This window comes from Bacillus sp. SDLI1, from assembly GCF_001553895.1.
Taxonomy (GTDB): Bacteria; Bacillota; Bacilli; order Bacillales; family Bacillaceae; genus Bacillus; species Bacillus siamensis.
This window is the reverse complement of the sequence record NZ_CP013950.1, coordinates 3,230,001-3,345,343: the sequence shown is the minus strand read 5'-3', so window position 1 is coordinate 3,345,343 and position 115,343 is coordinate 3,230,001. Positions and strand designations below refer to the sequence as shown.

Annotated in this window: 118 protein-coding genes, 5 tRNA genes, 4 pseudogenes, 1 riboswitch and 2 other annotated features (1 of these 130 only partly in view); of the genes and pseudogenes, 45 read left to right on the top strand and 82 right to left on the bottom strand. The window is 44.9% G+C overall.

From position 1 onward, the window contains the following. Nucleotides 1-14: 14 nt before the first annotated feature. Together AUL54_RS16405 and AUL54_RS16400 are read left to right on the top strand one after the other, a co-directional pair. Entirely contained in the window at nt 15-746 is a 732-nt protein-coding gene (locus tag AUL54_RS16405; protein ID WP_060964539.1) for an AzlC family ABC transporter permease, read from the top strand. Continuing rightward, nucleotides 743-1,066, top strand: coding sequence for an AzlD domain-containing protein (locus AUL54_RS16400; protein WP_016938556.1), 324 nt, complete (start codon nt 743-745; stop codon nt 1,064-1,066). The genes AUL54_RS16405 and AUL54_RS16400 overlap by 4 nt, the downstream gene beginning before the upstream one ends. Nucleotides 1,067-1,107: 41 nt before the next feature. Here AUL54_RS16400 and sr7p read toward each other — a convergent pair whose 3' ends face one another. The 3 genes from sr7p to acsA all read right to left on the bottom strand — a co-directional run bounded on the left by sr7p (nt 1,108) and on the right by acsA (nt 4,676). Next, entirely contained in the window at nt 1,108-1,233 is a 126-nt protein-coding gene (gene sr7p / locus AUL54_RS21820; RefSeq protein ID WP_016938555.1) for a small protein SR7P, read from the bottom strand. Between the two features lie 120 nt (nt 1,234-1,353). After that, entirely contained in the window at nt 1,354-2,619 is a 1,266-nt protein-coding gene (gene tyrS, locus AUL54_RS16395; RefSeq protein WP_016938554.1) for a tyrosine--tRNA ligase, read from the bottom strand. 50 nt (nt 2,620-2,669) lie between these two features. Then, nucleotides 2,670-2,902: a binding site (T-box leader), on the bottom strand. A 55-nt stretch (nt 2,903-2,957) separates the two neighbouring features. Next, nucleotides 2,958-4,676 carry an acetate--CoA ligase gene (gene acsA / locus AUL54_RS16390; RefSeq protein ID WP_060964538.1) on the bottom strand — a complete coding sequence of 573 codons (1,719 nt, stop codon included), beginning with the start codon at nt 4,674-4,676 and terminating at the stop codon, nt 2,958-2,960. A 158-nt stretch (nt 4,677-4,834) separates the two neighbouring features. Between acsA and AUL54_RS16385 the strand changes: the two genes are divergently transcribed. From AUL54_RS16385 to AUL54_RS16375, 3 genes are read left to right on the top strand one after another with little or no spacing between them, the layout of a single operon-like run. Continuing rightward, the gene (locus AUL54_RS16385; protein ID WP_060964537.1) at nt 4,835-5,467 is read left to right on the top strand and encodes a GNAT family N-acetyltransferase; all 633 of its coding nucleotides are present in this window, start codon (nt 4,835-4,837) and stop codon (nt 5,465-5,467) included. A gap of 24 nt (nt 5,468-5,491) precedes the next feature. Next, a complete protein-coding gene (locus AUL54_RS16380; RefSeq protein WP_060964536.1) occupies nt 5,492-6,136 on the top strand; it encodes an acetoin utilization AcuB family protein in 645 nt (214 codons plus the stop codon). Further along, on the top strand, nt 6,133-7,299 hold the full coding sequence (locus AUL54_RS16375; RefSeq protein WP_016938550.1) for an acetoin utilization protein AcuC: 1,167 nt from the start codon (nt 6,133-6,135) through the stop codon (nt 7,297-7,299). The genes AUL54_RS16380 and AUL54_RS16375 overlap by 4 nt, the downstream gene beginning before the upstream one ends. Nucleotides 7,300-7,310: 11 nt before the next feature. Here the strand turns inward: AUL54_RS16375 and motS are convergent, their stop codons facing one another. The 12 genes from motS to AUL54_RS16315 form a co-directional block, all read right to left on the bottom strand. After that, entirely contained in the window at nt 7,311-8,000 is a 690-nt protein-coding gene (gene motS, locus AUL54_RS16370) for a flagellar motor protein MotS (protein ID WP_060964535.1), read from the bottom strand. Further along, nucleotides 7,990-8,805: a flagellar motor protein MotP gene (gene motP, locus AUL54_RS16365; RefSeq protein ID WP_016938548.1), complete on the bottom strand. Its 816-nt coding sequence runs from the start codon at nt 8,803-8,805 to the stop codon at nt 7,990-7,992. The genes motS and motP overlap by 11 nt, the downstream gene beginning before the upstream one ends. Before the next feature lie 68 nt (nt 8,806-8,873). Beyond that, nucleotides 8,874-9,878: a catabolite control protein A gene (gene ccpA / locus AUL54_RS16360; RefSeq protein WP_060964534.1), complete on the bottom strand. Its 1,005-nt coding sequence runs from the start codon at nt 9,876-9,878 to the stop codon at nt 8,874-8,876. 278 nt (nt 9,879-10,156) lie between these two features. Continuing rightward, nucleotides 10,157-11,233 carry a bifunctional 3-deoxy-7-phosphoheptulonate synthase/chorismate mutase gene (locus tag AUL54_RS16355; protein ID WP_016938546.1) on the bottom strand — a complete coding sequence of 359 codons (1,077 nt, stop codon included), beginning with the start codon at nt 11,231-11,233 and terminating at the stop codon, nt 10,157-10,159. Between the two features lie 235 nt (nt 11,234-11,468). After that, complete coding sequence (ytxJ, locus tag AUL54_RS16350; RefSeq protein WP_045926809.1) at nt 11,469-11,795, bottom strand: bacillithiol system redox-active protein YtxJ; 327 nt, start codon at nt 11,793-11,795, stop codon at nt 11,469-11,471. Nucleotides 11,796-11,820: 25 nt separating this feature from the next. Then, the gene (locus tag AUL54_RS16345) at nt 11,821-12,234 is read right to left on the bottom strand and encodes a YtxH domain-containing protein (protein WP_003152380.1); all 414 of its coding nucleotides are present in this window, start codon (nt 12,232-12,234) and stop codon (nt 11,821-11,823) included. Between the two features lie 32 nt (nt 12,235-12,266). Beyond that, on the bottom strand, nt 12,267-12,689 hold the full coding sequence (locus AUL54_RS16340; RefSeq protein ID WP_060964533.1) for a DUF948 domain-containing protein: 423 nt from the start codon (nt 12,687-12,689) through the stop codon (nt 12,267-12,269). Nucleotides 12,690-12,845: 156 nt separating this feature from the next. After that, the gene (gene murC, locus AUL54_RS16335; RefSeq protein ID WP_016938542.1) at nt 12,846-14,144 is read right to left on the bottom strand and encodes a UDP-N-acetylmuramate--L-alanine ligase; all 1,299 of its coding nucleotides are present in this window, start codon (nt 14,142-14,144) and stop codon (nt 12,846-12,848) included. A 239-nt stretch (nt 14,145-14,383) separates the two neighbouring features. Further along, nucleotides 14,384-16,987 carry a DNA translocase FtsK gene (locus AUL54_RS16330; RefSeq protein ID WP_060964532.1) on the bottom strand — a complete coding sequence of 868 codons (2,604 nt, stop codon included), beginning with the start codon at nt 16,985-16,987 and terminating at the stop codon, nt 14,384-14,386. Between the two features lie 167 nt (nt 16,988-17,154). Next, nucleotides 17,155-17,760, bottom strand: coding sequence for a YtpR family tRNA-binding protein (ytpR, locus tag AUL54_RS16325; protein WP_003152375.1), 606 nt, complete (start codon nt 17,758-17,760; stop codon nt 17,155-17,157). A 14-nt stretch (nt 17,761-17,774) separates the two neighbouring features. Then, on the bottom strand, nt 17,775-18,584 hold the full coding sequence (locus AUL54_RS16320; protein ID WP_082761649.1) for a DUF1444 domain-containing protein: 810 nt from the start codon (nt 18,582-18,584) through the stop codon (nt 17,775-17,777). Nucleotides 18,585-18,599: 15 nt separating this feature from the next. Continuing rightward, entirely contained in the window at nt 18,600-18,923 is a 324-nt protein-coding gene (locus tag AUL54_RS16315; protein ID WP_003152373.1) for a thioredoxin family protein, read from the bottom strand. Between the two features lie 196 nt (nt 18,924-19,119). Here AUL54_RS16315 and AUL54_RS16310 point away from each other — a divergent pair, with 196 nt between their 5' ends. Further along, nucleotides 19,120-19,566 carry a YtoQ family protein gene (locus AUL54_RS16310; protein ID WP_014418659.1) on the top strand — a complete coding sequence of 149 codons (447 nt, stop codon included), beginning with the start codon at nt 19,120-19,122 and terminating at the stop codon, nt 19,564-19,566. A 253-nt stretch (nt 19,567-19,819) separates the two neighbouring features. Here AUL54_RS16310 and AUL54_RS16305 read toward each other — a convergent pair whose 3' ends face one another. The 5 genes from AUL54_RS16305 to AUL54_RS16285 form a co-directional block, all read right to left on the bottom strand. Next, nucleotides 19,820-20,308: an HPP family protein gene (locus AUL54_RS16305; RefSeq protein WP_167388683.1), complete on the bottom strand. Its 489-nt coding sequence runs from the start codon at nt 20,306-20,308 to the stop codon at nt 19,820-19,822. A 469-nt stretch (nt 20,309-20,777) separates the two neighbouring features. Further along, complete coding sequence (locus tag AUL54_RS16300) at nt 20,778-21,359, bottom strand: CGNR zinc finger domain-containing protein (RefSeq protein WP_060964530.1); 582 nt, start codon at nt 21,357-21,359, stop codon at nt 20,778-20,780. 907 nt (nt 21,360-22,266) lie between these two features. Next, nucleotides 22,267-22,614 carry an iron-containing redox enzyme family protein gene (locus AUL54_RS21530; RefSeq protein ID WP_201025251.1) on the bottom strand — a complete coding sequence of 116 codons (348 nt, stop codon included), beginning with the start codon at nt 22,612-22,614 and terminating at the stop codon, nt 22,267-22,269. 49 nt (nt 22,615-22,663) lie between these two features. Continuing rightward, the gene (locus tag AUL54_RS21525) at nt 22,664-23,005 is read right to left on the bottom strand and encodes a hypothetical protein (protein WP_201025250.1); all 342 of its coding nucleotides are present in this window, start codon (nt 23,003-23,005) and stop codon (nt 22,664-22,666) included. 386 nt (nt 23,006-23,391) lie between these two features. After that, entirely contained in the window at nt 23,392-26,358 is a 2,967-nt protein-coding gene (locus AUL54_RS16285; RefSeq protein ID WP_000684982.1) for a Tn3 family transposase, read from the bottom strand. Between the two features lie 147 nt (nt 26,359-26,505). Here AUL54_RS16285 and AUL54_RS16280 point away from each other — a divergent pair, with 147 nt between their 5' ends. Next, entirely contained in the window at nt 26,506-27,081 is a 576-nt protein-coding gene (locus AUL54_RS16280; protein ID WP_001169292.1) for a recombinase family protein, read from the top strand. A gap of 249 nt (nt 27,082-27,330) precedes the next feature. Here AUL54_RS16280 and AUL54_RS16275 read toward each other — a convergent pair whose 3' ends face one another. Further along, a complete protein-coding gene (locus AUL54_RS16275) occupies nt 27,331-27,783 on the bottom strand; it encodes a hypothetical protein (RefSeq protein ID WP_000701228.1) in 453 nt (150 codons plus the stop codon). A 361-nt stretch (nt 27,784-28,144) separates the two neighbouring features. Between AUL54_RS16275 and AUL54_RS16270 the strand changes: the two genes are divergently transcribed. Further along, complete coding sequence (locus AUL54_RS16270; protein ID WP_060964528.1) at nt 28,145-28,447, top strand: N-acetylmuramoyl-L-alanine amidase family protein; 303 nt, start codon at nt 28,145-28,147, stop codon at nt 28,445-28,447. Beyond that, on the top strand, nt 28,380-28,631 hold the full coding sequence (locus tag AUL54_RS16265) for a spore germination protein (RefSeq protein WP_224989054.1): 252 nt from the start codon (nt 28,380-28,382) through the stop codon (nt 28,629-28,631). Before AUL54_RS16270 ends, AUL54_RS16265 begins: the two co-directional genes overlap by 68 nt. A 46-nt stretch (nt 28,632-28,677) precedes the next feature. Here AUL54_RS16265 and AUL54_RS16260 read toward each other — a convergent pair whose 3' ends face one another. After that, nucleotides 28,678-29,130, bottom strand: a complete 453-nt coding sequence (locus tag AUL54_RS16260) for a Ger(x)C family spore germination protein (protein WP_060965122.1) — start codon at nt 29,128-29,130, stop codon at nt 28,678-28,680. Nucleotides 29,131-29,144: 14 nt separating this feature from the next. Then, a complete protein-coding gene (locus tag AUL54_RS16255; RefSeq protein ID WP_224989056.1) occupies nt 29,145-29,930 on the bottom strand; it encodes a spore germination protein in 786 nt (261 codons plus the stop codon). Between the two features lie 266 nt (nt 29,931-30,196). On the opposite strand from AUL54_RS16255, the gene AUL54_RS16250 reads away from it, so the two are divergent. The 11 genes and pseudogenes from AUL54_RS16250 to AUL54_RS20845 all read left to right on the top strand — a co-directional run bounded on the left by AUL54_RS16250 (nt 30,197) and on the right by AUL54_RS20845 (nt 37,196). Next, nucleotides 30,197-30,403, top strand: coding sequence for a DUF1657 domain-containing protein (locus AUL54_RS16250; RefSeq protein WP_013352384.1), 207 nt, complete (start codon nt 30,197-30,199; stop codon nt 30,401-30,403). 82 nt (nt 30,404-30,485) lie between these two features. Beyond that, nucleotides 30,486-30,959, top strand: a complete 474-nt coding sequence (locus AUL54_RS16245; RefSeq protein ID WP_009336487.1) for a YhcN/YlaJ family sporulation lipoprotein — start codon at nt 30,486-30,488, stop codon at nt 30,957-30,959. A gap of 17 nt (nt 30,960-30,976) precedes the next feature. Next, entirely contained in the window at nt 30,977-31,456 is a 480-nt protein-coding gene (gene spoVAC, locus AUL54_RS16240) for a stage V sporulation protein AC (protein WP_009336486.1), read from the top strand. After that, complete coding sequence (gene spoVAD / locus AUL54_RS16235) at nt 31,456-32,475, top strand: stage V sporulation protein AD (protein WP_013352386.1); 1,020 nt, start codon at nt 31,456-31,458, stop codon at nt 32,473-32,475. The genes spoVAC and spoVAD overlap by 1 nt, the downstream gene beginning before the upstream one ends. Continuing rightward, entirely contained in the window at nt 32,472-32,822 is a 351-nt protein-coding gene (gene spoVAE / locus AUL54_RS16230) for a stage V sporulation protein AE (protein WP_041345364.1), read from the top strand. The genes spoVAD and spoVAE overlap by 4 nt, the downstream gene beginning before the upstream one ends. 11 nt (nt 32,823-32,833) lie before the next feature. Continuing rightward, nucleotides 32,834-33,040 (top strand): DUF1657 domain-containing protein, encoded by a 207-nt coding sequence (locus tag AUL54_RS16225; RefSeq protein ID WP_009336483.1) that lies wholly within the window; start codon nt 32,834-32,836, stop codon nt 33,038-33,040. Between the two features lie 29 nt (nt 33,041-33,069). Further along, on the top strand, nt 33,070-33,930 hold the full coding sequence (locus tag AUL54_RS16220; protein WP_060964526.1) for a DUF421 domain-containing protein: 861 nt from the start codon (nt 33,070-33,072) through the stop codon (nt 33,928-33,930). Nucleotides 33,931-34,045: 115 nt separating this feature from the next. Continuing rightward, a pseudogene (locus AUL54_RS16215) lies at nt 34,046-34,553 on the top strand (DUF421 domain-containing protein). A gap of 353 nt (nt 34,554-34,906) precedes the next feature. After that, nucleotides 34,907-36,400, top strand: a complete 1,494-nt coding sequence (locus AUL54_RS16210; RefSeq protein ID WP_017695658.1) for a phospholipase D-like domain-containing protein — start codon at nt 34,907-34,909, stop codon at nt 36,398-36,400. A gap of 247 nt (nt 36,401-36,647) precedes the next feature. Continuing rightward, nucleotides 36,648-36,701 (top strand): annotated as a pseudogene (locus AUL54_RS21885) (hypothetical protein); the annotation flags it as partial. 60 nt (nt 36,702-36,761) lie between these two features. Further along, nucleotides 36,762-37,196: a DUF421 domain-containing protein gene (locus tag AUL54_RS20845; protein WP_072557218.1), complete on the top strand. Its 435-nt coding sequence runs from the start codon at nt 36,762-36,764 to the stop codon at nt 37,194-37,196. A gap of 588 nt (nt 37,197-37,784) precedes the next feature. Here AUL54_RS20845 and AUL54_RS16200 read toward each other — a convergent pair. Then, a complete protein-coding gene (locus AUL54_RS16200) occupies nt 37,785-38,858 on the bottom strand; it encodes a M42 family metallopeptidase (protein ID WP_060964525.1) in 1,074 nt (357 codons plus the stop codon). 158 nt (nt 38,859-39,016) lie between these two features. Here AUL54_RS16200 and AUL54_RS16195 point away from each other — a divergent pair, with 158 nt between their 5' ends. Beyond that, nucleotides 39,017-39,334 (top strand): PepSY domain-containing protein, encoded by a 318-nt coding sequence (locus tag AUL54_RS16195; protein WP_003152366.1) that lies wholly within the window; start codon nt 39,017-39,019, stop codon nt 39,332-39,334. A 55-nt stretch (nt 39,335-39,389) separates the two neighbouring features. Here AUL54_RS16195 and AUL54_RS16190 read toward each other — a convergent pair whose 3' ends face one another. From AUL54_RS16190 to trmB, 3 genes are all read right to left on the bottom strand, one after another. Continuing rightward, nucleotides 39,390-41,087 (bottom strand): NAD-dependent malic enzyme, encoded by a 1,698-nt coding sequence (locus AUL54_RS16190; protein WP_060964524.1) that lies wholly within the window; start codon nt 41,085-41,087, stop codon nt 39,390-39,392. A gap of 80 nt (nt 41,088-41,167) precedes the next feature. Next, on the bottom strand, nt 41,168-42,013 hold the full coding sequence (locus AUL54_RS16185; RefSeq protein WP_060964523.1) for a YtnP family quorum-quenching lactonase: 846 nt from the start codon (nt 42,011-42,013) through the stop codon (nt 41,168-41,170). Between the two features lie 58 nt (nt 42,014-42,071). Continuing rightward, nucleotides 42,072-42,725 (bottom strand): tRNA (guanosine(46)-N7)-methyltransferase TrmB, encoded by a 654-nt coding sequence (gene trmB, locus AUL54_RS16180; protein WP_060964522.1) that lies wholly within the window; start codon nt 42,723-42,725, stop codon nt 42,072-42,074. Between the two features lie 185 nt (nt 42,726-42,910). On the opposite strand from trmB, the gene AUL54_RS16175 reads away from it, so the two are divergent. Then, a complete protein-coding gene (locus AUL54_RS16175; protein WP_003152357.1) occupies nt 42,911-43,189 on the top strand; it encodes a YtzH-like family protein in 279 nt (92 codons plus the stop codon). Here AUL54_RS16175 and AUL54_RS16170 read toward each other — a convergent pair whose 3' ends face one another. The 4 genes from AUL54_RS16170 to thpR form a co-directional block, all read right to left on the bottom strand. Then, nucleotides 43,190-43,987 (bottom strand): phosphotransferase family protein, encoded by a 798-nt coding sequence (locus tag AUL54_RS16170; RefSeq protein WP_060965121.1) that lies wholly within the window; start codon nt 43,985-43,987, stop codon nt 43,190-43,192. Between the two features lie 270 nt (nt 43,988-44,257). Beyond that, nucleotides 44,258-45,187, bottom strand: a complete 930-nt coding sequence (locus AUL54_RS16165) for a YegS/Rv2252/BmrU family lipid kinase (protein WP_060964521.1) — start codon at nt 45,185-45,187, stop codon at nt 44,258-44,260. A gap of 52 nt (nt 45,188-45,239) precedes the next feature. Continuing rightward, the gene (locus AUL54_RS16160; protein WP_017418394.1) at nt 45,240-46,172 is read right to left on the bottom strand and encodes a hypothetical protein; all 933 of its coding nucleotides are present in this window, start codon (nt 46,170-46,172) and stop codon (nt 45,240-45,242) included. A gap of 26 nt (nt 46,173-46,198) precedes the next feature. Further along, on the bottom strand, nt 46,199-46,750 hold the full coding sequence (gene thpR, locus AUL54_RS16155) for an RNA 2',3'-cyclic phosphodiesterase (protein WP_060964520.1): 552 nt from the start codon (nt 46,748-46,750) through the stop codon (nt 46,199-46,201). 128 nt (nt 46,751-46,878) lie between these two features. On the opposite strand from thpR, the gene cysK reads away from it, so the two are divergent. Continuing rightward, the gene (gene cysK / locus AUL54_RS16150) at nt 46,879-47,811 is read left to right on the top strand and encodes a cysteine synthase A (protein ID WP_060964519.1); all 933 of its coding nucleotides are present in this window, start codon (nt 46,879-46,881) and stop codon (nt 47,809-47,811) included. A 37-nt stretch (nt 47,812-47,848) separates the two neighbouring features. On the opposite strand, the gene pepV is transcribed toward cysK, so the two are convergent. After that, entirely contained in the window at nt 47,849-49,240 is a 1,392-nt protein-coding gene (pepV, locus tag AUL54_RS16145) for a dipeptidase PepV (RefSeq protein WP_060964518.1), read from the bottom strand. Between the two features lie 95 nt (nt 49,241-49,335). Here pepV and AUL54_RS16140 point away from each other — a divergent pair, with 95 nt between their 5' ends. Further along, entirely contained in the window at nt 49,336-50,640 is a 1,305-nt protein-coding gene (locus AUL54_RS16140; protein WP_060964517.1) for an NCS2 family permease, read from the top strand. Between the two features lie 33 nt (nt 50,641-50,673). On the opposite strand, the gene AUL54_RS16135 is transcribed toward AUL54_RS16140, so the two are convergent. Then, entirely contained in the window at nt 50,674-51,834 is a 1,161-nt protein-coding gene (locus tag AUL54_RS16135) for an ABC transporter permease (RefSeq protein WP_060964516.1), read from the bottom strand. After that, the gene (locus AUL54_RS16130; RefSeq protein WP_016938525.1) at nt 51,831-52,535 is read right to left on the bottom strand and encodes an ABC transporter ATP-binding protein; all 705 of its coding nucleotides are present in this window, start codon (nt 52,533-52,535) and stop codon (nt 51,831-51,833) included. The genes AUL54_RS16135 and AUL54_RS16130 overlap by 4 nt, the downstream gene beginning before the upstream one ends. A 279-nt stretch (nt 52,536-52,814) precedes the next feature. On the opposite strand from AUL54_RS16130, the gene AUL54_RS16125 reads away from it, so the two are divergent. Further along, on the top strand, nt 52,815-53,036 hold the full coding sequence (locus AUL54_RS16125; protein ID WP_003152337.1) for a DeoR family transcriptional regulator: 222 nt from the start codon (nt 52,815-52,817) through the stop codon (nt 53,034-53,036). 131 nt (nt 53,037-53,167) lie between these two features. Here the strand turns inward: AUL54_RS16125 and AUL54_RS16120 are convergent, their stop codons facing one another. Together AUL54_RS16120 and AUL54_RS16115 are read right to left on the bottom strand one after the other, a co-directional pair. Further along, nucleotides 53,168-53,887: a pseudouridine synthase gene (locus tag AUL54_RS16120; RefSeq protein ID WP_060964515.1), complete on the bottom strand. Its 720-nt coding sequence runs from the start codon at nt 53,885-53,887 to the stop codon at nt 53,168-53,170. A gap of 56 nt (nt 53,888-53,943) precedes the next feature. Beyond that, entirely contained in the window at nt 53,944-55,581 is a 1,638-nt protein-coding gene (locus AUL54_RS16115) for a putative polysaccharide biosynthesis protein (protein WP_060964514.1), read from the bottom strand. Nucleotides 55,582-55,786: 205 nt separating this feature from the next. Here AUL54_RS16115 and AUL54_RS16110 point away from each other — a divergent pair, with 205 nt between their 5' ends. Further along, complete coding sequence (locus tag AUL54_RS16110) at nt 55,787-57,052, top strand: BaiN/RdsA family NAD(P)/FAD-dependent oxidoreductase (RefSeq protein ID WP_060964513.1); 1,266 nt, start codon at nt 55,787-55,789, stop codon at nt 57,050-57,052. 166 nt (nt 57,053-57,218) lie between these two features. Then, on the top strand, nt 57,219-58,757 hold the full coding sequence (gene opuD, locus AUL54_RS16105) for a glycine betaine transporter OpuD (RefSeq protein WP_060964512.1): 1,539 nt from the start codon (nt 57,219-57,221) through the stop codon (nt 58,755-58,757). Between the two features lie 35 nt (nt 58,758-58,792). On the opposite strand, the gene AUL54_RS16100 is transcribed toward opuD, so the two are convergent. Next, complete coding sequence (locus tag AUL54_RS16100) at nt 58,793-58,975, bottom strand: sporulation protein Cse60 (RefSeq protein WP_060964511.1); 183 nt, start codon at nt 58,973-58,975, stop codon at nt 58,793-58,795. Between the two features lie 125 nt (nt 58,976-59,100). Here AUL54_RS16100 and AUL54_RS16095 point away from each other — a divergent pair. Next, nucleotides 59,101-59,612, top strand: a pseudogene (locus tag AUL54_RS16095) (alpha-glucosidase/alpha-galactosidase); the annotation flags it as partial. Between the two features lie 37 nt (nt 59,613-59,649). Here the strand turns inward: AUL54_RS16095 and AUL54_RS16090 are convergent. From AUL54_RS16090 to AUL54_RS16075, 4 genes are all read right to left on the bottom strand, one after another. Further along, nucleotides 59,650-60,186 carry a GNAT family N-acetyltransferase gene (locus AUL54_RS16090; RefSeq protein WP_082761647.1) on the bottom strand — a complete coding sequence of 179 codons (537 nt, stop codon included), beginning with the start codon at nt 60,184-60,186 and terminating at the stop codon, nt 59,650-59,652. Nucleotides 60,187-60,212: 26 nt separating this feature from the next. Then, nucleotides 60,213-60,524 carry a rhodanese-like domain-containing protein gene (locus AUL54_RS16085; RefSeq protein ID WP_060964510.1) on the bottom strand — a complete coding sequence of 104 codons (312 nt, stop codon included), beginning with the start codon at nt 60,522-60,524 and terminating at the stop codon, nt 60,213-60,215. Nucleotides 60,525-60,640: 116 nt separating this feature from the next. Next, nucleotides 60,641-63,055 carry a leucine--tRNA ligase gene (gene leuS / locus AUL54_RS16080; RefSeq protein ID WP_060964509.1) on the bottom strand — a complete coding sequence of 805 codons (2,415 nt, stop codon included), beginning with the start codon at nt 63,053-63,055 and terminating at the stop codon, nt 60,641-60,643. 109 nt (nt 63,056-63,164) lie between these two features. Then, nucleotides 63,165-63,378, bottom strand: a binding site (T-box leader). A 102-nt stretch (nt 63,379-63,480) separates the two neighbouring features. Beyond that, nucleotides 63,481-63,816, bottom strand: coding sequence for a DUF4257 domain-containing protein (locus tag AUL54_RS16075; RefSeq protein WP_015418038.1), 336 nt, complete (start codon nt 63,814-63,816; stop codon nt 63,481-63,483). A gap of 387 nt (nt 63,817-64,203) precedes the next feature. Here AUL54_RS16075 and AUL54_RS16070 point away from each other — a divergent pair, with 387 nt between their 5' ends. After that, a complete protein-coding gene (locus tag AUL54_RS16070) occupies nt 64,204-64,989 on the top strand; it encodes a YtvA family blue-light photoreceptor (RefSeq protein ID WP_060965119.1) in 786 nt (261 codons plus the stop codon). A 39-nt stretch (nt 64,990-65,028) separates the two neighbouring features. Here the strand turns inward: AUL54_RS16070 and AUL54_RS16065 are convergent, their stop codons facing one another. The 15 genes and pseudogenes from AUL54_RS16065 to AUL54_RS15995 form a co-directional block, all read right to left on the bottom strand. Continuing rightward, entirely contained in the window at nt 65,029-66,213 is a 1,185-nt protein-coding gene (locus AUL54_RS16065; protein WP_060964508.1) for an MDR family MFS transporter, read from the bottom strand. A gap of 195 nt (nt 66,214-66,408) precedes the next feature. Continuing rightward, a complete protein-coding gene (locus AUL54_RS16060) occupies nt 66,409-67,128 on the bottom strand; it encodes a YwaF family protein (RefSeq protein WP_060964507.1) in 720 nt (239 codons plus the stop codon). 104 nt (nt 67,129-67,232) lie between these two features. After that, nucleotides 67,233-69,173, bottom strand: coding sequence for an ABC transporter permease (locus AUL54_RS16055; RefSeq protein WP_060964506.1), 1,941 nt, complete (start codon nt 69,171-69,173; stop codon nt 67,233-67,235). After that, nucleotides 69,166-69,922 (bottom strand): annotated as a pseudogene (locus tag AUL54_RS16050) (ABC transporter ATP-binding protein); the annotation flags it as partial. The pseudogene AUL54_RS16050 and the gene AUL54_RS16055, both read right to left, overlap by 8 nt. Nucleotides 69,923-70,027: 105 nt before the next feature. Continuing rightward, nucleotides 70,028-71,032, bottom strand: a complete 1,005-nt coding sequence (locus tag AUL54_RS16045) for a sensor histidine kinase (RefSeq protein ID WP_060964504.1) — start codon at nt 71,030-71,032, stop codon at nt 70,028-70,030. Continuing rightward, nucleotides 71,025-71,720, bottom strand: a complete 696-nt coding sequence (locus AUL54_RS16040) for a response regulator transcription factor (protein ID WP_060964503.1) — start codon at nt 71,718-71,720, stop codon at nt 71,025-71,027. Before AUL54_RS16040 ends, AUL54_RS16045 begins: the two co-directional genes overlap by 8 nt. 63 nt (nt 71,721-71,783) lie before the next feature. After that, a complete protein-coding gene (locus AUL54_RS16035) occupies nt 71,784-73,097 on the bottom strand; it encodes an ABC transporter permease (protein WP_060964502.1) in 1,314 nt (437 codons plus the stop codon). Next, entirely contained in the window at nt 73,087-73,782 is a 696-nt protein-coding gene (locus AUL54_RS16030) for an ABC transporter ATP-binding protein (protein ID WP_060964501.1), read from the bottom strand. Before AUL54_RS16030 ends, AUL54_RS16035 begins: the two co-directional genes overlap by 11 nt. Nucleotides 73,783-73,797: 15 nt before the next feature. Then, nucleotides 73,798-74,784, bottom strand: a complete 987-nt coding sequence (locus tag AUL54_RS16025; protein ID WP_060964500.1) for an ABC transporter permease — start codon at nt 74,782-74,784, stop codon at nt 73,798-73,800. A gap of 36 nt (nt 74,785-74,820) precedes the next feature. Further along, nucleotides 74,821-75,807: an ABC transporter permease gene (locus AUL54_RS16020; protein ID WP_060964499.1), complete on the bottom strand. Its 987-nt coding sequence runs from the start codon at nt 75,805-75,807 to the stop codon at nt 74,821-74,823. A 15-nt stretch (nt 75,808-75,822) separates the two neighbouring features. Continuing rightward, nucleotides 75,823-76,803: an ABC-2 transporter permease gene (locus AUL54_RS16015; protein WP_060964498.1), complete on the bottom strand. Its 981-nt coding sequence runs from the start codon at nt 76,801-76,803 to the stop codon at nt 75,823-75,825. After that, the gene (locus AUL54_RS16010) at nt 76,797-77,675 is read right to left on the bottom strand and encodes an ABC transporter ATP-binding protein (RefSeq protein ID WP_060964497.1); all 879 of its coding nucleotides are present in this window, start codon (nt 77,673-77,675) and stop codon (nt 76,797-76,799) included. The genes AUL54_RS16015 and AUL54_RS16010 overlap by 7 nt, the downstream gene beginning before the upstream one ends. Continuing rightward, nucleotides 77,668-78,060: a GntR family transcriptional regulator gene (locus AUL54_RS16005; RefSeq protein ID WP_060964496.1), complete on the bottom strand. Its 393-nt coding sequence runs from the start codon at nt 78,058-78,060 to the stop codon at nt 77,668-77,670. The genes AUL54_RS16010 and AUL54_RS16005 overlap by 8 nt, the downstream gene beginning before the upstream one ends. Before the next feature lie 350 nt (nt 78,061-78,410). Further along, the gene (locus AUL54_RS16000) at nt 78,411-78,683 is read right to left on the bottom strand and encodes a YtzC family protein (RefSeq protein WP_060964495.1); all 273 of its coding nucleotides are present in this window, start codon (nt 78,681-78,683) and stop codon (nt 78,411-78,413) included. 335 nt (nt 78,684-79,018) lie between these two features. Next, nucleotides 79,019-80,116, bottom strand: coding sequence for an ArsR/SmtB family transcription factor (locus tag AUL54_RS15995; RefSeq protein ID WP_235588378.1), 1,098 nt, complete (start codon nt 80,114-80,116; stop codon nt 79,019-79,021). A gap of 424 nt (nt 80,117-80,540) precedes the next feature. Between AUL54_RS15995 and AUL54_RS15990 the strand changes: the two genes are divergently transcribed. The 4 genes from AUL54_RS15990 to AUL54_RS15975 all read left to right on the top strand — a co-directional run bounded on the left by AUL54_RS15990 (nt 80,541) and on the right by AUL54_RS15975 (nt 84,163). Next, nucleotides 80,541-82,208 (top strand): MFS transporter, encoded by a 1,668-nt coding sequence (locus tag AUL54_RS15990; protein ID WP_060964493.1) that lies wholly within the window; start codon nt 80,541-80,543, stop codon nt 82,206-82,208. 86 nt (nt 82,209-82,294) lie between these two features. Then, on the top strand, nt 82,295-83,263 hold the full coding sequence (locus tag AUL54_RS15985; protein ID WP_016938493.1) for a tRNA modification radical SAM protein MnmL/YtqA: 969 nt from the start codon (nt 82,295-82,297) through the stop codon (nt 83,261-83,263). Further along, nucleotides 83,260-83,841, top strand: a complete 582-nt coding sequence (locus AUL54_RS15980; RefSeq protein WP_045926408.1) for a tRNA 5-(aminomethyl)-2-thiouridylate-methyltransferase MnmM — start codon at nt 83,260-83,262, stop codon at nt 83,839-83,841. The genes AUL54_RS15985 and AUL54_RS15980 overlap by 4 nt, the downstream gene beginning before the upstream one ends. 127 nt (nt 83,842-83,968) lie before the next feature. Continuing rightward, a complete protein-coding gene (locus tag AUL54_RS15975; RefSeq protein ID WP_021494493.1) occupies nt 83,969-84,163 on the top strand; it encodes a hypothetical protein in 195 nt (64 codons plus the stop codon). Nucleotides 84,164-84,182: 19 nt separating this feature from the next. On the opposite strand, the gene AUL54_RS15970 is transcribed toward AUL54_RS15975, so the two are convergent. The 3 genes from AUL54_RS15970 to AUL54_RS15960 all read right to left on the bottom strand — a co-directional run bounded on the left by AUL54_RS15970 (nt 84,183) and on the right by AUL54_RS15960 (nt 86,967). Next, nucleotides 84,183-84,989: a glycerophosphodiester phosphodiesterase family protein gene (locus tag AUL54_RS15970; protein WP_060964492.1), complete on the bottom strand. Its 807-nt coding sequence runs from the start codon at nt 84,987-84,989 to the stop codon at nt 84,183-84,185. 98 nt (nt 84,990-85,087) lie between these two features. Next, nucleotides 85,088-86,167 (bottom strand): tetraprenyl-beta-curcumene synthase family protein, encoded by a 1,080-nt coding sequence (locus AUL54_RS15965; protein ID WP_060965118.1) that lies wholly within the window; start codon nt 86,165-86,167, stop codon nt 85,088-85,090. 20 nt (nt 86,168-86,187) lie between these two features. Beyond that, nucleotides 86,188-86,967 carry an alpha/beta hydrolase gene (locus tag AUL54_RS15960; RefSeq protein WP_060964491.1) on the bottom strand — a complete coding sequence of 260 codons (780 nt, stop codon included), beginning with the start codon at nt 86,965-86,967 and terminating at the stop codon, nt 86,188-86,190. Between the two features lie 46 nt (nt 86,968-87,013). Between AUL54_RS15960 and AUL54_RS15955 the strand changes: the two genes are divergently transcribed. Further along, nucleotides 87,014-87,529: a gamma carbonic anhydrase gene (locus tag AUL54_RS15955; RefSeq protein ID WP_101605599.1), complete on the top strand. Its 516-nt coding sequence runs from the start codon at nt 87,014-87,016 to the stop codon at nt 87,527-87,529. Between the two features lie 175 nt (nt 87,530-87,704). On the opposite strand, the gene alaP is transcribed toward AUL54_RS15955, so the two are convergent. From alaP to metK, 3 genes are all read right to left on the bottom strand, one after another. Then, complete coding sequence (gene alaP / locus AUL54_RS15950) at nt 87,705-89,108, bottom strand: alanine permease AlaP (RefSeq protein ID WP_060964489.1); 1,404 nt, start codon at nt 89,106-89,108, stop codon at nt 87,705-87,707. A gap of 201 nt (nt 89,109-89,309) precedes the next feature. Continuing rightward, nucleotides 89,310-91,208, bottom strand: a complete 1,899-nt coding sequence (gene asnB, locus AUL54_RS15945; protein WP_060964488.1) for an asparagine synthase (glutamine-hydrolyzing) — start codon at nt 91,206-91,208, stop codon at nt 89,310-89,312. Between the two features lie 142 nt (nt 91,209-91,350). Beyond that, the gene (gene metK, locus AUL54_RS15940) at nt 91,351-92,553 is read right to left on the bottom strand and encodes a methionine adenosyltransferase (protein ID WP_003152253.1); all 1,203 of its coding nucleotides are present in this window, start codon (nt 92,551-92,553) and stop codon (nt 91,351-91,353) included. Nucleotides 92,554-92,722: 169 nt separating this feature from the next. Next, nucleotides 92,723-92,862, bottom strand: a riboswitch (SAM riboswitch). A gap of 197 nt (nt 92,863-93,059) precedes the next feature. Between metK and pckA the strand changes: the two genes are divergently transcribed. Beyond that, the gene (pckA, locus tag AUL54_RS15935; RefSeq protein WP_015418055.1) at nt 93,060-94,643 is read left to right on the top strand and encodes a phosphoenolpyruvate carboxykinase (ATP); all 1,584 of its coding nucleotides are present in this window, start codon (nt 93,060-93,062) and stop codon (nt 94,641-94,643) included. A 42-nt stretch (nt 94,644-94,685) separates the two neighbouring features. Here pckA and AUL54_RS15930 read toward each other — a convergent pair whose 3' ends face one another. After that, entirely contained in the window at nt 94,686-94,928 is a 243-nt protein-coding gene (locus tag AUL54_RS15930) for a DUF2584 domain-containing protein (protein WP_003152249.1), read from the bottom strand. Between the two features lie 57 nt (nt 94,929-94,985). After that, the gene (locus AUL54_RS15925; protein ID WP_060964487.1) at nt 94,986-95,759 is read right to left on the bottom strand and encodes an alpha/beta hydrolase family protein; all 774 of its coding nucleotides are present in this window, start codon (nt 95,757-95,759) and stop codon (nt 94,986-94,988) included. Between the two features lie 139 nt (nt 95,760-95,898). On the opposite strand from AUL54_RS15925, the gene AUL54_RS15920 reads away from it, so the two are divergent. From AUL54_RS15920 to AUL54_RS15910, 3 genes are read left to right on the top strand one after another with little or no spacing between them, the layout of a single operon-like run. Then, a complete protein-coding gene (locus AUL54_RS15920; RefSeq protein WP_060964486.1) occupies nt 95,899-96,903 on the top strand; it encodes an ABC transporter substrate-binding protein in 1,005 nt (334 codons plus the stop codon). Nucleotides 96,904-96,914: 11 nt separating this feature from the next. Beyond that, complete coding sequence (locus AUL54_RS15915; RefSeq protein ID WP_060964485.1) at nt 96,915-97,697, top strand: ABC transporter ATP-binding protein; 783 nt, start codon at nt 96,915-96,917, stop codon at nt 97,695-97,697. Continuing rightward, a complete protein-coding gene (locus AUL54_RS15910) occupies nt 97,672-98,484 on the top strand; it encodes an ABC transporter permease (RefSeq protein WP_060964484.1) in 813 nt (270 codons plus the stop codon). The genes AUL54_RS15915 and AUL54_RS15910 overlap by 26 nt, the downstream gene beginning before the upstream one ends. A gap of 34 nt (nt 98,485-98,518) precedes the next feature. Here the strand turns inward: AUL54_RS15910 and ytkD are convergent, their stop codons facing one another. The 3 genes from ytkD to AUL54_RS15895 form a co-directional block, all read right to left on the bottom strand. Then, nucleotides 98,519-98,998, bottom strand: a complete 480-nt coding sequence (ytkD, locus tag AUL54_RS15905) for an RNA deprotection pyrophosphohydrolase (protein ID WP_016938479.1) — start codon at nt 98,996-98,998, stop codon at nt 98,519-98,521. Between the two features lie 132 nt (nt 98,999-99,130). After that, a complete protein-coding gene (locus AUL54_RS15900) occupies nt 99,131-99,535 on the bottom strand; it encodes a phage holin family protein (protein ID WP_060964483.1) in 405 nt (134 codons plus the stop codon). Nucleotides 99,536-99,684: 149 nt separating this feature from the next. Beyond that, entirely contained in the window at nt 99,685-100,122 is a 438-nt protein-coding gene (locus AUL54_RS15895) for a Dps family protein (protein ID WP_003152242.1), read from the bottom strand. A gap of 124 nt (nt 100,123-100,246) precedes the next feature. Between AUL54_RS15895 and ytzI the strand changes: the two genes are divergently transcribed. After that, complete coding sequence (gene ytzI / locus AUL54_RS15890) at nt 100,247-100,396, top strand: YtzI protein (protein ID WP_060964482.1); 150 nt, start codon at nt 100,247-100,249, stop codon at nt 100,394-100,396. Here the strand turns inward: ytzI and AUL54_RS15885 are convergent. After that, complete coding sequence (locus AUL54_RS15885) at nt 100,393-100,836, bottom strand: FixH family protein (RefSeq protein WP_060964481.1); 444 nt, start codon at nt 100,834-100,836, stop codon at nt 100,393-100,395. The two genes, ytzI and AUL54_RS15885, sit on opposite strands and share 4 nt — an antisense overlap. Before the next feature lie 114 nt (nt 100,837-100,950). Continuing rightward, nucleotides 100,951-101,424, bottom strand: coding sequence for an S-ribosylhomocysteine lyase (locus AUL54_RS15880; RefSeq protein WP_003152237.1), 474 nt, complete (start codon nt 101,422-101,424; stop codon nt 100,951-100,953). 124 nt (nt 101,425-101,548) lie between these two features. Here AUL54_RS15880 and yidD point away from each other — a divergent pair, with 124 nt between their 5' ends. Further along, complete coding sequence (yidD, locus tag AUL54_RS15875; protein ID WP_016938474.1) at nt 101,549-101,776, top strand: membrane protein insertion efficiency factor YidD; 228 nt, start codon at nt 101,549-101,551, stop codon at nt 101,774-101,776. Here yidD and AUL54_RS15870 read toward each other — a convergent pair. Together AUL54_RS15870 and AUL54_RS15865 are read right to left on the bottom strand one after the other, a co-directional pair. Continuing rightward, nucleotides 101,773-102,342 carry a beta-class carbonic anhydrase gene (locus AUL54_RS15870; RefSeq protein ID WP_016938473.1) on the bottom strand — a complete coding sequence of 190 codons (570 nt, stop codon included), beginning with the start codon at nt 102,340-102,342 and terminating at the stop codon, nt 101,773-101,775. The two genes, yidD and AUL54_RS15870, sit on opposite strands and share 4 nt — an antisense overlap. Nucleotides 102,343-102,469: 127 nt before the next feature. Further along, nucleotides 102,470-102,718, bottom strand: coding sequence for a type B 50S ribosomal protein L31 (locus tag AUL54_RS15865; protein WP_003152229.1), 249 nt, complete (start codon nt 102,716-102,718; stop codon nt 102,470-102,472). 195 nt (nt 102,719-102,913) lie between these two features. On the opposite strand from AUL54_RS15865, the gene AUL54_RS15860 reads away from it, so the two are divergent. From AUL54_RS15860 to AUL54_RS20840, 3 genes are read left to right on the top strand one after another with little or no spacing between them, the layout of a single operon-like run. Further along, a complete protein-coding gene (locus tag AUL54_RS15860; protein WP_060965117.1) occupies nt 102,914-104,245 on the top strand; it encodes a cytochrome ubiquinol oxidase subunit I in 1,332 nt (443 codons plus the stop codon). A 21-nt stretch (nt 104,246-104,266) separates the two neighbouring features. Continuing rightward, nucleotides 104,267-105,307, top strand: coding sequence for a cytochrome d ubiquinol oxidase subunit II (locus AUL54_RS15855; RefSeq protein WP_060964480.1), 1,041 nt, complete (start codon nt 104,267-104,269; stop codon nt 105,305-105,307). Nucleotides 105,308-105,365: 58 nt separating this feature from the next. Beyond that, entirely contained in the window at nt 105,366-105,527 is a 162-nt protein-coding gene (locus AUL54_RS20840; protein ID WP_016938469.1) for a DUF1540 domain-containing protein, read from the top strand. A 323-nt stretch (nt 105,528-105,850) separates the two neighbouring features. Here the strand turns inward: AUL54_RS20840 and menC are convergent, their stop codons facing one another. The 6 genes from menC to AUL54_RS15820 all read right to left on the bottom strand — a co-directional run bounded on the left by menC (nt 105,851) and on the right by AUL54_RS15820 (nt 113,351). Then, complete coding sequence (gene menC, locus AUL54_RS15845; RefSeq protein ID WP_047476776.1) at nt 105,851-106,966, bottom strand: o-succinylbenzoate synthase; 1,116 nt, start codon at nt 106,964-106,966, stop codon at nt 105,851-105,853. Beyond that, nucleotides 106,963-108,426, bottom strand: a complete 1,464-nt coding sequence (locus tag AUL54_RS15840) for an o-succinylbenzoate--CoA ligase (RefSeq protein ID WP_060964478.1) — start codon at nt 108,424-108,426, stop codon at nt 106,963-106,965. The genes menC and AUL54_RS15840 overlap by 4 nt, the downstream gene beginning before the upstream one ends. 87 nt (nt 108,427-108,513) lie before the next feature. After that, on the bottom strand, nt 108,514-109,332 hold the full coding sequence (gene menB / locus AUL54_RS15835; protein WP_007408846.1) for a 1,4-dihydroxy-2-naphthoyl-CoA synthase: 819 nt from the start codon (nt 109,330-109,332) through the stop codon (nt 108,514-108,516). Nucleotides 109,333-109,390: 58 nt separating this feature from the next. Continuing rightward, nucleotides 109,391-110,215, bottom strand: coding sequence for a 2-succinyl-6-hydroxy-2,4-cyclohexadiene-1-carboxylate synthase (menH, locus tag AUL54_RS15830; protein WP_060964477.1), 825 nt, complete (start codon nt 110,213-110,215; stop codon nt 109,391-109,393). Next, the gene (gene menD / locus AUL54_RS15825) at nt 110,203-111,939 is read right to left on the bottom strand and encodes a 2-succinyl-5-enolpyruvyl-6-hydroxy-3-cyclohexene-1-carboxylic-acid synthase (RefSeq protein ID WP_060964476.1); all 1,737 of its coding nucleotides are present in this window, start codon (nt 111,937-111,939) and stop codon (nt 110,203-110,205) included. Before menD ends, menH begins: the two co-directional genes overlap by 13 nt. Then, a complete protein-coding gene (locus tag AUL54_RS15820) occupies nt 111,936-113,351 on the bottom strand; it encodes an isochorismate synthase (RefSeq protein WP_060964475.1) in 1,416 nt (471 codons plus the stop codon). Before AUL54_RS15820 ends, menD begins: the two co-directional genes overlap by 4 nt. A 284-nt stretch (nt 113,352-113,635) precedes the next feature. On the opposite strand from AUL54_RS15820, the gene AUL54_RS15815 reads away from it, so the two are divergent. Further along, nucleotides 113,636-114,355 carry a TraR/DksA C4-type zinc finger protein gene (locus AUL54_RS15815; RefSeq protein ID WP_016938461.1) on the top strand — a complete coding sequence of 240 codons (720 nt, stop codon included), beginning with the start codon at nt 113,636-113,638 and terminating at the stop codon, nt 114,353-114,355. A gap of 133 nt (nt 114,356-114,488) precedes the next feature. Further along, nucleotides 114,489-114,959 (top strand): TspO/MBR family protein, encoded by a 471-nt coding sequence (locus tag AUL54_RS15810; protein WP_060965116.1) that lies wholly within the window; start codon nt 114,489-114,491, stop codon nt 114,957-114,959. Between the two features lie 34 nt (nt 114,960-114,993). On the opposite strand, the gene AUL54_RS15805 is transcribed toward AUL54_RS15810, so the two are convergent. The 5 genes from AUL54_RS15805 to AUL54_RS15785 all read right to left on the bottom strand — a co-directional run. Beyond that, nucleotides 114,994-115,065, bottom strand: a tRNA-Glu gene (locus AUL54_RS15805). Nucleotides 115,066-115,068: 3 nt separating this feature from the next. Then, nucleotides 115,069-115,159: transfer RNA gene (locus AUL54_RS15800), tRNA-Ser, on the bottom strand. Between the two features lie 3 nt (nt 115,160-115,162). Further along, a tRNA-Asn gene (locus AUL54_RS15795) sits at nt 115,163-115,237 on the bottom strand. 9 nt (nt 115,238-115,246) lie between these two features. Further along, a tRNA-Ile gene (locus AUL54_RS15790) sits at nt 115,247-115,323 on the bottom strand. A 15-nt stretch (nt 115,324-115,338) separates the two neighbouring features. Next, a tRNA-Gly gene (locus AUL54_RS15785) sits at nt 115,339-115,343 on the bottom strand (it continues 69 nt past the right edge of the window).

Here is a 115,343-nt window from a genome sequence, read left to right as displayed (position 1 = left end):
GAAGGAGTATAAAAATGATTCAGACAGAAGTGCAAAAAACAGCCGTTTCCCGGGAAATGAACGATACGTTTTTACAGGGGGTGCGGGATTGTGTGCCTACACTGCTGGGCTATATGAGTGTCGGTTTTGCTTTTGGCATTGTTGGCGTTGCCTCACACCTCAGTATTCTTGAAATTTGTTTGTTATCCTTGCTGGTCTATGCCGGCGCCGCCCAATTTATTATTTGCTCACTCCTTGTTTCCGGGAGTCCGACTTCCGCCATTATTTTAACGACGTTCATCGTCAATCTGCGGCACCTGCTCCTGAGTCTGACCATCGCGCCTTATTTCACAAAATACTCTTTGGTGAAGAATATCGGCTTCGGTGCTTTGCTTACTGATGAATCTTTCGGGGTAGCGGTGAACAAGGCGGTTCAGAACGGCAAGCTGTACGATAAGTGGATGAACGGCCTCAATATAACCGCCTATGCGTGCTGGATTATTTCTTGTGTGATGGGCGGGCTTCTCGGACAATGGATATCTGATCCTTACGCCCTCGGTCTGGACTTTGCTTTGCCCGCTATGTTTGCGGCGCTTTTGGTGCTGCAATTGCAGTCGTCCGCGTCGGAAAAGCTGAAACACAGCCTCTCCCTTATTCTCTATATGATCATTTTTATGATCTTGTTATCGTATTTCGTCCCGTCACACATCGCGGTCATCGTCTCAACCGTAATTGTGGCAACAATCGGGGTGGTGACGGACAAATGAGCATCAGCACGCAAATGATCTGGATTATACTCGGCTGCATGATTGTTACGCTTGTGCCGCGCATTGTTCCGTTTATATTTGTCCGGAACATTCAGATGCCGGAATTGGCTTTAAAGTGGCTCTCCTTTATTCCGCTTTGCATTTTGACCGCCTTGGTAACGGAAAGCATGATCGTAAAAACAAACAGCACTTTGACCTTTGATTGGAAAGCAATGATCGTCCTCATCCCGACATTGCTTTGCGCGATGCGGACGAAAAGCTTATCCATCACGGTCATTACAGGCGTCGTGCTGATGGCCGCCGTCAGACTGATATGGTGACAAACAAAAGCCTCCATCCCTTGGGAATGGAGGCTTTTGTTTTATGAGGTCGGATTTTCTTCTTCCGCCTCAGTTTCTTCGGCTTTGACTTCGGCGTTCATGCTTTGCTGCTGTTCCCAATGATCCCGCTGCAATCTTTCTTTCGCAATGGTAAACATGAAATTCACGGCGCAGCGCCCCTTCCCTGTTTTGCTTATACTATGTACTGTACTCATTTCCCGGTGCAGTATTCGCAAAACATAAAAAAAGCAGCCTGCCGCATTGAGCGGCCGGACTGCTCTTTATTTTCAGTATGTGATCAAGAAGTATTTTTTCTTTCCGCGGCGCAGTACGGTAAATTGATCTTCGATGCGGTCTTCCGCCGTCAGCAGATGACCGATATCCGTCTGGCGCTCTCCGTTAATGTAAACAGCCCCGTTTTGAATGTCTTCGCGGGCCTGCCGTTTTGAAGGCGACAACTTAGATTCCACAAGCACGTCTACTAAAGACAGTTCTTCAGAGCGGTCTTTTTCAAGTGAAGGCACGTCTTTAAAACCTACCTTGACGTCTTGAGCGGAAAGCTCTTTAATATTGCCGCTGAACAGCGCCTGAGAAATATGAACGGCCTGCTCAAACGCTTCACGGCCGTGTACAAGTACAGTCACTTCTTCAGCAAGGCGTTTCTGCGCTTCCCTTTTCTCTGGAGCCGTCTCGGCTTTTTCAGCATAAGCTTCAATTTCCTCTTTTGATAAGAAAGTAAAGTATTTTAAATATTTGACGACGTCACGGTCATCTGTATTGATCCAGAATTGGTAGAATTCATACGGCGATGTCTTTTCTTTATCAAGCCAAATCGCGCCGCCTTCTGTTTTGCCGAATTTCGTGCCGTCAGCTTTTGTGACGAGCGGAATGGTAAGGCCGAACGCTTTCGCCCCTTCTTCTTCCGATTTTCTGATCAGTTCAAGACCTGCCGTGATGTTGCCCCACTGGTCACTGCCTCCGATTTGGAGTTTGCAGTTCTTTTCTCTGTACAGATTCAGAAAATCGTAGGATTGCAGGATCATGTAGCTGAATTCCGTGTAAGAAATTCCGGTTTCAATTCTTGAGCTTACAGTATCTTTCGCAAGCATGTAGTTGATTCCGAAGTTCTTTCCGACGTCGCGGAGAAAATCAATGATGCTCATTTTTCCGATCCAGTCAAAGTTGTTCGCTATGACGGCTGGGTTTTCTCCTGCATCGAAATCTAAAAATCGGGAAAGCTGATTTTTAATTTTTTGCGACCATTCGACAACGATATCCTGAGTATTTAACGTACGCTCCGCTTTTTTACCGCTCGGATCGCCGATCAGCCCCGTCGCTCCGCCTACAAGCGCAATCGGATGGTGGCCTGCAAGCTGGAAACGGCGCAGTGTCAATATCGGCAGAAGGTGACCGATGTGCAGGCTGTCCGCCGTCGGGTCGAACCCTGAGTATAAACGGATTTTTTCTTCGTTCAGCTGTTTATTCAGTCCTTCTTCATCCGTCATTTGCTGGATTAAGCCGCGGAATGATAAATCTTCTAATAAGTTAGTCATTTTGTCTGCTCCTTTGTTTATGGAAATAAAAAACGCCCCTTCGTTTAAAACGAAGGGACGATATAATCGCGGTACCACCCTACTAATAAAAGCATAAAAAAGCTTTTATCACTCTTTTTGATAACGGACCGTGTCCGTTCTTCCACTACTGAAAGCCTTGGAAGGGCTTTGTTCGCAAAAGCGGTTCATGAGTGTATTCGGCATATCTTATGTGCTGATTTTCACCGGCCATCAGCTCTCTGGAACAATCAGATATCCTACTTGTCTCAATCAAAACCTTTTCGTATGAAGCTTACTCATTTTTAACATAAATAAGATGTCATGTCAACGCCGTCTCTTTAATCTTCCATTGTGGACAGGTCGCCTGCCGGCAGGTCCAGCTCCCACGCCTTCAGCACACGTCTCATGATTTTTCCGCTCCGTGTTTTCGGAAGTTTATCTTTGAATTCAATTTCCCGCGGTGCGGCATGGGCGGCCAGCCCTTGTTTTACAAAAAGGCGAATGTCCTCCTTCAGCTGATCGGATGGCTCATGCCCTTCTCTAAGCGCGATAAATGCTTTAATAATTTCTCCCCGGACAGGGTCCGGCTTTCCGATAACACCGGCTTCGGCAATCGCCGGATGTTCCACAAGTTTGCTTTCGACTTCAAACGGGCCGACGCGCTCGCCGGATGTCATGATGACATCATCGACTCTGCCTTGGAACCAAAAATAACCGTCTTCATCCATATAAGCTGAATCTCCGGAAACATACCAGCCGCCCGGCATGAAATAAGATTCATATTTTTCTTTGTTATTCCAAATGGAATCCATCATGGACGGCCAGCCCTTTTTAATGGCGAGGTTCCCCATTCGGTACGGCGGAAGCTCATTCCCTTGGTTGTCAACGATCGCCGCTTCCACTCCCGGAATCGGTTTCCCCATTGAACCCGGCTTGATCTCCATGCACGGATAATTGCAGATAAGCTGCCCGCCTGTTTCCGTCATCCACCACGTATCGTGAATGCGCTTGCCGAATACTTTATGTCCCCACTTAATGACCTCCGGGTTTAAAGGTTCTCCGACACTCAGGACGTGACGAAGTGAAGTAAGATCAAATTTGGACGCCATTTCATCTCCGGCGCCCATAAGCATTCTGAAAGCCGTCGGAGCGCTGTACCAGACGCTGACACCAAGCTTTTCAATCGTGCCGTACCAGTTTTCCGGACTGAATCTGCCGCCGACGATCACATTCGCCGCTCCGTTCAGCCACGGCGCAAAAATCCCGTACACCGTCCCGGTCACCCAGCCCGGGTCCGCCGTGCACCAATATATATCGTCCTCTTTAAGATCAAGCACCCACTTGCCGGTCTGGTATTGCTGAATCATGGCTTCATGAACGTGAAGCACACCTTTAGGCGTTCCTGTTGATCCTGATGTATAGTGAAGCAGGTATCCGTCTCTTCTGTCCATCCATTCAATATCAAGTCTCGTGCTTTCTCCTTCAGCCGCTTTATCATAATGGATGATTTTATCTCCGATTTCTTTACTGCCGCCGACAATGAAGATATGCTCCAGGTCGGGCAGGCTGTCCGCCGGAATCCGTTCAGCCAGTTCAGGTGTTGTTACGACAACCTTGGCCTGGCTGTTCAACAGGCGGTCTTTGACGGCGCCTTCCATAAACGCTTCAAATAAAGGGCCGGCAATCGCACCGATTTTAATTGCGCCGAGCATGATAAAATAAAGCTCCGGCGAACGCGGCATGAAAATGAAAACGCGGTCCCCTTTTTCTACGTTTCCATACCGTCTCAGCACATTTCCCGCCCGGTTCGATTCCTCCATCATTTCTTTAAACGTGTATTTTTCTTCCCGGTTTGCGTCCTTGTAATACAACGCTACTTTGTTTTTGCGAAATGATTCGGCATGACGGTCAATCGCTTCGTACGCGGCATTCAGCTTTCCGGTCTGATGCCAGAAAAACTCCGTCTCGACTTCTTTCCAATCGAAGCTGCGGTATGTTTCCTCATAATTTTGCAGATGATAATTCCCCTTTTCCGCTGGCAACGTTTTCAAATTCATGCAACATCCCCCTTTGCTTATCTATAGACTAATTATAGTAGATGTTCACAGTTTTCTCAATTTTTAAAATATAAATTGCCGTACTATTGAAAACGCTTTATATTTTGTTATGCTTAAAGGAGATGTGTTTTTATTAAGAACCGACAGGCGGTGAATCAGTGAAACATCATAAAACGTACCATTCTTCATCTATTCAGACAGCAGCCGGCCCTCTTTTGATAGAAGGGCCTGTTCCTCCAGAGGACTTAGCACAGTATGAGTTTCATGAAGGCCTGACAGCCTTTCGCCTTCCTCATGAACAGCACAAAGCGTTAGTCGAAATAGCCGGGCTTCCCGAAGGGCGGATCATCATCGCCAGGGACGGAGAGACGATTATCGGCTATGTGACGTATTTATATCCTGATCCGCTTGAACGGTGGTCTGACGGAAATATGGAAGATCTCCTTGAACTCGGGGCGATCGAGGTCGCTCCCGGCTACAGAGGCTGTTCTGTCGGAAAAACTTTGCTGACTGTCAGCATGATGGATGAACAGATGGAACGGTACATCATCATGACGACAGAATATTACTGGCATTGGGATTTAAAAGGGATGAAAAAAGACGTGTGGGAGTACAGAAAGATCATGGAAAAGATGATGAATGCCGGAGGTCTTGTCTGGTTTGCAACGGATGAACCGGAAATCAGCTCTCATCCGGCCAATTGTCTGATGGCCCGCATCGGCAGGCACGTCAGTCAGGCGTCAATTGAACAGTTCGACAGACTTCGTTTTTATCAGCGATTTATGTATTGACTGACATACAAAGGGGATAAAAAGATGATTGCAGAACAAATCATGAAACGGGACGTCATCACCGTCACAAAAAACGACTCCATAGAAACAGCCGTACATAAAATGAAGGCATATCATATCCGCCATCTCCCTGTCATCGACGAAGAACTGCACGTTGCCGGCATCGTCACAGACAGAGACATTAAACAGGCGGGCCCGGGCAGCTTTGAACAAGAAGACCGCGTCGCGTTTCTGACAAACAAAGTGGAAACCATTATGAAACGGAATGTCATCTGCGCCCATCCGCTTGATTTCGTAGAGGAAATATCGGCTTCTTTCTATGAGCATGGCATCGGATGTCTGCCGATTACGGTAAATCATAAGCTGACGGGCATTTTAACCAAAACCGATGTACTCCGGACCTTTGTCAGCCTGACAGGCGCAGCCCAGCCGGGATCACAAGTGGAAATTCTGGTGACGGATATGACCAAAAGCCTTGCTGATCTCAGCTGCATGTGCCGCGATCTTCAGCTGCAAATCTTGAGCGTGCTCGTCTATCCCCATGATTCCGCCGGAGCAAATATACTCGTCTTCCGGGTGAAGACGATGAATCCGCTCCCTTTTATCCGCAGCGTTCATGAAGCCGGGTATAATGTCTTATGGCCGAAACAATTGAGGGATCAGTTATGAGAGACAGCGTTTTTGTTTACTCGCCTTCTTATCAGACGTATCAATTTCATCAGGATCACCCGTTTAATCAGCAGCGAGTGCTTTTGACATACGAGCTGCTTCAGGCGGCGGACGCGTTTGAAGAGGGAGATATCGCCGCTCCGCGCATGGCTTCTAAAGAAGAGCTGGCACTCGTTCATACAGAGGATTACATACAGGCGGTTGAACTAGCGGGGGCGGGCCGGCTTCCTGCCGCAGAAGGAGAAAGCTACGGGCTAGGAACGGAAGACACCCCAGTTTTTGCCGGCATGCATGAAGCCGCGTCGCTTCTGGTGGGCGGCACTTTAACAGCGGCAGATTATGTCATGACGGGACAGGCGAGGCATGCCTGCAATTTAGGCGGGGGCCTTCACCACGGCTTCCGCGGCAGGGCATCGGGCTTTTGTATTTATAATGACAGCGCCGTGGCCATCCAATACATTCAGAAAAACTACGGGGCAAAGGTGTTATACATTGATACCGACGCTCATCACGGCGACGGCGTTCAATTTACGTTTTACGACAGGTCAGATGTCTGCACAGTTTCATTTCACGAAACCGGGCGTTATTTATTTCCCGGGACGGGACAGGTACTGGAAAAAGGAAGCGGGCAAGGCTACGGCTATTCTTTTAACATTCCGCTGGACGCTTTCACAGAGGACGATTCCTTTCTTCACGCTTACAAAACGGCCGCTTCAGAAATCGCGGCTTTTTTTAAGCCGGATGTAATCCTGACACAGAACGGAGCGGACGCCCATTATTACGACCCATTGACACACCTGTCCACTACCATCTCCATCTATCAGGAGATCCCCCGGCTCGCTCACTCATTAGCGCATCAACATTGCAGCGGCAGATGGATCGCGGTCGGCGGAGGCGGATACGATATTTGGCGAGTCGTCCCGAGAGCATGGAGCCGCATATGGCTTGAGATGAAAGGGATTGATCCCGGGGAGCGCATACCGCAGGAGTGGATTCATAAATGGCAGAAACACTCGCCCTATACCCTGCCCGCGTTTTGGAGTGACCCTGAACAATTATATCCTCCGATTCCCCGAAAAGAAGAAATATCAGAAAAAAACGCCCAAACCGTGGAAAAAGCGCTTTTTGCCATCCGGTCTGAACAGAGGTATAAAACAAAATAAAAAAACGACCCTTACGAGGAGGTCGTTTTTTTTATGACAATTTCCACACGGCGGTTCTCATTCATATGACCGGGGCTTTTGTTGTCCTTCACAGGTTTCGTATCCGCGTATCCGACTGAAATAAACCGTTTTGTGGAAAAGTCTTCTTTCGCGGTAAAATACCGGATCACACTCGCCGCTCTTGCAGACGATAGCTCCCAGTTCGACGGGAATTGATAGGTGGAAATCCGGCGGCTGTCCGTATGGCCTTCCACTTGAATGTCATTCGGAATTGTTTTCAAAAGCACTGCGATCTGATGCAGGACTGGCTCGGCGTTTTTCAGCACATCCGCTTTTCCTGTCTGAAACAGAACGGCCTCCTGCAGCACAAGAACCACTCCGCGCTCATCGCGCTTCGCCGTTAATTTGGAACTCAAATGGTGCGATTTTATGTATGTTTTCACGTTCTGCAGCAGCAAATCCTGTTCTTTATTTTCGTTTGCTTTGTCTGATGACGCCGGTTCACCTCCGCTGCCGTTTGTATGAATCGATGAAACGGCTGATTGAAATTTTTCCGCGTCTATTTGCGACATGGAAAAAAGCAATATAAAGAACACAAGAATGAGCGTGATCAAGTCAGCGAACGTCACCATCCATCTTGGTGAACCGCCGGAATGTTCCGGTTTGTTTCTTCTTTCAAAACGCTCTCTTCTAAGCTTCATGGACAGCGCCCTTTTTCTTGTTCGCAGGCTGCTCTTTACGCCAGTCTTCTCTTGAGCTGAAAACGACGAGCTGACTTTCGAGGTTGCGGGGATTTTTTCCCGATTGGATGCCGACAACCCCTTCGATCATAACCTGTTTGATGAAAATTTCACTTTCCGTTTTTTCTTCAAGCTTTGCCGCGATAGGGATAAACACGAGATTGGCAAGCAGCGCGCCGTACAGCGTCGTCAATAGCGCAACAGCCATGTTCGGCCCGAGGGTATGCGGGTCATTTAAATTTTTAAGCATGAGCACGAGTCCGACAAGCGTCCCGATCATTCCCCAGGCGGGCGCGAAATCACCAGCTTTTTCAAAAACGCGTCTTCCTTTTCTGTGTCGTTCTTCCATCGCGGCGATCTCAGAATCCATCACCAGCCGGATCGTTTCTTCGTCCCAGCCGTCAATCGCAAGCAAAAGCCCTTTTTTCAAAAACGGATCCTTAATCTCGCGCGCCCGGTCCTCCAGAGACAACAGCCCCTGTCTTCGCGCCTGCTCCGCAAGGCTGACGAATACTCTGACAAGGTCCTTCACATTGTCATCCTGACGGGAAAATACCTGTTTTAAAACAGAAGGGGTTTTCTTTAAATCCCGAGGCGGAAAGCTGATAAAGACCGCCGCGGCAAGGCCGCCTGTGACGATTAAAAAAGAAGTCAGATCTAAAAATGAACTGATTCCCGCAAGTCCCGTTCCTGAGAGAATTCCGATTGCGACAATAATACATCCTAACATAAATCCAACGGGTGTCAGATAATCAAAACGTTTCATATCTTCTCCTTACTCAAGTAAAAAAGCAAGATTCCACTCCTCAGAGTGAAGCTTGCTTTTCCGTTTTTTTATGACTTTGTTGATTGTCTTAATTCGATGCGGTGAGGCAGCTCAACGATATGCTCTTCAACCGGCTCTTTGTTCATCAGTTTTGTCAAAAGCCTCATCGCCACGGCTCCGATATCGTAAGTAGGCTGCACGACTGTGGAAAGCTGAGGGCGGACCATCAGGCTCAATCTCGTATTGTCAAAACCGATAATATCAAGATCGTCAGGAATCGACAGACCTTGATCCTGAGCCGCATGAATAATGCCGAGCGCCATTTCATCCGTTGCAGAAAGGATTGCCGTCGGCTTCCGCTCAAGGCCCATTAAGCTTTGAAGCGCCTCCATTCCGGAATCATAGGTGTAATCGCCTTCCGCTACGAACTGCTCATTAAACGGGATGCCCGCTTCTTCAAGCGCCCGTCTGTACCCTTGCAGTTTTTTCGAGCGGTTGATCGGCTCTGCCATCGGTCCGGAGACAAATGCGATATCGCGATGCCCTTTTTCAATGTAAAGCTTAACGGCATCATAAATCGCCTGTTCATAATCAATGGCGACAGAAGGCGTCTCACCCTGTTCTTCCACTGATGCCGCCAATACGATCGGCACAGGAGAGCGCTTAAATTCTTCGACATGCTCGTCCGTAATGTTTCCGCCCATAAATACGATACCGTCCACTTGTTTGCCGAGCATCGTGTTTAACAGGTGCAGTTCCTTCTCGAGATTTTGGTCCGAGTTGCTTAAAATAATATTATATTTGTACATCGTCGCGATATCTTCAATTCCCCGGGCAAGTTCCGAGTAGAAAATGCTTGAGATATCAGGGATGATGACGCCGACCGTTGTCGTTTTTTTGCTTGCCAGTCCTCTTGCCACCGCGTTCGGGCGGTAGCCGAGCCGGTCAATGGCTTCCAATACTTTTTTTCTGGTCGTCGGTTTTACATTCGGATTGCCGTTTACGACGCGGGAAACAGTCGCCATGCTGACATTTGCTTCTCTGGCCACGTCGTATATCGTAATGTTGCTCACTGAAACCACTCCTTTTACTGGATACACTTATCCTTATCTATAGCATAAACACTTTATGTAAAGAAATGTCGTGCGTTTTCGCATTCTGTCGTTTATGGTTGTAAGCGTAAGTCAGTAGTGTACATTATTTTTCATTATTCATCAAATTTAAATACTTCTCATGAAATTATACACGTTTTTCCCAGTGATGAAAACGTTCACTTCCATTTTATAATTAAATAAAATGAAGAAACGAAAAAGGGCCGCACGAGGCGGCCCTTAAAGAACGGAACACTTTATTATGCTTTTACTTTCACCATCGGCTTTAATTCGTTCAGCCATTTCTCGAATTCAGGTATATCCATCTGCTGCGCAGAGTCTGAAAGGGCAACGGAAGGATCAGGGTGAACTTCGGCCATCACGCCGTCAGCGCCGATCGCAAGCGCTGCTTTTGCTGTCGGAAGCAGGAGATCGCGGCGGCCTGTTGAATGTGTGACGTCAACAAACACCGGCAAGTGAGTTTCCTGTTTCAAAATCGGCACGGCAGAAATGTCAAGCGTGTTTCTCGTTGCTGTTTCGTACGTTCTGATTCCGCGCTCACAAAGAATGATTTGGTCGTTTCCTTGTGACATGATGTATTCAGCTGCATTGATGAACTCTGAAATCGTTGCGGCAAGACCGCGTTTTAGCAATACCGGCTTTTTAACCGAACCGGCGGCTTTCAGTAATTCAAAGTTTTGCATGTTACGTGCGCCGATCTGAATGACGTCAATGTAATCAATCGCTTGCTCAATGTGGGCAGGCGTAACGATTTCACTGATCACCGCGAGGTCATATTCATCAGCGACGCGTTTGAGGATTTGCAGGCCTTCTACGCCGAGACCTTGGAAATCATACGGGCTTGTGCGGGGTTTGAACGCACCTCCGCGCAGGATTTTAATGCCTTGTTTTTTCGCAGCGGCCGCTACTTCCGCAACCTGCTCATAGCTTTCTACGGCACAAGGGCCGACGATGAATCTCTGATCGCCGTCACCGACTTTTTCGCCTTTAATGTCAACGATCGTATCTTCTGCTTTTTTCTTCCGGGAGACGAGCAACGCTTTGCTGTGATCCTCTTCTTGAAGCTCAAGGCCGGCTTTGAAAATTTCTTTGAAAATATGCTGGATTGTTGAGTTTTCAAACGGGCCGTCATTGCTTTCAATAATGCGGTTAAGCATTGTACGCTCTCTGACGGGGTCAAATCGGTTGACACCCTGTGCTTCTTTGGCTTTACCGATTTCTTTTACAACGGCTCCGCGTTCATTGATTAATTTAAGGATTTGTAAGTTTAGTGCGTCTGCCTGCTGTCTTAGGCTCTCTAATTCCTTGTTGCTCATCTTTTTCATCCCTTCTATGCTATGTTTTATTTTAATGGTTAACATGCATCTTACTACAGTTATGCGAAAATAGGAATATGAAACAATAAATTTCTTCACATTTTACTTTATCACAAAAACGCTTTTAAGCTTTCATGCGTTGAAGTAGTGTATATTGATATCCTACATGATATGGCTGAAATGATCAATAGTTTTTTTCAAAAAAAACCGCCGGTATCATCCGGCGGTCAGTAAATTATGAAAGGTGCTGCTCTATTGCGTTTTTTGTGATTTGGGAATGAGACGCATGCCATTTCACTTCGCCGTTTGTAATGACGAATACTTGCGGGCTTTCATGTTTCACACCGTAGGTCTCGGCGATATAGTTTGAAAGCGGCCGGCTGTCCTGCACCTGCAGATAATAAGAAGGCACTTCTGAATGCTCTGATGCAAACGCGTCAAACTCCTGAAACGCCGCTTGGCTGATCGGGCAGGTTGTGCTGTGTTTCAAAAACACGAACGTGCTTTCTTTCTCAGCGGCATTTTTGAACTCTTCTTCTGACGATATCAGCTGCTTTGTCATGTCTGTTATCTCTCCTTATTGAAGATCAGCGATTTGCCTGACCGGCTTTTTCCCCTGCATCTTCCGCTTCGGCTTTGATGCTTTGGGCCGTGTCCTGCATTTCGCTTCTCGTCTCTTCGGCTTTCTCGGTTAGTGTGCTCTTAGAACGGTCTTTTAAATCCTTCACTTTATTCATAATCTGGCCTGACTGATCAGCTACCAGCTGGGTGATGTTAGATGTTTTGTCCTTGGCGATGCTGACATATTGAGAGCCTTTTTCTTTCGCGTCGGCCGTCATTCTGTCCGTCTTATCCTTCAATGCGGAAGCCTGGCTGCCGAGATCGTCGCGCAGCTCCTTGCCTGATTTAGGCGCCAGAAACAAAGCCGTTGTCGCGCCGATAATCCCCCCGATCAGCGTTCCGATTAAAAAATCCTTACTATTGATTCCATCTTTGCTCATTATGATTCCTCCTTAGTGGATTTTTCTTATGATTAAAGCGATGTTTTTTTCTTTTGCTTCCACTTGTCCCATATTTCCATAGCGGCCTGGCTCCAGGTGACAACCTGACTGATCTTATCCTGGTTCTCTCTGACAGAGGCCGAAACGGAACCGGCTGCCTGCTTTATGGATGTATTAAACTGCTGGACGGAAGTTCCCACTTCCTGCACAGCATGGACAACCGTATTTAATTTCTGTGATTTTTCCTGAATGTCTTCCGCGAGACGGTTTGTCTTATGTAACAGCTCGGTTGTCTCTGCGGTAATGCCCTTCATCTGCCCTTCAAGGCCGTCTAAAGTCGACGCTACGTTTGTTAAGGTCATCTGCACAGACTTTAATGTTTTGGACAGATAAATGACGAGGATGAGAAATGCTACGGCAATGAGTGCGACGCTTAAGTAAAGAATGATAATCATCTAATACCTCCTTATTGCAGGATATAATGGTATATACCCAATTATTAAAATGATAAACATATATGAAAGGGGCTGTATGTATACTATTTCTCCGTTTATCGGTAAATCCCTTTGCAGCACGCACAAAAAAGCAGTGAGAGCCCCACTGCTTTTTTGTTACGCTATGACGTTTTCATAGGCCCTCATATATTTTTGAATGTCTCCGGCGCCCATAAAGATCAGCACTGCGTCTTTATGCGCTTTTAACACGGATGTGTCATTCTCTTCAATGAGTTCTGCGTTATCGATTTTTTCCTGCAGATCCGTGATGGTGAGTTTGCCGACGTTCTCGCGGGCAGAGCCGAAAATGTCGCACAGATACACACGATCGGCCGCGCTCAAGCTTTCTGCAAATTCATCAAGGAATGATTGCGTCCGTGTAAACGTATGCGGCTGGAATACCGCGATGATTTCACGTTCCGGATATTTTTGGCGCGCCGCCTCAATGGTGACTTTAATTTCAGTCGGATGGTGGGCGTAGTCGTCTATCAGCACCTGGCTGCCGATCACTTTTTCATTGAATCTGCGTTTGACGCCGCCGAATGATTCAAGTCCGCGTTTAATCATGTTCACGTCTATCTCTTCATAGTGGCAGAGCGCAATGACCGCTAATGAATTGAGGACATTGTGATGGCCGTATGCCGGGATGTAGAACGTATCGTAAAACGTATTGCGGACAAAGACGTCAAATGTCGTGCCTTCCGTATTTTTTACGATGTTTCTCGCTTGAAAATCGTTTTCTTCTCCCGTTCCGTAATAAACGACAGGCACATTGGCGTGAATTTTCGGCAGATACTCGTCATCACCGCAGGCAATGATGCCTTTGTTGACTTGAAGCGCCATGTTTTGGAAAGCATCAAACACATCGTCAATGTTGGCGAAATAATCAGGGTGATCAAAATCAATGTTCGTCATGATCGCATAATCAGGCTGATAGCTTAAGAAATGACGGCGGTACTCGCAGGCTTCAAATACAAAGTATTCGCTGCTTTCATTTCCTCTGCCCGTCCCGTCTCCGATAAGAAACGAAGTCGGCTTCGCCTGCTGCATCACATGTGCCAAGAGCCCCGTAGTGGACGTCTTGCCGTGTGCGCCCGTAACCGCGACACTTGTATATTTTTTCATATATTCAGCTAAAAATTTATGATATCTGATAACAGGAATTCCTTCAGCGAGCGCCTTTGCGATTTCCGGATGAGAATCAGGGAATGCGTTTCCGGCGATTACCGTTAAGCCCGGTTTGATGTTATCGGGGCTGAACGGATAGATCGGGATATTTCTTTTTTCAAGGGCAGCCTGAGTAAAAATCTGCTTCTCGATATCCGATCCCTGCACCTGATACCCTGTATCATGCAGGATTTGAGCAAGCGGGCTCATACCTGTCCCTTTTATTCCAACAAAATGATAAACAGTCATAATCGTACCTCCAACAAACGTCTATCTGTTCCCCAGTATATGACGCTCATTTCATTTTGCGACCGCCGCGGGCGAAAAGCCCGCACAGCGGCGCTTCCATTTATTTTTACGTTATCGTCAGTATCTGTAACTTTCTTTTTGATTAAACCTGCCGCATGATATTTCAGCGCGTGACAGTGATGCTGTTTGATGGTCCATCCATTATCATACCATGTTTGTGAGAAAAATGAACGATATTCTTATTCTTGAGTAATGTCAGCAGCCGTAATCAGCACTTCGCGGGGTTTGCTGCCCTTTGCTTCTGAGATCATGCCTTCAGCTTCCATCATGTCAATCAGCCTCGCCGCACGGTTATAGCCGATCCTGAACCTTCTTTGAAGGCTGGAGGTGCTGGCGCTGTTTTGCTCCACGACAAATTGGCACGCCTCAGGAAACAGCTCGTCCTCTTCCTTGAGGGCAGTTCCCTGCCTGATCAGTTCTTCCTGTTCAAACAAATAAGAAGGCGGGAGCTGCTTTCTGACATGAGAGACGACGCGGTCGATCTCGCTGTCTGACACAAAGTTGCCCTGCAGACGCACCGGTTTTCCGGTACCGTTTTCCCAGTAAAGCATGTCGCCTTTTCCGAGCAGCTTTTCCGCCCCCGCCATGTCGATAATCGTTCTGGAATCGACCTGACTTGAGACGGAGAATGCGATCCTCGTCGGGATGTTCGCCTTGATCATGCCGGTAATGACATCGACAGACGGACGCTGTGTCGCGACGAGGAGATGAATGCCGCAGGCTCTCGCTTTCTGCGCGATTCTGGCAATGCTTTCTTCCACATCGTTCGGCGCGACCATCATTAAATCGGCAAGCTCATCAATAACCACTACGAGGTACGGGAGCTTTTCGCCTGTCTTATGATCGGCCGTTAATTCATTAAAGCGGCCGATATCTCTCACACCTGAATGAGCAAACAGTTCATACCGCCGTTCCATCTCTTCCACAACCCATTTTAACGCCGCGGTTGCGGCTTTGGCGTCCGTGATGACGGGGCTGACTAAATGCGGAATTTTGTTATAAGGCGCAAGCTCGACCATTTTCGGATCAATCAAAAGCACTTTGACCTCGCTCGGATCTGCCTTATAAAGCAGACTGACCAAAATGGTATTGATGCAGACGCTTTTTCCCGATCCTGTCGCACCCGCAATCAAGCCGTGCGGCATTTTTTTCAAATCAATGACGACCGGATTGCCGGAAATATCGACACCGAGCGCGGCTGTAAGCGGAGACGGATTCGTCCTGAAAGCGGCGCTTCTGATCATCTGCCGTAAATCAACGACCTTGCTTACGCGGTTCGGAACTTCAATACCGATCGTGTTTTTGCCGGGGATCGGCGCCTCAATCCGAATATCCTTGGCAGATAAACTCAGCTTTATATCATCTGCTAAGTTTGTAATTTTGTTTACTTTCACTCCGGGCTCAGGATGCACTTCAAAACGTGTGACGGACGGGCCTTGTGTGACATGAACGACTTGGGCGCGCACATTAAAGTTTTTCAGCGTAACGTTTAAAAGCTCGCGCTGTTCTTCAATCCACGATTGGTCGTCATGTCTTTGCGCCGGCGGTACGTCCAGAAGCGACAGATTCGGAAAGACATAGCTCGCTCCGCCCTCTGGCGTCTTCGTCTGCTTGTGTTTATCGCTTTTAAGCATCATGACGTTAAACGGTACATTGCGCTCTTTCGGCCGCTCCGCTTTTTTCACAGTCTGAGGCTGTCCGGGATACTCCGTTTTTTCTTCGGCAGGCCGGGACGGGGCATCGGCCGTCTCGATGCTTGCAGGTTCAGGCTCGGGGTCTGAATGCCGCTCTGCTTCATTGTACTCAGGCTGAGCATCTGCTTCCTGTTTCGCGTCGGTTTCTCCTGATTCAGGCTTGTCTTCAGACTGCGGCTGAACTTCCTCATCGTATCCGGGTTCTGTGTATGTATACACCGGTTCTTCTGCGGTTTCAAAAGGCGGTGCTTTTTCCGGCTCAGGCTCCTGATGTTCCTCCTGCGGCGCCGCTTGTTCCTCTGTGTTGTCAGCCGTTCGGGATGCTTCATACTCAGACTCTATTATAGGCTGCGGGCGGGTTTGTTCATGCTCCTGTTCTTCTGTAAAGCCGGCAGACTCTGCGCTTTCCGTGTGCTCCCGCTCTTCAGTCTGCTGCGGTTCTGCTGCTGCAAACACTTGCTCTTTTGCATTCTCAGCCTCGGTGTGAAGCTCCTCTTTTTTAACAGCCGGGATTTCTTCCGTTTCTTGTTTCGCAAACGGTTCTGGCCGGTCATTCGTCTGTTTTGTTATGCCGGATGTTGTGAAGACGGGCTCTTTTTCCGTTTCCTGACCGGCTTTTGGCGAAACAAATTGCTCCTCTGACAGCAATGTTACGTTCTCTTCACGCCGCTTTTCGGAAATAGGCGCTTTTTTTATGCTGTGCTGAGATTGAAAGCCGTAAACCGGTGAAGGAATCGATGACGGTTTAAAGGGCTTTTTCACCGTATCAGGCTCTTTATGTGTATGCTGTTTCCGCTCGGTTTGCTCCTGCCCGGCGGCATAACCCCGGGACGGCTGGCGGCGTTCGTGCCTTTCCCGCTGTCTTTGGTTTTGCTCCGTTCGCTTATAGCCGTCCGGAACGACGGGGAAGCGGAAATTCCCTTTCGGATATTCGTAATATATTTTAGGATCTTCCATGCGCGTTAATTTGCCTTCTGGCTGATCCGGTATCTGCTGTTTCGGGATTTGGGCATGCGCGTTCGGTTCACGTTCATGCTCTTCTTCTTTTTCACCTAAAAATAAGTCAAAAAATTTATTCAGCCAACTCATGTTTAATCACTCTCTAACTCCCTTTTTAGTAGTCTGGGACGATATTTAGTATACCATTGCCGGGCGGCTCAGAAAAGATTAAGCTTCTAACTGAAGAAAGCCGTTAAGCAGGCCTGCTTAACGGCTTTCTCTCACATCATTCGATTCTGTGCGCTTATTTATGGGAGTTAGAATTGAAATGCTTCGCCGGCCTCGCGGCTGTCTTCAAGAACAAGAATCCCTTTTTCCGCCGGCGCATCCGGCAAAGCGAGTTCTTTCGCGGAGCAGATCATGCCGCTTGACGGAACGCCTCTTAATTCAGCGTCTTTAATCACAAGTCCGCTCGGCATTACCGCGCCGACTTTAGCGACGACGACTTTTTGTCCTTTGTCCACATTCGGCGCGCCGCAAACGATTTGAAGGGTTTCCTCTCCCACATTCACTTGGCAGATATTCAGTTTATCCGCATTCGGATGTTTTTCTTTCGATTCAACGTGACCGACAACAAATTTCGGAGAAAGGTCAACCGTCAGCGTTTCTGAAACGCCGTTTCTGTTCAGTATTTCATTCACATCCTGAACGAATGTCTCAGACAAAGCGACGGGGCCGTTGTCCTCAATCTGTAAGTAAGAAGACACGTTAAAAATGTTAAAGCCCGTCGTTTCTTTTGTTTCTTTGTTAAAGATTCTGACGACATCGCCTTCTCTTTCATAGCCGATTTCTTCGCGTGCCGCATCTTTAAGAGAGATCAGAAGCGTATCTCCCACACCTTCTTTATTGTAAAAAGCGTTCATAAGAAAAATCCTTTCTAATCCTTTTTCGGCCGGCTTTTCGCCATGATAAACACAGGTTCCAGTCTGCCTTCATTATACAGAAATGAAAGGGCCGTAATCGGCACCGTGCCGCTTGCAAAGAAGCTCATGGACATTTGCCCTAAAATATCATAACCCGATTCATTTCGAATGTCAGCAAGTATTAATACATCTTGATGCGGGACGGAAATCGCCAATTCGCCTTCAGCGGCCTGCTTGTATTCATGAAGAATCGAATCATTGAGAATCCGGCTGGCGTCATAGCCGTCATTCGCCCTGAAAAAATAAAAATAATTGTCCGCAACCGTATCCTGTTTCACAACCGAAGGAAGAGAGCGGAGATTGAATGACGCCGTCTCCCTGATCCGTTCTTTTGTCCAGTTTTCTTTCTCGAGCATACGGCTGTCAATTAAGCGGTACGTCTTACCGAGGTCAAGCGCGTAGTAGATTCTCGTTTCGGCCGTATGGTCATCATACACGAGCGGAATGCCGTCGCTCGTTTGATCGGGAAATGATGTGGAGCGGATGACCGGATAGATTCCGGCTTCCTTTCCGGACATCTCCTGTCCGCTTCCTCCCATCGCCTCCATCGCTTCAGACACATAGTAGACGATCTCGTCGATCGCTTCTTCTTTTTTCGTCTCCCACTTGGCGATGATCGGCGGAAGTTCTAATGTGATGCCTTTTTTGGTCGTTTGATCCTCAACACGGAGGGTGTCTTTTTCTCTGTCAAAAAAGAAGGATCGGTTCTCGTGCTGCAGGCGCTGTTTTAATAAATCCGCCAGCTTCCTTGACGTCATTTTCAAAGCCCGTGGCCTCCTTTATGCTTTAGCAAGGGAATCGGTTAAAAATTGCTCAATTTCTTCTTTTGTTTTACGGTCTTTGCTGACGAAGCGGTTCACTTCTTTTCCTCCGTTAAACACAACAAAGCTCGGAATGCCGTAAATTTCCCATTCCGCGCATGTATCAATAAATTGATCGCGGTCTACGTAGTAATAAGTGAATTCAGGAAAGTCCGCTTCCAGCTCAGGGAGAAACGGCTCCACAAAGCGGCAGTCCGGGCACCAATCCGCTGAAAACATAAATACCGCCCAATCGTCTTGTACCGCTTTTTGCAATTCTTCCGTGCTTTCAATCTTTTTCATTGTTATTCCTCCATCTGGATTATGAGTTTTTATATGCTGATGTTTGTCCAATTGGATCATACCAGACTGTTTACGGCAAGACCAACTATATGCAATATCATTATCATATTTCATTTGCATTATCAAGCAAGTTTCGTTTACCATTTTGCTTGTAGCCGTACGAAAATCTGAATATGTACATAAGGAGGGGCAAAAGATGCAGTTTGTCGTGTATTTAGCGGGTGAAATCCACAGTGATTGGCGGGATGAAATCAAACAAAAAGCAACAGCGCTGGACCTGCCGATTACGTTTGTCGGCCCGATGGAAAACCATGAACGCTCAGACAATATCGGAGAAGAGATTATGGGCGTGCAGCCCGATTCTGTTTTAAAAGACGCCAGAGCTTCCGATATCAACAATTTCCGTACAGAGGTGCTGATGGAAAAAGCCGATTTTGTGATCGCCCTGTTTGGCGAGAAATATAAACAGTGGAATACCGCGATGGATGCTTCTTATGCCATCGCAAAAGGAAAGCCGCTCATTCTCATCCGTCCGAAAGAACTTCATCATCCGCTGAAAGAGCTTTCCGGAAAAGCGAATATCACGGTCGAAACCGTCAATCAAGCGATGAAAGCACTCTCTTATTTATTTGAAACAGAATAAGCAGGCCGCCTTTATGCGGTCCTGCTTACCTATTTACAATAGAATGGTATCAAATCTTACTTTTCAGACTTTTTTCTCGAATCCAAAAGAATTTGTCCGCAATAAATTATTCCCACAGCCCTCTTTTTCTTCACTTCATTCATAAATTATTTTACTCAACCTCAAACGAACTATATATTTGTTTTCTTTATATGTAAGGAAGGAGAGCGAAATCTGCGCAATAACGGATACATATGCTGCTCGTTGAAATTGATTAAAACCAAAAAGTGGGATACTGCCGATTATTTCGCAAGTTATTAATAATAACTGCTACCGCAACAATAATTACAGATCCCACAAAAACCGGAAAAGCTAAATAGCTCCAAGCATACGCCCCTTGAATAACTACAATAGGGTCCGCTCCAGCAGGTGGATGAGTAGTCTTTGTAACCGCCATAAAAAATATAGCTAGCCCCACTCCTAAAGCCAATGTCCAGGGATGAGAACCAAGAAGATTATATATAACAAGTCCAGTCAATGTCGAGATGAAGTGTCCGCCAATAATATTTCTAGGTTGTGATAAAGGGGCATTCCACGCTCCGAAAGCCAGTACACAACTTGCCCCAAAAGGCGCCATCAGCCACAGAGATCCAGTTTTATAGGTTATCAATGACAAGATTAAAATTGTTATAAAACCACCTAATAAGCCTGTTGAAGCATCTTTAACATTTACTTTTAAAGGACTTTTTCCTCCTCCTTTCATTTTTTTGAAATAATATCCTTTTTTACTTTGTGGATTTTCTGCTGTTTGCTCAATCTTCAATATAACCCCTCCTTTTCACTAAGTTTAAAACAATTAAAATAACCTGTCAATTTAATTTTAAAGGGTTATAAATCTGAAATTATAATCCTTCTCTCTTTCAAAGATCGTTCTTCTATTCAAAAATGATCTTTTAAGAACGCTTGAAATATCATTTTCCTGTTTGTTACTTTAACCTTTTTTATAATTCAACTGGGTTTTAGCAGCAAATTGGTTGTTTTATGAGCGACATTTTAATTTTCCGTAAAAGCCGTTAAGTTACTTATTGATTGTTTTTTCTAAAAAAGACAAACAACCTTACTCAAAAGAATATTGAAATAAGGCTGTTCATTAACTTTTTATTTATATGTGATTATTCAAAATTAAAGTAAAGTGCAAGATGATTTCGACAATACAATAAAGAAAATTTGTTCTATGTTTTTTTAAGATGACGGGAAACCTTTTCTCTGTTACCACATATCTTCATTGAACACCATTTTCTCCTTCCAGTGTTATCAATGAATAATAAAACACATTCCTCATTAGCACATCGCTTAATTAAATTAATCTTTTTTGTATATATTAGCGATAAGCCATCATAAGCAATGAGCGAAATAATTGCATCATCAATATTTCCAATTGGAATACGAGCAAGTTTAGTATCGAGAATCTTATATGTAAATGGAGCCAATTCAATCTTTTTTTCTAAAAAAGTAATAAAAAATTCTCCAGGTTCTTCACCATCTGCAATTTTCTCGAAGTTTTCTCTTAGTGTTGATCGTAACTCAAGTATTTTTTCAACCATCACAGTAGTCAGTTCATCTTGGGCTTTTTTTAATGTTAATTGATTGAAAAAAGGGGTTCCTTTCCCCATTAACCTTAACCATTCTAAAAGATCCTCTTTTGACTTTAACAAATTATGACGTTTACCATAACTCACCACCTCAGTATTAACCAGATCAAGAGGAAGATTGTTAGAGATGAGAGGAAATTTTATGTTTGTCTTTTTTGTCATAATCATACCTCCTTGCAGAACAAATAAAAAATGCAAATGTCACTCGACTTTGTGAAATAGCTACTCTTCAAACCGATAATAACATATATGATTAACTATAAGTAAAGTTAATCATTTAGATATTGAAGCTATCTGCAGATCCTACGTAATGAAGTTACACAGTATCTGCATTGTAGTAACCGTTTACCAGTGATTATGTTTAAATTCAGCATATTAATTTTTAGACTAAGTTTCTCGATAAACATAGACTATAATCTAAAAAGATAAATAAAGTAAGGAATCGTGATAATTAACTATAAGAAACAAGGAAATATATACTCGTATTTATGATGTGTTATTCTAAGAAAGATTCCGAAAACCACCAAGAATATCACTTTTATACGGAATCAAAGAGCATTCTCCTTAATTTATATTTAACAGGAGAAGGTTTCCTTGAGGCCAATAGAAAAAACATTCAAGGAATATTTTCACCATTTCATTTCACTATATTATTGACTCTTTTCTCCATAGAAAAAACACCTTCAAGTTGTCTTATAGATATCATATACCTATATTCAACAGAAAGGTGTTTTTGATTTGTCCAAATTGTTTTGGAAAAGTATTATATCGACGGTTTAAAAGTCTAGTTTAAGGTTTATAGTAGCTTCTGATCCTCATTTAAGTAATCTGTTTTAAATAATTAACTGATTCTTCGTTTTTACCTTAAGTGCCAAAACGTACTCCTGTAATGGATTTCTATAAAAGAAATGATACTCTGCTTCTTTATTACAAATTGAGCATTGATCTTTGGAATTTTTAACTCTTTGTACATGAGGAGTATCTAATATGCATACTATGTCTTTCACATGAGATTTACATACTTTAACCATATAAATCCTCCGAAATAAAATCAACTATCAATTTCAAGTTAATGCTTGCAACATGTTTTTTGATTTAAAACGTTACCTTCCAGATCAAATTCCGGCATTCTATTAACACCAATCCATGAATTTAACATAAAACCCCACAATGAAATTCCCTCTAATGCCTTACGAATAACCACTTCACGTCTAAATTCATTTTGGTCCTCTTCTAAGTGCTCCAATCCTAAAATTGAATGATGTTCGTCCGCTTCAACATGGACAGTGAAGTAAGGATCATTCGCCCCCAATTCCTCTAACTTTTCTGACATTTTAATAAAAAAGTGATTTGAGCATCTTTCTATTCCAGAATTCAAACATGCCAACCATTTCGAACGATCTTGTTCAATAGCCAACTGATAAACTAGATTAACACAAGCATTTGTAGCATTACTAGGTATATGTCTATCTATGTTTCAACATCCATTGCATTAGCATTTCATGATGGTCTGCTTCTCCATAAATATGTAATGCATAGAAAGGCATCATGTGATTTTCTTTAAGTGATGTAAGTCCCAGCATAACGCCCATAACTTTCGGAAAAGTGGCTGAATGATACCAGAGTTGAGTAACAACTGATTTTAAGTCCTTTACATGCTGTACATTTTCTAACCATTTGAAAAACGGTTCATTTAGAATTTCTTCTGATGCTTTAATAATAGGATCTGCAACCCATGAATGCTGTTTTCTTACTCTTTCTAGTTCTTCCTCTGATACTACATGATACTTTTCACTAGTTAATTCCATTACTTAATCACTCCTGTATTTTTAATAGGATTATATCCATAATAAGTAATATTATGTATATATTCCCTTAAAAAGATAATAATTCATATAACCATAACCTGTCAATTATTTTTTGAAAGGTTAATTTAAAATAAATTCAGATTACAGACTTATTATTCATTCAATCATTTAAAAATCGCAGTCTTCAGGAGGACTAGTAGTATTGAAGTAGCTTAGATTAAGGAAGTCAGATGAACTTATAGTCATTAAGACTTCAGCAGGATTACCTGTAATATTAGAGTTACACTAGGTACAATTCTAAAATTTCAAATAGGGGTACAGTCAGGAAAATGCGGATTTACAACGCTAAGCCCATTTCCCCGACTATTCCCCCAGTTTTAACAACGTTAAGAAAGTTTCAAGGGTCTTAAAGAATCTAACGAGACCATTTTCTCCGAATTAAAATGGTATTCTCCAAGTAAATTAATATGTTCCCAACCTAGAGGTGACATATGGTGCAATAATTCTTCATTAAAACTACCTGACCGTTTTTGATATTCAACTGCCTTTGTTAGATGTAAAGTATTCCAGATACTGATGGCATTGATAATGATGTTTAAGGCACTGGCTCTTTGCAATTGATGCTGTATGGTTCGTTCCCTAAGCTCTCCTTGTTTTCCGAAGAAAATAGCTCTTGCCAGTCCATTCATGGCTTCTCCTTTATTCAATCCTTTTTGTATTTTTCTTCTTAATGATTCATCCGAAATATAATTCAAAATAAAGATCGTTTTTTCTATTCGGCCCATCTCACGTAAGGCTGTAGCCAAGCTGTTTTGTCTTGAATAAGAACCTAATTTCCCCATAATAAGGGATGCTGAAACTGTTCCTTCCCTTATAGAATGAGCTAATCGCAAAACATCCTCATAATTCTCTTTAATGACCTTTGTATTTATTTGTCCACGTAAAATGACTTCTAATTTTGGATACTCACTTGCCTTATCTATTGTAAATAATTTCGAGTCTGATAAATCTCGTATTCTTGGAGCAAATTTAAATCCTAATAAATGGGTCAGTCCGAATATTTGGTCTGTGTAACCAGCCGTGTCTGTATAATGCTCTACTATATTTAGATCCGTCTCATGGTGTAACAAACCATCCAAAACATGAATCGCATCCCTTGAATTAGTATGAATAATCTTTGTGTAATAAGAAGAAAATTGATCACTTGTAAAACGATAGATGGTGGCTCCTTTTCCAGTTCCATAATGTGGGTTTGCATCTGCATGTAGCGATGAAACGCCTATCTGCATTCTCATACCATCGGACGAGGATGTTGTACCGTCTCCCCAATAGGAGGACAATTGCAATTTGTGATGAAAATTTACTAATACGGCTTGGGCTTTATTCATTGCATCTTCATACATGCGCCATTGTGATACATTGGCCAATTGCTTATATGTAAGTCCGGGTGTTGCTTCAGCCATTTTGCTTAAACCAATATTCATTCCCATTCCTAAAAGAGCAGCCATAATAATAATTGTTTCTTCTTTATCCGGTTTTCGATTATTGGAAGCATGAATAAATTGCTCATGAAATCCTGTTATATAAGCAATATCCATCAGTAAATCGGTTAATTTTATTCTTGGTAGCATCTGATACAGGCTTGCACTAAATTTTTTTGCTTCTTCTGGAACATCTTTTTCTAAGCGTTCAATTGACAGCTTTCCTTTTTCAAGAGAAACCCCGTCTAACTTGTTGGAATTGGTAGCTAACCACTTTAACCTTTTGTTAAGGCTGCTGGTTCTCTCCGTCATATAATCCTCGAATGATAAACTAACTGATAATCTTGTATTCTCCTTCGTTTGATTCCATGTATCTTCTGAAAACAAATATTCTTCAAAGTCTCTATATTGTCTGCTGCCAACAATGGAAACATCTCCTGCCCTAACATGCTCCCGAAGTTCTGTTAAAACAGCCATTTCATAGTAATGACGATTGATTGTTGTACCATCATCCTCGTATAAATGCTTTTTCCAACGTTTTGAAATAAAATCCACAGGTGAGTTATCAGGCACTTTTCGCTTTCCGGATTCGTTCATTCCACGGATAATCTCAACAGCTTGTAAAAGTGGCTCATTTGCTTTTGTAGAATGAAATTCCAATACCCTTAATAGCGTTGGCGTATATTTTCTAAGTGAATAAAATCGTTTTTGCAGTAAGTCTAAATAATCATAGTCGTCAGGGCGTGCAAGCTCCTGAGCTTCTTCGACCGAAGAGACAAAAGAATTCCATTCGATAACGGATTCTAAAACCTCAAAAACGTCTAATTTTTCCTTTTTTGCTTTGATTAAAGCTTGTCCGATGTTCGTAAAGTGTATAACTTTCTCATTCAGCTTTTTACCGTTTTGTTTCTGAATTTCCTCTTGAGCCTTACGGCCTTTTGATAACAGACTAAGTATTTGTCTATCATGAATTTCAAAAGCTTTATCCGTTAACTCTTGAGTAAGATGTAATAAATAGACGGTTAATATCGAATATCGCTTATTTTCTTGAAAGTCACGGAATGCATATGGCTCATATCTTGAGCCTAAGCGAGATAGTTGAAACAGGCGATTGCGATGCAAATGACTAATTTGTACCGTTTCTAATTCCATTCCTCGTATGTATTCGAGTCGTTCTATTACTTTTAGAAATGTTTCGGGTGAAGGATGACCCGGCGGTTCCTTTAACCAACCCAATATCGTTTTATTGGATTCGGATGGATGCTGCGAAGTAATGATCTCTTCAAGCTTTCCTTTTTGTTCATTTGTAAGAGATTGACTAACAGTATTAAACAGTTTCTTTTCAGCCATTGCCCTTGCCTCCCACACCATTCTTTCAAGTGTAGTAATAGCAGGCAGTATGATTTTGTTTTTTCTTAGAAAATCTATACATTCATGTAGTAGATGTATGGCATCGCCATTTTCAAAAGCTAATTGATGAAGATGCTTAAATGCTATTCGATATTCTCTTAGAGTAAAAGTTACAAAGTCGTATTCACTTCGAAGTTCTTTCAAATGATCCCAAAGTGTATTTTCTCTTTGAGGATAAAGACTAATCGAAGATGGAGTGGCGCCGATTTGTTTCGATATATAATGTATGACTGATTCCGGGATGCTTTTGATATGAGTGTATGGCCAACCGGGATACCGAAGAACAGCTAATTGAACAGCAAACCCTAAACGGTTTTCTTCTCTCCTTCGCTTATTAACTATTTCTAAATCCCGTTTGGAAAAAGTGAAGTAGGTCCCCAATATCCATTCATCTTCAGGGATTTGCATAAAATCCTGCCTCTGTTCCAGTGTAAGCAATTCTCTACCTCTCGCAATTTTCATTCAGTATCATCCCATTTCCATAATTATTCAGTTAATTAGTTCAATTATATATCAATAGAGTGTACTCTATTGATACAAGTATAGTAGACTGATAAAATCATAGTTAAGAGTGTCTCATAAGACTTGTCTCAAAAACGAGGTGAAATTTTGCAGAAAATCGGTTATGTACGCGTCAGTTCGACTAGCCAAAATCCTTCAAGGCAATTTCGGCAATTGAACGAAATTGGAATGGATATTATTTATGAAGAAAAAATTTCAGGAGCCACAAAAGATCGTGAACAACTTCAAAAAATGTTAGAGGATTTACAGGAAGGTGACATTATTTATGTTACAGATTTAACTCGGATCACTCGAAGTACGCAAGATTTATTTGAATTGATTGATTTAATACGAAATAAAAAGGCAAGCTTAAAATCACTTAAGGATACATGGCTAGATTTATCAGAAGATAATCCATATAGCCAATTCTTAATTACGGTAATGGCTGGTGTTAACCAATTAGAGCGAGACCTTATTCGTATGCGTCAGCGTGAAGGAATTGAGCTCGCAAAGAAAGAAGGGAAGTTTAAAGGACGGTTAAAGAAATATCATAAAAATCACGCAGGAATGAATTATGCAGTAAAGCTATATAAAGAAGGAAATATGACTGTAAATCAAATTTGTGAAATTACAAATGTATCTAGAGCTTCTTTATATAGAAAGCTATCGGAAGGAAAAAAATAAGCATTCATTACTTATATTAAAAATTTCCGGGGATTGTGAAACAACGTACCTAGCCAAGCAGGCTATTTCTATAAGGAAGTATCAATATTTGTTTATCTAACTAGGCACGATCATCAAAGGGTTCCGAGTACATTTTAACGGAGATATACGCTAAACTCAGATTTAAAGCAAGGCTGTATTTTTCGAGAACACTTTTAAAAAACAACCTTAGTCACAAAGGAAGGTTGTTTTTATAAAGTCATGGTCTAATTAAAACAATTGCTGTCCCAAGAGCATACTTGAGACTGAAAAGGCACCAGCAGGTGGTAAAACATTAGTATATATGGGAGGTCCCAAACGGGTTGTAAAGGTTGTAGCAATCCAATTTCCGTATTCACCAGCCAGCAAAGAGGGAGGTTTCATTATAAACCGTCCACTTAAAATGAAATGCCGAATGCTTATAGCGGTCTCATCAATTATTGTCAAGTTGCCAAAAAAGGAGGCATATGGTGAATCGAAACTTATTTGTTTAGCGCTTTCGTCCCAATACCCATTAATCGGAATAGGTATACCACGAAAATTAACTGTACCTACTACTTTGTTGTCTACAATGGAATCAATGGTAAGTATACCTCTAATAATGGATCTCCCCGCAATAGAAGCATCAATCCCCCATACGGATGGAAAGGGGATACTAACTTTGGCTGTCTTTGGAATTTTCAAAATTAACCTCTCCTTGATTATTTTATGTATGGATTGAGTTGTATTTAATCATAATCCTGTAGTAATGATACAGTATATGCACAGAGAATCACTTAGGTGTTTTGTTAAGAAAGAAGCATCAATAATCAATCAGCCTACTGTCTAGATGAACAATAGTTTGCCTGACCCACGAAAAATATGGAACATTAATTGCTGCTCATACATATGGTCTCGTATTTGGAAAATTTCTTAGCTTTAAAATAAATCATCTGATTCAATGAAATGTAATGCCTATCATCACCTATTTTTATATGTATCTCAGACGAATTCCTATACCTCCGTTACTCTTCGATCATATTTTATTTGTACGAGGTGGTGTAAAATGTTTAAATTATATTTAGATCCTGGTCACGGGAGAATGGACCCAGGAGCTATTGGCAATGGGATGCAGGAAAAAGAAATTACCTTAAATATTTCCCATAGCATCCGAAATCTCTTGGAAAACCATTATGAAGACCTGCAAATTAAAATGAGTAGAACAGCAGATATTACGCGCAGCTTGAAAGAACGTACAGATGATGCGAATGCTTTCGGTACGGGGGCCAAAGGATGGATTTGTGGAAGAAGTGGGAGTCAATGTGGCGTTAATTCGGAAACGAATCAAATCAACCAGCATGGTTTATGAAACGAAAAAAGTAGGCGTTCGCACGAAAACAACCGTTGCAATTCTTTACATGCGTGACATTGTTGATCCTAAGATTGTTCAAGATGTAAAGAATAAATTAGATGATCTTCACATTGACGGAGCGTTTAGCGCCACTCAGCTAGAAGAATTAATGGAACCGACAAATCGTTTGCTTTTACCATAAGGTTGATAAATCAACTGTTTGAACGCATAAAAGTAAACAACTATTTTTATGCATTTGGCGAAAATCTAAAAAATGGGGTTGCCAGCAAGATTTCTTCAGGAGGCTCTCTTGTGCTAAACAGCCAGGCCAAGTACCTTATTTCACGATAACGGTTGATCAATTCCAGCACTTCTCCGACTTTGTTTTCCTTCATCAATCTCTCGCTGAACAAAATGGCAGAGATTTGTCCCAAGTTTAAGCGTTGTTGTGATGTACTGTACAAATCATTTGCCGCCTCCGTAAACGAGGAACCTTCGCCTTTGCCCACCCAAACCGGGGGCTGCTCCGCTTTTTGCTGTCCCTCCAGCTTGGCCACTGTCGAGAAATCAAGCAATTGCAAATACATGGTGTATTGGCCATCGACATAGTCTATTCCAACAGCCGTAGCATAGTTCATGTTTTGCACTTCATATCTGCTCCAGCAACCGGTAAGGGTGAGAAGAAGGAAAAGTGCAACCATACTTTTATATCTCCTCATTTATGCCTGTCCCCTTGCCTTGTAGAATCTCGTGTCTTCAACATGTCCGGTCGAGTGTTTCGCCATGGCCAAGGTAATCGAAACAAAGCGTTGGCCAAGTCTTTAAATGGAGGTGATATTGGGGCCAAGTAAGGCAAGCCGCATGAACGCAATGAGGCTAAATGGCTGAGCACAATAAATAATCCAAGAAAGAAGCCATAAATGCCAAGCGTGGCAGACAGAATGAAAAGAAAAAAGCGTAAGGTACTAATCGTTCCAGCCAATGATAGGCTCGATAAAGTTGAACCAAAGATTTGTGTAATTGCTCCGATGACAACGATACCTGGGGATAAGAATCCAGCACGAATGGCCGCATCCCCCAGGATAAGTCCTCCTACAACCGTTACCGTGGAGCCGACCGCAGAAGGCAATCGGATACCAGCTTCCCGCAGGATTTCTAAGAAGAGAAGTGCAATAAACATTTCAACTGCCACATCAAAAGGGATTCCCAACCGGTTAATCCCCAAAGTGGCAAGTAGATAATAGGGCAGCTGATCTTGATGATAGGAAAGAATGGCAACAAAAAATGCAGGAAGCAGTAGCGATACGGACAAGCCAAGTAAACGAAGCGTTTGACCAAATGTAGCTGCCAAAGCAGTAAAGTGGATATCTTCGGGTGCTTTCACAAGCAAAAATAAATTGGCAGGCGCAATCAACGCAGCCGGTGTACCATCCACAATCAACGCTACACGCCCATTGAGCATACAGTTCACGGTAAAGTCTGCTCTGCCTGTATACCCCATCAAAGGAAACAACCTGCCCAAGGAATCCCTTTAATCAAATGCTTACCATTATTTAAAGTCTCCTTTAATGAAAAGTTATAAGAGCTATTGCTGTCAACGAGAAATAGAAGAAATGATGGGGATATGGAAAAGGGGTTATTATCGAAAAAATGGAGCTATACGTCAAAAATAATTTAGATTTAAATTTCCCAAAAATCATTGAATAAAAAATTCTCCATAAAGCAAAATAAAAGAGTAAAAAAAAATTCAAGAAGGAGGAAATTATCATGACAGTAATAAATGACGTTAAAACAGCTCTAGCAGGATTGAAAAGTGCTCAAGCAAGTTTTGAAACATTTGCTCTTAGTACAGATAATCAACAAGCTAAGCAACTTTACCAAGATGCAGCTAAGCAAACCCAATCCGTTGTAGACAGCATTGAACCACGTGTTCAACAAATCGAACAAGAAGAACCTCAATACAAACAACAGTAATTAGTAAGGCGAAAAAAGGTTGGCCTCTTAACCAACCTTTTTTCAGCTGTTCAAATAATGGAAAAACATGGAGGTGATTTTTTTGAAAGATAAAATAACCACATTGAAAAACCTACTTTTTATTATAATGGTCATTGGTTTCGCATCAGGATGTAATGGTAATCAAAATGAATTTATTCAAGGTAATAGTACTTTTGGTATTTCACAAGTACATACAAGTAAGCCAATTGATCAATCCGTTGCCAATCATGCGAAAGAAAAGATAATTGCCAAGGAAGATATTACAGACGTAAAAGCTGTGAATACTGATAAAGAGCTTATGGCAGCGATTAAAGTTGAGAATTTTGATCGATTTCGATTAAAGAGTATCGAGAAGTCAGTAAAATCCGACTTAGAAAAAAAATATCCCGACTATAAAGTTTTTGTTTCGACTGATAAAAAAATATTCTGGGAACTTGAAAAGGTCGAGCAAAGACTGAAAAAAAACGATATGAATAAGAAGAACTTAAAAAATGATTTGAACAAACTGAAAAGTCTTATGAAGGAACAAACCTAAAGAGGAAGGATCGAGTTATGTCTAACAATCAAAAGAAACAACTTACTCCTGTGCAACAGGAATATCAAAAATTGCAAAAACAACGAGAGATCAAAAGACCGGTTGTTAAAAATTGTATTAAGGCCTTTTTAACCGGTGGACTTATTTGTTTGATTGGTCAGCTTATTTCAGACTTTTACATTTATTATTTCGATTTTACTGAGCAAACGGCCGGAAATCCGACGGTGGGTACGTTAATTTTTATTACAATGCTTCTTACTGGTTTTGGCGTATATGATCGAATGGCCCAATTTGGTGGGGCTGGAACAGCTGTACCTGTAACAGGTTTTGGCAATGCGGTTATATCGCCTGCCATTGAGCATCGAACCGAAGGATTTGTACTGGGCGTAGGTGGCAACATGTTTAAATTAGCGGGGGCGGTTATTTTATTTGGTGTTTTTTCTGCTTTTGTCATTGCCTTAATTAAAACCACTTTAATCCAGTGGGGTGGTTTATAATGCTAGCAGGTCATCGTACATGGATCTTCGAACAAAAGCCTGTCATTATCTCCACTGGAACCGTTGGTGGACCATTTGAAGCCAATGGTGCTATCCCAGATGATTTCGATACTCTTCATGCTGATTTATGGCTTGGGCAGGATTCCTATGAGAAAGCACATAAAATCCTTTTTGAAGAGGCTTGCCAAAAAGCCATGGAAAAAGGGGGCATACAAAAGGATCAAGTTCAATTTATCCTAGCTGGGGACTTAATCAATCAAATCACCCCAACAAGTTTCGCTAGCAGAACGATTGGAGCGCCTTATTTTGGCTTATTCGGTGCTTGCTCTACCTCGATGGAAGGACTGGCTCTAGGTGCTTATATTGTAAATACAAAAGGAGCGAAATATTTGTTAACAGGAGCTTCCAGTCATGATACAGCTGTTGAAAAACAATTTCGGTATCCAACTGAGTATGGTGGACAAAAGCCACCTACGGCACAATGGACGGTTACTGGTGCAGGTGCAGCCCTATTAAGTGATTCTGGGGAAGGACCTCATGTCACATCTGCCACAATTGGTCGTGTAATCGATATGGGATTGACAGATCCATTTAACATGGGAGGAGCTATGGCGCCAGCTGCGGTTGATACCATTGAAGCCCATTTAAAGGAACGAAATGTTGAGCCATCTTATTACGATTTAATTGTAACCGGTGACCTTGGCCAAATCGGACAGGAAGTGTCCATGGATCTATTTAAAAAGCATGGAACTCCTATTAGTGAAGAACAATACCAAGATTGTGGCCTTATGATTTATCGGGAAGGACAACCCGTTCTTGCAGGGGCAAGCGGTGCAGGCTGTTCAGCAACGGTAGTTTATGGGCATTTATTAAACCGCATGAAAAATGGTGAATTTAAACGCATGTTAGTTGTGGCTACAGGTGCTTTGCTTTCACCGTTGTCCTTTCAGCAAAATGAAACAATTCCTTGTATCGCCCATGCAGTGTCAATTGAATACGGAGGTGAACAATTAACATGATCTATTTTTGGGCTTTTGTCGTAGGCGGTTTAATTTGTATCATTGGGCAAATTATGTTTGATGTATTTAAATTGACACCAGGTCATACCTTAAGTGCTCTTGTAGTGATTGGGGCGCTTTTAGATGGATTTGGACTATACGAGCCTTTGATTGATTTTGCTGGGGCAGGGGCTACCGTTCCGATTACAAATTTTGGGAATTCTCTTGTTCATGGTGCGATGCAGGAAGCAGAAAAACATGGGTTAGTTGGTGTACTGACAGGAATGTTTGAAGTAACTAGTTCTGGTATTACAGCTTCCATTGTTTTCGGCATGATAGGAGCTTTAATTTTTAAGCCAAAAGGATAAGGAGAATTAGGATGACAGTAGGATCAGATGTTAAACAGTGTTTTGCCAGTCTAAAAGGGGTAGAAGCAAGTCTCTCAAGTTTAGCATTACGGACTCTTGATGATGAATCGAAGCGAACTTTGCATGAGGCTATGATGGTAGTACACGAAGTAACAAAAGATTTAAAAAAAAGAGTAGGAGAACTAGAAGGAGAGGAACTTCAGTACAAAGGTTTCTAGAAAAACTATATTTACAGGAGGTGTAAGCAGTGCCTGAATGGTTAGATATAGCTGTACGCTCAGTATTATTTGTTGCTGTTTTATTTTTCATTACAAAATGGTTAGGGAAAAAGCAAATTTCCGAACTAACTTTCTTTGAATATGTCACCGGTATTTCTATTGGGAATATTGGTGCAGAAGTGGCTATAGGACTTGAACGGAACATTTTTCACGGAATTATTGGAATTGTCATTTTTGCGGCTATTCCCTTTTTCGCTGGTTTAATTTCATTAAAAAGTAAACGTTTTCGAAATTTTGTAGAAGGAAAAGCAACTGTATTTATCAAAGATGGGAAGATTATGGAAGATAATTTAAAAAAGGAAAGATATACGACAGATGAACTGTTAGATCTCCTTCGCAGGAAGGATGTCTTTCAAGTCTCTGATGTAGAATTTGCTGCTTTAGAGGCAACAGGTGATTTATCTGTGATGCTAAAGAAAGAAAATCAACCTTTAACAGCAAAGGATATAAACTTGAAGGTTGCTTCAATCAAGGAGCCTCAGACCATTATTATGGATGGTACAATAATGGATGAACCACTAGCCACGATTGGACGAAGTCGGGCTTGGCTACAAACTGAATTAGAAAAACTAGGGGTAACGATTGAAAATGTATTTCTGGGACAGGTTAATTCTTACGGAGAGTTAACGATTGATCTGTTTGACGATAAATTACAAGTCGCACCCCCACAAGAAAGACCCTTAATTCTTTCAACCTTGAAAAAATGTCAAGCAGACTTAGAACTATTTGCTCTTGGAACGGAATCAAAAGACGCCAAACAAATGTATAGGTTAAACAGTGAAAAATTACAAGAAGCCATTGATAAAGTGACCCCTATTTTAAAAGGATAAGGATTTAGCTTAGATTCATACATGACGAAAAAAAGATACCATTTTTAATTGAAATAAGTTTAAAAACCTTAGTCCAATTTCGGACTAAGGTGAATTTTTTTACGAGGTGTTAGAAGTGTCTATTTTTTTAGTTAAAGTTATTTTTATCTATATTGTGTTTATTGTAGCAGTAAATATTTTAGGGAAATCAGCTCTAGCCCAACTTACCCCTCATGATTTTGGAGCGATTCTTTTTTTATCTTAATCGAAAGTTAAAGGAAAGTAGATATCCTTTACCTGAGCTGTTGTCTAATTTAAGAACAACAGGATATCCGGATATTCACGATAATGAATATGCGATTTTGGAAGCAACAGGTGAAATTAGCATTTTTCCAAGAAAAGAATTAGTTCCTATTACTCCAAAAGATTTACATATGAAAGTGGAATACCGCGGATTACCCATAGCCGTTGTCATTGAAGGGAAAGTGCAAAAGCGTAAATTAAAATTTATCAACAAAAATGAAAAGTGGTTAAAGGAAGAACTAAAGGCAAAGGGATATCTTCAAATCAAAGATTTTTTTTATGCTGCTGTTAGAGATACCGATCATTCATTAACCATTAACAAAAAAGATGTTAACGACTAATTTTAAGACGATTTCCCTCCCAATATAAATTAATGTTTTCTCTTATTTACTTCTTATTGCATTTACCACTTTCATTTTCCAAATTTATAAAAAATTATACCTATATTTAGGAATTTACCAGATGGTAATTTTCAAAATCACTAAGTCTCTAGTTAGGACAGTGCCCAGATCATTACGCCTTTCTTGATGTCAGAACTTTCCCAACCTTAATTCTCTTTTTTTCGTTCTTAATATCTTATACAAGTTCTTATAAAGGTAGTCCATAATATATAACAGACAATCCCTTCATATTCCATACGTATACTGGTTACATAGTTTGGACATGTTAAGAGTAACAGAAGGAGGGATTCCAGTTGGAGTGGATTTTTTATCTATACCTGTTAAATACGTTCTTTATCTTATTCATAGCAATTTGGGAAGTTCGTCGGCCTGCCAAGGCTTTGAATTGGATAATAATCGTCCTTTTTTTACCTGTCATTGGTTTCTGGCTATATCTTAGCATATCAAACCCTAAGTTTATTCATCGAAAAAGATTGACCTGTTCTAAAAATGAATCTAACAAATTACCTGAGACATTCGGTGCTTCAGCATCGGTAATTGCCAATGCTTTACGGCATTTCACTGTGAATGGGCTTCGAATGGGCCAAGTCCAAGTGTTTAACAATGGGATAGCAAAATATGATCAACTCCTTGTATCCCTGCAAAAAGCCCAAGAAACCATTGATCTGGAATATTTCATCTATCGGAACGACCAAATTGGTAATCGAATCACAGAACTGCTAATCGAAAAAGCATTAAATGGAGTGCAGGTTCGTTTTATGAGAGATAGCTTGGGGAGTTATAAATTCCCGCGTGAAAAAATCCGGCAGATGGTTGAAGCAGGGATAGAATGCAGGACAATATTTCCTCTGCGATTTCCCTGGATTTTGTCCAATTGGAATTATCGGGATCATTGTAAGATTGTGACGATTGACAGAAAGGAATCCTTTACTGGCGGTATGAACGTTGGGTATGAATATACAGGATTAAAGCCAGACGTAGGATTTTGGAGGGACACTCATTTGCAAATTATAGGGGAAGCAACAGGCGACTTGCAGACTGTTTTTGATGTTCATTGGGAAATCGCTGTGCCGGAAAGGATAAAATCAAAAACAAATTTGAAAACAAAATCAGAGGTAACGAAAATCAATTCAATCGGCAGAGCAGATCATTCCAAATGGTCAGCCGAATTGGGATCAGAGTTGAGCACCCTTGATGATAAAGAAATGGACATATCCGGAAAAACTAGGACATTGCATAAAGCGTATATCCATACGTTGGAAGGAAACCCTGGAATTCCTACCCCAGTCATTCGGCAAGCTTACTTTATATGTATAACACAGGCGACCAAGACTATTGATTTAACAACACCCTATTTTGTACCAGAAACGGATATTATCATGGCATTAAAGACAGCAGTAACTCGTGGTGTCCGTGTAAGATTGCTGGTTCCTCGCCACAATAATCAAAAAATCGTGGGTCTTGCAAGCCGTACTTATTACGGAGAACTTATAGAAGCTGGAGTTCAAATCTACCAGTACGACAAAGGAATGATACATGCGAAGGTGTTGACCATCGATGAGGAGATTGCTGCCGTAGGCTCAGCAAACTATGATATGAGAAGTTTTCGCCTGAATTATGAGGTGTGTCAAGTCGTGTACAGTGCTGATGTGGCAAGGGAACTCACAGAGCAGTTCGAGAGGGATCTTACTGATTCTGTACCATTAAGAATTGAAGACTTGGTGCAACGATCCCTGACCGAGCGCATTGTTGAACAGGGTGCTCGCGTGCTTTCTCCATTATTATAAGTTGAAAAAACCGGTATTATTTATCTTTCTGATTTTAATTAGCTTACATGTTGTAATATAAATATTTTAAAACATGAGGATTTTTGAAATCGAGTGAAATATAAAATGGAGGAATAAATTTTGGGTGAAGTTTTTTTGGGTTTACTGACAATCAAAGTCATAGTAGGTTTTGCAACTTTATTTTTTATCATTATCATAACAGGCAGAACATCCATCTATCAGTTAAACCCCGTTTCACTTAGTTTTTGTGTTAGTACTTGGAGATTTTTTAGGAAATAACATTTATGAAGATAAGGTAGGGATTTTTCATTTTTTATATGCCATCGGATTGTGGACGTTTCTTATGTTGGGAATAGAGTTTATGACTCTAAAAAATAAATCGACACGTTCTCTCTTATTAGGCAATCCTAACATCATCATTCGAGATGGTGTTATGGACAGAAAGTTACTTACAAAGAACAAATTGGATGTAAATCAAGTATTGAGTATACTCCGTCAAAATAATGTCTTTTCAGTTCGCGAAGTCAAATACGGTATATTGGAAGCTAATGGGCAAATAAGTTTATTATTAAAATCCAAGTATCAAAAACCAGATCTCAATCTTCCAGAAAGTCCAGTAGACCTCCCAACATCGTTAATTATAGATGGGGAAATTTTATGGGATAATTTACATGAACTCGGATTTGATCAACAGTGGTTAGATAACCAATTAACTACCAATGGATATGATAATGTAAAGCGTATACTTTACGCAGATTGGCGAGAGAGTGAAGGCATACATGTAAGTCCTAAATAAAATTTGTTAGGATAAGAGCACATCAATTTTCTTGGTGAATATAAACTTTAGTCTTCAACAATCAGGCGCTTTAATGAAGTAACTAAAGCCTAATTTTTCACTTATAACACCGAGAAATTAGACTTTTTATATTTTGGTTTCCTTAACGTTGTAAATCCGCATTTTCCTGACGCTACCCCAAATAGCGGGAATTTTATATGTTTTAACTTTTTTATATAAAAAAGCTGGTGAATCGAACCTCTTTACGTTCAATTCACCAGCCATTCATGTAAGTAAGGTATTTCATTTATTCTCTCTGAAAAGTTTTAGGTAGTCCATCTCAAAAATAATTGATTTAGATGTTCATCATGATACCCAATACACAACCTGTTCAGCACTTCTTGTGACACTATGTTTATCAGTGCAATAAAGGTTCGAGATTGTTTATTTTTGATAATAATCTGAGAAGCAATATGTGTTACATATTTCTATTTTAAATATGCTTTACTTTTATATTCAAAACAAATAATTGTCTACATAATTCCACTTAAAACAGAATTTAGACAAAGCAGTCAATAAGTATTCAAGAGTCCTTATTAACTGCTTTTTTTACACATTTTCTCTGATCGTTTCGACCGTCTGTTTGTCACTCGCCATGACCAGCTTAATGAGCATTTCTTTCGCCGCGGCATAATCATCGACATGGATGATAGCGGCATTTGTATGAATGTATCTTGAACAAATGCCGATGACGGCAGACGGAACCCCGCTGTTTGATATGTGGACCCGTCCGGCATCCGTTCCCCCGCCTGAAGCGAAATATTGATAAGGGATATTGTGCGTTTCCGCCATATCAAGGACGAACTCTCTCATCCCGCGGTGCATGACCGTCGTTCTGTCGAGAATGCGGAGCAGCACCCCCTCGCCGAGACGGCCGAACAGCTCCTTATCGCCGCTCATATCATTTGCCGGGCTGGCATCAAGCGCGAAGAAGAGATCAGGCTGAATCATATTGGCCGCTGTCTGCGCCCCTCTCAAGCCGACTTCCTCCTGTACGGTGGCCCCGGCGTACAGATTGTTCGGCAGGTCTTTTCCGTGCAGCTCTTTTAATAATTCAATGCTTAACCCGCAGCCGTAGCGGTTATCCCACGCTTTGGACAATATTTTCTTCTCGTTGGCCATCGGGGTGAACGGGCAGACCGGCACGACCTGCTGTCCCGGTCTGATCCCCATTTTGACCGCGTCCTCTCTGTCATCGGCACCGATATCAATCATCATATTTTTGATCTCCATCGGCTTTGCGCGCTGGGCATCCGTTAAAATGTGGGGCGGGATGCTTGAGATGACGCCGATGACCGGTCCGTTATCCGTCTGCACCTCGACGCGCTGGGCAAGCAGCACCTGACTCCACCAGCCGCCGAGCGTCTGAAATCTCAGCATGCCGTTATCCGTAATCTGCGTTACCATAAATCCGACTTCATCCATATGGCCGGCTACCATAACGGTCGGCGCATCTTCAGCGCCGCGCCTTACTCCGAAAACACTTCCGAGTCTGTCCTGCACGATGTCATCCGCATATTTCGCAAGCTCCCGTTTCATAAAGGAGCGGACCTGATGTTCATTTCCCGGTGCGCCGGGAAGCTGCGTCAGCGTCCGGAAAAGCGTTTTCGTTTCCTCATTCATATTTTCCCCTCATTTCTATGTAATGCTTTTATTTTATTAGAAAAACAACCGTTTTCCAAGCGCTCAGATTGAATGGGCTGTAAAACCGCCGCTTTACTTAACACCGTCTGGCATCTTCTGTATAATAAAAACTACGACATAATTGGAGGTGCTTCATATTGAAATTACGTCATTTTCTCTTAGGTGCAGGAGTCGGATTATGCGCTGCCATCGCAGTGAAAAAGTATGCGATGAAACCTTATATCTCTTCAGAAAAAGCGCTCCGTATCGTGAAAGCGGCTTTTAAACAGCGCGGGCCGATAGACGGATCATGGATTTACACAGAGCCCGAGCCCTACCAGGTAAACGGAGAAACCATCCAAGTATACAAAACCGGCGTGACACGTTCGGCATTCGGCGAACTGGAGCAATATGAAGTTATGGTCAATGCAAAAACAGGCCAGATTGTCGATGTCATTGATTCTGTCGCCTCATAATTCGGACAAGCAAAAAATAAAGCCCAAAACCATCAACGTTTTGGGCTTTATTCGGTTACATCGGCCGAATTCGTTTATATACGGGGTGCCACATCGCGTCCTGCACCGCTTGGATCAGATCCTCGGGTTCCGTTTCCGCTACACCGTCCTGAATGGCTGCTTTCGCTACGGCTACCGCCACGGTTGCCGATACCGTCCTGAGATCCTCCACTTTCGGAAGCATCGGCGCACCGGGCTTGCCGACGTCCACCATACCGGCGATGGCATTCGCGCAGGCAACGAACATATTGTCCGTAATGAGCCTTGCTTTCGTCACAATCGTTCCGAGCCCGAGTCCCGGGAATACGAGCGCGTTATTCGCCTGTCCGATATGGTAGGTAACGCCGTTATACGCGACAGGCGGGAATGGACTTCCCGTAGTGACAAGCGCGCGGCCTTCCGTCCATTTAATTAAATCTTCAGGTTTTGCTTCTGATAATGTCGTCGGGTTTGACATCGGCAAAATAGCGGGCCGTTTGACATGCGAGGCCATTTCTTTGACGATTTCTTCCGTAAATGCGCCTGATACGGTGGATGTGCCGATCAGAATCGTCGGCTTGGCCTGACGCACCGTCTCCGCCAGATCAATTGATCCGCCTTCACCGCTGCGGCCGTACTCTTTCACTTCATCAGCAGGGCGAGCGTACGGAACCTGAAAATCACGCAAGTCCTTCATATCATCCGTTAACAATCCGTTTCTGTCGATACACCAAAAATGGCTGTAGGATTCTTCTTCGCTTAATCCGTCATGCACCATGGCTTCGCGCAGCTGCTCAGCAATTCCGATACCGGCCGTTCCCGCGCCGAAGACGACGACTTTATGCTCTTTTAAAGGCACTTTTGATGCTTTCGCACACGCTAAAACAGCTGCAAGCGATACCGCGCCCGTTCCTTGAATGTCATCGTTAAACGTACAGACTTTATCTTTATACCGTTTTAATATGCCGCGGGCGTTAGCCGTACCGAAATCCTCCCAATGAAGCAGCGCATTCGGGAATGTTTCCCGGGCAAGCGAGACATACTCATCAATAAAGCGGTCATATTTCTCGCCGCGTACTCTTGAATGCTGGTTTCCGACGTAAAGCGGGTCATTTAAGAGGCTTTCCTGATTTGTCCCCGCGTCCAATACAACCGCAAGCACTCGTGACGGATCAATTCCGGCCGCCGCCGTATACACCGCGAGTTTTCCGACAGAAATGGCGATGCCGCCGACGCCCCAATCACCGATTCCCAGAATGCCCTCGGCATCTGTCGCAACGATTAAATCAATGTTTTCATTTTTTCCGAACTGCTGAAATGCGGCGCGCATTCCCTCAGGATCATCTATCGACAAATACAGACCGCGGGGTTTTCTGTACTCATGGCTGTAACGCTGGATCGCGGTGCCGACTGTCGGCGTATATACGATCGGCAGCATTTCGCCTAAATGATCATTTAGCAGCCTGTAAAATAATGTTTCATTCCGGTCATGGAGAGCAGTCAAGTACACATTTTTGCTCAGCTCATCAGGCTGCGAACTGAACTGTTCGTAAGCCCGCTTCACCTGCTCTTCGATTGTCAATACCTTCGGCGGCAGAAATCCCTCGAGTCCGAGTTCCTTTCTTTCCTCTTGTGTAAAGGCCACCCCTTTATTTAAAAAAGGAGTAGAAAGAACTTCTAATCCGCGCAGAGTTGTTTTGATTTCTCCATCTGTTGTCACTTGAAATTGATTCACCTGTCTCTTCCTTTCAAAGCAATTTGTCTTAGGTTTGCTTTTATTCCCGAGATTCATACAGGTAAATCATTTGATTCCGCTTATTTTCTCTCCCGTTTGACAGACGCGGCCACTTCGCCGTCTTCGCCCCATTTTACGGCTCTGTAAATCGCGTCGTGATAGAAAATCAGCCAGGCGTCTTTCTCTGCCGCGAACGCCTGCCATTTTTGCTTTTGCGGAATGGAGGTCATCGGATAGTCATCATATGCCAGCACCCATAACGGATTTTTATGCGCATTTGTCGGCATCAGGTCGGCAAAATGCACAGCCGTTTCCCCTCCGTCTTCTACCACAATGACACTGTGTCCGTCACTGTGGCCGCCGGTGTGGTGCATCGCAATGCCTTCTGTGAGCTCATACGCGTTCTCAAAGGTTTCGACCTGATCTTGTACAGCCTCCCAATTTTCTCTCCAATATGTATTTTTCGATCTGATATTAGGGTTTCTCATTTCTTGCCACTCTGTCGCAGAAGTGATAATGCGGGCGTTCGGGAAAACAGAGACAAGCTCCTCTCCGCGGTATTCCGTCAGGCCGCATGCATGGTCAAAATGAAGATGGGTCATTGCCGCAATATGAATGTCTTCACAGGAAAGCCCGAGTTCACTCAGAGATTTTTTCAGATTGGACTCCTGCGTTACACCGTAATTCCTTTTCTGCTTATCGGAGAATTTCCCTCTGCCGATCCCCGCGTCAACCAAAATATTCAGGCCGTTTTTTCTGATCAGAATCGGGTCTGTTCTTAATTCAATCTGGTTTTTGTCGTTTACAGGGTATTTTCTCGACCATAAAGGCTTCGGGACAACGCCGAACATCGCTCCTCCGTCCATATGCGTTACACCGCCGTCCAGCCATGTTAATGAAATATTCCCAATATTCAATGTCTCCATCTTGATCCCTCCTGATGTAATGGTAGCAAATGGCGGCATAAAAAAACAGACTCCCGCATCAGAGTCTGTCTTTTGTTCTCCATTCAACTTCAGCCCGGTAAATCGGCTGGCCGAGCGCGGAGAATTTTTCTTCGTATTCTGTCATAATATTGCCTTTCGGATCGCTGTTGTGCAGATCGAGACTGACTTCCTTCAGAAGCAGGCCGTATTCAGAAAAACTTTTCAAAGAGTATTCAAACAACCCGCGGTTATCGGTTTTGAAATGAATCTCACCCGTTTCGCCCATGACTTCTTCGTATTTTTTCAAGAACGCTTTAAAGGTTAAACGGCGTTTTTCGTGACGGTTTTTAGGCCAAGGGTCAGAAAAGTTTAAATATACGCGCTTGATTTCTCCCCGTTCAAATACGTCATTCAGTGTTTCCGCGTCTATATTTAACAAACGGACATTGTGAGCCCCGCTGTCCTTTACTTTTTGGACGGCAGTGACGATGACGCTTTTAAACAGCTCAATTCCGATATAGTTGATATCCGGATTTTGCTTGGCCATTCCTGAAATGAACTGCCCTTTTCCCGTACCGACTTCAATATGGATCGGGTTGTCATTGCCAAAGACCGTGTTCCAACGCCCTTTAAACTGAGCCGGATCACTGATGGCGATGTCAGCGTTCTCTGCCAGAAAATCATTCGCCCAAGGTTTATGGCGCATTCTCATATGATTGACACCTCTATCTATAATTTCGAGTAACAACATACCATGAAACAAAAAGAGCCGCAAGCGCCTTTTAAAGGCTCCGGCTGCATAAAAAAAGAGGCTCCCCGGTCCGGAACACTCATGTGATGCATAAAACCGCACCGCTTTGCACAATGTATGACACAGAAAGGATGTGTATATGAATCATGGGCTTAACAAGCGAACATCAGGTCCGGTTATTAAAGGACATACTGGCCGACCACCAATTGGATTGCTGCGGCACGGTTGCCGAGTATGAACAGCTCGAGCGCGTCATCAAATCACTGATGGCTAACACCGGGCTTGATTCAAATATAAAAAACGTGCTCGAGGATGTATACCGCTACAGCCAGTCAGGCATCACGGCCGATTCCATCGACACGCATATTCAGGAGCACCAAAACCATTTGTCCCAATGGGTGGAGCAGATGGATTCGTACTCCTGACTACTTGACAATCCGCTTCATCAGGGCATGAAGCTCTTCCATAGCATCATGGTACGCTTTGTCGTTCCCTTTTGATTTGTGCCAGGCGATGAAGGTGATGGTCTCTGATAACATGTACCACGCCATCCGCAGCCGAAGCCCTTCCGTGAGCTTCATGCCGTACATCCCAAGCCAGCTGTCCCACGCTGGCTCTTCGACGTAATGATACAATAAAGGGCCGAGATCCATGGCCGGATCAGCTATCATCGCGCCGTCCCAATCTATTAAATACAGCTGGTCGTCTTCAGACAAAAGCCAGTTATTATGATTCACATCACAATGGCAAACGACTTTTTCACCGAATTGCACCTGATCCACATGAGCTTCCAAATAAGCAAGGCCTTCCTGAATAAGCGGCGAAAATTGCCGCACAGCAAAGACGGCCTGCTTCAGCTGCGACAAAAGAGCGCCCGGATCGAGCGGTTCTTTCCCCAATCTTTTCAGCATGTCAAGCAAGGCTTTCGATGTGTGGATTTTGCGGAGCAGCTCAGCCACCGGGCGTCCGCTCATATCCTTCGGCTTCAGCTCTCTGCCCGTCATCCAATGCTGAGCCGTAATAACGTCTCCGTTTTCCATCCGTTTCGTCCAAACCAGCTTCGGAACAATGCCTTCGGCGGATAACACGGCTAAAAAGGGCGAGCTATTACGTTTTAAAAAAAGCTGTTGGCCGTTATGTTTCGCATAATATGCATCTCCTGTAGCTCCTCCGGCGGGGAAGATCTCCCAATCGCTACCTAGTAATTGTCCCAACCAGTTCATATCAATGTTCAACCCATCATTTCTTAAAATATTTTAGAATAGGCCTCCAGCCTTTCTCTATTGGCGGAGCGGCCTGTCATAAACAATTTCATGAGAATAAAAAAGACAGCTATTGAGAGTCTCATATGCTAATCAATAGCCGTCCTATAAATTTTAGCGCTACAGCACAAACTTCGTCAAGCAAAACTAGCAAGAACACCTGTGAATTCTGAAGATTTATGCCGCGAACCTCTCTTTGCCGTGAAACATTTGACGGGTTTCATTTGTTTATTATGTTCTTATTTTCAACGGCGCACCGCCCGGCATAAGCCGAAACGGCGTCGTTCCGATCAGCTCGCCGTCAGCGTGAAACGGAATTTTCCCATCTGTTTCAAAAACGAATTCCTTCCCCTTTATCATCGTCACTCCGTCCATTTTGATATGCCGGCCGAAGCTCATCGCCCATAAAAAACGATACAGCGAGAAAAAGGACAGGTTTTCTGCGATGACAATATCAAAATGGTTTTGACGGGGATTTGCTGAAGGCGCCGCTTTCATGCCGCCTCCGTAATAAGGGTGATTAGCCGCAATGACAAACCAGACATTGCGGAATTCACGCCTCTGGCCGTCTGCCGTGCAAACAAATCTGAACGGCTGAAACCCCGAGGCCGTATGTAAATGCGCGAGCGGGTAAATCACAAATCCGAGACGCAAAAACCGAAGAACGCGCGAAAACGGAAAATTCGCGGCTGCTTTCAAAACTGAGGCATCGAAGCCGACAGACAGGTGGTTAATAAAATAAAGTGATTGCGCTTTGTCATGAAAAAAGTTGATGTTTCCCGCAAAAAATTTCCGTGTGAGCGGGCGGTGCAGACTTTTGATTTCTTGGAGAAGCGCCGACTTCTTAATACCGAGCCCTTTGGAAAAGTCATTGTACGAACCGGCAGGCACAAAGGTCAGCTCAATCTGATCCGTTCCTTTCAGTCCGTTAATGACTTCATGCATCGTCCCGTCACCGCCGATGACGAACAGCCGCTTAAGCTTATGATCCTGCATCATTGAAATCTGTCTCGCCAGCACCTCCGCATGTCCGGGATGCCCGGTCAAAAAAGAGCGGTGGCTGACCCCTCGCCTGGTCAGCTCTTTTTGAACTGATTTCCAGACACGCCGGCCCCGCCCGCCTCCTGAGACCGGATTAATAATAAAAAACCATTGACTCATCGTTTGTTTTCACCTGCTTCATAGATGAAGAGACAGCCGGCAAACGTCCGTTTTAATCAAGCCATTCCTGTCTCCGGCTTGAATCGCTCAAGCCGTAAGACAAAAGAGCCTTCGCCGCCTTCAGCTGGTGGTGCTTGATCGGCGCCGTATTTTTCTGCTGCTTTTCCAGCCACTCTGCGGCAGTCCGTTTATCAGCTATTTCCAGCCCATACGGCGGCTCCGGGTAATCAATATAAGACGTTCTGCTGAGCAAAAGCTTCCGCACGGGAATGTCGGCCTGCTTTTCTTTTACGATTTGCGAAACGACCGAGCCTGTCCGGTGCAGGCTGAGAGACGGATTCAATACTTGGCGCGTGCTGCCGGAGCCCCTTTCTTCCCAAAAACGGTGTTTTGATCCGATATATACGCTGTCCTCTTCCGCTTCCATAAAAGCGGCGCAGAAAATCTCCAGCGGCGAGATGATGATCATACTCAGTTCGACGGACGCCTGCTGAATTTGGAGAACCGGATGATACATCACAAAATAGGAATCGGGCAGCTTTTGAGCCAGCATTTTTAACATCCTGTCCCTTTTGACCGCCTGCGAAAGCTCAGACTTTTGAGAAAGCGTGGAGCTCGCCCATTTTAATTGAAAGTCATACAGCTGATCTTTGAAAAAAGGCGCGAGCTCAGATTTTTGAGACGGAAGATTCCCGAACAGCGCCTCTTCTCCCTCCGGCTCATCAAACCATTGGTGCCTCTTTTCATTTATATCGGCCGTATTTTCTTCTTTTCTCTTTTTTAAAGAAAATTTTTTCCTGGCCGGCGCTTGATCGGTTTCCCCGCCTGCAGCCGTTTCCGTTTCTTTTTCTTCCGTCATCCGGTCAAACGCTTCAAGAAGCGCCTCCCAGCGTTCTTTCTTCAGCCGGATAAACTGGTTCATATAATGATATGGATCAAGTTCATATCTGGATATGCAGTCGTGAATTTTGATGATCTGTGCCATGTGATTTCTCCACTCCGAATATTTGTTTATGTCAATTGAAACTGTGCGATTTCTTCGTATTTAGGCGACCGGTCAAGATGGGTCTGAAACAGGGAAAACCGGCTGACGGCACTTTGCACCCTGCCGCTTTCAAACGGCACATCGTCAGGAAACGGCTGGTCTCCCGCCCACTTCCGCGCCATCGTCATATGAGGGTGATACGGCCGTTTTTCCACTTGAAAACCGACTTTCAAAACAGCCTGTTTTGTTTTTTCCCGCAAATCAAAGAGCAGTTCATTCCGTTCGGGCTCAAGGTGAAGCACTCTCGGCTGTCTGCGGTCGCCGAAAATATCCAGATGCTGAAACTGTACGGTAAACGGCTGCGCTGCCGACGCCGCATCTGCGAGAAGAGACGATAATTTCGCAAGCCGGTCTTCATCCGCGGCTCCTAGAAAAATGAGCGTAATATGATAGTCATGCGGGTGCACCCATTTTTTGAATGATAACGCCGGCTCCTTTTTGGCTGCTTCCCAAATCGGTTCAGCAATGTCAGCCGGAATCGGAATGCCGATAAAATAATGCGGCAATGAAGCTTTCATACGAGGATCTCCCCCTCTTTGGTTATGGTGTTATTATAAAACGGATAAGCGGAGAGGAGAACCCTGTCCGCTCATTATGATAGGATATTATGTACTGAACGTTTTATACAGAAAGGAATGAGCCGGCCTTGAAAATCGTAAACACCACGGCGGAGCTGATCGGCGGCACACCGATCGTAAAGCTCAATCGCCTTCAGCCAGAACATGCAGCACAGGTCTATTTAAAATTAGAATCGTTTAACCCGAGCGGCAGTGTCAAAGACAGAGCGGCTTACAATATGATCATTGAAGCGGAAAACAGCGGGCATTTAAAACCCGGCTCTGTCATCATTGAACCGACAAGCGGCAACACGGGCATCGGCCTGGCGATGAACGCGGCGGCGCGCGGCTACAAGGCAATCCTCGTCATGCCTGACACGATGACGAAAGAACGCATCAACCTCCTGAAAGCGTACGGCGCGGAGGTTGTGTTAACACCGGGGGCGGAAAGAATGCCCGGCAGCATCAAAAAAGCGAAAGAACTCGCCGAACAGATTCCGGGAAGTTTTATCCCGATGCAATTCGATAACGGCGCAAATCCAGATGCCCACCGAAAAACGACCGCCATTGAAATCTATCAGGCCGTTCAGCAGCTCAACAGACCGCTCGGTGCTTTTGTGGCAACGGCGGGAACGGGCGGAACCATTACCGGAACCGGAGAAACGCTGAAGGAGCTTTTCCCGGATATGATTGTTCATGTCGCCGAGCCTGCGGGATCTCCCGTCCTGTCTGGCGGAAAACCCGGCGCTCATAAGCTTGTCGGGACAAGCCCCGGATTTATTCCCGGCATACTGAATCAGGACGTTTACGATGAAATCATGAAAATATCTGATGAAGATGCGTATACGACAACACGGCGTCTGGCCCGGGAAGAAGGTATACTCGTCGGCCCGTCTTCAGGCGCCGCCTGCTTCGCCGCCATTGAAATCGCAAAACGCCTCCCTTCCGAACAGATCGTCATCTGTATGACGGCCGATACGGGAGAACGTTATTTATCAACGGATTTATGGTCATTTGAATGATAAAAAGGGATGCCGCTTTCGGCGTCCCTTTTTATTATCACTTGGCAAGCTCATAAATGGCTTCGGCGTATAAAGCGGTTGACCGGAGAAGGTCATCGATTTCGATGTACTCATCCTTTTGATGCGCGCTGTCAGGCCGGCCGGGGAACAGCGGCCCGAACGCGACGCCCGCCGAAAGGGATCTCGCATACGTTCCTCCGCCGATTGAAATCAGATCCGCTTTCTTTCCCGTCTGTCCTTCGTAAACCTTTTGAAGCGTCTTTACGAGCGGATGATCGGCAGAAACGTGGTGCGGTTTGCTGTCTTTAAATTCTTCAAGCCGGAATTCAGCAGCGGACATAAAGGCATCACGAACCGCTTGGCTGTCCGAAGTGACGGGATAACGGATGTTGATGCCGAGTTCTCCGCCCTTACCCTTTCTGTATGTAAAGGTGCCGACATTCAATGTAAGCTCTCCGCTGATGTCATCCCTGCAATCAATCTTCAGCTTTTTGCCCCGTGTATCATTTGAAAAATAGTCACTGACAGTTTTGACAAAGTGTTTTCCGGCTTCATCCAGTTCCATTCCGTTAAGGCATTCAGCAAGCTTTAAGCCGGCATTGACACCATTATTCGGTTCCATCGCGTGGCATGATTTTCCGAACACCCGAAGCGTCAGTTTTCCGTTTTCCGAAACCGCTTCACCTTGTGTTTTTGACTGCTCCAGCCAGTTGCTGAAATATGCGTGCACGGCACCCAGACCGTCCCCTTCAATGACCGCTTCAGCCGCATCCGGCACCATGTTCAAGCGCAGCCCTGAACGGAATGACAGAAGCCCGTTTTTTGCGTCTTTGTCAGAAGTTCTTTTTGCAATACGCAGTGACGCATCTATCATTCCTTTTTCCGCGTTAATGATCGGAAAATCGGCGTCAGGGGCAAATCCGATGTCAGGCATTTTTTCGTGTTTGAAATAGTGGTCCACACATCTCCAATCACTCTCTTCATCTGTTCCGATGATGATTCTCACGCGTTTGGATAAAGGGAGCTGCATGTCTTTGACGATTTTCAGCGCGTAAAACGCCGCCATTGTCGGCCCTTTATCATCAATGGCGCCTCTGGCATATATCCGGCCGTCCCTGATTTCGGCTGAAAACGGATCGCTCGTCCAGCCGTCTCCGGGCGGAACGACATCGACGTGGCACAGAACGCCGACAATTTCGTCACCCGTTCCCCACTCAATATGGCCCGCATAGCCGTCAAGATTTTTGACGGTGAAGCCTTCTTTTTCGCCGAATTCCAGCAGTGAAGTCAGGCTGGCATTGACGCCTTCCCCAAACGGCCGGCCGGGGCCGGCTGTTGATTCGTCCATCACGCTGTTGATCTGTAAAAATTTCTGCGTGTCTCGGATGAGATCTTCTTTGTTTCGGATAACTTCAACTTCCCAGTTCATCACAAATCCCCTTTCTTGATAAAGACTTGCAAAATGTTCATAAAACGAATAATATAGATGATGTTTTGAAAAAATGTTCGTCATTGGAGGTACTTATGTTTCATCTCGACAAGCATCAAACGACAATAAAAAGAGAAATTACCGCAGGACTGACCACCTTCTTTACAATGGTGTATATCATTGTCGTCAACCCGGTGATCCTTTCAAATGCGGGAATTCCGTTTGACCAGGTGTTCACCGCCACGATTATCGCTTCCATTGTCGGAACTTTATGGATGGCTCTCGCTGCGAATTTTCCGATTGCCATTGCCCCCGGCATGGGCTTAAACGCGTATCTCGCCTTTCATGTCGTCGGCGCAGGCAGCGGCATTTCGTATCAGACGGCTTTCAGCGCCGTATTTATCGCGGGAGTCATCTTTATCATTTTATCGTTAACGCCTTTAAGAAAACAACTAATAGAAGCCATTCCGGGCAATTTAAAATACGGAATTACGACCGGCATCGGCTTATTTATCGCGTTTATCGGCTTGCGCCAATCCGGTATCATCACGGCTGATAAATCTAATTTAGTCGCACTCGGCGATCTTCATTCGCCTGCCGTCATTTTAACGCTTATCGGGCTTATCATCAGTATCGTGCTGATGGTGCTCAATGTAAACGGAGCTCTGTTCATCGGAATGGCGCTGACCGCTGTCATTGCCTTTTTGACCGGTCAGATTCATTTTACAAAAGGGTTCATGTCCTTTCCGCACCTGCCTGAGGGACTTTTAATAACAAATCCGTTCGGAGCCCTCGGGGATGTCGTGCACCACGGTCTGTACGCCGTTGTGTTTTCTTTTCTTCTCGTTACGATTTTTGACACGACCGGCACCATGATCGGTGTCGCCGAACAGGCGGGATTGATCAAAAACAATCAGCTGCCGAATGCGAGAAGAGCGCTGTTGGCTGATTCGACCGCTACGACGGTCGGAAGCATTTTCGGCACCAGCCCGACGACCGCGTTCGTTGAATCTTCAGCAGGGGTGGCCGCCGGCGGAAGAACGGGCCTGACGGCGCTGACGATTGCCGTTATGTTTGCCGTTTCCATGTTTTTCAGTCCGCTTGTCAGCGTCTTATCAGAAGTGTCAGCCATTACGTCACCGGCTCTGGTTATTGTCGGCAGCCTGATGATGGGGGCGGTGTCGAATATCCGCTGGAATGAGCTTGATGAAGCATTCCCGGCCTTTCTCGTCATTTTGGCGATGCCTTTGACATCCAGTATTTCAACCGGAATCGCGCTCGGCTTCATTTCATACCCGCTTGTGAAGCTCGCTAAGAAAAAATGGCGCGAAATCCATCCTTTAGTCATCATCTTTGCGGTGCTGTTTTTTATTCAGCTTTTTATTTTGAACGGACATTAAAAAAATCCCTTTCCTTTTTCGGAAAGGGATTTTTCACATATAAAGAGCGGAAAAAACCGCCGCAATGAGGCACCATCCGGAACCGATGATTTGAATGAAGGTTAATACGCTGTTTCTCGCCCGGAAATAGTCATCACTGTCTTTTTTGATACCGCTTAAAACCGGTTTGTCCGTGATCCGGTCAAAGAGAAGCGACGCGGCGTATCGGCTGACCAGTGTAAATAAAATGAGGGCTGCCGGCTTCAGCAAAAGCGGAAGAACGAGAATAAGAGCCGTAAAAGCCGCGGTTAAAAGGTAAAGCTGCCGGAGATACCCGCCGTTTCGGATCAGCACTTTAAAAAATAATTCTTTCCACGCCGTATACGCCGACCGTTTTGTAAAGATGTGCTTTGAGCCGGGATATAAAAACGGCTTGCTCCGCCCTTTCTTTTTCACATTCGGCAGCTGCACATCATGGCTGAGCATCAAAACAGAAGCGGTGAATGAAAGCTTTCGCCTGTTCTCCTCAAGCACTTCTTCCTCAAAAGCTGATAAGGACTCCGCTTCTTTCCAAGTCAAAAGGGCGGAACAGATGAACAATATACATCCTGCCGGCCAAAGCCAGTACCACTCCGCGGCAAACCGGATCATGAAACACGCGCCCGCCAACAGAACCGCCGCTTTCAGCCAGCCTGCCGCCTGATTTCCGAATGTCTGCCGTCTGATTTTTCTTTGCCGATGCACTGCCAATATCGCAGCATGAAAGCCGGACAGACAGCAAAAAATGCCGAAATATGCCGAAAAGGTGCAGTCACCGTACTGTCGCCATAAGGGAAATAACAGCACGGCAAGCACGCCCCATTTGATAAGTGAAAGGAACATCGAATACAAAAGCGCGTACCGTTTCAGCTTTTTCATCAGATATTTTGTATGCACCAAAAACACATGATCCGCTTCCAGCAAAAAGGTATGAATAAAACCGGTGCATAACAGCAGGACACTGAAGACATACAACCAGCCCCAGCCTAATACTCCTGCCGCTCCATTAAGAAGCCCCCTTCCGTTCAGCCATTCAGCATATTGATAAACGGCAAATGCGGCAGCAGGAAGAACGATATACAGCGCGACCGTCCAATCAATGACCGTCTGAAACACCTTCCATTGATACCGCCAAAAATGAAACATCCTTTGAAAAAACAAAGCCCGCCCGGTCATCGCTGACTGCTCCGAACCGCTGAATAAAAGCAATCTAACAATGAACGGCTCCCCGTTTTTTCTTGAAGCTCCGCTAACGTGCCTTGAAGAAGCAGAGCGCCTTGATCCAGCAAATAAAACCGGTCGCAGATTTTTTCGGCGGTATCCAAAACATGGGTGCACATCAGAATACCCGCGCCCCTTTCTTTCTCAGCAATCAGCATGTCGGTAAACAGCTTCGTTGAGATCGGATCAAGTCCGATAAACGGCTCATCAATGATGTAAATATCCGGCTTCGCCAAAAACGCCTGTATGAGCATCAATTTTTGCTGCATCCCTTTTGAAAAACCGGAAGGCAACTCATGTTTTACCGCCGTCAATGAAAATTCATCAAGCAGACGCCCGGCCCGCTCACGGCACTCTCCGGCTTCTATCCCCCGCAATGACCCTGTGAGTTCAAGATGCTCCCAAAGCGTCAGTTCTTCATAAAAACTCGGACGCTCCGGTATGTAAGCATAGGATGAATCATTCCATTCAATTCCGCCTTCTATATCCCTGCACAGCCCGAGAATCGCCTTAATCACCGTACTTTTCCCCGCTCCGTTTGCCCCGATTAACCCGGCAATTTCCCCCGCGCTGACCGACAGAGATACATTTGAGATCACCTTCGGCCTGTCAGCATAACCGGCGCAGACGATGTTTGCATTCAATAAGTCTCCCAAGCTTCTCCCTCCCCCGTTTTCATACGGACACGTATAAAAAAAGTTTCAGTTACCATAATAATAAAAGCGGGCCGGGCATAGTAATGCACCAAGGCACTCCCAATTGGTAAAAATTATCTGCGTTTATTCCTAGATTCATGTCCGCCATATCGTGTATAATGGAGGCAGTTAAAAGAGAAAAAACAGAATGTCTGCCTTTGTTGCTTATTCGTACGAAGTTTTAGAGTCGAAAGTTGTGGTATATCAAGTCCTTCCGATCTTATGATAAGGAGTGGTTTTTTGAAACCTTCAACAAATCGTATGCTGACTCGGATTAAATCAGTTTACATGTTCATCCAGGAAAAAGGTCTTGTGACGACACAGGAACTGGTTGATGAATTCGGCATTACACCTAGAACCATTCAGCGAGACTTAAATGTGTTAGCATACAATGATCTTGTTCATAGTCCTAGCCGAGGCAAGTGGGAGACAACACGAAAAAAAGTAAAAATTACATCTTAAGCGAACAATTACATAAGGCCCTTTTCAGCCTGACATGCTGCAAGGCAAAGCAGCGTCTTTGCCTTGTTGTTTTTTTGTTCCTCTATATAAAAAGCCCAAAACAAATCTGTTTTGGGCTTTTCTGATATCGATTACACTTCAGTATCTTTCAGCGCTGCGAGCTCTTCTTCAGTCAGCTCGCGAAACTCTCCCGGCTTAAGCTCCGGATCAAGAGAAACAGCCCCCATCGAAAGCCGTTTTAAATAAGACACTTCATTTCCGACAGCCTTTGCCATCAGCTTCACCTGATGATATTTGCCTTCTGTAATGGTCAAATGAATGGCCGTTCCATCCGGGCTTTCAGTAATGGCTTCAACGGCTGCCGGCTTCGTCTTATAGCCCCCTTCAATGACGACGCCTTTTTCCAGATTGATGATGTCTTCCGGTGACAGAGGTGAGGTTAACCGGACCTCGTATGTTTTAGGCACGTGCTTTTTCGGAGAAAGCAGACGATGAGCGAGCTGCCCGTCATTGGTCAGAAGCAGAAATCCTTCGGTATCCTTATCAAGACGTCCCGCCGGAAACGGTTCGAATCTCTGTTCTTCAGGCGTCAGCAGATCAACCACCGTTTGCTGGCGGCTGTCTTCTGTAGCGGACAGCACTCCTTGCGGCTTATTCATCATGACATAAATAAATTCCCGATAGTCTGCCGGCTCTCCGTATACCGTGATGTCCTGTTTATCCGGATCGACATGGGTTTTCACATCTTTCGCCGGCTCTCCGTCAATCATGACAGCCCCTGCCTTGACGATTTTTTTCACATCTTTTCTTGAGCCGAATCCGCTGTTTGAAAGCAGCTTATCAAGTCTCATCCTGATCCTCTCCTTTAAAAAGAAAAGCCCGCAATAAGCGGACTGTTCATTATTCCTCAATGGGCGGAATGCCTGCCTCTTCTTAAAATCCGCGGCAGACGGTTTCCAAACATTTTCTGCAAAAATCCGATTCGGTACGCGGCAAACATGTACACCGCACCGCCGACAGCGGCACAGACAAAGACGACAATCGCCGCATGCAGCTGGCCGCTTTGGTACGTTACGAAGAAACTGAGCAGCCATTGAGTCAGCTTGACCGCGACTCCCATTACAACGGATAAGACCGCAATTAAAATGACCCGCCTCATAAGCACCGTATACGAATAGCCCGCATGGCGCTTAATCATAATAAAACCGTACAGAAGAGAAGCGATATAACCGAGCGCCGTTGCCAATATGGCGCCGTCTCCCTGAAACAGTTTGATCAGCGGCACGTTCAGCACCACTTTTATAATGACGCCGATGAAAAGGCTCACAACCGCAAATTTCTGCTTATTAATCCCTTGCAGGATCGCGGCGTTTACTGTAAACAGAGAAAACAAAATCGCGACAGGCGCGTACCAGAACAAAATATCCTGTCCGATATCCGGACGAAGGCTTTCAGAACCGTAGAAGAACGTATAGGCCGGCCCTGATAACACCGACATCCCGACAACGGCGGGGATAACCAGAAACAAAATGATCTGCATCGTCTGGTTAATCTGCTGGTTCAAAAGCTTATAATTCCTGCTCGTAAATGATTCGGTTATCGTCGGGATCAGCGTCAGACCGAAAGCGGTCGCCAGAGAAACCGGAATCATGACAAGCTTCGGTACATAGAGGGTGACAATCGCCAGCATGTCCTGGCTGATGTCCTTATGGCCCGCCGCAATCATCGCTTTATTAAACGTATTTGTATCGATATAAGAATACAAAGGAATCGCCAGTCCGACAAAAACGTAAGGAGCGGCATAGCTGAAAAGCTCAATGAACATTTTTTTATAGCTTAAGTTCGCTGACGGGACGAGGTTCGGCTTCATCGCCAGAAGATCGCCTTTCCGCTTATTCCAGTAAATATAAAGGACGACAAGCCCTCCGAATGATCCGATCAGCGCTGCGAAAGTCGCATATCCGACTGCGATGACAAGGCCGCCGTTAATCACTCTTAAAATCAAATATGTCGCGCCCAATAAGAAGATGATCCGGGCAAGCTGTTCCACAACCTGAGAAACGGCTGTCGGCCCCATCATCTGGTGGCCTTGGAAAAAACCGCGTACAAGACTCATAATCGGCACAACCAAAAGTGCCAGACTGACCATCCGGATGACATAAACGACGTGGTCAATCGTAAGCCCGTTGTTACTTGCGCCGCCGAGAGATGTTTCCGCAAAAAACGGCGCCGAAATATAAAGAATCGAAAAAGCGATCATCCCGGTAACGAGCATAACCGACATTCCCGCTCTCAGCATCCGCCTGCTCGTCTCATAGTCTCCTTTGGAATTATATTTCGAGACAAACTTTGAAACCGCGGCGGGAAATCCCATCGTGGCAATGTTTAAAAACAGTGTATATTGATTATATCCGTATTGAAACAAAGCTCCGCCCGTCGCTCCGACCATCGCTCCGAACGGGATCAGATAAATCATCCCTAAAATCCGCGATATATAGGTGCCGAGCGTCAGCACGAACGTGCCCCTTAACAATTTGCTTGACATGTTTCCTCATCACCATTTTCTACGAAGATTCAACTTTTCTATTTTAACACAATTGGGCAAATAGACGGTAATAATTACAGCGGGAAACTTTTTGGGAAACTTTAAAAACACAAAACACGTTTATGGAATCCCTTTCTTTCGCTATAATAGCAGGAAGCGGACATTTCCGCCTATTATACGCGAAAAAGAAAGTTGTTGATGAAATATGAAACATTATGACGTGATTGTGATCGGCGGCGGCCCGTCCGGTTTAATGGCTGCCATTGCCGCAGGTGAAGAAGGGGCAGATGTTCTATTAATTGATAAAGGAAACAAGCTGGGACGGAAGCTGGCGATTTCCGGCGGCGGGCGCTGCAACGTGACCAACCGCCTCCCTGTTGAAGAGATTATCAAACACATTCCCGGCAACGGCCGCTTTTTATACAGCGCATTTTCCGAATTTAATAATGAAGATATCATCGCCTTTTTTGAAAACCTCGGCATTCAGCTGAAAGAAGAAGACCACGGGCGCATGTTCCCGGTGACGGACAAAGCGCAAAGCGTTGTCGATGCGCTTTTGAACCGTTTAAAAGAACTGAATGTCACCATCCGCACAAATGAAAAAATCAAAGAAGTGCGGTACGAGAACGGCAGGACAGCGGGCATTACGACAAACAATGACGAACACATTAACGCACGCGCCGTCATTGTCGCGGTCGGCGGAAAATCAGTCCCGCATACCGGCAGCACCGGAGACGGCTATGCATGGGCGGAAGCGGCCGGCCACACCGTAACTGAACTCTTTCCGACAGAAGTGCCGGTTACGTCGTCAGAGCCGTTTATTAAGCAAAAAACCCTTCAGGGGCTGTCTCTTAGAAACACGGCCGTCAGCGTCCTGAATAAAAAAGGCAAACCTGTCGTCACACATGTGATGGACATGCTGTTTACCCATTTCGGCTTGTCAGGCCCCGCCATTCTCCGCTGCAGCCAGTTTGTCGTCAAAGAACTGAAAAAGCAGCCAGAGGTCAAACTCCGCATCGATCTGTTTCCCGGCATCACCGAGGAAGAGTTATTTCAGCGGATGCACAAGGAGCTGAAAGACGCGCCGAAAAAAGCGCTCAAAAACGCGCTCAGACCATGGATGCAGGAACGGTACCTGCTTTTCCTTCTGGAGCGGAACGGCCTTGATCCTCAGATCAGCTTTACGGAGCTGCCGAAGGATCAATTCAGGGCGTTTGTCAAAGACTGCAAACAATTTACGGTTTCAGCAGACGGAACGCTTTCTTTGGACAAAGCGTTTGTCACGGGCGGCGGTGTTTCCGTAAAAGAGATTGAACCGAAACAAATGGCGTCTAAAAAAATGGAGGGCTTATATTTTTGTGGGGAAATCCTTGACATTCACGGCTACACCGGAGGCTATAATATCACGTCAGCCCTTGTTACGGGACGTCTCGCCGGCTTGAATGCAGGACGTTACTCACACTCGCTGTAAAATGGTTTTAAGCACATTAACCTGAGCGCCCCACCAAAAACATGATAGAGTTTTCTGCGTTTTGTTTCACCTGATTGAGGGAATAGGAAGAAAAGGATGATCTGCAATCGTACGATCATACTAAAGCAAATGGCGTATTGAAAAAATAGTCAGAGGGTGAGAACGTTTGAAGAAAAAGAATATCTCCAGTGTTTTTTGGATTGTGATCGTTATCACAGCCGCTGCGGTTTTATGGGGAGTTATTTCACCTGATAGCCTGCAGCAAGTGACAGATACGGCACAACGTTTTGTTACGGATTCTTTCGGCTGGTATTATCTGCTGGCCGTTTCAATATTTGTCGGTTTCTGTCTCTTTCTCATCGTGAGTCCGATCGGCAAAATAAAACTCGGAAAACCCGGGGAAAAACCGGAATTCGGCTTATTATCATGGTTTGCCATGCTATTCAGCGCAGGCATGGGAATCGGCCTTGTATTTTACGGGGCTGCGGAACCGATCAGCCATTACACGATCAGCTCTCCCTCAGGTGAAACAGAAACGCCCCAAGCTTTTCGTGATGCGCTCCGGTATACGTTTTTCCATTGGGGGCTGCACGCTTGGGCCATATACGCCGTCGTCGCTTTATGTATCGCATATTTTCAATTCAGAAAAGATGCCCCCGGTTTGATCAGCAGCACACTGACACCGATTTTAGGCGATAAAGTGAACGGTCCGATCGGCAAGACGATTGACTGTATCGCCGTATTTGCAACGGTTGTCGGTGTGGCGACAAGCTTGGGGCTCGGCGCGACTCAGATCAACGGCGGTCTGCATTATTTATTCGGCATTCCGAAGACATTTTCCATTCAGCTGATCTTGATCGTTGTCGTGACCGTGCTTTTCTTAATTTCTGCGTGGAGCGGAATCGGCAAGGGAATTAAATACTTAAGCAATACCAACATGGTGCTCGCGGGTATATTAATGCTTTTCATGCTCATTGCAGGCCCGACGGTGCTGATTATGAACTCATTTACCGATTCTATCGGGCAGTACATCCAAAATATCGTGCAGATGAGCTTCCGTTTGTCACCGAATGATCCCCAAAAACGCGAATGGATTAACAGCTGGACCATTTTCTATTGGGCCTGGTGGATTTCCTGGTCTCCGTTTGTCGGCATTTTTATCGCCCGTGTATCAAGGGGCCGGACCATCCGGGAATTTTTAATCGGTGTGTTAGTGACACCTTGTATATTGGCCTTTTTATGGTTTGCGATTTTCGGCGTATCTGCAATGGATCTTCAGCAGAAAGGCGTCTTCAATGTCGCCGGATTGTCGGCGGATACGATGCTGTTCGGCGCTCTCAGCCACTATCCGCTCACAATGGTGACATCCGTGTTGACGCTTGTTCTGATCGCTGTATTTTTTATTACATCAGCCGATTCAGCGACATTTGTGCTTGGAATGCAGACGACTCACGGCTCGTTGGACCCTTCAAACCAGGTGAAAGTCACTTGGGGCATTATCCAGTCTGCCGTGGCAGCGGTTTTATTATATTCCGGCGGCCTTGCCGCACTGCAAAACACAGCCATTCTCGCTGCGGTTCCGTTTTCAGTCGTGATCCTTCTGATGATCGTGTCTCTGTACAAGTCATTAGCGAGTGAAAGAAAAGGAATCAAACAAGCGGAGAAATACCAAAAGCCGAGAAGTCCCCGCGTCAAAAAAGCATAATGCACAGTGAAGCCCGGCCATTCGTCCGGGCTTCTTTATTTCCGATATAAAATGAGAGCGGAAAAACAATAAAGCTGCTCCCCTTCCGGATCACAGGCTGCCGCTACCGTATATTTGATATCAACGAGCTGTTCTTCAGAAATCCCCTTTAAAAATGAATTGACTTCAGTCTGCAAATCCTTCTCATGCTCCTGATCAAACACAGCTATCTTCAGCACGTCATCCTCTCCTTTCCCTATCAATTTATTCCGGCAGAAATGAATTATGATAGGGAATAAACAAGTTTTTATTTTTTACTGATCTTTACTAAAAACAACCGAAAATCGTTATTGAAAACGCTTGCAAAAATGTGACGGAGCTGATAGACGAACTCCAAATTCCGCTTGATGAATATCCTAGGAGATGCGCAGAACAAATCAAAAATTGGGAAACGATGAAAGACGGCATCACCAACAATCAAAACCTGACGCATGAACGCTCGAAAGAATATGGTTCGAGAATGATAGAAGATGGAGACGGGGCATCCGTTTATGTTCGGCGGCAATGTGCTGAATACGGGGCTGATAGAATCTGCAGGCGAAAGCGATCGCAGAAGTGCCGTGCGCCGCCGTCAAAAATCAAATGATGCCGTGCTATTCAGGCGAACTTCCGGAACAGCTCGCGGCGCTCAACAGAACGAACATCAACACACAGCTTTTAACCATTGAAGCGGCCGTCACTTTAAAAAAGGAAGCTGTCTATCAGGCGGCGATGCTTGATCCGCATACGAACGCCGAGCTTTCCATAAATGACATCATATCTTTGTGCGATGACTTATTTGAAGCGCACAAAGACTGGCTTCCGGCTTATCACTAATCATTCGCGATCCGGCCCTTGAGGGGGGCCGGACGCTTTATATGTTCAGCACCAGTTTGACCGTCTGTAAGGTGTGTCCTTTAAAGTCTTCTTCAAATTCACATACCCATTGAAATCCTTTAGCCTGATAAAAGGACAAGGCGGGGCGGTTCTCTTTTTCTGCATGGACATAAAGCTCTTTTATCCCGCCGGACTGTCTGATGCACTCTTTAAGAAGTGCCGTGCCTATCCCGCTTCCCTGGCAATCCGGATCAATATAAATGGCGGCGAGCTCCGCTTTCCCGTCTTTTTGAACCGGGGTGGCATTTGCAAAACCGAGATGTCTTCCCTCTTTTTCTTCTGCCACAAGGAACAGTGAATGACGAAGCCGGCGTTCCATCATCTCATCATGATAGGCAGATTCGAGAAACTGATCCTGAATGTGTCTGGGGATAATCCCTTCATACGTATGATGCCAGCTTCGTTCCGCGATTTGCCGGACCTGTTTGATATCACTTGCTTTCATAGCGCGTATGACCGGTTTCACCTGATCGCCTCCCGTTTTTTCTATAAAAAAAGAAGAAAAGACGTACATCCCTTTTCTTCTTTCACTTCACAACGTTATTTCTTCGGTTTTGTTTCGCCTTCCCATTCCAGCATTCCGCCTTCAACATTAACCGTACGGAAGCCCTGCTCATGTAAATACATACAAACGTTCATGCTTCTTTTTCCGGAACGGCAGATAAATACATATTCCTTGTCCTTGTCTAACGCATCCATCTTTTCTGGGATGTCCTCCATGCGGATATGAACAGCTTGCGGAATCATTCCTTCGGCTACTTCTTCATCTTCTCTGACATCAATCAGATACAGCTCTTCTCCAGCTTTTAATTTTTCTTCAAGTGCGGCTGTGCTGATTTCATTTATTTTCAATATGTGACACTCCCATTCATCTTTATGATGTTAAGTATACCAAAGCCCGCAGTGCAATTTCTATGATAGAGGCCTGATAAAAAAGCCCCTCTCAGTAGGAGAGGGGCTTCGTCCGGTCAGTTTGCCACGATATTGACAAGCTTGCCCGGTACGGCAATGATTTTTCGGATCGTTTTTCCTTCAAGCTGCTCTTTTACTTTTTCGTCAGCTTGTGCGAGCTGTTCTAATGCTGCTTTATCAGCATCAGCCGGAACCATTAATTTCGCTTTTACTTTTCCGTTCAGCTGGACGACGATTTCCACTTCATCATCCACCAGTTTTGATTCGTCATAAGCAGGCCAGGCTTCGTATGCAATCGAACCTTCGTGGCCGAGTTTTTCCCACAGTTCTTCCGCCAAATGCGGTGCAACAGGAGAAAGCAGCTTCACAAAGCCTTCGACATATTCTCTCGGAAGTTCATTCGCTTTGTAGGCTTCATTAATGAAGACCATCAGCTGAGAGATGCCCGTATTAAAGCGAAGCGCTTCGAAGTTTTCTGTCACTTTCATAACCGTTTCATGATAGACGCGCTCAAGAGTTTCGCCCGCGCCTTCTGTCACTTTGCCCGTCAGCTCGCCGTTTTCCTCGATAAACAAACGCCATACACGGTCAAGGAAGCGGCGCGCTCCGTCAAGACCTGATTCAGACCAGGCGATAGAGGCGTCAAGCGGCCCCATAAACATTTCGTACAGGCGGAGCGTATCTGCTCCGTGAGACGCCACAATTTCATCCGGATTAACGACGTTTCCGCGGGATTTACTCATTTTTTCATTATTTTCCCCGAGAATCATTCCTTGGTTATACAGCTTTTGGAACGGTTCTTTCGTCGGTACGACACCGATATCATAGAGGAATTTATGCCAGAAACGCGCGTACAGAAGGTGAAGCACGGCATGCTCCGCTCCTCCGATGTAAATATCGACAGGCAGCCATTTATCCAGTTTCTCAGGTGAAGCGAGCTGATCCGGATTTTTCGGGTCGATAAAGCGAAGGAAATACCAGCAGCTTCCCGCCCATTGCGGCATCGTGTTCGTTTCTCTTCTGCCCTTTCTGCCCGTTTCAGGATCAGTGACCTCTACCCACTCTTTAATGTTGGCAAGCGGTGATTCACCTGTTCCGCTCGGTTTGATCTCATCGGTTTTCGGCAGAATCAGCGGCAGCTCTTCTGCCGGAACGGCTGTTGAAGTGCCGTCTTCCCAATGAATGACCGGAATCGGCTCGCCCCAATAGCGCTGGCGGCTGAACAGCCAATCACGCAGACGGTATGTCACTTTTTTCTCACCGTTTTTCGTTTCTTCAAGCCAGGCAATCATTTTTTCAATCGCTTCCGCTTGATTCAGTCCGTTCAGAAAGCCGGAATTGATATGTTCTCCGTCTCCCGTGTACGCTTCCTCTTCCGTGTTTCCGCCTTTTACGACTTCTTTGACAGGCAGGCTGAACACTTTGGCGAATTCAAAATCGCGTTCATCATGCGCCGGCACGGCCATTACAGCACCCGTTCCGTAAGAAGCGAGGACATAATCAGCTATCCAGATCGGCAGCTTTTCCCCGTTTGCCGGGTTTACCGCATATGCGCCCGTGAAGACGCCTGTTTTTGTTTTCGCAAGATCCGTCCGTTCCAGGTCACTTTTCGCCTGAACTTCTTTAATATAAGCGTCTACCGCTTCTTTTTGTTCAGCCGTCGTGATGGCCTCCACAAGCTCATGCTCTGGAGCCAGCACGGCATAAGCCGCGCCGAACAGCGTGTCCGGTCTTGTCGTAAACACCGTGAATGTGTCGTCAGTGCCGTCGATCGCGAAATGGACGTTTGCGCCTTCTGAGCGTCCGATCCAGTTGCGCTGCATGTCTTTAATGCTTTCAGGCCAGTCAAGCTCTTCTAAATCTTCAAGAAGCCTGTCCGCATAAGCGGTGATTTTCAGCATCCATTGTCTCATCGGGCGGCGTTCAACCGGATGGCCGCCCCGCTCGCTTTTGCCGTCAATGACTTCTTCGTTCGCAAGCACCGTTCCGAGTGCCGGGCACCAGTTGACCGGCACTTCGTCTACATAAGCGAGACCTTTTTCATACAGCTTGGTGAAGATCCACTGCGTCCACTTGTAGTAGTCGGGATCAGTCGTATTGATTTCACGATCCCAATCATATGAAAAACCGAGCGATTGGATCTGGCGGCGGAAATTATCGATATTGTGTTTCGTAAACTCAGCCGGATCATTCCCCGTGTCAAGCGCGTATTGCTCGGCGGGAAGCCCGAACGCGTCCCATCCCATCGGATGAAGCACATTATACCCTTGCATGCGTCTCATGCGTGAAAGAATGTCGGTTGCCGTATAGCCTTCCGGATGCCCGACATGAAGGCCGGCTCCTGAAGGATACGGGAACATGTCAAGCGCGTAAAACTTCGGCTTGTCACTCTCTTCGCTGACGGCGAACGTTTTATGCTCCAACCAGTAATTCTGCCATTTCTTTTCTATTTTTTCGTGCTGAAAACTCAACGCAAAAACCTCCTTCTGATTGAATACGGCGTATGTAGTCCAAGTATTGACGGGATAAGGAAGATGATATTCAGATTATTCTAAAACTAAAAAAAACTCCCTCATCCCAAAAAGGGACGAGAGATTTTTGTTTCCCGCGGTACCACCCTCGTTAGCGCGGTTTTAAGCCGCACTCACTTGATACTTTTAACGCAGTTATGCGTCAGCGGTTTTGCCGCTGCAACTCTGAGGCGAGTTCGGAAACAGACTTGATTGACTTGCACCGGCCGTCAACTCTCTGACTGCAAAATCTGCTTCTTACTGCTCCTCTTCACTGTTCTTATCGCTACCGTAATCTTACCTGTATTTTATAGAATTCTGTTCATAAGTGCAAGCAGGTTTGTATACAATGGGAATGTACCCAGAACGGGTCATGAGCGGGGATATTATTTTGATGGAGGATTTTTTTGCTGGTGTGGTTTTGCTTCGGCCGAATCACTGTTTTGTTCTCTGACAAAATCAAAGCTCCTGAGAACAGCTTCTCCGCCGTAGCCTGCGATTATGGATAAGATGACGAGTTGAATTCCTGAATCGGGGTCAGCGGATAAGACAAGTAAGATGGAAGCAGCCATTCCGATAAAACCATCTTCCAAAAAACCGAGATAGATAAACCGCTTTGTCATTCTGGGTTTCTCCAGCCTGCCTCTCTTTTTCACATGACCGAGAACCCCCATGATTCCTCCAATTACACAAGCAATAATTACCTGATGCAGCATCTTCATCACCTTCCTAAAGCCCTTATTTAGTAAAGCGACTTCAGGCCATCCAGCCCCCTTACGAATACGATGATTTTCGATATCTACATACCGGCGAATGAGCAGGAAAGTAAAAAGCTTGTTTCTTCCATTATATGTGAACACATGATCGGTAAGCTTGATGCATTAGATTCATTTTTCACCCAGTGACAATGACCTAGTCACTTACTTAGCGATGATGTGCCTCCCCTTATATATTCAGTGTATATGAGGACAAGCCCGAATGACAAATTGCAAACTGCGGCTGCTTGAAACAGAACATGTGTTATGCTACGGTTACTGTAGATTCATTTAAAAAGGGGAGAAACAATGGCTGAAAAAGTGCACAGCTTTACGGCCAAAAGGGGGTTTTATATGGCTGACTCAAATGTATTCGGAAAACTGGAGCAGCTGGAGCTTATCAAAAAGGCGCTTGATCACGCACGCATCGGCGTGGTGATTACAGACCCCTCTCTTGAGGACAATCCCATCATTTATACGAATCAGGGATTTATGGATATGACAGGCTATTCTTCCGAAGAGATATTAGGTAAGAACTGCAGATTTCTGCAAGGAAAAGAAACCGACCGAAAACAAGTCGCGAAAATAAGAAAAGGCCTAAAACATAAAGAAAAGATCACGGTGCGGCTGAAAAATGTCAAAAAAGACGGCACCCCGTTTTGGAATGAACTCAATATTGATCCTCTTTATGTTGAAGACAAGCTCTATTTTGTCGGTTTTCAAAAAGACATCACAGAGCAGAAAAAGTACGAAAAGCTTCTTGAGGATTCCCTCGGAGAAATTGCGACGCTGTCAACGCCGATCGTTCCGATTCGAAACGGGATCTCCGCCATGCCGTTAGTGGGGAATTTAACAGAAGAACGATTTGATTCCATCGTGACAACTTTGACAGACATATTAACCGCATCTAAAGATGATTACTTAATTATAGACTTATCAGGTTTAGCTGAGGTAAACGAACAGACCGCAGACCGGATTTTCAAATTGCATCATCTGCTTAATTTAATCGGCACAGAATTGATCATCACCGGGATCAAGCCTTCCCTCGCCATGAGAATGAATCAGCTTGATGCAAGCTTTACTTCATTAAAGACATATTTAAATGTTAAGGACGCCGTCAACGTGCTTCCGGTCTTATAAACAAAAAATCCCGCCGAAACAGCGGGATTTTTTATGTCGTCATCGCACTTGAACGTTTTGTTTATTAACGGTTTTCAGACGTTTGTCATACAGCACCGTCGCTAGGATGCTGACGACAAGAAGCGCCATCAGGATCAAGAGCAGCACGCTCATGCCGTATTGATCAACCAGCACGCCGCCAAGGAGCGGCCCGATCATTCTGCCGCCCGTCGCCGCACTGTTGACGAACCCTTGGTAAAACCCTTCTTTCCCCTTAGGCGCAAGCTGATCGGCAATAGTAGGCACGGCAGGCCAGACAAGCATTTCTCCGATCGTTAAAATCACCATCGCGGTAAGGTACATCGGAAAGTGCTTGGCGCCAAGGAGCACGCCGAACGAGACGATAAAAATACAAAAGCCGATGACCATCTGCGTTTTTAACGCACCGGACCATTTTTTCAGAACAGCACCTATAAGCGGCTGTCCGGCGACAATCAGGATTCCGTTTACGGTCCAGAGCACACTGTATAATGAAAGCGGCATACCGATGCTTTGAGTATGTGACGCAACGGTTGTGGACCACTGCGAATAGGCAATCCACCCGAGAACATACCCGCCGCTCAGTATAAGAAGCGCCGTGAATTTCGTTCTGCTGCTGACAGGCTCATAGTCCAGTACAGAGACCTGGCCCGCATTTCCGGTTTTAATATTTCGAAACCCGAAAAATACGATAAGGAAAAACAGCACATACAGCAAAGCATTGGCTAAAAACACGTACGTAAACGAGTACGCCGCAACCATTCCGCCGAGTGCCGAACCGACCGCGACACCTGCGTTCTGAGCTACATAAATTGCATTAAAAGCTTTCCGTCCGCCCTCTTTCCAGACTGCTCCCGCCATGGCGTAGCTGGCCGGAAACACGATGCCGGAACCGAACCCGACAATGACGAGCAGCCAAATATAAACGGGCCACTGGTGAAACAGAACGAGTCCGAGAAGACTTGCCAAGGTGATGATAATGCCCAGCATAATGGATTTGAATCCGCCGATTTTATCAAACAAAAATCCGCCGCATAAATTCCCCGCCACACTGGCTCCGGAATTCAGCATCAGCACAATCCCCGCGACAGTCAGCGATTTTCCTAAATGATTATGAATATAGATCGTATTCAGCGGCCACAAAAAAGATGCGCCCGTCACATTGATAAACATTCCGATAATTAATATCTTCAAAGCGCGCGGCATACCGATCCCCCTTTCTCTATAAAAAACCCCATGAAAAAACGGAAACCGCAAGCTGCAGCTCCGTATCGATCACGTTATCATAGCAGATTCATTTTATCGCCGCGGACGCCTTTTTACAACATCAGAATCTGAAAAAAATAATGCCGGAATGTTGAAAAAATTACAAATGATCGGCTTCACAAACATAAGCGGGCTTTATGCTCTTTTCCTCAGAAGCCAAAACGGAATATACAGAATGAAAAAGCTCAGCACAATCGCCGCTTCCATTGAAAGAAGATACCACGGCCAAGGGCCGAGAACATTCAGAAGCGAAGCGGTCTTCGGTTTTTTCATTAAATAGAGGTAGTTTGCATTCTGCACACGGTCAATCAAAAAGACACACGCCCCGTACAGATTTACGATCAGCAATGACACCCAGAGCGCGCGCACCGACGGTCTGTACTTTTGGGCACCGGCCATAAACAGACAGGCTAGAAACACACAGCCGTGCGAGATGAAAAATACGATGTACCGAAAATGAGGGAAAGAATACGCCTCTAAATCAGGTGTGGCCATCGCTTGTATGGCGCTGCCCAAACCGGCAAAATAGAGAAAGGCGAACAGCTTTTTGCTTTTTGTCATGACCATCAGCATTGCCAAATAGACGGAAAGGTCGCTCAGCTGCAGCGGCAGAGATGTTTTCAGCGACCAGACATGTTGGCTAAGCAGCCATATATGATAGCTGATCTGCGACACGGCTAGAAGAATGAACAGCACATATCGGAAAACGCGATTCGGCCGGCCGTGATGGAGCTTTTTCCGGAATACGATCACGCCCGCCCCCAGCAATCCGATGATCAGCAGCGTGAAAATGTGTTCCCTGGAAAAAAGATGAAAAGCCCCTGTTTCAGATTTCAATTGAAAATACTTCTGCATAAGGCTCCCCCGCGTGAAAAAATGACGTATGTCTATTCTTTTAAAAATCGCTTTTTTCTATTCATGCAGAAAAAAGCCCCGCTGTGCGGGGCTCCTCAACTTGTTTACAATGCGGACCGAATGACCTTTTTATAATAAAGCACCGACAGCATGCCGAAAATGGAGTACAGCAGCGTGTACAGCGCCATGACGATAATCATCGGCGTCCATACTTCCGTTCCGAACAAAAACCATCCTGACTGAACAGCAAAATAGCTGTGGAACAGCCCGAGAACGAGCGGAATGCCGAAATGATACGCCTGCTTCCGGCGGATGCCTTTCAGCAGATCTCCCGTTGTGAAGCCGAGCTTCCGCAATATCGTGTAATCAGCTTTCTCATCCTCACACTCGCCCATTTGTTTAAAATAAAGGATACAGCCCGAGGTGATCAGAAAAGTTAAGCCTAAAAACCCGACAATAAACATGATCAGCCCCATATTTTTCTTTTGGGTGTCAGCCGTTTCAAACTGTGAAAGGGCGCCGTCTGAATAATGCCGCGTCTGAAACAGGTCATCAGCTTTTTGGACGTCCTCTTCATGTTTGAGTGTAATGCCGAAAAACCGATTTGATTTTCCCTGAATGGACGGGTCGATATCTTTCTCGATCCTGTCAAATACGTGCTGTGTGACGATCACGGTCGGCAGCCCCCCGCTTGTAAATGGATATGACAGGAGGAAGTCGTTCTTCAAGCCCTTATACGCCAGCGGTATTTTATCCGTTTTGCCGTTTATATCAATGGCACCTGACGTTTTCAAATCGAGAAATTTTCTCATCATATCATTATATCCGGTCAACACGGCTTCTTCGTCGGAGAGTGACACGCCTTCTGCGTCTTTCTCGCTTATAATCGGCAGCGCCAAGCTGGACGGGTCTTGTTGAAAGTTTTTCATATCGCCGTTTATGATGTTCTTCATATTGACACCGGCTTGAATGGTCTTTATTGTTTTCACTTTATGTTCAATTCCGTTTTTCTTCAATAAAGCGGTAAATGAGTCAGTCTCCTTTTGGTTATCAAACGCAAAGTCCGCGGCTGTATTTTGCTCAGCAGATTTTTCCGCGGAATAGTACGAGATATAGCTTAAAGACAGCAAACCGATGGACAGCGCCGACAGCGTCGTAATAATTGTCAGCAGGACGGCGTTAGACTTCATCCGGAACATAATGGATGACAAAGACAGCACTTCACTTACATTCAGATACCCGCCTTTTGATTTCCGGATGAGGTTTGCCAGAAAGCTGACTGAACCTTTAAAAAACAGATACGTTCCGATAATGACCGATCCGAGAATAAACACCATTGCCGAAAACAGTTCATTCATGGTTGTAAAACTGCCTCCGAATAAATCTGCGGACACGGCATAGCCGGCGATAATGGCCGCGATACCGATGACGCCGATTGTCATCTGCACCCAAGAGAGCCGCCTTATGCCGCTTTCTGACGATGACGCGGTTTTAAATAAAGACAAAATGCTTTGCCGTTTAATAAATAAGTAATTCATCATCATAATCAGCACATAAATGGCCCCGAACACAATTAACGTCTGAACGAGCGCCTTGCTTGAAAAAAACAGTGAGACAGAGGCTTTCACACCGACTGTATGAAACAGCATCATCATACATAATTTCGAGAGAGAAAAGCCGGCAAAAATACCGATCCAAATCGATCCGAAATACAAAATGAAGTTTTCTGTGCTGAGTATGCGGAAAATGTGCATTTTCGTCATGCCGATTAATCGGAATAAGCCGATTTCCCGGCCGCGGCGTTTGATAAAAATGGTGTTGGCGTATAAAAGAAATACCGACACGATCGCCACAAGCAGTATGGAGGCGGCCCGGATTGCCGCCGCTCCTTTTATGGAGCTTTTCATTTCATCAAGCGCCGGATCGTATTGCATCGTGACAAACGCGAAATAAAGGGCGGCGCTGAACACCAGCGCAAACACGTAAAGGTAATAGTTTTTCATATTCTTTTTCAGGTTCTGGAAGATCAAATGATGAATGCTCATGCCTGAACTCCGCCCAATACACCTTGCGTTTTCATAATATCCTGAAAAAAGTCCGGTCTGTCCTGGCCGCCTTTATTCAGCTGTGTATACACGCGGCCGTCTTTAATGAAAACCACACGTCCGGAATAGCTGGCGGCAACCGGATCATGCGTCACCATCACAATGGTGGCGCGGCGCTTCTGATTCAAACGGCTGAGTTTATTCAGCAAATCCGAAGCGGCTTTGGAATCAAGCGCTCCCGTCGGCTCATCAGCAAAAATAATCCCCGGCTCGTGAATAACAGCTCTCGCGGCAGACGTCCGCTGTTTTTGTCCGCCGGAAATTTCACTCGGATACTTATCTCTCAACTCATAGATGCCAAGCTCCTCTGCCGTCTCGGCAAAACGCCGGTCCGCCTCTTTTTTAGGCATTTTCGTAATGGATAACGGCAGGAGTATGTTTTCTTTCACGGTCAGCGTATCCAATAAATTATAATCCTGAAAGATAAAGCCGAGGTGCCGTTTTCTGAATTCGGCAAGCTGTTTTTCTTTCATGGATGTGATCTCCGTCTCATTCAGTCTGATCGTGCCCGCGCTCACTTTATCAATGGAAGAAAGCACATTCAAAAGAGTGGTTTTCCCTGATCCTGACGGGCCCATAATGCTGACGAATTCCCCTTTTTGGATCTGAAGATCAATTCCTTTCAGCACCTCCTGCTTATTCAGCTTATTTCCGTAGTTTTTTCGAATATTGCCTGCTTCTAAGATCATTACGTTACGATTCTCCTTTTACATTGGTTATCTTCATTTTAAAAACAAAAGCCGTTTTTTTCGTTTGATTAAGCGAACAAAAGAGAAAAGCATGTGACACTTTTGTCACACGCTGAACATGCTGACGGCGTCGTTTTGTTTCGGAAATACCAAGGTAAAAACCGTGCCTCGTTTCGGCTCTGATCGTACGCTGATCTGGATGTGAAGCGGAGCCGCAGCTTTTTGAGCCAAATACAGGCCCATTCCCGTTGACGCGTGATCACGGCTCATCCGCGTGGAGGTAAACCCCTTTTCAAAAATGCGCGGAAGATCTTTAGGCTTGATGCCGATGCCGCGGTCTTTGATATCCACATGCACCCGGCCGTTTAGTTCATAGCTTTTTACGGTTATATCATCCGCTTCACTGTATTTGACGGCATTGCTTAACAGCTGTCTGATGATGAAAGAAAGCCATTTTCCGTCACTGAGAACGTCCGGTGCCTCAAGCTGTATGTCAAACCCGATTCCTTTTTGTATACACCATGATTGCAGATTTTTAATTTCTTTGAAAACGAGCGGGCGGAGCTGAATGCGCTGGAACGATAAATCATTTTCGATAAAAGACAATCGTTTCTGATGAAGCTGCTGGTCGAGGAGATGGTGAATCCGCAGCCATTCATAATGCAAAGGGGCTTTCAGCGGCTGTTCATCAAGGCGCTCGATCATGAGATGCATCGCTGTCAGCGGTGTTTTGACTTCGTGAATCCACGACATCAGCTCATCCTTCTCATGCTCTGACGCCGCCTGCATATGAAGTGAGCTATTTCTTAATCGCTCTGTTTGTTCTTCAATACTTTCTTCAATAATCGACTCAAACGGACTGTCGGGCGTTTTAAGACCGGAAATATCTAAATCAGCGTCCCAATCTTTTAAGCTTTTATAAAAAGCGGTCTCTTTCTGATAGCGGAACAAGAGAAAAACGAGAAAGGCGAGAAGTGACAAATAAATAAAATACAGCGCCGATAAAAACGGAATGGACGGATCAATATATGCCGCAAAAAGGATCACGGCCTGCTGAAAAAGAAACATCGCGATCCAGCTTTTTCTTTCGAGCAGAAATGATTTAATCATAAAGACCGTCTTCCTCCTTCGCGATATACCCCTGTCCCACCTTGGTTTCAATCATTTTCCCGATACCTAGATGATCGAGCTTTTTCCGCAGCCGGTTGACATTCACCGTCAGCGTATTATCACTGACGAAACGCTCATCATTCCATAGGCTTCTGATGAGTTCTTCGCGGCTGACGATTTTATTTTTCTGCTCGGCCAGCAGCTTTAAAATCAGCATTTCGTTTTTGGTCAGTTCGACCGAACCGTTTTTATGGCTGACTGTGCCGGTTTCTGTGTCAATGACCGCCCCGCACCATCTTTTCATCAGCGCCGGTTCTGTGCCGTATTGGTGCACGCGGCGGAATACCGCCTGGATTTTCGCGATTAACACATCAAAATGAAAAGGCTTCTGTATAAAATCATCCGCCCCAAGCTGCATCGACATGACCATATCCGCGGGATGATCGCGCGAGGACAAAAACAGAATCGGTACGTTTGATTGAGAGCGTATCATTCTGCACCAGTGAAAGCCGTCAAATTTCGGCAGCTGCACATCAATGATTACCAAATCAGGCTTGATTTCTGCAAACTCCTGAATGACCCGGCTGAAATCCTTTATTCCGTGCACCGCAAATGACCAGCCTGTTAATCTTTCTTTCATCTCGTGAAACAAAGTGTTATCATCTTCTATTAACAAAATGTGAAACATGGTATCCGCCCTTTTCTGATAGATAGAGGAAAAACCGGCTGATGTCCAGCCGGCTTTTTTCCTTTACAGTTCTCTTCTTAATGCAGTCAGAACGTTGGTTTTTGTCGCTTTGCGGGCCGGATTCATACCGGAAATCACCGCGACCCCCGCACAAATGACCACTGCGATCACAACGAGGCTGAGCGGGATATAAGAGAAGGTATAATGAAGATCTTCAGCTCCGGTATTTCCCCCTACCGCCTTCAAGATAACCGGCACAGCCAGATTGACGGCAAAACTCACTCCGTAGGAAATGATAATACCAATGACAGAACCTAATATTCCGATATAGGCGCTTTCCATCAAAAACATTCTGCGGATGATGGACGGGCTTGCGCCGATCGCTTTCATAATCCCGATTTCCTGCGTTCTTTCCGTAACCGCCATCGTCATCGTATTGAAAATACCGATGGCAGAAATGACGACGGCGATAAAGCCGACAAAGATCAGACCGATTTTAAAGACGAGGAAAAACGTGTTGACGCCTTGCAGCTCGGTTGTGACGGACATGACTTGATAACCGTCATCACTCAAATCATTTGTTAACTGTTCAACATTGTCAAATTTGTCAGCGTAGACTTTTATGCTTTTTTCAGCATTTCCGCCTTTAAAATCTAAGAATTTCGAAAAATCCTTTTTGAATTGATCACTGATAAAAATATTTGTGTCCTCCATCCAATCTTGGGACGGTTTTTTTGTAATCCCGACAATTTTAAAGTCGTATGTTTTGGTTCCTTCCGTTTTTCCGCTATCATTGTTCGTTTTAGAAATGCTCAGCTGTATGGTTTTATTCAGCAGATCCTTCGTATAGCCTTTTGGCTTTTTCACATCCGAGACATCGTCTTGATGATCCTTTAAGTCCTTGTTGTAAGCCTCAGCTTCTTTTTTCGTCCATAGGTTTTTCGCGAAATCATAACCGACCACAATTTCATTTTCTGATTTAGCTACTCTTCCCTGATCAAGCTCCATATTGGCTTTTACTTCATCTTTCATGTTCGTTAACACGACCGTTGAACCTTCGTTTGTCCTGTTATCCAAAGACGCTTTATTCGGTTCATATACTTCGGTTCTTTCAACGACAGACTTGACATTCTTATATTTTTCCAAGTCTGATTTCTTCACGGCTTTTCCGTTCTCCTGGCCGAGCACTCTTATTTCCGTTACGATCTGTTGACTCATGGTTATGTCTGTTATCGTTTTTTGTATGCCGAATCCGACGGAGGCCAGCACAACCAAAAATGCACATGCCATCGTTGTTGCAAGCACAGTCATGAAAACACGCAGGCGGTTTTTCTTCATATTTCTTCTAATAAAGTGAACCTGATCCTTAAATCTCAACAGTAACGCCCCCTTTTAATACGCCGTCATGCAGCTGGAATTTTGAGTGTGCAATCGAAGCGACTTCATCGTCATGCGTGATGATGACAAAAGTAATCCCGCGCTCCCGGTTCAACTGCTGAATTAATGCCAGCACCTCAAGCTCCGTTTCCGAATCAAGGCTTCCCGTCGGCTCATCTGCTAAAATGATCGACGGATTTAAAATCAGCGCTCTTGCGATACTGACACGCTGCTGCTGGCCGCCCGACAGCTCATTCGGATAATGATTCGCATGATTCTCAAGTCCGACCCGTTTCAGCATGTCTGCGACTTTCTGCTTCCGTTCAGATGGTTTAACTCCTTTTAAGGCAAGCGGCATTTCAACATTTTCATAGGTTGTCAGACTCGGAATGAGCTGGAAGCTTTGAAAAATAAAGCCGAAATGCCCGAGGCGGAACTGAGCCCACTCCTTTTCACTGAAGCCCGTCACATCAGTGCCGTTAATGACGATACGCCCCTTCGTCGGCGCTATGTAGCCGGAAATTAAATTCAGAAGCGTCGATTTTCCGGAACCGCTTCGCCCGACGATACAGGCGATTTCCCCTTTTTCAACCGTCAAAGAGACGTCCTTCAGCACCGGAACCTGACTCTCTCTGCCTTTCCTGCCGATTTTAAATGAATGATCGATATGCTGTACCTCTATCACGTACACCACTCCCCTTTATATTTGTTTCGTTTTTTTATAGATGAAGTAATAACTGATGAAAAACCCGATCACCGCGCCGATCAGCATGCCGAATATGTAACCGGTATATGAACCGTTACCGTTATAAGCATATCCGCATACACCCGCACTTCCCAGCATACTAAGCGCCATGACCAGCCCTTGGATCATGCGTTCTGTATGTTTGTTTAAGATAAAATGTCCGCTTCGCTCACTCGGCATTTTCAGGAAATTCACATAGCCGAAAAGATAGAAACAAAATCCCATTAAGGCAGGTATAAGCAAGGCATGTTTCGTGTAATACATCCATGGTGTATGGATGTAAGCGGCAGGCATGAAATAGATCAGAAATCCACTCCAAGGAAAATGAATATTCTGCACAGACTGGCTGCCAAAAAGGAACTCAGCATTTAACAGGTAAATGATCAAGACAACGATCGGAAAAACGGAAACCATGAACGCTGTGATCAGCTGTGCTGCTAAATTGCCTGTTATCGTGCCGGCGGCTGTCACTAATGCATAAATCATCAAGCTGATGACCAGCATCCCGGCGCTGAATGAGTGAAAATGATCTACAGCGTCAGGTTTAAGCGCAAGAAACAATATGTCAGATAATCCGTAAGAAACAAGCTGCGAGACGGCTAACACGGCTGCTCCCAACAAAAACTTAGTATGGAATATCCGGCTTCTCGAATACGGCAGACTCAATGTGAACATGTTTTCAGCCCGTCCCGCTCTTGTCAGAAAAAGCCCCATCATAACCGGAGGAATGAAGTGCAGCCCAATCAAATTCTGATTGCTGTAATTCATGCTGAATGTACAAACTGAACCTGAATATTGATGAAGCGCACCCAAACAATCTTTATAGTGAAAATACTCATTTATAATTGCCAAAGGGCCTAATATAGATAAGAACCCCGCTGTAAGCAGCAGCAGCGTCTGCCGCTGCTTCCATTCTTTATAAAGCAAACCGTTAATCGGCACCTTGCCTTCCCCCAAACTACACATTTTCATACAAACTTACATATGCTTTGTTTTCCTGTAAACCGTAAAATAAGTGATAAAAAAACCAATCACAGCGCCGAAGAACATGCCGGCTAAATAGCCGAACATCGTGTTTGTGACTCCATATCCGAATAATCCAAACCCCATAACGGCAAACACAATCACCAAAATCTGCACCGGGCGGTCCAATTTTCTCCAAAGAAAGAATCTGCCGTTCCGTTCATTCGGATGTTTCAGAAAGCTGACATAACCGATCAGATAAAAGACGAGGCTCATCACTGCCGGAATTATTAAGACTAAATCTCTTTCTCTGATCCAGTCGTTAAACACATATCCAATAGGAGTTATAAATACAAAAAGACGAGATTCGATATAGCTGCTGATGAAAGAGAATTGATTTCCCACACTAATATCGAAAACAACCTCCAGATTCGCGGCCGGCAGACCAATGAGTAAAAAGGGCAGAACCGTTACTGTAAACGCCGTTAACAGCTGGGCGAATATATGTCCCGTTAATGCGCCGGCTGCCATTAACAGGGCGTAAGCCATAAAACTGATCACAATCACTCCGATTGAAACATGATCAAAATCGTACGTATGGCTCGGTTTCAGCAAAGATATGAGCAATGACGCCGCTCCGTAGCCTATCGCCTGAGAAACAATAATGACTGCCGCGCCCAGCCAGAATTTAGTCTGAAAGATTTGGCCTCTGCTGTAAGGCATGCTTAACAAGGCGTCCATCGTTCCCTTTGTCCGTTCCAAGCCCAATAAGCAGACAGCAATGACGACACTCACAACCCAGCTGAGGGAAAGAAGCGATCCATTCGTATAACTCAACGTAAATTCACAATCTTGAAGTACTTGGTTATTCAAACATCCTTGATATGTTGAGTAGTTGTTATAAACCATAAAAGGGTTTGCCGCTATTAAAAAAATACCGCTCAACAAAAACAGCCACTGATTTTTCTTCCATTCTGTGTACAATAATCCCCGCGGTATCATTCCGATCCTCCTCTCTTACACATGCTTCGTTTTTTTATAAATCACAAAATAACTGACTAAAAATCCGATCGCTCCTCCGACAAGCATCCCGACTACATATCCTGTCATTGTATGGCCCGTCGAGTACCCCGCGAGACTAAAACCGAGAACGCCGATCATGATCACCACAATCTGAACGGGGCGGTCAAGCTGTCTCCAGAGGAAAAAACGGCCGTTCCGTTCCGCCGGCTGTCTGACATAGCAAAAGTACCCAATCGCATAAAATACAATGCTCATCACTGCCGGGATGAGTAATATATACTTGCTGGCAGATACCCAATCCGTATTAACATACATGATCGGAATCAGATATTGAAACGAATCGTTTAGGTAAGCATTGACTGACGGCATCAGCTCATGCATGCCGACCCCGAAGATGACTTCCGCATTTGTCAGCGGCAACGAAATAATCAGGTAAGGCGCTATCGACACAGTAAACGCCGTTAACAGCTGGGCGAACGTATTGCCCGTTAAGCAGCCTGCACTCGCGACCAATGCAAAAGCCAAAATACTCACAATGATCTCACCGACGCTGTAATGATGGAAGAAATATACGCGCTCAGGCTTTAACAGAAGGATGAGCAGCTCAGCCAGCCCGTAGCCGATGACTTGGAATCCGGCAATGACCGCCGCTCCAAGCCAAAATTTGGTGTGAAACATCTGAGCGCGGGAATAAGGCAGACTGAAAAGCGCATCAATCGTTCCTTTCGTACGCTCCAGTCCGAATAAGCAAACCGCCAAAATCACAGCGGGCGCCCAGTTAAAGTTCAGCATTCCGCTATCCAAAGAATTCACATAAAACTTACAATATGCTCCGTGGGTATCCAGACAGCCTTGGTAGACCAGATAGGTATTTAATACTTCAAACGGATTAACTGCCGCTAAAAAAATGCCGACCATCACCAGAACAGTTCGATTCTGCATCCATTCTCTGTACATCAATCCCCTGTCTACCATCTCCGGTTCCCCCCAAACTTCGCGATGAAGACTTCTTCTAAATTCACAGGAAGTTCGTTCCATACTTTCGGCCGCAGCTCTTGCAGAAATTCCTTTTTCTTCTCATCGTTTTTCGGAATCAGCACTGTATAAAATACACCGGCATGGTCGAGAATCGGTATGTTTTGTTCTCTGATCATCAAGTTGACATCCTCTTCAAACGCCATTTGGATTTTTATGTATTCTTCCTTCATATCATCCAAATCCATCACATTCGTCAGCTGGCTGCCTTCCAAAAATCCGATCCGGTTGCACATTCGCTCAATATCTTCTAAACGATGTGAGGTAATCAGGATGCTCGTTTCCCGTTCAGCGACTTCGTCCACCATAAGCTGAAGCACGTCATGACGTGTTACGGCGTCAATGCCGTCCGTCGGTTCATCCAAAAGAATCAGTGCCGGTCGTGAAGCAAAGGCAAGGACGAGCGCGAGCTGTTTTTTCAGCCCTGTTGATAGTTCACGGTATTTCTTCGTTTCCGGAATATTGTACCTGTTCATCAGCTCATTGGCGTAAGTCACATCAAAATTCGGATAGATTCTGCTTACAATCGCAACAAGCTGTTTATATGTATATTTGTCATAAAAAGGATTTTCAACAGGCATATAAATGATATTCTGTTTTACTTTTGGGTGCCGCTTTATTTCCACCTGATTAAATAAAACCGTCCCTTGGTCCGGCAGGAGAATCTGCTGAATGAGCCGGAGCAGCGTTGTTTTCCCTGATCCGTTTCGGCCTAGCAGCCCGAAAATTTCTCCTTTTCCGATAGTAAGTGAAATGTCTTTGAGCACTTCTTTACCGTCAATTGTTTTTGAGAGATTACGCAATTCAATCATGACCCGTGCCTCCTTTCACATCAGCGCTGATTTCCTTTATCCATTCCTGCAGCTTCTCCAGCTCAACTCCCGCGTAATGGGCATCGATGATGAGCTGTTTCAATTGCTCTTTTATCATCGTCATCTTCCCTTCAACCAATGTCTTTTTTGCATTCTCCGATATATACGTTCCTCTTCCCCGCAGCGTTTCAATGACGCCATCGCGTTCAAGCTCCTTGTACGCTTTGCTGACGGTATTCGGATTGGCGATAATGATCGTTGCCAATTCTCTGACAGAAGGAAGTTTATCCCCCGGCTTCATGATCCCTTTCAAACAAAGCTCTTTCAATTGCTGTATGATTTGCTCATAAATCGGAGTTGAGCTTCTCGGGTCGATTTGAATCATTTACTTCCCTTCTTTCTTTTACGAGCTGCTCGATTTCTTTAAATGTTCTGCCACTGAAAACCGATGACGACAAGAATGACAAACAGACTGCTGGCCAAAAACGAAGCGGCGATAATAAGGGGCACATCTTGTTTTACGGATCTTTTGTTTTTCATGAAAGCTCTCCTTTCCTTTGCTCAGCATTTATATGTCGTTTTTATTTTTTTGAGTGTTTGTAGTGTATTACGTCAAGTAGTACACATAATACAATAAACACACTCCGCCTTATTGTCAATTCTTTTTTGAAAAGAAATACAAAAAAACCCGCCGGGATTCCGGCAGGGTTTTTTGCACCATCTGAGACAGCGCGGTCAGTAATCGAAATTACGCTGCAACATCATATTGTTTTGTAAAGTCTGCAGCTGCAGCCTCATTCGGTAAAGCTGCTCTCTCTGCTGATCATTCGCAGATAATGACAGCTTGTTTAATTCATTCACCGCGTTTTCAAGCATCATTTGCGCTTCACTGTACTCATTATCATTATAATGCTCTTGTTTTGAAGCTGTTACAAATTGCTCATTCGCAAATTCATACGCCTGTTCGCTTCTTTGGAGATGTTCATCTACTGATTGTCTTGTTGCCATAAACAGGTCCTCCTATTGATAATGTCATATCAATAGTATTTCTAATTCCAAACGAATTCTCACATGAAATATCAGGTAATTCAGTTACACGACAGAGAAAGTATAAAATACGATCAAATGTATAATTTAATCAAGACAGAATGAAATCTTTTTAAATACTCGCCTTTTTAGGACGCTGCACTTTAACGAGCATAACTCGATTGATATGGTGCCTTATTTTTTTACATTTATCGCAAGTTTCCCCTCGACATATTCGCCCTATTTTGTAAAACACCCAGAATTCATTTCGAATTTCAGCACCAACCATAAAATCAAGACAGTTTTAACACTTTGTTTTACTCTTCTTTACCCAAAATTGAAACACCTTTAAATTTTTTCAATAAACCATTCAAAAGGGAATGAAATTTAGAAGAATTAAGATAATAATATGTTTTATTTTGATGTCTCGTACTCTCAACTAAACCTTGCAATGTCAAAATTCTCATATGGTGTGAAATCGTTGCGTTGGTTAAATTTAGCTGTTCAGCAATCTCATTAGCATACATTTTTTTATGACTAAGCAAGATTAATATCTTGAACTTACTTTTATCTGATAAAAGCTTCAAAAAATCAATGATGTGATTCATCTCTGCTTTCTCTAATGTATTTTCAAAAATTTGATCAACTTTATAACCAAGTCCAACATAAATGTTATCTTCACTTTTCGTAATAGTTGCAGTATAAGGTAAAAGTGTTGGATATATATTAATATAATCACAAGATAAGTATTCCTTACCTTTTAACGTACTGATTATCTTTTTTGGAAAATCCATATTGATGTTTTTTAATTGATTCATCCACTCATCTCTAAATTTAATTAAATTATAAATCGCCTTGTTAAGATAACCATTCACCAACATTAATTTGTTGCAAAATTGATCTACATAAGTTTTAGGAGATTTCATTACCTTAAATATGATCCACTTGTATTCGGGCTTTATATTAAGATTATTAAGCAGCTCAAATAAACTTTCCCTATCATTTAAATACTGTTGGGCAGATGTTTCGGTTTTAAGCTCTCCTTGTAAATAAAGTAGAGACTCTAAAATATTTTTTCTTATCTCTTCTTCTGTAGCTCCAGACAAATGATCAATAATTTCAAAAAAATCTTTCGTATAGATCTGTGGGATTTTAAAAAAAGCTGTCGCTAAACAAAAAATATTTGCATTCCTAACATCTTCGTATTCACTAAAGCTGCCAAAATAAAAATTTAAAAACTCACTATCCAGCTCTTTTATTTTTTTAAGATCATCTAGTAATAAAAAATATTCATTATCTAAATTCAAACCCATCTTTGAAGTATAATCTTTGAAGAATTCTTCGTGTTTTAGGAATAGAATAGAGGATATCTTATCAAAAAAATCTGAAACACTGTCATTAATTATTAAATGCACTTCTAAACACCCCATAAAGTCATTTTTTCACTGATGAAAACGTTTTACCTTCTTCCCGCAAGACATATTACATTTTTATTAATCTTATCAATCAAAAGAGAGATTTCATAGAATATTCATTTTCTGTTTTAAGGTTTTTTGCATTGCACTTCGTAATATAAATGCTTCGGATACCCGTGCTGAGCATGATCCTGATTTTAAATTAATCTCCTGCGGTTTGGTCCCCCTGTAAGAACCCTTATTCATCTCCCAGTTAGTTTACAGGTATATTTCAATTTCAGTTTCTTGAAAATAAGTTTTTAAACAAGTGGATAAAAAAACAAACTATGAATAATATTGACACTCCTTTAAATTATATTTATCATATTTTTAGATTGATATCGAATATTAAATTAGATTTATATCTAAAGGAGCTGTACGTATATTGAATTTCAAAAAATTAATTATGTTATCTGCATTATTATTAGGTACATTCATTTCGGTAATGGACACCACTATAGTAAATATAGCCTTACCTAAGATGCTGGATTATTTTTCAAGTAACCTTTCTCAAGTAGCTTGGGTGGCTACAGGTTATACTTTAGCTTTTGCAGTATTATTAGTAGGTGCCTCAAAACTGGCAGACCATTTTGGAAGAAAAAAAGCTTTTATATTTGGATTAGCACTTTTTATTTTGACGTCGGTTATTGCCTGTTTGAGCACTTCAATTGAAATGCTTATCACAATTAGAGTGATTCAGGGATTATCTGCTGCTTTCATTGTGCCAGTTACAATGCCTATTGCTTTGGCCATCGTTCCTCAAAATAAAAAAGGATTGATCATTGGAGTTTGGGGGGCTTTCTCAGGATTAGCAGCTACTTTAGGACCTGTACTTGGAGGATTATTAACTGAAAATTTTAATTGGCAAGCTATCTTTTTCATAAATATTCCTTTAGGTCTGATTTCTCTTTTTTTAGCAGCATTTTTTATTACTGAGAGTTATGATGAAACAGTGAGCAAAAAAATTGATTACATGGGGATTCTTATTTTATCCGGAGCTCTCTTCTGTTTAACCTTTGGCTTTGCGAAAGTATCTGACTTAGGCTGGTCATCATCATTAATTATCACTCTATTTGTAATCTCTGTATTATTATTCTGTTTGTTTTTCTTTATTGAATCTAAAATTAAACACCCGATGATTCCCTTATCCATGCTGAAGATACGTACGTTTAGTTTCAGTTCATTCACCCTCTTTATGCAAGGCCTTGGATTAACAAGCGGTACCCTTATTATTACTTTACTCCTCACGAATTTAATGGGGAAAACTGAATTAAAAGCGGGGTTAATTGTTTCTACATTGGCTCTATCATCTATGTTTACCTCTGTCCTTTCCGGAAAGCTCTCTGATAAACTTGGGGGAATTTGGCTTTCGGGTCTAGGAATGCTCGGTTTAACAATCACAACATATTTATATGGATACATACGATACGACAGTTCTATAACAACAGTAATTATTCTATTATGTTTGACCGGCTTAGCCTTAGGGCTTGTAATAGGTCCGGCTATGAGTTCAGGGATACGGCTTATTCCTCCTGAAAAAGTAGGAATTGCATCCGGTATTCTTAATATGATGAGAACAGTTGGGCAGGCACTAGGCATTGCGATACTTACATCTGTGCTTACAATGAATATAAATGATCAGACAGTTTCCGCCAAAAAGGAAGCCATTAAAATTGTAGAAAACGACCAGGTTTTTGATAACAATGCAAAAAAAGAGATAATAACCCACTTAAAGCATTCTGACAGTAAAGGTTTCGATCGAAAAAAAAGTATTGCTACATTAGACAAAAAAGAGGATGAAATTCTCTCAGTGACTCCTGATCCATATAAGGAAAAAGTCCAAAGAAGCTTCGATATTCAAAAGAAGGAAGTTATCGCTATCCAGAAAAAAATTTCAAATATATATAATGAAAAAATGAGTGACAGTTTTAATGTTACTTTCAAAGCAGGCAGTTTAATTCTTATATTAGGAATTATTTTTGCACTGTTCAGTGATATATCTCCTAAAAGATTAAAACAACAACAGAAAAGCCAGGTAGATATTACGTCTTGACCGTTCCATAATTGTTTCATTGTTCCGCTTTGTCATTCATGCTACAATTTTAGGATGCATCTGATGTGAGGGAGGCTTTTTGAACATTGAACGAGAATAACCCTTTTCCTTATTCAAATACGGAAAAACGGTACCATACATTAAATTATCATCTGCGGGAGCATTTCGGACATAAAGTATTTAAAGTCGCGCTTGACGGCGGTTTTGACTGTCCGAATCGGGACGGCACGGTCGCACACGGCGGCTGCACGTTCTGCAGCGCTGCGGGATCCGGCGATTTTGCCGGCAACCGGGCCGATGACTTAATCACGCAATTTCACGATATCAAAAACCGCATGCACGAAAAGTGGAAAGACGGCAAATATATCGCATATTTTCAAGCGTTCACGAATACGCATGCTCCGGTAGAGGAGCTGCGTGAGAAATTTGAATCCGTACTCAAGCTTGACGGCGTTGTCGGCATGTCTATCGCAACCCGTCCGGACTGCCTGCCCGATGATGTGGTGGAATATTTAGCCGAACTGAATGAGCGGACATATTTGTGGGTTGAGCTCGGGCTGCAGACCGTACATGAGCGGACCGCCCTTCTGATCAACCGCGCCCATGATTTTGACTGCTATGTTGAGGGCGTCAATAAGCTGAGAAAACACGGCATCCGCGTTTGTTCCCATATCATTAACGGGCTTCCGCTCGAAAACAGGGACATGATGATGGAAACGGCCAAAGCGGTTGCCGATTTGGATGTTCAAGGCATCAAAATTCACCTGCTTCATTTATTAAAAGGCACACCGATGGTGAAGCAGTATGAAAAAGGAAAGCTCGAATTTCTTTCTCAGGAAGAATATGTCCAGCTTGTATGTGATCAGCTCGAAATCATTCCCCCGGAAATGATCGTTCACCGCATTACGGGAGACGGGCCGATTGAATTAATGGTCGGGCCGATGTGGAGCGTCAACAAATGGGAAGTACTGGGCGCCATTCAAAAAGAGCTGGAAGCACGCGGAAGCTATCAAGGAAAGCTTTTCAGGAAAATCGGGGAGGAGACTGCCCTATGACCTTGATGCATATCCTCCCTTTCAGTAAAGAATTGCTGAAGTCAGCCGCACAAGAAGGAGATATCACGGTCGACGCGACGATGGGCAACGGACATGATACATATTTTCTGGCAGGCCTTGTCGGTGAGACAGGACATGTTCATGCCTTTGATATTCAAGCGGACGCACTCGCCAAAACGAAGGAGCGGCTCGGTGCCGCCTTCAGCCCGCGCGTCACGCTTCACCATAAGAGCCATGATCAAATCAAGGCCTCTCTGCCCAAGGAAGCGCACGGGCATGTGGCTTGTGCGGTGTTTAATCTCGGCTATCTGCCCGGCGGCGATAAAAGCATTACGACAAACGGCCGCTCAACCATTTCTGCCATCGAACAGCTCCTTGAGCTGCTGAAGGAAAACGGGCTGATCGTTCTCGTTGTCTACCACGGGCATCCTGAAGGCAAGACGGAAAAGAATGCGCTTCTAAAGTATTGCGAAAACCTAGATCAGGAAAAGGCGCGCGTGCTGAGCTACGGCTTTCTCAATCAGCGAAACGATCCGCCGTTTATTATAGCGATTGAAAAGAAATCTGCCGCCAAATAAAGAATCGGCCTGTCATAAGCGGGCCGATTCTTTTTGTGAATGGTGTTTACATTTTTTCGAAAGTCCATTACCATGAATAATGGAAAAAAGCACATATTTAAATGTAACATCCGGGAGGAGCAGCAGTTTGAATATTCTTCGCATCATATTTTCCAGTGTTCCCTATGTCATGTTCGTCATCATCTTATCAAGACATTTAGGATTTGAATTCGCGAAAACCTACTATTGGTGGTTTGCCGCATTTTTCGTCATCGGGCTGATCGGCAAATTTGCAATGCACCTTGCGGCAAAAAAGAAGCCATTTAAAAAAGAGACAGCGTAAATCGCATGTCTCTTTTTATTTACTGCTTTTGCAGCGCGTTACGTGTATACGCGGGATTGTTTGTAAATACCCCATCTACTTTTTGTTTCAGCATAATCGGCGTCAGAGCCCGCTCATCTTCCTTATCAAAAAAGACGTGAACCTTCATCTTATTGTGGTGGATACGTTTTACGGCGGCTTCATTTGTTAATTTAGCATTAAGGCCGACTGTATCAGCATATGTTCTGATGGCTTGCAGCTGCTTATCATTTATGTTCTCAGCCTCTTTATCTTTTAATAACCGAACAAGAGGGACGTTTTTATTCATAGATCGAACTTTCTTTAAGCTCTTCTCGCTAAAGGATTCAATGACCGCTTTATGACTGGAAATCAACTTATATTTTTGTAATATGTCAATCAGCTTCTTTTCCATCACCAGGCTGCCGTTGCTTTCTCTTGTCTCAATATAGTAATTGGCAGTTTGTCCGAATTTCTCTATGATTTCTTCAATCGTTAAAATCTTTTCTCCTTTTCCGGCATTCAGTTTTTTGATCTCAGCCAAAGACAGATCCTCTGTCAATCCTTTACCATCAGTTGTCCGATCGACCGTTTTATCATGAATTGCAATCAGATGGCCATCCTTTGTCTCCCTTAAGTCTATCTCAATATAGTCTGCTTTGTCTTTAATGGCACGTGCATAGGATAAAGCAGTATGTTCCGGTTCAATCGCAGAAGAGCCCCTGTGAGCTATTAATACGGGATGATAGCCGGCGGAAGCATGTATGACGGAGCAGCCGCCCGTCATGGAAATTAATCCTATGATGACTAAATACTTTAATTTTTTCATAAAATTAAAATATCATATTATGCCTGCGCAAACAATGTTTCATTCTTCACATAAGAATAAAAAAACCGCACCTTCATGAGAAAGGCGCAGTTCACCCATTACGAACTTTTCGTCCAAGCCATCTTTTGAAATTTGCGGTAGGCTCTTCCGTTGATATAAAAGAAAAATGACGTTTTGCCGCTTGCTCTGATCAGCTTTCGCGCGAGGCGGCCCATTTCTTTTTGGCTGGCGACTTTGTCATCGGATAAATAGACGCCGAGCAGCCCCCTGTTAATCAGCCGGTGGAAGTTTTCATGCGGAATGCCGTGCAGATGTTCATCCGCTTTTTCAATAAAATGCTTCAGTCTCTGCATCATTTCTTCATGAGACTGATAATACGTGCAGAAATTCAAATCGCCTTCAAGCAGATCCTCTTCCTGGTCAATTAAATAATCGAGCAGAATGTGCAGGCCTTGTATGTACGGAAAATAACTGCTGCGGATTTTCTCAGCGGTATGTTCGTTAAAATCTGGCTGGAATGAGTAAGCAACGAGACAGAAAATGCCTAACGTCGAGCCGGCGCAGGCCGAGAACTCAAACCATTCCATTTCCGGAAGCTTTGACTGATACTGCTCAAACCAGCTTTTAAGCCTCGGAACGCGTTCATGTTCTACGACATGCTTATGAACCTGAAGATCGCAATAATAATCGCACAGCTCAAGCAGATAAGGTTTAATAAGGCTGTAGTGTTCTATTGACCCAAGCACCCGCTGGCATGTTTTGACCAGCTCATGAAGATAACCGCCGTCATCCTGCTCCTCTCTGTACTGATAGTACGGCTGCACCTCTGCACCCACCGTCAGCGCGTCACGCATGGAAAGGTGAAGCATGCGGAAATCCTCCGGGTCAAGCGATGTGCTGCGGTCGCACAGATTGTCCAGATAATCACTGATCGTCTGATACGCAATGATAAATTGCACGCACTTCTCTTTTTGCTCTCCCGACAGCAGAGCTAAAATGCCGCCGCCTTCACAATGAAACGATTTATCACGGATACTTGCGGCCGCCTGCTGCCGCAGCTCGGTATTTTTAATGGAATCTGATTTTTCCCGCCACATATTCAATTCCTGATGAACGAGCGGAAAAATTTCCCGATACACTTTTGCCATAAGGTTAAAAGGATGTTCCGGTACTGTCAACATATGCACCCCCAGCGAATTCAAATATACTGATCTGTAAAGGCTTTCGCCGCCTTAAACACAGCTTCTCTTTCCGGTTCATTAAAAATTTCATGATAAAGCCCTTCCCACTCCCGGTAAGACTTATTATGGGAAGCCACACCGGCAAACCATTTGCGGACTTTCATTTTATCGACGATTTTGTCATCACCGCCCTGCATAAGCAAAAGCGGCACCTTTAAAAACGCATCGGTCGGCACCATAGCGGCATCAATCGTTTTTATAAGCTCTCTGTACCATCTTACAGATACTTTCGTGACATATAAACAATCGTTTTGATCCGCTTCAATCATATCCGCATTCCTTGTCGCCATATCAGGTGATAAACCGGAGTCCACTCTGATGGACGGAGCGAGGACATTCAGCCCTTTAGACGCAAAATCAAGCACTTTATTGACTTTTATTTGCAGCCCGAGACAAGGTGATGATAAAATGAGTGCCGTAATGCGGGGATTTCTCTGCTGCTTAAACCATTCTATCGCAATCAGTCCGCCCATGCTGTGGCCCAGAAGGAAAACGGGTGCTTCAAGCATTCTCGCTTGATCAATCCAAATATCTACTTCATCAATGTATTCTTGGAAAGAGCGAATATGCCCTCTGGCGCGGGTGGATGTTCCCTGACCCGGCAAATCGCCCATCACCACGTTATATCCGGAAGATCTCCACATTTCAACGAGCCATTTATAACGCCCGTGATATTCGCTTGCCCCGTGGATGATGACAATAGTACCGACGGGCCTGTCTGCTTTCCAAGTCCACATGCAGTTCACCTCTTACATAAATTTAAAGAAAGAAGGATGAGACATGATAATCTACCCTTATAAACAATTTACGCCGGATATACATCCTGATGCGTTTATCGCGGATAACGCCGTCATTACGGGTGACGTCGTTATCGGAGAACAATCAAGCATTTGGTTCTCAGCCGTCATCCGCGGGGATGTTGCGCCGACAAGGATCGGAAAAAGAGTCAGCATACAAGACTTGAGCTGTCTGCATCAAAGTCCCGGCCGCCCGCTTCTTATTGAAGATGACGTCACGATCGGCCATCAGGTTACACTGCACAGCGCAGTCATCAGAAAGAATGCTTTAATCGGTATGGGCTCCGTCATTCTGGACGGGGCGGAAATCGGAGAAGGCGCGTTTATCGGCGCCGGAAGTCTCGTTCCTCCGGGCAAAACCATTCCTCCCGGCTGTCTTGCGTTCGGCCGGCCCGCAAAGGTCATCCGCCGGCTGACAGAAGAAGACATACGGGACATGGAAAGAATCAGAACGGAATATGTTGAAAAAGGCCGATACTATAAAACACTGCAAGAGAAATAAAAAAGATCAGCTTTGTTTTACTACTGTACCATTTTTCAAAATATTATTTAAGTAATAACCATTTGCGTTCCGCTGATTGTCAGGAAACAGTAGCAAATTGTTCAGGAATTTGTTTTATTCTTCCCCCTTTTACCCGATCCTATGAAAAAAGAGCCCATTTCAGCGGGCTCTTTTTTTACGCTTTTTCGGCGAATGTCTGTCCGTTTTCCAGGTTTATGTGTTTTCTTTTGTGGAAGCCTTTCCCGTAATAGGCTGCTAATAAAATGCCGAACCAGACAGGGCCGATGATGACAGCCACCCTGGTTTCTGCATCAAAAGCCATCAGCACAACGACAAATGCGAGAAAAGCCAGTGAGATGTATGAGGAAAAAGGGTATAAAGGCATTTTATATTTCAGTTTTTTCCGTTCTTCCGGCTGTAAACTTTTACGGTATTTCATTTGGGAAAGCAAAATAATCGACCATGTCCAAATTGCTCCGAACGTCGCAATGCTTGTCACCCACGTAAACACTTTCGCCGGCACCACGTAGTTCAGCAGAACGCCGATGCATAACGCACCCGCTGAAACTAATACCGCTTTTCCCGGCACGCCGCCTTTTGTAACCGTGCCGTAGGCTTTCGGGGCTTCATTTTGCTCCGCGAGATTAAACAGCATGCGTCCCGTGCTGAAGATCCCGCTGTTGCAGGAAGAAAGAGCCGCCGTCAAAACGACAAAATTAATGATTCCGGCCGCTGCGGGTATTCCGATTTTTTCAAATGTCAAAACAAACGGACTTCCGCCTGAACCGATTTCCTGCCACGGATAAATTGACATAATGACAAATAAAGCTCCGACGTAAAAAATGAGAATGCGCCAAAAAACAGTATCAATGGCCCGCGCCAATGATTTTTCCGGATTTTTGACCTCACCGGCTGTGACACCGATCAGCTCAATTCCGAGATATGCAAACATGACCATTTGCAGCGACAGCAGCACCCCTTTAATCCCATTCGGGAAAAAGCCGCCGTTGCTCCATAAATTGCTGATTCCAAGCGCGACGCCTCCGTTTCCGAGACCGAATACGATCATCACCAGACCGATCGCAATCATTGACAGAATCGCCAAGACTTTAATGAGCGCAAACCAGAATTCAAGTTCACCATACGCTTTGACCGCCAGAAAGTTGACAGCTGTCATAATGACGAGTGCACAAAGCGCCCAGATCCATGACGGCACGTCAGGGAACCAGTAGCCCATATAAATGCCGACCGCGGTGATTTCCGCCATACAGGTCACGACCCATAAAAACCAATAATTCCAGCCTGTTAAAAAACCGGCCAGCGGTCCGAGATAATCTCTGGCATAGCGGCTGAATGAGCCGGCAACAGGCTTTTGAATCGCCATTTCCCCTAATGCCCGCATAATAAAAAACATAATCAGCCCGCTGCAGGCGTAAGCGGCTAAAATCCCCGGTCCTGCAAGCTTTATGGCAGAAGCTGACCCGAGAAACAGTCCGACCCCTATCGCGGCGCCCAAAGACATAAGCGAGATATGCCTCTCTTCCAAACCGCGGTGAAGCGTTTTTCCTTTGTTTTGCATAACTCTCCCCCCTGATTTTGACAGAAAAGTAACAAACCGAGACGAAATAGCCAGAAAGCACTTTCCGGCATCTGCCCGATTAGTCCTATTATAACCTTTTTCTGAATATTGCGTAATACTTTACTGAAAACATAGCGGAATAGACGGTTTACATAAAACAATAGAAAAAAAGGCTTTCGATAACATCGAAAGCCTTTTGGATTAAACGAAAATGACTTCTTTCGGCTGATGATTCAGCTCTTCCGGCACCAGTCTTTTTTCGACATTGATGCTGTGCCAGATCATAAAGATCAGCACGGTCCAGATTTTGCGGCTGTTGTCCGCTCTGTCTGCGCAATGATCTTCCAGAAGCTGAAGGACATAATCCTTTTCAATATAAGCGTCTGTTTCACTTTCACGAATGATGTTGCGCACCCATTCGTTCATTTCATTTTTCAGCCAGTGTCGGATCGGCACAGGGAAACCGAGTTTTTTGCGGTTCAGCACATGATCAGGCACAACTCCTTCAGCAGCTTTACGCAGAAGGTATTTCGTCGTACCGTTTTTCGTTTTCAGTTCATCCGGAATTTTAGAAGCCACGTCAAACACGACTTTATCAAGGAACGGCACGCGCAGCTCCAATGAATTGGCCATCGTCATTTTGTCAGCCTTTAACAGGATGTCGCCGCGCATCCACGTGTGAATGTCGACATACTGCATTTTATTAATGTCGCTGTATGAACGGCTTTCCGTAAAGTACGGCTTCGTAACATCACGGTATGAAAGCTCAGGGTTGTAATGTTTGAGCAGCTGTTTTTTCACAGGCTCTTCAAAAATCTTCGCATTCCCGATATAACGGTCCTCAAGCGGTGTGCAGCCGCGGACTAAGAGGCTTTTTCCTCTCATTCCTTCCGGCATGACGGACGCCACATGAAGAAGCATTTTTTTCAGACCGGACGGAATGCGTTCAAACGGTTTAAGCGACAGCGGTTCGCGGTAAATATTGTACCCGCCGAACAGCTCGTCCGCGCCTTCCCCGGATAACGCAACCGTTACATGCTTTTTCGCTTCTTTCGCGACAAAGTACAAAGGAATCGCCGCCGGATCTGCAAGCGGGTCATCAAAGTGCCAGACGATTTTCGGAAGCTCGTTCATATACTCCTCAGGAGAAATGACTTTGCTGATATTTTCAATCCCGAGCGCGGCAGCCGTTTCCTTCGCTACGTCAACCTCACTGAAGCCCTGCTGCTCAAAACCGACGGAAAATGTTTTAAGGCTCGGGTGAAATTCTTTCGCAACTGAGACGATAAAAGAAGAGTCGATACCGCCGGATAGAAACGAACCGACAGGAACGTCACTTCTCATGTGAACTTTGACAGAGTCAAAGATTGCGTCTCTGACTTCTTTCACCAATTTATCTTCATCAGACTGAACAGGCTTGAAGTTCGCTTTGAAATATGTTTTAAACGCGATATCGCCTTCCGGGCGGATCGTAAACTGGCTGCCCGGCTCGACTTTTTTCACTTCAGCGTCAAGCGTGCTCGGTTCAGGAACGAATTGGAAAGACATATATTGCTGTAAAGAAGCTGTATCAAGATCAATGCCGTTTTGAGCGGCCATTAAACTTTTTCTTTCAGATGCAAAATATACTTTGTCCCCGATGGTTGTGTAATACAGCGGCTTAATGCCGAACGGGTCTCTCGCGCCGTACATAACGCGGTCAGCTTTGTTCCAGATTAAAAACGCAAACATTCCGCGAAGCTTTGAAGCGGCTTCTTCTTTATAATGACGGTATGTCGCAAGGAGCACTTCAGTATCGGAATCTGTATTGAAAGTGTAGCCTTTCGCTTCAAGCTCTTCTCTCAATTCAATGTAGTTATAGATTTCGCCGTTAAAAATGATCCAATATTTTTCGTCTTCATATGATAAAGGCTGTCCGCCGTTTTCTACGTCAATAATACTGAGCCGTCTGAAGCCGAATCCGACGTGCTCGTCATGATAATACCCATCGCTGTCAGGACCGCGGTGAACGATCATTTGGTTCATTTGTTTGATTAGCTCTTCTTGATCTGCGGTTTGAGTTAATGGATGCTTATTAAAAACACCGACAAATCCACACATAGTATAGCCTCCATAAGTGTAATTTTCTAATTGGACCCCCTTTTTATAGACGCTGTGTTACGCCATTGGTTTCACGCTATGTAAAAATAAGCATGGCAGCATCTGCAAAAAGGGAAAGCCGCTTAAGTAAGCGGCTATAAAATTATTCTCCTAGTGCTTCTTTGCGAAGCGCATCCGCCTTGTCAGTACGCTCCCAAGGAAGATCCACATCATGACGTCCGAAGTGGCCGTAAGCAGCAGTCTGCTTATAGATCGGGCGGCGCAGATCAAGCATTTTAATAATGCCGGCAGGTCTCAGGTCGAAGTTATTCCGTACGACTTCGATCAGTTTTTCTTCAGAAGCTTTTCCTGTATCAAATGTATTGATGGAAATAGAAACAGGCTGTGCCACGCCGATTGCGTATGCAAGCTGCACTTCACAAGAATCAGCAAGGCCTGCTGCCACGATGTTTTTCGCTACGTATCTCGCAGCGTATGCCGCAGAACGGTCTACCTTCGTCGCATCCTTACCGGAGAATGCGCCGCCGCCGTGGCGTGCATATCCGCCGTATGTGTCAACGATGATTTTACGGCCGGTAAGACCCGCGTCACCTTGAGGTCCGCCGATTACGAAACGTCCCGTAGGGTTGATGAAGTATTTTGTTTCTTCATCGATCAGTTCCTCAGGCACGACAGGATTAATGACATGCTCTTTCAGATTGCGCTGAATCTGCTCAAGCGTAATTTCCGGGTGGTGCTGAGTTGAAATAACGATCGCGTCGATGCGGACCGGCTTGTTGTTTTCATCATATTCAACGGTAACTTGCGTTTTGCCGTCAGGGCGAAGATACGGAAGAATGTCTTCTTTGCGGACTTCGCTCAAACGGCGGGCTAATTTATGCGCCAAAGAGATCGGAAGCGGCATAAGCTCTTTCGTTTCGTTACACGCATAACCGAACATCAGGCCTTGGTCTCCCGCTCCGATTGCTTCGATTTCAGCATCGCTCATTGTGCCTTCACGCGCTTCAAGAGCCTGATCGACACCCATTGCGATATCCGCAGACTGTTCATCAATTGATGTTAAAACAGCGCAAGTCTCCGCATCAAATCCGTATTTGGCGCGTGTGTAGCCGATTTCTTTAATCGTTTCACGGACTGTTTTCGGAATGTCAACGTATGTTGATGTAGTAATCTCTCCGCTTACCAGCACAAGTCCTGTCGTTACAGATGTTTCGCAGGCCACGCGCGCGTTCGGGTCATTTTTTAAAATCTCATCTAAGATACTGTCAGAAATTTGGTCACAGATTTTGTCCGGATGACCCTCAGTAACAGATTCAGATGTAAATAGTCGACGGTTTTTACTCATTCACTTTTCCTCCTGAAAAAAGATCTTTTGCAAGACCTTCTCATATGATACGGAACTCGCTCCCTCTTAATACAATGTCATACTATATCAGAGAATGTTAATTGGCATATTTTATGAAATAAAAAAACCTTTTCCACTCGAGGAAAGGGTTTGGTCTGTGTGCCTTTCACTCTTATCGCTCAAGGAAAATATTAAACCTTGCATCAGGTTAGCACCTTGGTTTCCCACAGTGTTTTCACCTGCTTTTTTACAGAGAAACCGGTTGCTGGGCTTCATCGGGCCTGTCCCTCCGCCAGCTCGGGATAAGAGTATCCGCTCAATGAAATATCTTATCGTAAAAGGGCGGAAAGTGTCAATATGAATTAAAGCGATTACGCGCCTTTATTTCGGGAAGCAATGGAAAAACACAAACAAAAAACCGCAAATAGTATAGACTATTTTCAGATATATGTTATACTAATTCCACATTCAGCGAAATACAAATAAACCGGCAAAGGAAGGTTTTTATGAAATTAGTTGATTTAACCGCAGATCTTCAAGCATTACTTGCAAGTCCGAATGTGCATCATAATTTATCGGCTCCAAAACTTACCGAAAAAGTGATCAGCCGAAATGAAGGAACGCTGACATCAACGGGCGCCGTACGCGCCACCACCGGCGCATATACAGGCCGGTCACCTAAAGATAAATTTATCGTCCGTGAACAAAGCACAGAAAATCAAATTGATTGGGGCGCGGTGAATCAGCCCATTTCTGAAGAGGCATTTGAAAAGCTGTACGCCAAAGTCGTCAGCTACTTAAAACAGCGGGATGAACTGTTTGTGTTTGAAGGATTCGCGGGAGCGGATGAAAAATACAGACTCCCGATTACAGTCGTAAATGAATTTGCGTGGCACAATTTATTCGCGCGCCAGCTGTTTATCAGACCGGAGACGGATGAAAGAGACAGGCAAGCGCAGCCTTTCACCATTCTCTCAGCTCCGCATTTTAAAGCAGATCCCGAGACAGACGGCACGCATTCGGAAACATTTATCATTGTCTCTTTCGAAAAGCGCGTCATTTTAATCGGCGGCACCGAATACGCCGGAGAAATGAAAAAATCAATATTCTCCATTATGAACTTCCTGCTTCCGCAGCAGGATATACTGCCGATGCACTGCTCAGCCAACGTCGGTGAAAAAGGTGATGTCGCCTTGTTTTTCGGCCTTTCCGGCACAGGGAAAACGACGCTTTCAGCCGATGCGGACCGCAAACTGATCGGCGATGACGAGCACGGCTGGTCAGATTCCGGCGTTTTCAACATTGAAGGCGGATGTTACGCTAAATGTATCAATCTGAGCGAGGAAAAAGAACCGCAGATTTTTCGTGCGATCCGCTTCGGGTCTGTTCTTGAGAATGTCGTGCTTGATGAAAAAACGGGTGAAGCGGATTACGACAATTCCTTCTACACGGAAAACACAAGAGCCGCATATCCGATTGAGATGATCGGCAATATCGTGCAGCCGAGCATTGCCGGCCATCCGCAGGCGATCGTCTTTTTAACGGCGGACGCATTCGGCGTGCTCCCTCCGATCAGCAAACTGACGAAGGAACAGGCGATGTATCACTTCTTAAGCGGGTACACCAGTAAACTCGCGGGAACCGAGCGCGGCGTGACATCTCCGCAAACGACTTTCTCGACGTGCTTCGGTTCACCGTTCCTTCCGCTTCCGGCGCATGTATATGCCGAAATGCTCGGGCATAAAATCGACGAACACGGCGTTCAAGTCTTCCTGGTCAACACAGGCTGGACCGGCGGAGGGTACGGAGTCGGAGAACGGATGAAACTTTCGTATACAAGAGCGATGGTCAAGGCCGCTATTGAAGGCAGACTGAACCAGACTGACATGACGGCAGACAGCATTTTCGGCCTGCGCAGTCCCGTTCATGTTCCGGGCGTTCCGGATGAAGTTCTTCAGCCTGAAAACACATGGAGCGATAAACAGGCATACAACGAAAAAGCGCTGTTTTTAGCCAATGAGTTTAAAGAAAACTTTAAAAAGTTTTCCCATGCGGACTCGATTGCCAAAGCCGGCGGACCTCTCGTGTAATCAAAAAAGCCAAGGGCGTTTATGCCCTCGGCTTTTGTTTTTTCAGTTTGTCGAATGAAGCGACGTGAGTCTGTATGTAATGCTTGTCCGGCCGTTCGCCCATTCGAGCTTTTGGACCTCGCCGGTGCCGGATTTCTCGCCGGTTTTCGTTTTGCGCACGTCCATCGGAATATCAAGAGGATAGACGCGGTAGCCCTCTTTCTCCAATAAAAAGATATTTTCCTCTATCCGTTTTTCATTGCCTTTTGTCACAATCATGGTATTAAATTCAACAGGCATTCCCAAAATGAAAATCCCCTTTCATTCTCTTATTCTTTATTATCATATCATAAATCAGGCATCTTACCGTGTCTTCATCCATTCCGCCAGCCGCCGGACAATGCGTCTGTTTTCCTGCGGCGGAAAATAATGCGTAAAACCGCTGTAATACCAGGTTTCCACCGGTTTCCCCGCCTCTTTCAGCTTGTCCTCGATCATCCGGGCGTGTTCGATCGAAACATTCTTATCATTCTCTCCATGGATGAGAAGTACAGGGGCCTGAATGCGGTCTGCGTTTTCAAACGGCGAACGCCATCTGTATTCATCCGGCACCTTTTTCGGCGTGCCGCCGATCACCCGCTTCATCATCCGCCGCATATCCTTCCGCTCTTCATAAGTAAGCACCATATCGCTCACACCGCCCCATGATACGAGCGAAGCCGCTTGATGCCCCATTTCAATCGCGGTCAAAAGCCCCATGATTCCGCCCCGGGAAAAACCGAAAATATGCACCCGCCCTTCCCTGACGTTCGGATGCTCCCGAAGCAGGCGGAAAGCGGAAAACGCGTCCTCTCTGTCCTCTCCCGCAAAATCTTCATTTCCCTCGCCGCCCTGGTTGCCTCTGTAATAAGGCGCAAACACGACAAAGCCTTGGGAAGCGAATTGAACGATTCTTCCGGGGCGTACCATGCCGACATTTTTTATGCCGCCGCGCAAATATAAAAAACCGTCATATGTTCCCGGCTCAGCAGGCTCGGCAAGGAGCCCCTTTACCTTCAGCCCTTCTGACTCATAGCATACCTCAAAGAGGCGGACATGCGGACTCGGAGACGGGAACCTTTTCTTTTCTGCCAGCAAAACAATGAGCCTCCTTATATCATCAGTTTTTTTATTCTTTCCCAACGTGAATATGGGCACTCACACATTTTTTATACCCATCATACGATATGTAAAGCAGAAAAGGTTATTTTAACGCTTAAAACAAGGAGGTTACACCGTGAACAAATGGCTCAAAACGGGCTGCGTTTTTGTCATATGCGCCTTTTTCCTGCTCATTCTTCCGGCCTGCAGACAGGAAGAAAGTCTGACGAAGGTAAAGGTGGCGGAAGTCACACACTCCATCTTCTATACGCCTCTGTATGTCGCTGAAGCAAAAGGTTTCTTTAAAAAAGAAGGGCTCCAAGTGTCACTTCAAACAACATGGGGCGGAGACAAAACGATGACATCGCTTTTGTCAAACGGGTCTGATATCGCGCTGGTCGGTTCTGAAACATCCATTTACGTGGAAGCGCAGGGAGCAAAAGATCCGGTCATCAACTTCGCGCAGCTGACACAGACGGACGGCACATTTCTCGTGTCACGGAAGGATGAGAAATCATTCAAATGGAGCGATTTAAAAGGAAAAACATTTCTCGGCCAGCGAAAAGGCGGCATGCCCCAAATGGCCGGTGAGTACGCCCTGAAAAAGAATCACATAGAACCGAAAAAAGACATTAACCTCGTTCAAAACATTGATTTCGCCAATATTTCCAACGCATTCGCATCCGGAACGGGTGATTATGTGCAGCTGTTTGAACCGACGGCATCCCAATTTGAAAAAGAAGGCATCGGCCATATCGTCGCATCCTTCGGAGAAGCTTCCGGCCAAGTGCCTTACACAACTTTTATGGCAAAAGAAAGCTATTTAAAAAACAATGAAAAAACGGCGGAAAAATTCACCCGCGCCATTTACCGCGCCCAGCAATGGGTGGAAAGCCACCCGGCCAAAGACATCGCAAAAACGATTCAAAAGGAATTTGCCGATACCGACCCGGCCATTATTGAAGCATCAATAGAACGCTATAAAAAACAAAAATCATTCTCTTCAAACCCTGTTCTGCAAGAGGATGAATGGGAACAGCTCCAATCGATTATGGATGAAGCCGGAGAGCTCCCGAAACATATTCCGTACAGCAAACTCGTCAACACAAAAATCGCCAAAAAAGCCACCTCAGAACAATAGGAGGAACATGAATGTCTTTTTTACAAGTGGATCATGTGACACATACTTATTTCTCGCTGAAAGAAAGAACAACCGCCGTGAAAGATATACATTTTCATATTGAAAAAGGGGATTTCATCTCCTTTCTCGGGCCGAGCGGATGCGGAAAAACCACCCTCCTGTCCATTCTGGCCGGCCTTATCGCCCCCGCTCAAGGCCGAGTGCTGATTGAAGGAAGCGTGCCGAACCATAAAGAACACCAAATCGGCTATATGCTTCAGCAGGATTATTTATTTCCTTGGAAATCAATTGAGGAAAACGTCCTGCTCGGTTTACACATTTCCAAAACATTAACAGAAGAAAAAAGGGCTGAAGTTCTCAGCCTTCTGCCTAAACTCGGATTAATCGGCGTCGAAAACAAATATCCGAAAGAGCTGTCAGGCGGAATGCGGCAGCGGGCTGCACTTGCCCGAACGCTTGCGCCGGACCCGGGACTGCTGCTTCTGGATGAGCCGTTTTCCGCGCTGGACTTTCAAACGAAGCTTTCTTTAGAAAACCTTGTCTTCAAAACATTAAAAGATTTTCAAAAAACCGCCGTGCTCGTCACCCACGATATCGGTGAAGCCATCGCCATGAGCGATACGATCTATTTATTTTCGAATCAGCCGGGCACCATCCATCAAATCTTCACCGTGCCCAAGGAGCTCGCGGCCTTAGATCCGTTTGACGCGCGTCAGGACCCGGCCTTTCAGCCGCTGTTTCAAACGATATGGAAGGAGCTGAACTCCCTTGAAAAACAGCAGCGGCACGATTGAACAGCTTCATCAGGAGTTTAAGAAAAATCATCAAAAAGAAAAACGCCGGATCCGTGCGTATCAGGCCGCTATTTTCATCGTATTTTTTGCCGGGTGGGAAATATCGAGCAAGGCAGGCTGGATCGATCCGTTAATCTTCAGCTCACCCTCTGCCGTTTGCCGGCTCTTGGCGGAAAAGATCGCGGACGGATCTCTTGCGGCCCACATCGGCGTTACATTAGGAGAAACCGTTCTGGGCTTTTTGCTCGGCACACTTCTCGGCACATGCCTCGCCGCTCTGTTATGGTGGTCAAACAGGCTCGCCCGTGTGTTAGACCCGTACCTCGTCATTTTAAACGCGATGCCGAAAGTCGCACTCGGGCCGATTCTTATCGTCGCACTCGGGCCGAGTTTCACAAGCATCGTAGCCATGGGTGCAGTCATCAGTGTCATTATCACGACGATCGTCGTCTTTACGGCTTTTCAGGAAGTGGATGAGAATTATATTAAGGTCATGAAAACCTTCGGAGCGAAAAGGCGCATCATATTTAAAGAAGTCATTTTGCCGGCGTGCTCCCCCGCGATTGTTTCTGCGCTTAAAGTGAATGTCGGTTTATCCTGGGTCGGGGTCATTGTCGGCGAGTTTCTTGTGTCCGAAAAGGGCCTGGGCTACATGATCATTTACGGCTTCCAAGTCTTCAATTTCACTCTGGTGTTCTTAAGCCTTCTGATCATCGCGGTTTTTGCGACACTGATGTATCAGGGAGTCGAATGGTTAGAAAGAAAATGGACGAAAGGAAAAATATAAAAAAGACCCGTGCGATATCGCCGGGTCTCCGTTTTTATGATTGAAATACGCCGTCCTCTTTCAGCTTTTTCAGGCTGATCGGAAGCACTGAATCTTTCATGATGAAACTGAACTTTTTATTTCTCGGGAGATTCTCCGGCAGTTCGCTGAACAGCACCGGCCCCTTCGTTTCAAAATAATCAGCCTGTTTTTCAAGCCTTTCAATATCGGCAAAATATATATTCTTAATGATTATCTTTTCCCTGCCGAGAACTTTATACTGTCCGACGTACTGAAGGTGTCTTACTGCAGCGCCGGTTTCTTCTTTCACCTCGCGCAGTGCCGCTTCCTCCGCACATTCCATCGGCTCCACTTTTCCGCCCGGAAATTCAAACCCCCGGTCTTCATGCTCAGTCAAAAGCCATTTATCGCCATATCGGCATATGACCCATACGTGCTTCGGGCTGTCTGAAAAAGGCTGGTGTTCAAAGGAGAGCTGAACAGTATTCTGATAATAGTCTTTAAACTCGTACATGTTTATCCCTCTAATCCGTTCCTTCATATCTTCCATACATCATACCACAGTTGCGTTTGTTCGGAAGCCCTTTATCAAAAATTCAGAGGAAAACCATCATACCCGCTAGTATAGCCTCGTTTGAAGCAAATGTTACGGTTTGCGCTTGAATTTATTTTTCAAGGTGTCCAAAAGATCGACGAGCACCTGCGGAACCGGGATGCCCAGCGAGCTTGCCGTGATCACAATCTGTACCGATTCGTATAAGATATAAAACATGATAGCCAAATTACGGATAGCGCCTTCGGTATAAAGCAGCTGATCAAAAAAATGGCAAACTGAGACTAATGCCAGGGTCACAATTTTTTTGACCAGCCGCGCAAAAAGCCTTTTTGGGCTCAGCTGATGCAAAAGAGACTCTTTTAAGCTTGTACTGATAAATTCGATCGCCATGACCGATAGCAAAATCAGAAACGAATACTGAAAACCGCCAAAGAAAAATCCCGCTGCCGACACAACCACTGCAAAAAACGAAAAGATGCCAAAGTCTCTGCCCATATGATCCAACATCCTTTCACAGAAACGGCCTTACATTATTCTATGAAAAGTGAACGGAACGGTCTGGATTTTTCAGAAAAATGGACAACATCTCTTCGGCAGCCAAATAAAAGACCGGACGCTCTAAAGCCCCGGTCTTCCCTTGTTAATTATCCCAAATACGCTTTGAGCATCCAGTTATGTTTTTCGATATTCTGGTGAATGGCCAGCAGCATATCGCCGGTCGTTTCATCCCCGACCTCATCTGCGAGATCCATTCCGCTTTTCAGCTCTTCTGCAATGACAGTGAAATCATCATAAATGTTCTGTACCATTTGTTCTGCGCTCTCATTGCCTTCCGCTTCTTTTATAGAAGCAGTCTTCAATGATTCCGTCATGGTGCCGATCGGCTTGCCGTTTAATGCCAGCAGACGCTCTGCAAGGTCATCAATATATGTAGCCGTTTCGTTATACAGCTCTTCGAATTTCTCATGCAATGTGAAAAAGTCCTTCCCTTTAACGTACCAATGATAGTTATGTAATTTCACATACATGACCGTCCAGTTTGCAACTTGTTTATTAACTGCTTCCAATAGTTTTTCTGACATGCCAATCTTCCTCCTTTGGTTTACTATTGATATACCCTATATATCGTGTGTTAAAACATAAATTTTTAGCCCTTGGTTTTCCATATGGAAAATATGTTATGATTTGTTAAAAAGGAGGGATTTCATGCTGCTTCTTCTGAGTCTTGGCTTTCTTATCGTGCTTGCCGTGCTGCTTTTATCCATCTGGTCGACTGTAAGAGCCTATAACGTAAAGCATACGATCGATCCGCCGCAGGACACATCAAACGGATTGACGGATAAAAACAAACCTTAATGATGTTGTGCCTTTTCCTCATGGCCGGAGGAATCATCGGCAGCTTCAGCATCCCCGACACGCACTTTTACAGTCGGCATATTGTGCTGCTGTTTTGCCGTTACGTGGGATTGAACGGTATACACACCTTCTCCATCGAATTCAGTCCGCAGATGATACGCCCCTTTTTCCTCCTTGGCCTTGATTGTTTTGCCGCTGCCTTTTTTTCCTTCTTTCCATACTTCAAACATGACTTCATCCGCATCCGTGACCCGCTTACCGCCGTAAAAAACCTCCGCCTTGTATTCTGCTTTTTCATGCGGCTCTGCCGTTTCCGGTCCGGTAAGCTTGACTTCAAGCGCTTTCGGCTCTTCATCCGCGGAGGTTTTGTCCGCATTGCCTCCGCAAGAAGATAAAAGAAATACCATACCGCACATACCCGCCAATACAGCCCGTTTCATTCCATCACTCCTTCATGTTTGCTTCTATTTTAGCAAACGCTTACACATAAGGTGTGACATTTTTTAGAAATATGTAAAAAAGCCTTTTTGCATGACAGCAAAAAGGCCTGTTTTTTATCCGAATACTTTCAGCAAATCTTCTTTATCCTGTGACAGCCAGAAACGCATCAGGCGTTTCGCGCCTTCCAAATCATGAAGTTTCGCCTGGCCGCACTGTTTTTCATTGGCTGCCGGGATCTCCGTAATATCGATGGCTTCTTTCAGCGTAGCGTCAAGCAGGTCGACAATTTCTTCCGCTGTCGGCTCGCCGCTCACAACAAGATAATAGCCTGTCTGGCAGCCCATCGGTGAAATATCTATGATGTCGAAGTGATCGTATTTCTCAGAATGTGTGCGAATCGTAAACGCAAGCAAGTGCTCAAGCGTATGAATCGTATCCGGCTTCATCGCCTGTTTGTTCGGCTGGCAGAAGCGGATGTCAAACTTATTCACGACGCCGTCTGTTCCGACTTTATGCACTCCGCAATGTCTTACATACGGAGCCACAACCGCGTTATGGTCAAGCTCAAAGCTTTCTACTGAAGGCATAATAGCACTCCCTTTTTTCAGAATATGCATCCATTATAACACAGTTTTCCGATAAGAATTGCGGCGGAAGCTTTTCAATCTGAAATTTTTTTTCTATACTGGCATTAGAAAGGTGGTTTTTTTGATGAAAACCATAATGATTGCGTTAATCCGCGGATACCAGAAGTTCATCTCTCCGCTGACGCCGCCGTCATGCCGCTTCTATCCGACATGTTCTCAGTACGGAATCGAAGCCGTCAGGACTCACGGCGCATTAAAAGGCGGATGGCTGACCTTGAAGCGAATCTTAAAGTGCCATCCGTTTCATCCGGGCGGGGTTGATCCCGTACCGGAAAAAAAACAAAAGCATTAGTCCATATGCTGGTAGCCGTCGATCACCAGATCAAGTTTACCGGTTTCAGGATCAATCACCAGACCATGCACCGGCACATTGTCAGGGAAAAGCGGATGGTGTTTAATGACGTTTACGCTGTCTGTCACACTCGCTTCTACAGAATCAAAGCTTTTCAGCCATTGATCAAGATCAACACCTGAGTGCTTCAGCATGTCAATCCGCTCTTTCGGAATACCGCGGTCAATAATTTTACCGAGCATATCCTCGCTGTTGATTTTGCTCATGCCGCAATCATGATGGCCGATCACGCAGACTTCATCAGCGTTTAATTCATATACGGCCACTAAAAGGCTGCGCATGATGCTTCCGAACGGGTGGGCGACAAGCGCGCCGGCACTTTTAATAATTTTCACATCACCGTTTCGCATGTTCATTGCATGGGGAAGCAATTCAACAAGACGTGTGTCCATGCAGGATAAAATCGCCATCTTTTTATCCGGGAATTTAGATGTTTGGTATTTTTCATAATCTTTGTTTTTAGTGAACTGCTCATTAAAATTCATGATATCGTTTAGAAGACTCATCGTGGTGTTTCCTTTCTGCTTTTTTATTCACAATATAACATAAGGCGGGCCATTTCGTCACTACCCGCACCTGATCACAAAGTAACAGACGGCCCAATAAATAAGACAAACCCCCCTCGGGCTTGTCTTATTTCCCCATATTGTATTTTTTGTTGAACTGTTCGACTCTCCCGCCCTTTTCGTTGAACTTTTGGCGGCCTGTATAAAACGGATGCGTATCTGAGCTGACTTCTACTTTAATCAGCGGGTATGTTTTTCCGTCCTCCCACTCTGCCGTTTCCTCTGACGTTTTCGTTGAATGGCTTAAAAACCGGTAGCCGCTGTTCACATCTTGAAAAATCACTTGATGGTTATCCGGATGAATATCTTTTTTCATGCTGATCTCCCTTTCTCAAATCGTAATAATTACGTTTTATTCTAAACCTTAAATAGGCGCTTGTCAATCATATATGCCCCGATCCCTTGATTTCTAAACCCTGTCCATATATGGAATCAGAAGAATAATCTAATGGCTTCAGCAAATAATATAACCACATTACATAAAACGGTAATAAGAAAGGCGGTTTATGACGTGGATGATTTAGTGTTAGCCAGAAGCCTGTTCGGGACAACCATGGGCTTTCATATTATTTTCGCGACGCTTGGTGTCGGGTTGCCTCTGATGATTTTAATGGCTGAATTGATTTATCAAAAAACCAAAGATCCTCATTATGCCATTATGGCGAAAAGGTGGACAAAGGCGCAGGCGGTCCTGCTTGGCGTGGCGATACCGACCGGAACGATCGCGGGTACACAGCTTGCTCTTTTGTGGCCCGGATTCATGGAAGTCATCGGCAGAGTGATGTCACTCCCGTTTCAAATTGAAATTTATGCTTTCTTTATCGAAGCGCTGTTTATGTCCATTTATGTCTATGCCGCTGACCGGCTGACTCCGGCGATGCGCATCATTGCGGTTATTTTCGTTTTGATCGGCGCCGCGGCATCTGCCGTCTTAATTACAAATGTTCACGCATTTGAAGGAACGCCGGCCGGCTTTAAAATTTTAAACGGCAAAATCACTGACGTCGAACCGTGGGCCGCATTTTTTAATCCAAGCTTTTTCACCACCGCGGGCCATGTCGTTCTGACGGCTTTCATGACCGGTGCATTTATCGTCGCCTCTGTAGCGGCTTATAAAATGCTGAGAACGAGAAAACAGGAGCAGATATACCGGTTTCACCGAAAAGCGCTGCTGCTCGCTTTAACGATCGGCGGAATCTTTTCCATTATTGCTTCTTTAAACGGACACGAATCTGCTCAGCTTCTTTACGAATACCAGCCTGAAAAGCTTGCGGGCGCAGAAGGGCTGTTCGAAACAAGATCACACGCTCCGCTTGCGATCGGCGGTTTTACCGATGCAAAAGAAGAAAAAGTAAAATGGGCAATAGAAGTGCCGTGGGCTTTAAGCTTTTTGGCTGCAAACAGCTTTGATACCGTCGTTAAAGGGTTGAACGCGTTTCCGAAAGACGAGTGGCCGCCTTTATTCATCCATACACTGTTTAACGGAATGGTCGGCATCGGAATGCTGCTCATTTTGTACTCCATCATCGGCATCGTATGGAGAAAAATCTTAAAGAAAGACAGCTTTCCGACTTGGCTTTTGATTTTATTTTTAAGTGCAGGACCGCTCAGTCTGATCGGAATTGAATTCGGGTGGATATTCGCTTGTACGGGACGGCAGCCATGGGTGATTTATCATCTGCTGAAAACATCAGATGTCGTTACCACAACCGGTTCAATCGGCTTGCTGTTCATCCTGTTTACGGTGGTTTACGCCATTTTGGCGGCCGCAGTCATTTATGTGCTGCTTTATTATTTCCGCAAACATCCCGTTGAGGAGGATGTAAAAGCGGCGGAATCTTAACAAAGAAAGGGCTGAATTGAAATGGACATTACCATGGACGCTCTCATCGCGATATCAATCGTATGGGGCTTCGTGTTTATCTACGCGGTCATGGCAACGATGGACTTCGGAGCCGGCTTTTGGTCGATGATTTATTTAAATAAAGAACAAACAAAGGCGACAAACATCGCCAACCGTTATTTGTCCCCGACATGGGAAGTGACCAATGTCTTTATCGTCGCGATCGTTGTCGCCCTTTTCAGCTTCTTTCCCGGGGCAACCTTCGTGCTGGGTACCGTTTTATTGATTCCGGGGAGTATCATTCTGCTGCTTTTAGCGATCCGCAGCGGCTTTCTCGTCTTCTCCAATACGGCGAAAGAAAGAAAAATCATGCGATATATCTCCGGAATTTCAGGTTTCATTATTCCTGCCGTGCTGATTTTGGTCCTTCCGGTTACACACGGGGGATTTATCGAGAAGACGGGCGGAGTGTATCACTTAAATTTGGCAAGTGTCTTTACAAGCCTGAATGCGTATACATTTATCGGCTTTGCCATTTTAACCACTTTGTTTTTATCTTCGCTGCTTCTGGCCGACTTTTCAAATGTTGCGGAAGAGGAGCATGCGTACCGCATCTACAGACGGAGCTCTTTAATAACAGGCCCGCTGTCTCTTCTTTTTGCCATCTTCATTATGGTGACATTACGCTCTGAAGCCGGCTGGCTGTATACGGGGATGATGAAAGACAAGACATGGCTCATCCTGTCTGTCATTACATTTATTATTGCCGGTGTGGCCCTGTTTCTGCCAAATAAACGCTTCGGCCAGAACATCGGCAAACCGAGAATCGCCATGATCGCCATTGCGCTGCAGTATTTTCTGGCAAGCTATGCGTACGGACGCGCTCACCTTCCTTATATGATTTATCCCGATATTACGGTCATGTCGGGATTTACGGAGCCGGCAACCTTCAGGGCGCTGTTTATGACGTATATCGTCGCTTTCATTATTTTGTTTCCCGGGTTTTATTTCTTCTGGAAGCTCTTTATGAAAGACAGACGTTATATCCGCCAGGAGGAATAACAGAAATCAGAGCGGTTCATACTAATGGCGTACCTTTTATCATGGAGGGAGAGTCAGCATGGATCATCAAAAAATACTGTGTGAAGTCAATAACTGCTCTTATTGGGGCAAAGGAAACAAATGCACGGCCGACGCGATTTATGTTGTCAGCCATACAGGCGAAACCGCTGAAAAAAGTGAAGAAACCGATTGCAAAACCTTTAAACCGTATGATTTATAAAAAAAGAGCTGTTTTTATACAGCTCTTTTTCATTTCCGCGCCGATGAGAAGCATGGCAGAAACGGCAAATTGGCGGCGGCAGACGGTACAATCAGTATCGCATTCATGACATGCACAGAATTTTTTATCAAGATGTACATGTTTGCCTCAGCCAGAAAGCAACGCCTGTGATGTTAAGCTGAGACTGCTTGAAAAAAATCATCACATTCGCCTGTTAAAAAAACCGGCTTTTTCAGCCGGTTCAAACGGGGAAGGGGTGATGTTGAACAGTTTCAATATAACAGCAGCTTACAGTGTGCTCAACTTACTGAAATAAAGTTTTATCAGCTGTTTGTTGTGAAAACGTCCATTTGGGTGACGTATTTTCTCATTACTTCCTGATTCACGCTGACACCCAGTCCGGGACCGTCCGGAACAGAGATAAATCCCTCTTCGATACGGATGTCAGGAGTGACGATATCCTCCTCCCAGTATCGGTCTGATGAGGAAATGTCACCCGGTATCGTAAATTGCGGCAGCGAAGCAAGCGCGACTGTCTGCGCTCTTGAAATACCGGTTTCGAACATTCCGCCGCACCATACCGGCATGTGATGCTCTCTGCATAAATCATGTATTTTTAAAGCTTCTGTCAGGCCTCCTACACGCGCCGGTTTTATGTTAATGATTTTACAGCTTCCAAGCTCAATCGCCCGCCTCGCGTCATCAAATGAGCATATACTTTCATCAAGACATATCGCCGTTCTCAAATGTTTTTGCAGGTGGCGGTGATCGACAATATCATCTGCCTGAAGCGGCTGTTCTATCATCATTAATTGGAACTCATCCAATTCTTTCAGCCTGCTGATGTCTTTCAGTTCATATGCCGAGTTGGCATCCGCCATCAGCGGTAAGTTCGGGAAACGGCTGCGGATGGCTCTGACCAAATCAACGTCACGGCCGGGCTGAATTTTTATTTTTATACGTTGATAACCTTCTTTTACGTATTGCTCAATTTCCCGAAGCATCACATCATCCGAAGCAAGACCAACTACGACCCCGGCGGGCACTTTATCTCTTTTGCCCCCTAAGGCTTCTGCGAGAGATATCCCCTTTTTCTTGGCATATAGATCCCACACGGCTGATTCGAGCCCCGCTTTTGCCATGCGGTTTCCTTTGAAACGCGCGAGACTGTCAGGCACTTCTGACGGATGGAAAAACTCGCGGCCTACGATATTTGGGATGAAAAAATCTCTCAGCATATGCGCGCATGTCTGAATCGTTTCTTCTGTATACCAAGGAGAAGAAAACGCCGATACCTCCCCCCAGCCGGTTCTGCCGGTTTCATCGATCGCCTCCACGATCAAAAATTTGCGGTCCTGCAGCGTTTCAATACTTGTTTTAAACGGTTTTTTCAGCCTCATACTTACATGATAAAGGGTGATTTTTTCTATCTTAATCATGACAATTCTCCTTTACGAAGCTCATTCAGCCGATGTCTCATCAGTTTATTGGACGCATTCCGCGGGAGCTCGTCAACCGCGAAAAAAGCAGCCGGTATTTTATATTTTGCAAGGCGTTCACGGCAAAAGGCGGCCAGCTCTTCTGCACTGACAGAAGAAGTCAGCACGAGAAAGGCATGCGGCACTTTCCCCCACTTTGGATCTTCGGCTCCTGAAACACCTGCTTCCGCTACAGCCGGATGGGCAAGCAGCGCCGCTTCCACTTCAGCCGGATAGATGTTCTCTCCGCCTGAAATGATGAGGTCCGACCGTCTGTCCAGCACATATAAAAACCCTTCGTCATCTAAATAGCCAAGATCACCCGTTTTAAACCAGCCATTATGAAAAGCGGCCTGATTCGCTTCATCACGATGATAGTACCCTTTCATCACATTCGGGCCTTTTACCGTGATTTCACCGTGTTCAAACGGCGTACAGCGATTTCCTTCTTTTTCAATTCTGATCTCGCATGAAAACAGCGGTTTACCGGCCGAGCCGAGCTTTTCCATGCTGAATTCAGGTGACAGCGTGACAATCTGTGAGCAGGTTTCGGTCAAGCCGTAAGACTGGAAGACCGGAAATTGCTTTCTTCGGCATTCTTCAAGGAGCGGCAGCGGGGCCGGCCCTCCGCCAAGCAGAATACACCGCAATGATTCCGGACATTGTTCGGTTTCCGCAAGCAGGCCTGAAAGCATTGTCTGCACCGCTGATATGATCGTGACCCGGTGGGAGCTGATGCTGGCAAGCACATCAGTAACTGAAAATTTTCGGTGCAGCACGACGGGCATACCGTAAATGACCGACTTAAACAGTGCAGACAGGCCGCTGATATGAAACAGCGGCAGCGCAATAAGCCAGCGGTCCCGCTCCGTGACCCCCAGATTCAGCGCAGACGATACAGCGCTGGAATAATGGTTTCCGAAGGTCTGCTGCACCCCCTTCGGCCTTCCCGTTGTTCCTGACGTATACATAAGAGTCGCTGTATCATCAAGCGTTACATAAGCTTCCGGCTCCAAGTCACCCGCCTTTTCAGCCTGCAGCTCGTCCACATCTGCGACAGCGACTGCAGATTCATAATCTTCGCGGCAAAAACCGTCTTCCGTCAATAAAAGCTTCGCCTCTGAATCTTCGAGCTGAAACAGCCGTTCCTGTTTTGAGAGCTTCGTATTTAACAGCACCGCTTCCGCTCCTAATAAGAAGCAGGCGTGGACGGCATAAACCATTTCCGGTCGGTTAGAAAGCAAAATCGCGACACGGTCTCCTTTTTTAAGCTTGCAGTATTCGGACAGCCTCGCGGCCATTTGTTCAGAAGCATGATACAATTCTCTGAATGTCATCTGTTTGTTTTCAAATATGAGAGCGATTCTCTCAGGTGTCAGCTGAGCCCTTTGAATGAGCCAATTTGGCTGTTCTGTCAGCATGTTATCATCTCCGAGGTAAAAGTACTGTGTTTGAAAAGAAAACAGCTTGGACCAGAGCGGCTCAAGCTGTTTCGTAGTGTCATCTGATCACGGAAAACGAGGGAACTGACCGAAATCCGGACTGCGTTTTTCTTTAAAGGAATCGCGGCCTTCTTTCGCTTCGTCTGTCGTGTAATAAAGAAGTGTTGCATCTCCCGCAAATTGCTGAATTCCGGCGAGACCGTCTGTATCTGCGTTAAATGCCGCTTTAAGGAAACGAAGGGCTGTAGGGCTTTTCTCAAGCATTTCCTCACACCATTTAATAGTTTCTTCTTCAAGTTTCTCTAATGGGACAACCGTATTGACAAGACCCATGTCGAGCGCTTCCTGCGCATTGTATTGACGGCACAGATACCAGATTTCACGGGCTTTCTTATGTCCGACGATACGCGCCAGGTAACCTGAGCCGTAACCGGCATCAAAGCTTCCCACTTTCGGTCCGGTTTGGCCGAAAATCGCGTTATCAGCCGCAATCGTTAAATCACAGACGATATGAAGCACATGGCCTCCGCCGATGGCATAGCCTGATACCATCGCTACGACCGGTTTAGGAATAACGCGGATCAAACGCTGAAGATCAAGCACGTTCAGACGCGGGATCTGATCGTCTCCGACATATCCGCCGTGACCGCGGACTTTTTGGTCTCCGCCTGAACAGAATGCTTTATCTCCCGCTCCCGCAAGAACGATGACACCAATATTGGAGTCATCACGCGCACGAGCAAACGCGTCAATCATTTCTGATACCGTCTTAGGAGTAAATGCGTTATGTACCTCCGGGCGGTTAATTGTTATTTTTGCAATACCGTTATACGTCTCGTACAGGATTTCATCGTACTGACGTTCACTTTTCCATTCTGCAGCCATTGATATGACCTCCTTCATTTTTGCCTGAGTCCGGCCGAAAAGCTATTTTCTTTATGCTTTACAAGCCGTATAAAAACTCACTTACTATCTTACCAAAAATTCGCGGCTGTTCCACATGTACCGTGTGCCCCGCCTGTTTGACAACCTCTATTTTACTTGATGGGAGCAGGTTATGCACCTTTTGATTAATCACGCAAAACTTTTCGTCCCATTCACCGCATATGAGCAGAACGGGCGCCTTGATGCGGTCTAAAGCATCCCACCAGGAAGGCTGCGAACCCGTCCCCATTCCGAGCAGACTGCCTGCAAGTCCGGACGGATTATTTTTCAGCCTGCCGGCACGGATGGACGCCTTTACGCTGTCCGGCAGAGAAAGCTGTGTGGCAAACAACGGAATGCCCTCCCAATAATCGACAAACGATGTTATGCCTTCCTTCAATATAAAGTCAGCAAGCTTCCGGTCTGACTGAATCCGCTTTTTGCGTTCCTGAAGCGTGCTGAGACCCGGAGTAGAGCTTTCCAAAACAAGCGCTGACACCCGATGCGGAAATGCCTGTGCAAAGGAATACGCAAGTCTTCCCCCCATAGAATAACCAATAAGTTTCACTTTGTGAAGTTTTAATTGATCAAAAACGGCGGCAAGGTCCGCAACCTGCCGGCCCGTACTGTACCTTGCCGCTTGCACAGGCGCGTCTGTCTCCCCATGACCCAGGCAGTCAATCAGCACCATTCGCTTGCCGGGAAACATCTCGCGCAGAAACATCCATGATTCTTTACTGCCCGTAAATCCGTGCAGACAAACAATTGCTTCAGACGAGCGGTCACCGGTATCATTCACCCGGTAGCACACGCCGTCAGCCATTTTGACAGTTACAGTCTCCATTCTTTTTTCACTTCCCGCACTGCGGCCTGCAGCAGATCGCGATGGAATTGAACTCTTGATGTCCGATCTGTTTTCAGCTCGATAATATGAAGTCCGGGCTTGTCCGCCTGCGGCTGATACGCATCCTTAAATGCTTCCCATGTCTCAGGGCAAGTATACGTCCCGCCATACAGCGCTGCGGCATGCCGGAAATCAAGGCCCGTCGGCGTACCGAACAGTTCTTCAAAATGAGTTTTATCAGATGCCTGCGGCAAAAATGAGAAAATCCCGCCGCCATCATTATTTATTAAAATAACGGTAAGCGGAATTCCAAGTTTTTTAGCCGCTAACAGCCCGTTTAAATCATGGTAAAACGATAAATCTCCAATCACAAGCGTGACGGGAGCTTTTGTTCCCTCACATACGCCCATAGCCGAGGAGACAACTCCGTCAATTCCGTTAGCGCCGCGGTTGGCATAGACGCGGAAGGAACGATCTTGCTTTTCAAAGAAAGTATCCACATCGCGAATCGGCATGCTGTTGCCGACAAAAATCGAACTGTCTTCAGGAACAAGGTGCTGAAGGTGGCGATATACATTTCCTTCGAATGACAAATTATCCATGCCCGCATGCTGTAAATGGCCGCGGAACCGTTCATTGACAAACTGCCATTTTTCCAGCCATCCGGACGGCCGTCTTCCCGTTTCAACTGAACGGACCGCTTCCAAAAACACCGACGGATGGCAATGAATCATATGCGCGCCGGCCTGAGTGGGATCTCTCCACCCTCCGTCTTCATCGACGATAAACTGCTCAATGGCCGGATCATCCCTGAGCCATACAAAGAGCGGTTTGGAAACCGGCATCGGACCGAAGCGAATCACAGCTTCGGGACGCAGCACTTCTTTTATCTCCTCATCTCTTAAGAACGAGTCATAAGCATCAATGATCAGCGCCTTATCATGCTTTCCGTTTCGCAGATTTGAAAGCGGATCAGCCAAAATCGGGAATTGAAGCATCTCGGCAAGCGCGAGGATCTGCTGTTTTTCTGCTTCTCCGTGAATTTCGCCGCAAACGATCATACCCTTTTCGGTATTCACAAGACGCTCTGTAATATGACGCAATGAGGCCGGATCGGCAGACTGAATCCCTGTTGTGACAGAGACATGCCGATCTGCTCTCATTCTTTCAAAAGGCCGGGCTGACAAATCAGGCATCAAAGGCTCCCTGAGCGGCACATTGACATGCACCGGTCCCATCGGCTGCTTCCCCGCTTCACTTGCGGCTCTGCCGGCCAAAGTTCTGATATAACTCAGCATTTGAGGATTTTCCTCGGGAAGAGCCGAGTCTGTGAAAAACTTAACAAAGTTACCGAACAGAAAATGCTGGTTAATCGCCTGAGGCGCCCCTACTTCCCTTAATTCATGGGGCCGGTCAGCAGTCAGGACAATGAGAGGCACTCTTGAATAATGAGCCTCAATCACGGCCGGATAGAAGTTAGCCGCTGCCGTTCCTGACGTACAAATCAGCATGACCGGACGCTGACGGGCTTTTGCAAGGCCGAGTGCGAAAAAACCTGCGGATCGTTCATCAATTTGTATATGGACTTGAATATCCGGGTGGGCTGCTGCCAAAACCGCCAGCGGAGTCGACCTTGATCCGGGACAAACGACCGCGTCGGTTACACCCGAAAGAGCGAATTCATCAATAAAGCTTCCGATATAATGTGTAATCGGGTTTGTCAAAGCCTTTCACCTCCTAAAGCAGAGATCATCGGCTTTAGTTTAATTTGTGTTTCTTCATATTCTGATTGCGGATCTGAATCTTCAACAATGCCGCAGCCTGCGAAAAGGCGCGCCCTTTTGTCTTCAATCAATCCTGATCGGATGGCCACGACAAATTCTCCGTTTTCCCTGCCGTCCATCCAGCCGATCGGCGCCGCGTACCACCCGCGTGTCATCGGTTCAATTTCAGCGATAACATCAACAGCTTTCTGCTGGGGCGCTCCGCCCAATGCCGGTGTGGGATGCAGCTTTTCAATTAAATCAAACAGCGAAGCGGACGTTTTAAGGCGGCCGGTGATCGGTGTATACAGATGCTGCACACTTTTTGTTTTATATAATTGCGGACCTGCAGGCTTTTTCACATCACTGCAGCTCGATAAAAAAGCATCGTTTATCATCTGAACCACAAAATCATGCTCCGCCAGGTTTTTTTCGTCATGCAGCAATTCTTCGCCGAGACGGTCATCTTCTTCCTGACTTTCTCCGCGCTTAATTGAACCTGCCAGACAAGAGGACATGACGTCTTTGCCGGATTTTTTGATCAGCCGTTCCGGTGAAGCGCCGACAAAGCATTTATTTCCCTGCTCAATCGCAAAAACATAGCTTGTCGTTTGATCTGTCAAAAGCTTGCGGATAACGCTTTCTGCCGGAATTGGCCCGCCATATGACAAAACGACTTCCCTTGCCAGCACGACTTTATCATACTGATTTGCTTTCATATCATTTGTTGCTGTTTTAATGGCGTCAAGCCAGTTTTCTACATCAAGTTCTTCCGCTTTTGTTAAATCAGGATATTCCTCATATGTCATTGAAGAAACTGTAAAAGCTTCAGAAAAAGATTTCAAACGTTTCAGCACATCTTCTGCCTGATTGCCGTCTGCCGCCCATTGATTGACGGTTAAATAATCACCATCCGCCGTCTGTGTCAGCATGAGTGAGGGAATAAAGAACAGTCCTTCTTCGAACCCATCCCATTCGTCTCCTCTTTCTTCAGCGGGATTAAATGAAAAACCGCCGAATAAGACAGGGCCGACCGCGGTATGCGCCGCCTCTTCTTCTTCATGAATATGATAAGCCGTCTTTTTAAAGCGCTCCCATTGTTCAAAAACGTCTTGATAACGTTTTTCGTTTTTTTCATTCGATTGGAACAGCGCTTCTGTGCCAAGACCGACTATTGTTAATTCACTACCGGGTTCTGACCAAAAAAATCGTTTGCCTTTATATTTTTTTGCTCCGTCTTTGAAAAATGATAGAGGGTCTAAAGACGCAATACGTCTTGAATAGCTCAATAAGACAGCATGGTTGACTTGTTTGGCTTTATGTAATGCATGATCTGCTTCCTCTCGGAACGTATGCTGCACCGTTGTCACCATGAGACATTCCTCCATAATCCGTTAAATGCTTTTAATACAATACACCTGTGATGACTTTGTGTCAAACACACAGATTTGCGCACGACAAAATGCCTGCATTTCTTATTATAAACCTTTTTGCGCAAATGAATAAAGAAACAAACTTGAATTTTCTTTCCCCACTCTCGGCAATCACTGTATCCTTTACTTTACTGTGGGAAAACGACCATTTTTATCCACCATTTTTCTGCACAAAAACGTTCATACTAACAGTCATAAGCATCACATAGAAACGAGGGAATGATGTGCTTACAAACGAACAGATCACACACTTGAAAAAAGAACTCGAAGAAGCCAAACATGATATCTTAAGCCGTTTTAAAGAAAATGACCAATTTCAATTAACAGATGAATTCCCGTATCAGTCATCCGGCGAATTGTCTTCCTATGACAATCATCCCGGCGATCAGGCGACTGAATTATACGAGCGTGAAAAAGATCTGGCGCTCCTCGACCATGAACGGGAGCATCTTCGCGACATTGATTACTCCCTGAAACAAATTGAAAACGGCACATACGGTATTTGTGAAGTCAGCGGCAAGGAAATCCCTTATGACAGACTGGAAGCTCTGCCGACGGCTACCACCTTGGCGGAATATTCCTCTCAGGATGCCGTTTCTAAAGACAGGCCGATTGAAGAGGAAACACCGTTCGGACAGTTTGAATTTGATGATGATGAATCAATACGGCCGCCTTACGATAGTGAAGACTCATATCAGGATGTAGAGGAATACGGAAACTCAGAAACACCTCAAGATTTAGAGGTTCCGCCTCTCAGCTACAACGATATGACAATGAACTCAGAAGAAAACATCGGCTATGTTGAGGATTATGAAAATTTTATCGCCACAGATATTACCGGAAAAAACATTTCCGTGTATCCAAGCAGAGACCACGAAAAATATGAACAGGAACTGGACGAAGAAGGAATTATGACGACTTTCGGCGATCTTCATGCTGACTAAAACCCCGGCTTACCGGGGTTTTTACATTTGTTGTATTTTTGCAATGGAAACTCATACACTTAATGGTGCATGGCTCTCAAAAAGGTTTGACCTTTCCAAAATCGGGAATGACATTGAACAATGGAGGGAAGAGATGAAAAAGAAGTATATCGGTGCGATCATTGTATTTATCATTACATATGCCCTGTTTTCCTTAGCGGGGTTTCTCTTTCCCGTAGATCGGGAATGGTACGACGCGCTTCAAAAACCTGACTGGACGCCGAGCGGATCAGTGATAGGCATCATATGGGCGGTTTTGTTTGCGCTTATCTCCCTGTCAGCAGCCTTGGTATACGTAAAGTTCTCATGTAAAGAATCCAAAGCTTTCTGGTTGATGCTTCTCATCAATTATATCGCGAATCAAGGCTTCAGCTTTTTTCAATTCACACAGAAAAATTTGCTTGCCGCATCTATCGATTGCCTGCTTGTAGCCGTTACAACACTCATTCTATTGATGATTGCCGGTAAATACAGCAAAGCTTCAGCCTGGCTTTTGGTTCCTTATTTATTATGGAGCGCTTTTGCCACATACCTGTCTTTTACCATTTACACTATGAACTCATAATAAAAAACCTTGCATACTATGCAAGGTTTTTTAATGACCCGTACGGGATTCGAACCCGTGTTACCGCCGTGAAAGGGCGGTGTCTTAACCGCTTGACCAACGGGCCTTATGGCGGAGAAGGAGGGATTTGAACCCTCGCGCCGCTTACACGACCTACACCCTTAGCAGGGGCGCCTCTTCAGCCACTTGAGTACTTCTCCATATGGCTCCACAGGCAGGATTCGAACCTGCGACCGATCGGTTAACAGCCGATAGCTCTACCACTGAGCTACTGTGGAAAATTATCATGGTGGGCCTGAGTGGACTCGAACCACCGACCTCACGCTTATCAGGCGTGCGCTCTAACCAGCTGAGCTACAGGCCCACGACAATATAAAAATGGAG

Bases quoted from the DNA above. Each gene is read 5' to 3' on its own strand.
- AUL54_RS16405 (WP_060964539.1), top strand. From the start codon at position 15: ATGATTCAGACAGAAGTGCAAAAAACAGCCGTTTCCCGGGAAATGAAC.
- AUL54_RS16400 (WP_016938556.1), top strand. From the start codon at position 743: ATGAGCATCAGCACGCAAATGATCTGGATTATACTCGGCTGCATGATT.
- tyrS (WP_016938554.1), bottom strand. From the start codon at position 2,619: ATGACTAACTTATTAGAAGATTTATCATTCCGCGGCTTAATCCAGCAA.
- acsA (WP_060964538.1), bottom strand. From the start codon at position 4,676: ATGAATTTGAAAACGTTGCCAGCGGAAAAGGGGAATTATCATCTGCAA.
- AUL54_RS16380 (WP_060964536.1), top strand. From the start codon at position 5,492: ATGATTGCAGAACAAATCATGAAACGGGACGTCATCACCGTCACAAAA.
- AUL54_RS16375 (WP_016938550.1), top strand. From the start codon at position 6,133: ATGAGAGACAGCGTTTTTGTTTACTCGCCTTCTTATCAGACGTATCAA.
- motS (WP_060964535.1), bottom strand. From the start codon at position 8,000: ATGAAGCTTAGAAGAGAGCGTTTTGAAAGAAGAAACAAACCGGAACAT.
- motP (WP_016938548.1), bottom strand. From the start codon at position 8,805: ATGAAACGTTTTGATTATCTGACACCCGTTGGATTTATGTTAGGATGT.
- AUL54_RS16355 (WP_016938546.1), bottom strand. From the start codon at position 11,233: ATGAGCAACAAGGAATTAGAGAGCCTAAGACAGCAGGCAGACGCACTA.
- ytxJ (WP_045926809.1), bottom strand. From the start codon at position 11,795: ATGACAAAGCAGCTGATATCGTCAGAAGAAGAGTTCAAAAATGCCGCT.
- AUL54_RS16345 (WP_003152380.1), bottom strand. From the start codon at position 12,234: ATGAGCAAAGATGGAATCAATAGTAAGGATTTTTTAATCGGAACGCTG.
- AUL54_RS16340 (WP_060964533.1), bottom strand. From the start codon at position 12,689: ATGATTATCATTCTTTACTTAAGCGTCGCACTCATTGCCGTAGCATTT.
- murC (WP_016938542.1), bottom strand. From the start codon at position 14,144: ATGACTGTTTATCATTTTGTTGGAATAAAAGGGACAGGTATGAGCCCG.
- AUL54_RS16330 (WP_060964532.1), bottom strand. From the start codon at position 16,987: ATGAGTTGGCTGAATAAATTTTTTGACTTATTTTTAGGTGAAAAAGAA.
- ytpR (WP_003152375.1), bottom strand. From the start codon at position 17,760: ATGAACGCTTTTTACAATAAAGAAGGTGTGGGAGATACGCTTCTGATC.
- AUL54_RS16315 (WP_003152373.1), bottom strand. From the start codon at position 18,923: ATGAAAAAGATTGAAAGCACGGAAGAATTGCAAAAAGCGGTACAAGAC.
- AUL54_RS16310 (WP_014418659.1), top strand. From the start codon at position 19,120: ATGCAGTTTGTCGTGTATTTAGCGGGTGAAATCCACAGTGATTGGCGG.
- AUL54_RS16305 (WP_167388683.1), bottom strand. From the start codon at position 20,308: ATGAAAGGAGGAGGAAAAAGTCCTTTAAAAGTAAATGTTAAAGATGCT.
- AUL54_RS16300 (WP_060964530.1), bottom strand. From the start codon at position 21,359: ATGACAAAAAAGACAAACATAAAATTTCCTCTCATCTCTAACAATCTT.
- AUL54_RS21525 (WP_201025250.1), bottom strand. From the start codon at position 23,005: ATGGAATTAACTAGTGAAAAGTATCATGTAGTATCAGAGGAAGAACTA.
- AUL54_RS16285 (WP_000684982.1), bottom strand. From the start codon at position 26,358: ATGAAAATTGCGAGAGGTAGAGAATTGCTTACACTGGAACAGAGGCAG.
- AUL54_RS16270 (WP_060964528.1), top strand. From the start codon at position 28,145: ATGTTTAAATTATATTTAGATCCTGGTCACGGGAGAATGGACCCAGGA.
- AUL54_RS16260 (WP_060965122.1), bottom strand. From the start codon at position 29,130: ATGGTTGCACTTTTCCTTCTTCTCACCCTTACCGGTTGCTGGAGCAGA.
- AUL54_RS16255 (WP_224989056.1), bottom strand. From the start codon at position 29,930: ATGGGGTATACAGGCAGAGCAGACTTTACCGTGAACTGTATGCTCAAT.
- AUL54_RS16250 (WP_013352384.1), top strand. From the start codon at position 30,197: ATGACAGTAATAAATGACGTTAAAACAGCTCTAGCAGGATTGAAAAGT.
- spoVAC (WP_009336486.1), top strand. From the start codon at position 30,977: ATGTCTAACAATCAAAAGAAACAACTTACTCCTGTGCAACAGGAATAT.
- spoVAD (WP_013352386.1), top strand. From the start codon at position 31,456: ATGCTAGCAGGTCATCGTACATGGATCTTCGAACAAAAGCCTGTCATT.
- spoVAE (WP_041345364.1), top strand. From the start codon at position 32,472: ATGATCTATTTTTGGGCTTTTGTCGTAGGCGGTTTAATTTGTATCATT.
- AUL54_RS16225 (WP_009336483.1), top strand. From the start codon at position 32,834: ATGACAGTAGGATCAGATGTTAAACAGTGTTTTGCCAGTCTAAAAGGG.
- AUL54_RS20845 (WP_072557218.1), top strand. From the start codon at position 36,762: ATGACTCTAAAAAATAAATCGACACGTTCTCTCTTATTAGGCAATCCT.
- AUL54_RS16200 (WP_060964525.1), bottom strand. From the start codon at position 38,858: ATGAATGAGGAAACGAAAACGCTTTTCCGGACGCTGACGCAGCTTCCC.
- AUL54_RS16185 (WP_060964523.1), bottom strand. From the start codon at position 42,013: ATGGAGACATTGAATATTGGGAATATTTCATTAACATGGCTGGACGGC.
- trmB (WP_060964522.1), bottom strand. From the start codon at position 42,725: ATGAGAATGCGCCATAAACCTTGGGCGAATGATTTTCTGGCAGAGAAC.
- AUL54_RS16175 (WP_003152357.1), top strand. From the start codon at position 42,911: ATGGGCTTAACAAGCGAACATCAGGTCCGGTTATTAAAGGACATACTG.
- AUL54_RS16170 (WP_060965121.1), bottom strand. From the start codon at position 43,987: ATGAACTGGTTGGGACAATTACTAGGTAGCGATTGGGAGATCTTCCCC.
- AUL54_RS16165 (WP_060964521.1), bottom strand. From the start codon at position 45,187: ATGAGTCAATGGTTTTTTATTATTAATCCGGTCTCAGGAGGCGGGCGG.
- AUL54_RS16160 (WP_017418394.1), bottom strand. From the start codon at position 46,172: ATGGCACAGATCATCAAAATTCACGACTGCATATCCAGATATGAACTT.
- thpR (WP_060964520.1), bottom strand. From the start codon at position 46,750: ATGAAAGCTTCATTGCCGCATTATTTTATCGGCATTCCGATTCCGGCT.
- pepV (WP_060964518.1), bottom strand. From the start codon at position 49,240: ATGAACTGGGAAGTTGAAGTTATCCGAAACAAAGAAGATCTCATCCGA.
- AUL54_RS16140 (WP_060964517.1), top strand. From the start codon at position 49,336: ATGTTTCATCTCGACAAGCATCAAACGACAATAAAAAGAGAAATTACC.
- AUL54_RS16135 (WP_060964516.1), bottom strand. From the start codon at position 51,834: ATGACCGGGCGGGCTTTGTTTTTTCAAAGGATGTTTCATTTTTGGCGG.
- AUL54_RS16120 (WP_060964515.1), bottom strand. From the start codon at position 53,887: ATGAGACTTGATAAGCTGCTTTCAAACAGCGGATTCGGCTCAAGAAAA.
- AUL54_RS16115 (WP_060964514.1), bottom strand. From the start codon at position 55,581: ATGTCAAGCAAATTGTTAAGGGGCACGTTCGTGCTGACGCTCGGCACC.
- AUL54_RS16110 (WP_060964513.1), top strand. From the start codon at position 55,787: ATGAAACATTATGACGTGATTGTGATCGGCGGCGGCCCGTCCGGTTTA.
- AUL54_RS16090 (WP_082761647.1), bottom strand. From the start codon at position 60,186: ATGTACGTCTTTTCTTCTTTTTTTATAGAAAAAACGGGAGGCGATCAG.
- AUL54_RS16075 (WP_015418038.1), bottom strand. From the start codon at position 63,816: ATGAAGATGCTGCATCAGGTAATTATTGCTTGTGTAATTGGAGGAATC.
- AUL54_RS16070 (WP_060965119.1), top strand. From the start codon at position 64,204: ATGGCTGACTCAAATGTATTCGGAAAACTGGAGCAGCTGGAGCTTATC.
- AUL54_RS16065 (WP_060964508.1), bottom strand. From the start codon at position 66,213: ATGCCGCGCGCTTTGAAGATATTAATTATCGGAATGTTTATCAATGTG.
- AUL54_RS16060 (WP_060964507.1), bottom strand. From the start codon at position 67,128: ATGCAGAAGTATTTTCAATTGAAATCTGAAACAGGGGCTTTTCATCTT.
- AUL54_RS16055 (WP_060964506.1), bottom strand. From the start codon at position 69,173: ATGAGCATTCATCATTTGATCTTCCAGAACCTGAAAAAGAATATGAAA.
- AUL54_RS16045 (WP_060964504.1), bottom strand. From the start codon at position 71,032: ATGATTAAATCATTTCTGCTCGAAAGAAAAAGCTGGATCGCGATGTTT.
- AUL54_RS16040 (WP_060964503.1), bottom strand. From the start codon at position 71,720: ATGTTTCACATTTTGTTAATAGAAGATGATAACACTTTGTTTCACGAG.
- AUL54_RS16020 (WP_060964499.1), bottom strand. From the start codon at position 75,807: ATGATACCGCGGGGATTATTGTACACAGAATGGAAGAAAAATCAGTGG.
- AUL54_RS16015 (WP_060964498.1), bottom strand. From the start codon at position 76,803: ATGGTAGACAGGGGATTGATGTACAGAGAATGGATGCAGAATCGAACT.
- AUL54_RS16010 (WP_060964497.1), bottom strand. From the start codon at position 77,675: ATGATTGAATTGCGTAATCTCTCAAAAACAATTGACGGTAAAGAAGTG.
- AUL54_RS16005 (WP_060964496.1), bottom strand. From the start codon at position 78,060: ATGATTCAAATCGACCCGAGAAGCTCAACTCCGATTTATGAGCAAATC.
- AUL54_RS16000 (WP_060964495.1), bottom strand. From the start codon at position 78,683: ATGGCAACAAGACAATCAGTAGATGAACATCTCCAAAGAAGCGAACAG.
- AUL54_RS15980 (WP_045926408.1), top strand. From the start codon at position 83,260: ATGACCTTGATGCATATCCTCCCTTTCAGTAAAGAATTGCTGAAGTCA.
- AUL54_RS15970 (WP_060964492.1), bottom strand. From the start codon at position 84,989: ATGAAAAAATTAAAGTATTTAGTCATCATAGGATTAATTTCCATGACG.
- AUL54_RS15960 (WP_060964491.1), bottom strand. From the start codon at position 86,967: ATGTGGACTTGGAAAGCAGACAGGCCCGTCGGTACTATTGTCATCATC.
- alaP (WP_060964489.1), bottom strand. From the start codon at position 89,108: ATGCAAAACAAAGGAAAAACGCTTCACCGCGGTTTGGAAGAGAGGCAT.
- asnB (WP_060964488.1), bottom strand. From the start codon at position 91,208: ATGTGTGGATTTGTCGGTGTTTTTAATAAGCATCCATTAACTCAAACC.
- metK (WP_003152253.1), bottom strand. From the start codon at position 92,553: ATGAGTAAAAACCGTCGACTATTTACATCTGAATCTGTTACTGAGGGT.
- pckA (WP_015418055.1), top strand. From the start codon at position 93,060: ATGAAATTAGTTGATTTAACCGCAGATCTTCAAGCATTACTTGCAAGT.
- AUL54_RS15915 (WP_060964485.1), top strand. From the start codon at position 96,915: ATGTCTTTTTTACAAGTGGATCATGTGACACATACTTATTTCTCGCTG.
- ytkD (WP_016938479.1), bottom strand. From the start codon at position 98,998: ATGTACGAGTTTAAAGACTATTATCAGAATACTGTTCAGCTCTCCTTT.
- AUL54_RS15900 (WP_060964483.1), bottom strand. From the start codon at position 99,535: ATGGGCAGAGACTTTGGCATCTTTTCGTTTTTTGCAGTGGTTGTGTCG.
- AUL54_RS15895 (WP_003152242.1), bottom strand. From the start codon at position 100,122: ATGTCAGAAAAACTATTGGAAGCAGTTAATAAACAAGTTGCAAACTGG.
- ytzI (WP_060964482.1), top strand. From the start codon at position 100,247: ATGCTGCTTCTTCTGAGTCTTGGCTTTCTTATCGTGCTTGCCGTGCTG.
- AUL54_RS15885 (WP_060964481.1), bottom strand. From the start codon at position 100,836: ATGAAACGGGCTGTATTGGCGGGTATGTGCGGTATGGTATTTCTTTTA.
- AUL54_RS15880 (WP_003152237.1), bottom strand. From the start codon at position 101,424: ATGCCTTCAGTAGAAAGCTTTGAGCTTGACCATAACGCGGTTGTGGCT.
- yidD (WP_016938474.1), top strand. From the start codon at position 101,549: ATGAAAACCATAATGATTGCGTTAATCCGCGGATACCAGAAGTTCATC.
- AUL54_RS15870 (WP_016938473.1), bottom strand. From the start codon at position 102,342: ATGAGTCTTCTAAACGATATCATGAATTTTAATGAGCAGTTCACTAAA.
- AUL54_RS15865 (WP_003152229.1), bottom strand. From the start codon at position 102,718: ATGAAAAAAGATATTCATCCGGATAACCATCAAGTGATTTTTCAAGAT.
- AUL54_RS15855 (WP_060964480.1), top strand. From the start codon at position 104,267: ATGGACATTACCATGGACGCTCTCATCGCGATATCAATCGTATGGGGC.
- AUL54_RS20840 (WP_016938469.1), top strand. From the start codon at position 105,366: ATGGATCATCAAAAAATACTGTGTGAAGTCAATAACTGCTCTTATTGG.
- menC (WP_047476776.1), bottom strand. From the start codon at position 106,966: ATGATTAAGATAGAAAAAATCACCCTTTATCATGTAAGTATGAGGCTG.
- AUL54_RS15840 (WP_060964478.1), bottom strand. From the start codon at position 108,426: ATGCTGACAGAACAGCCAAATTGGCTCATTCAAAGGGCTCAGCTGACA.
- menB (WP_007408846.1), bottom strand. From the start codon at position 109,332: ATGGCTGCAGAATGGAAAAGTGAACGTCAGTACGATGAAATCCTGTAC.
- menH (WP_060964477.1), bottom strand. From the start codon at position 110,215: ATGGAGACTGTAACTGTCAAAATGGCTGACGGCGTGTGCTACCGGGTG.
- AUL54_RS15820 (WP_060964475.1), bottom strand. From the start codon at position 113,351: ATGGTGACAACGGTGCAGCATACGTTCCGAGAGGAAGCAGATCATGCA.
- AUL54_RS15810 (WP_060965116.1), top strand. From the start codon at position 114,489: ATGAAAAAGAAGTATATCGGTGCGATCATTGTATTTATCATTACATAT.